The sequence below is a fragment of the Acidobacteriota bacterium genome (assembly GCA_016196035.1).
GTDB lineage: Bacteria > Acidobacteriota > Blastocatellia > RBC074 > RBC074 > JACPYM01.
This window is the reverse complement of the sequence record JACPYM010000006.1, coordinates 1-115,343: the sequence shown is the minus strand read 5'-3', so window position 1 is coordinate 115,343 and position 115,343 is coordinate 1. Positions and strand designations below refer to the sequence as shown.

At 58.3% G+C, this 115,343-nt stretch carries 90 protein-coding genes and 1 pseudogene (1 of these 91 running past the window's edge); 40 read left to right on the top strand and 51 right to left on the bottom strand.

All coding sequences use genetic code 11. From position 1 onward, the window contains the following. The 4 genes in view from HY011_02500 to HY011_02485 are tightly spaced (each overlapping or abutting the next) and all read right to left on the bottom strand, a layout consistent with a single transcriptional unit that may run on beyond the window. Window positions 1-438, bottom strand: the 5' portion of a protein-coding gene (locus HY011_02500; GenBank protein ID MBI3421788.1) for a class I SAM-dependent methyltransferase. The gene continues 126 nt to the left of window position 1, outside the view; only the first 438 of its 564 coding nucleotides appear in the window; its start codon is at window positions 436-438; its stop codon lies off the left edge, out of view. Next, window positions 410-3,562, bottom strand: a complete 3,153-nt coding sequence (locus HY011_02495) for an efflux RND transporter permease subunit (GenBank protein MBI3421787.1) — start codon at window positions 3,560-3,562, stop codon at window positions 410-412. The genes HY011_02500 and HY011_02495 overlap by 29 nt, the downstream gene beginning before the upstream one ends. After that, window positions 3,562-4,971 (bottom strand): efflux RND transporter periplasmic adaptor subunit, encoded by a 1,410-nt coding sequence (locus HY011_02490; GenBank protein ID MBI3421786.1) that lies wholly within the window; start codon window positions 4,969-4,971, stop codon window positions 3,562-3,564. Before HY011_02490 ends, HY011_02495 begins: the two co-directional genes overlap by 1 nt. Further along, window positions 4,968-6,239, bottom strand: coding sequence for a TolC family protein (locus HY011_02485; protein MBI3421785.1), 1,272 nt, complete (start codon window positions 6,237-6,239; stop codon window positions 4,968-4,970). The genes HY011_02490 and HY011_02485 overlap by 4 nt, the downstream gene beginning before the upstream one ends. Window positions 6,240-7,086: 847 nt before the next feature. Between HY011_02485 and HY011_02480 the strand changes: the two genes are divergently transcribed. From HY011_02480 to HY011_02430, 11 genes are all read left to right on the top strand, one after another. Further along, window positions 7,087-7,266 carry a hypothetical protein gene (locus HY011_02480; protein ID MBI3421784.1) on the top strand — a complete coding sequence of 60 codons (180 nt, stop codon included), beginning with the start codon at window positions 7,087-7,089 and terminating at the stop codon, window positions 7,264-7,266. After that, complete coding sequence (locus HY011_02475) at window positions 7,263-8,474, top strand: DUF4118 domain-containing protein (GenBank protein ID MBI3421783.1); 1,212 nt, start codon at window positions 7,263-7,265, stop codon at window positions 8,472-8,474. Before HY011_02480 ends, HY011_02475 begins: the two co-directional genes overlap by 4 nt. Further along, entirely contained in the window at window positions 8,471-9,169 is a 699-nt protein-coding gene (locus HY011_02470; GenBank protein MBI3421782.1) for a response regulator transcription factor, read from the top strand. The genes HY011_02475 and HY011_02470 overlap by 4 nt, the downstream gene beginning before the upstream one ends. A 288-nt stretch (window positions 9,170-9,457) precedes the next feature. Then, complete coding sequence (locus tag HY011_02465; GenBank protein ID MBI3421781.1) at window positions 9,458-11,455, top strand: APC family permease; 1,998 nt, start codon at window positions 9,458-9,460, stop codon at window positions 11,453-11,455. 365 nt (window positions 11,456-11,820) lie between these two features. After that, window positions 11,821-12,168 (top strand): hypothetical protein, encoded by a 348-nt coding sequence (locus HY011_02460; GenBank protein ID MBI3421780.1) that lies wholly within the window; start codon window positions 11,821-11,823, stop codon window positions 12,166-12,168. Window positions 12,169-12,599: 431 nt separating this feature from the next. Beyond that, a complete protein-coding gene (gene kdpF, locus HY011_02455; protein MBI3421779.1) occupies window positions 12,600-12,689 on the top strand; it encodes a K(+)-transporting ATPase subunit F in 90 nt (29 codons plus the stop codon). 140 nt (window positions 12,690-12,829) lie between these two features. Beyond that, on the top strand, window positions 12,830-14,641 hold the full coding sequence (gene kdpA / locus HY011_02450) for a potassium-transporting ATPase subunit KdpA (GenBank protein ID MBI3421778.1): 1,812 nt from the start codon (window positions 12,830-12,832) through the stop codon (window positions 14,639-14,641). An 80-nt stretch (window positions 14,642-14,721) separates the two neighbouring features. Then, a complete protein-coding gene (gene kdpB / locus HY011_02445; protein ID MBI3421777.1) occupies window positions 14,722-16,761 on the top strand; it encodes a potassium-transporting ATPase subunit KdpB in 2,040 nt (679 codons plus the stop codon). Window positions 16,762-16,954: 193 nt separating this feature from the next. After that, entirely contained in the window at window positions 16,955-17,530 is a 576-nt protein-coding gene (gene kdpC, locus HY011_02440) for a potassium-transporting ATPase subunit KdpC (GenBank protein ID MBI3421776.1), read from the top strand. Between the two features lie 11 nt (window positions 17,531-17,541). Then, complete coding sequence (locus HY011_02435) at window positions 17,542-18,729, top strand: universal stress protein (GenBank protein MBI3421775.1); 1,188 nt, start codon at window positions 17,542-17,544, stop codon at window positions 18,727-18,729. Continuing rightward, window positions 18,726-20,558, top strand: coding sequence for a HAMP domain-containing protein (locus tag HY011_02430; protein MBI3421774.1), 1,833 nt, complete (start codon window positions 18,726-18,728; stop codon window positions 20,556-20,558). Before HY011_02435 ends, HY011_02430 begins: the two co-directional genes overlap by 4 nt. Window positions 20,559-20,679: 121 nt before the next feature. Here the strand turns inward: HY011_02430 and HY011_02425 are convergent, their stop codons facing one another. Continuing rightward, on the bottom strand, window positions 20,680-20,937 hold the full coding sequence (locus HY011_02425) for a hypothetical protein (GenBank protein MBI3421773.1): 258 nt from the start codon (window positions 20,935-20,937) through the stop codon (window positions 20,680-20,682). Window positions 20,938-20,939: 2 nt separating this feature from the next. Between HY011_02425 and HY011_02420 the strand changes: the two genes are divergently transcribed. Both HY011_02420 and HY011_02415 read left to right on the top strand, forming a co-directional pair. Further along, window positions 20,940-21,443: a hypothetical protein gene (locus HY011_02420; GenBank protein MBI3421772.1), complete on the top strand. Its 504-nt coding sequence runs from the start codon at window positions 20,940-20,942 to the stop codon at window positions 21,441-21,443. Between the two features lie 124 nt (window positions 21,444-21,567). After that, entirely contained in the window at window positions 21,568-22,062 is a 495-nt protein-coding gene (locus HY011_02415; protein ID MBI3421771.1) for a DUF1772 domain-containing protein, read from the top strand. Between the two features lie 13 nt (window positions 22,063-22,075). On the opposite strand, the gene HY011_02410 is transcribed toward HY011_02415, so the two are convergent. Together HY011_02410 and HY011_02405 are read right to left on the bottom strand one after the other, a co-directional pair. Then, window positions 22,076-24,688 carry a serine/threonine protein kinase gene (locus HY011_02410; protein MBI3421770.1) on the bottom strand — a complete coding sequence of 871 codons (2,613 nt, stop codon included), beginning with the start codon at window positions 24,686-24,688 and terminating at the stop codon, window positions 22,076-22,078. A 54-nt stretch (window positions 24,689-24,742) separates the two neighbouring features. Next, window positions 24,743-25,312, bottom strand: a complete 570-nt coding sequence (locus tag HY011_02405) for a sigma-70 family RNA polymerase sigma factor (protein ID MBI3421769.1) — start codon at window positions 25,310-25,312, stop codon at window positions 24,743-24,745. A gap of 287 nt (window positions 25,313-25,599) precedes the next feature. On the opposite strand from HY011_02405, the gene HY011_02400 reads away from it, so the two are divergent. Next, complete coding sequence (locus HY011_02400; GenBank protein MBI3421768.1) at window positions 25,600-26,529, top strand: tetratricopeptide repeat protein; 930 nt, start codon at window positions 25,600-25,602, stop codon at window positions 26,527-26,529. A 154-nt stretch (window positions 26,530-26,683) separates the two neighbouring features. On the opposite strand, the gene HY011_02395 is transcribed toward HY011_02400, so the two are convergent. Both HY011_02395 and HY011_02390 read right to left on the bottom strand, forming a co-directional pair. After that, window positions 26,684-27,157: a hypothetical protein gene (locus HY011_02395; GenBank protein MBI3421767.1), complete on the bottom strand. Its 474-nt coding sequence runs from the start codon at window positions 27,155-27,157 to the stop codon at window positions 26,684-26,686. Between the two features lie 86 nt (window positions 27,158-27,243). After that, a complete protein-coding gene (locus tag HY011_02390; GenBank protein MBI3421766.1) occupies window positions 27,244-27,768 on the bottom strand; it encodes a MerR family transcriptional regulator in 525 nt (174 codons plus the stop codon). Between the two features lie 167 nt (window positions 27,769-27,935). On the opposite strand from HY011_02390, the gene HY011_02385 reads away from it, so the two are divergent. The 4 genes from HY011_02385 to HY011_02370 all read left to right on the top strand — a co-directional run bounded on the left by HY011_02385 (window position 27,936) and on the right by HY011_02370 (window position 33,491). Further along, entirely contained in the window at window positions 27,936-30,998 is a 3,063-nt protein-coding gene (locus HY011_02385) for a hypothetical protein (protein MBI3421765.1), read from the top strand. Between the two features lie 133 nt (window positions 30,999-31,131). Further along, window positions 31,132-31,650, top strand: coding sequence for a Uma2 family endonuclease (locus HY011_02380; GenBank protein MBI3421764.1), 519 nt, complete (start codon window positions 31,132-31,134; stop codon window positions 31,648-31,650). Between the two features lie 195 nt (window positions 31,651-31,845). Continuing rightward, window positions 31,846-32,775 carry a hypothetical protein gene (locus HY011_02375; protein MBI3421763.1) on the top strand — a complete coding sequence of 310 codons (930 nt, stop codon included), beginning with the start codon at window positions 31,846-31,848 and terminating at the stop codon, window positions 32,773-32,775. A 77-nt stretch (window positions 32,776-32,852) separates the two neighbouring features. After that, window positions 32,853-33,491: a hypothetical protein gene (locus tag HY011_02370; GenBank protein MBI3421762.1), complete on the top strand. Its 639-nt coding sequence runs from the start codon at window positions 32,853-32,855 to the stop codon at window positions 33,489-33,491. Window positions 33,492-33,537: 46 nt separating this feature from the next. Here the strand turns inward: HY011_02370 and HY011_02365 are convergent, their stop codons facing one another. From HY011_02365 to HY011_02350, 4 genes are all read right to left on the bottom strand, one after another. After that, window positions 33,538-34,128, bottom strand: coding sequence for a uracil-DNA glycosylase family protein (locus tag HY011_02365; protein ID MBI3421761.1), 591 nt, complete (start codon window positions 34,126-34,128; stop codon window positions 33,538-33,540). A gap of 315 nt (window positions 34,129-34,443) precedes the next feature. Beyond that, window positions 34,444-35,454 (bottom strand): zinc-binding dehydrogenase, encoded by a 1,011-nt coding sequence (locus HY011_02360; protein ID MBI3421760.1) that lies wholly within the window; start codon window positions 35,452-35,454, stop codon window positions 34,444-34,446. Between the two features lie 26 nt (window positions 35,455-35,480). Next, window positions 35,481-36,467 (bottom strand): alpha/beta hydrolase, encoded by a 987-nt coding sequence (locus tag HY011_02355; protein ID MBI3421759.1) that lies wholly within the window; start codon window positions 36,465-36,467, stop codon window positions 35,481-35,483. A gap of 81 nt (window positions 36,468-36,548) precedes the next feature. Next, the gene (locus HY011_02350; GenBank protein ID MBI3421758.1) at window positions 36,549-37,298 is read right to left on the bottom strand and encodes an SDR family oxidoreductase; all 750 of its coding nucleotides are present in this window, start codon (window positions 37,296-37,298) and stop codon (window positions 36,549-36,551) included. Window positions 37,299-37,509: 211 nt separating this feature from the next. Here HY011_02350 and HY011_02345 point away from each other — a divergent pair, with 211 nt between their 5' ends. Then, the gene (locus HY011_02345) at window positions 37,510-38,133 is read left to right on the top strand and encodes an ABATE domain-containing protein (protein ID MBI3421757.1); all 624 of its coding nucleotides are present in this window, start codon (window positions 37,510-37,512) and stop codon (window positions 38,131-38,133) included. A 22-nt stretch (window positions 38,134-38,155) separates the two neighbouring features. On the opposite strand, the gene HY011_02340 is transcribed toward HY011_02345, so the two are convergent. From HY011_02340 to HY011_02330, 3 genes are all read right to left on the bottom strand, one after another. Continuing rightward, entirely contained in the window at window positions 38,156-38,572 is a 417-nt protein-coding gene (locus HY011_02340; GenBank protein MBI3421756.1) for a nuclear transport factor 2 family protein, read from the bottom strand. A gap of 9 nt (window positions 38,573-38,581) precedes the next feature. Then, window positions 38,582-39,190, bottom strand: a complete 609-nt coding sequence (locus tag HY011_02335) for a pyridoxamine 5'-phosphate oxidase family protein (protein MBI3421755.1) — start codon at window positions 39,188-39,190, stop codon at window positions 38,582-38,584. A gap of 310 nt (window positions 39,191-39,500) precedes the next feature. Continuing rightward, window positions 39,501-40,061 (bottom strand): carboxymuconolactone decarboxylase family protein, encoded by a 561-nt coding sequence (locus HY011_02330; GenBank protein ID MBI3421754.1) that lies wholly within the window; start codon window positions 40,059-40,061, stop codon window positions 39,501-39,503. A 245-nt stretch (window positions 40,062-40,306) separates the two neighbouring features. On the opposite strand from HY011_02330, the gene HY011_02325 reads away from it, so the two are divergent. Both HY011_02325 and HY011_02320 read left to right on the top strand, forming a co-directional pair. Further along, window positions 40,307-41,914 carry a sigma 54-interacting transcriptional regulator gene (locus HY011_02325; protein ID MBI3421753.1) on the top strand — a complete coding sequence of 536 codons (1,608 nt, stop codon included), beginning with the start codon at window positions 40,307-40,309 and terminating at the stop codon, window positions 41,912-41,914. Between the two features lie 27 nt (window positions 41,915-41,941). Then, on the top strand, window positions 41,942-42,916 hold the full coding sequence (locus HY011_02320) for a cyclase family protein (GenBank protein ID MBI3421752.1): 975 nt from the start codon (window positions 41,942-41,944) through the stop codon (window positions 42,914-42,916). Between the two features lie 263 nt (window positions 42,917-43,179). On the opposite strand, the gene HY011_02315 is transcribed toward HY011_02320, so the two are convergent. The 15 genes from HY011_02315 to HY011_02245 form a co-directional block, all read right to left on the bottom strand. After that, window positions 43,180-48,834, bottom strand: coding sequence for a VCBS repeat-containing protein (locus HY011_02315; protein MBI3421751.1), 5,655 nt, complete (start codon window positions 48,832-48,834; stop codon window positions 43,180-43,182). A 328-nt stretch (window positions 48,835-49,162) separates the two neighbouring features. Then, the gene (locus HY011_02310) at window positions 49,163-51,157 is read right to left on the bottom strand and encodes a tail fiber domain-containing protein (protein ID MBI3421750.1); all 1,995 of its coding nucleotides are present in this window, start codon (window positions 51,155-51,157) and stop codon (window positions 49,163-49,165) included. Window positions 51,158-51,217: 60 nt separating this feature from the next. Then, window positions 51,218-53,227 carry a hypothetical protein gene (locus HY011_02305; protein ID MBI3421749.1) on the bottom strand — a complete coding sequence of 670 codons (2,010 nt, stop codon included), beginning with the start codon at window positions 53,225-53,227 and terminating at the stop codon, window positions 51,218-51,220. Window positions 53,228-53,426: 199 nt separating this feature from the next. Further along, window positions 53,427-54,467 (bottom strand): nuclear transport factor 2 family protein, encoded by a 1,041-nt coding sequence (locus HY011_02300; protein ID MBI3421748.1) that lies wholly within the window; start codon window positions 54,465-54,467, stop codon window positions 53,427-53,429. Between the two features lie 150 nt (window positions 54,468-54,617). Further along, complete coding sequence (locus HY011_02295; protein ID MBI3421747.1) at window positions 54,618-56,369, bottom strand: nuclear transport factor 2 family protein; 1,752 nt, start codon at window positions 56,367-56,369, stop codon at window positions 54,618-54,620. Window positions 56,370-56,737: 368 nt separating this feature from the next. Further along, on the bottom strand, window positions 56,738-59,719 hold the full coding sequence (locus tag HY011_02290) for a hypothetical protein (protein MBI3421746.1): 2,982 nt from the start codon (window positions 59,717-59,719) through the stop codon (window positions 56,738-56,740). Between the two features lie 67 nt (window positions 59,720-59,786). Beyond that, window positions 59,787-62,465 (bottom strand): hypothetical protein, encoded by a 2,679-nt coding sequence (locus HY011_02285; GenBank protein MBI3421745.1) that lies wholly within the window; start codon window positions 62,463-62,465, stop codon window positions 59,787-59,789. A 186-nt stretch (window positions 62,466-62,651) separates the two neighbouring features. Then, complete coding sequence (locus HY011_02280; GenBank protein ID MBI3421744.1) at window positions 62,652-63,152, bottom strand: hypothetical protein; 501 nt, start codon at window positions 63,150-63,152, stop codon at window positions 62,652-62,654. Between the two features lie 37 nt (window positions 63,153-63,189). Then, window positions 63,190-63,675: a hypothetical protein gene (locus HY011_02275; protein ID MBI3421743.1), complete on the bottom strand. Its 486-nt coding sequence runs from the start codon at window positions 63,673-63,675 to the stop codon at window positions 63,190-63,192. 29 nt (window positions 63,676-63,704) lie between these two features. Further along, window positions 63,705-64,592 carry a hypothetical protein gene (locus HY011_02270; protein MBI3421742.1) on the bottom strand — a complete coding sequence of 296 codons (888 nt, stop codon included), beginning with the start codon at window positions 64,590-64,592 and terminating at the stop codon, window positions 63,705-63,707. Window positions 64,593-64,666: 74 nt separating this feature from the next. Continuing rightward, window positions 64,667-66,271: a hypothetical protein gene (locus HY011_02265; GenBank protein MBI3421741.1), complete on the bottom strand. Its 1,605-nt coding sequence runs from the start codon at window positions 66,269-66,271 to the stop codon at window positions 64,667-64,669. Between the two features lie 386 nt (window positions 66,272-66,657). Then, entirely contained in the window at window positions 66,658-67,221 is a 564-nt protein-coding gene (locus HY011_02260; GenBank protein ID MBI3421740.1) for a hypothetical protein, read from the bottom strand. A gap of 118 nt (window positions 67,222-67,339) precedes the next feature. Next, window positions 67,340-67,753 carry a hypothetical protein gene (locus HY011_02255; GenBank protein MBI3421739.1) on the bottom strand — a complete coding sequence of 138 codons (414 nt, stop codon included), beginning with the start codon at window positions 67,751-67,753 and terminating at the stop codon, window positions 67,340-67,342. A gap of 213 nt (window positions 67,754-67,966) precedes the next feature. Beyond that, on the bottom strand, window positions 67,967-68,206 hold the full coding sequence (locus HY011_02250; protein ID MBI3421738.1) for a hypothetical protein: 240 nt from the start codon (window positions 68,204-68,206) through the stop codon (window positions 67,967-67,969). A 175-nt stretch (window positions 68,207-68,381) separates the two neighbouring features. After that, window positions 68,382-69,965, bottom strand: a complete 1,584-nt coding sequence (locus HY011_02245; GenBank protein MBI3421737.1) for an aminopeptidase — start codon at window positions 69,963-69,965, stop codon at window positions 68,382-68,384. Window positions 69,966-70,707: 742 nt separating this feature from the next. Between HY011_02245 and HY011_02240 the strand changes: the two genes are divergently transcribed. The 12 genes from HY011_02240 to HY011_02185 all read left to right on the top strand — a co-directional run bounded on the left by HY011_02240 (window position 70,708) and on the right by HY011_02185 (window position 84,825). Next, a complete protein-coding gene (locus tag HY011_02240) occupies window positions 70,708-71,319 on the top strand; it encodes a sigma-70 family RNA polymerase sigma factor (GenBank protein MBI3421736.1) in 612 nt (203 codons plus the stop codon). 42 nt (window positions 71,320-71,361) lie between these two features. Then, entirely contained in the window at window positions 71,362-74,946 is a 3,585-nt protein-coding gene (locus HY011_02235; protein MBI3421735.1) for a CHAT domain-containing protein, read from the top strand. Between the two features lie 33 nt (window positions 74,947-74,979). Next, window positions 74,980-75,834 (top strand): hypothetical protein, encoded by an 855-nt coding sequence (locus tag HY011_02230; GenBank protein MBI3421734.1) that lies wholly within the window; start codon window positions 74,980-74,982, stop codon window positions 75,832-75,834. 73 nt (window positions 75,835-75,907) lie between these two features. After that, complete coding sequence (locus HY011_02225) at window positions 75,908-77,902, top strand: S8 family serine peptidase (GenBank protein MBI3421733.1); 1,995 nt, start codon at window positions 75,908-75,910, stop codon at window positions 77,900-77,902. Between the two features lie 153 nt (window positions 77,903-78,055). Then, window positions 78,056-78,808: a DUF969 domain-containing protein gene (locus HY011_02220; protein MBI3421732.1), complete on the top strand. Its 753-nt coding sequence runs from the start codon at window positions 78,056-78,058 to the stop codon at window positions 78,806-78,808. Next, the gene (locus tag HY011_02215; protein ID MBI3421731.1) at window positions 78,805-79,734 is read left to right on the top strand and encodes a DUF979 domain-containing protein; all 930 of its coding nucleotides are present in this window, start codon (window positions 78,805-78,807) and stop codon (window positions 79,732-79,734) included. The genes HY011_02220 and HY011_02215 overlap by 4 nt, the downstream gene beginning before the upstream one ends. 77 nt (window positions 79,735-79,811) lie before the next feature. Then, window positions 79,812-81,458, top strand: a complete 1,647-nt coding sequence (locus tag HY011_02210) for an aminopeptidase P N-terminal domain-containing protein (protein ID MBI3421730.1) — start codon at window positions 79,812-79,814, stop codon at window positions 81,456-81,458. 2 nt (window positions 81,459-81,460) lie between these two features. Then, window positions 81,461-82,123 carry a cyclase family protein gene (locus HY011_02205; protein MBI3421729.1) on the top strand — a complete coding sequence of 221 codons (663 nt, stop codon included), beginning with the start codon at window positions 81,461-81,463 and terminating at the stop codon, window positions 82,121-82,123. Window positions 82,124-82,147: 24 nt separating this feature from the next. Further along, the gene (locus HY011_02200) at window positions 82,148-82,573 is read left to right on the top strand and encodes an ACT domain-containing protein (protein ID MBI3421728.1); all 426 of its coding nucleotides are present in this window, start codon (window positions 82,148-82,150) and stop codon (window positions 82,571-82,573) included. A gap of 449 nt (window positions 82,574-83,022) precedes the next feature. Further along, a complete protein-coding gene (locus tag HY011_02195) occupies window positions 83,023-83,406 on the top strand; it encodes an acyl-CoA thioesterase (protein ID MBI3421727.1) in 384 nt (127 codons plus the stop codon). 80 nt (window positions 83,407-83,486) lie between these two features. After that, window positions 83,487-84,383 (top strand): histone deacetylase, encoded by an 897-nt coding sequence (locus tag HY011_02190; protein ID MBI3421726.1) that lies wholly within the window; start codon window positions 83,487-83,489, stop codon window positions 84,381-84,383. A gap of 49 nt (window positions 84,384-84,432) precedes the next feature. Next, a complete protein-coding gene (locus tag HY011_02185; protein MBI3421725.1) occupies window positions 84,433-84,825 on the top strand; it encodes a hypothetical protein in 393 nt (130 codons plus the stop codon). Window positions 84,826-84,899: 74 nt separating this feature from the next. On the opposite strand, the pseudogene HY011_02180 reads toward HY011_02185, so the two are convergent. Continuing rightward, window positions 84,900-85,288 (bottom strand): annotated as a pseudogene (locus tag HY011_02180) (very short patch repair endonuclease). 83 nt (window positions 85,289-85,371) lie between these two features. Between HY011_02180 and HY011_02175 the strand changes: the two are divergent. Continuing rightward, entirely contained in the window at window positions 85,372-85,659 is a 288-nt protein-coding gene (locus tag HY011_02175) for a hypothetical protein (GenBank protein MBI3421724.1), read from the top strand. Here the strand turns inward: HY011_02175 and HY011_02170 are convergent. Together HY011_02170 and HY011_02165 are read right to left on the bottom strand one after the other, a co-directional pair. Beyond that, complete coding sequence (locus tag HY011_02170; protein MBI3421723.1) at window positions 85,656-87,662, bottom strand: DUF2075 domain-containing protein; 2,007 nt, start codon at window positions 87,660-87,662, stop codon at window positions 85,656-85,658. The genes HY011_02175 and HY011_02170 overlap by 4 nt on opposite strands. Window positions 87,663-87,751: 89 nt before the next feature. Next, window positions 87,752-87,979 (bottom strand): helix-turn-helix transcriptional regulator, encoded by a 228-nt coding sequence (locus HY011_02165; GenBank protein MBI3421722.1) that lies wholly within the window; start codon window positions 87,977-87,979, stop codon window positions 87,752-87,754. A gap of 182 nt (window positions 87,980-88,161) precedes the next feature. On the opposite strand from HY011_02165, the gene HY011_02160 reads away from it, so the two are divergent. Continuing rightward, window positions 88,162-88,419, top strand: coding sequence for a PD-(D/E)XK motif protein (locus HY011_02160; protein ID MBI3421721.1), 258 nt, complete (start codon window positions 88,162-88,164; stop codon window positions 88,417-88,419). Window positions 88,420-88,558: 139 nt separating this feature from the next. After that, the gene (locus HY011_02155; GenBank protein ID MBI3421720.1) at window positions 88,559-90,598 is read left to right on the top strand and encodes an AIPR family protein; all 2,040 of its coding nucleotides are present in this window, start codon (window positions 88,559-88,561) and stop codon (window positions 90,596-90,598) included. Window positions 90,599-90,885: 287 nt separating this feature from the next. Here the strand turns inward: HY011_02155 and HY011_02150 are convergent, their stop codons facing one another. The 6 genes from HY011_02150 to HY011_02125 form a co-directional block, all read right to left on the bottom strand. Further along, entirely contained in the window at window positions 90,886-91,299 is a 414-nt protein-coding gene (locus HY011_02150) for a PIN domain-containing protein (protein ID MBI3421719.1), read from the bottom strand. 2 nt (window positions 91,300-91,301) lie between these two features. Beyond that, window positions 91,302-91,607 (bottom strand): hypothetical protein, encoded by a 306-nt coding sequence (locus HY011_02145; GenBank protein MBI3421718.1) that lies wholly within the window; start codon window positions 91,605-91,607, stop codon window positions 91,302-91,304. Window positions 91,608-91,667: 60 nt separating this feature from the next. After that, the gene (glmS, locus tag HY011_02140; protein ID MBI3421717.1) at window positions 91,668-93,536 is read right to left on the bottom strand and encodes a glutamine--fructose-6-phosphate transaminase (isomerizing); all 1,869 of its coding nucleotides are present in this window, start codon (window positions 93,534-93,536) and stop codon (window positions 91,668-91,670) included. 96 nt (window positions 93,537-93,632) lie between these two features. Next, window positions 93,633-95,015 carry a bifunctional UDP-N-acetylglucosamine diphosphorylase/glucosamine-1-phosphate N-acetyltransferase GlmU gene (gene glmU / locus HY011_02135; protein MBI3421716.1) on the bottom strand — a complete coding sequence of 461 codons (1,383 nt, stop codon included), beginning with the start codon at window positions 95,013-95,015 and terminating at the stop codon, window positions 93,633-93,635. An 11-nt stretch (window positions 95,016-95,026) separates the two neighbouring features. Next, the gene (locus HY011_02130) at window positions 95,027-96,058 is read right to left on the bottom strand and encodes a YvcK family protein (GenBank protein ID MBI3421715.1); all 1,032 of its coding nucleotides are present in this window, start codon (window positions 96,056-96,058) and stop codon (window positions 95,027-95,029) included. Between the two features lie 134 nt (window positions 96,059-96,192). Beyond that, window positions 96,193-96,561, bottom strand: coding sequence for a (2Fe-2S) ferredoxin domain-containing protein (locus tag HY011_02125; GenBank protein ID MBI3421714.1), 369 nt, complete (start codon window positions 96,559-96,561; stop codon window positions 96,193-96,195). A 512-nt stretch (window positions 96,562-97,073) separates the two neighbouring features. Here HY011_02125 and HY011_02120 point away from each other — a divergent pair. The 3 genes from HY011_02120 to HY011_02110 all read left to right on the top strand — a co-directional run bounded on the left by HY011_02120 (window position 97,074) and on the right by HY011_02110 (window position 102,167). Then, window positions 97,074-97,337, top strand: coding sequence for a hypothetical protein (locus HY011_02120; GenBank protein MBI3421713.1), 264 nt, complete (start codon window positions 97,074-97,076; stop codon window positions 97,335-97,337). Between the two features lie 312 nt (window positions 97,338-97,649). Next, a complete protein-coding gene (locus HY011_02115; GenBank protein ID MBI3421712.1) occupies window positions 97,650-100,616 on the top strand; it encodes a PD40 domain-containing protein in 2,967 nt (988 codons plus the stop codon). Window positions 100,617-100,856: 240 nt separating this feature from the next. Then, window positions 100,857-102,167: a hypothetical protein gene (locus tag HY011_02110; GenBank protein ID MBI3421711.1), complete on the top strand. Its 1,311-nt coding sequence runs from the start codon at window positions 100,857-100,859 to the stop codon at window positions 102,165-102,167. On the opposite strand, the gene HY011_02105 is transcribed toward HY011_02110, so the two are convergent. Next, complete coding sequence (locus HY011_02105) at window positions 102,154-103,716, bottom strand: glycosyltransferase family 9 protein (protein MBI3421710.1); 1,563 nt, start codon at window positions 103,714-103,716, stop codon at window positions 102,154-102,156. The genes HY011_02110 and HY011_02105 overlap by 14 nt on opposite strands. Window positions 103,717-104,475: 759 nt before the next feature. Here HY011_02105 and HY011_02100 point away from each other — a divergent pair. Then, window positions 104,476-104,751 carry a hypothetical protein gene (locus HY011_02100; GenBank protein MBI3421709.1) on the top strand — a complete coding sequence of 92 codons (276 nt, stop codon included), beginning with the start codon at window positions 104,476-104,478 and terminating at the stop codon, window positions 104,749-104,751. 44 nt (window positions 104,752-104,795) lie between these two features. Here the strand turns inward: HY011_02100 and HY011_02095 are convergent, their stop codons facing one another. The 10 genes from HY011_02095 to HY011_02050 form a co-directional block, all read right to left on the bottom strand. Then, window positions 104,796-105,968, bottom strand: coding sequence for a phosphotransferase (locus tag HY011_02095; GenBank protein MBI3421708.1), 1,173 nt, complete (start codon window positions 105,966-105,968; stop codon window positions 104,796-104,798). A 344-nt stretch (window positions 105,969-106,312) separates the two neighbouring features. Beyond that, entirely contained in the window at window positions 106,313-109,189 is a 2,877-nt protein-coding gene (locus HY011_02090; GenBank protein ID MBI3421707.1) for a YfhO family protein, read from the bottom strand. Window positions 109,190-109,383: 194 nt separating this feature from the next. Further along, a complete protein-coding gene (locus tag HY011_02085) occupies window positions 109,384-110,436 on the bottom strand; it encodes an NDP-sugar synthase (protein ID MBI3421706.1) in 1,053 nt (350 codons plus the stop codon). Between the two features lie 23 nt (window positions 110,437-110,459). Then, window positions 110,460-111,029, bottom strand: a complete 570-nt coding sequence (locus HY011_02080; protein MBI3421705.1) for a class IV adenylate cyclase — start codon at window positions 111,027-111,029, stop codon at window positions 110,460-110,462. 36 nt (window positions 111,030-111,065) lie between these two features. Beyond that, window positions 111,066-111,683, bottom strand: a complete 618-nt coding sequence (locus tag HY011_02075; GenBank protein ID MBI3421704.1) for a hypothetical protein — start codon at window positions 111,681-111,683, stop codon at window positions 111,066-111,068. 216 nt (window positions 111,684-111,899) lie between these two features. Beyond that, a complete protein-coding gene (locus HY011_02070) occupies window positions 111,900-112,916 on the bottom strand; it encodes a polyprenyl synthetase family protein (protein MBI3421703.1) in 1,017 nt (338 codons plus the stop codon). Between the two features lie 18 nt (window positions 112,917-112,934). Next, complete coding sequence (locus HY011_02065; GenBank protein ID MBI3421702.1) at window positions 112,935-113,435, bottom strand: YajQ family cyclic di-GMP-binding protein; 501 nt, start codon at window positions 113,433-113,435, stop codon at window positions 112,935-112,937. A gap of 279 nt (window positions 113,436-113,714) precedes the next feature. Next, complete coding sequence (locus tag HY011_02060; GenBank protein MBI3421701.1) at window positions 113,715-114,509, bottom strand: TatD family hydrolase; 795 nt, start codon at window positions 114,507-114,509, stop codon at window positions 113,715-113,717. A 5-nt stretch (window positions 114,510-114,514) separates the two neighbouring features. Further along, on the bottom strand, window positions 114,515-114,886 hold the full coding sequence (locus HY011_02055) for a hypothetical protein (protein ID MBI3421700.1): 372 nt from the start codon (window positions 114,884-114,886) through the stop codon (window positions 114,515-114,517). Beyond that, window positions 114,886-115,209, bottom strand: coding sequence for a DUF433 domain-containing protein (locus HY011_02050; protein ID MBI3421699.1), 324 nt, complete (start codon window positions 115,207-115,209; stop codon window positions 114,886-114,888). Before HY011_02050 ends, HY011_02055 begins: the two co-directional genes overlap by 1 nt. Between the last annotated feature and the right edge of the window lie 134 nt (window positions 115,210-115,343).

The following is a 115,343-nucleotide window of genomic DNA, read 5'->3' as shown; positions in this document are numbered from 1 at the left end:
GTGGAAAAGCTGGAAAGCCATACTCCAAGTGCTGTCTGTCCCCGCAAAAATCCCGCCCGGCTTCAGCACTCTGTAAACCTCGGCCAGCAGCCGGTCTTGCAAAGCGGGCGCCGGAACGTGGTGCAGCATCGTAAACGACACCGCTCCCGTAAAGGACTGATCCTCGAAAGGCATTTTTGTCGCGTCCCCTTCAATCACCCTGACGTTGGTGTCTGCCAGGCGATGCTTTAGTGAATCAGCCAATTTCGGGTCAATTTCAATGGACGTGACCTGGCTGAACTGCTGGCGCAGTATGTCGGTGGTCAATCCCGGACCGGGTCCGACTTCCAGCACATTCTCCCCTAGATCAAGTGCTTTGAGCGCCCAAGGCACTATGCCTACATGCAAGACTTTCTTCCATAAGAAGGATTTACAGTACCAGCGGTGAACTCGATTCATATGCTTTTTCTCCTGGGGATTTATCCCGTGTTTGATCGCGCTCGAACCAGCGGTAGAGCATCGGCAAAATGAGCAGCGTCAGAAGAGTCGAAGTCACCAACCCGCCGATGACCACCGTTGCCAGCGGACGTTGCACTTCGCCCCCGGCGGAAGTCGCCAGTGCCATCGGAATAAAACCCAGACTCGCCACCAGCGCCGTCATCAGCACCGGACGCAAGCGCGTCGCCGCGCCTTCGTTCACCGCTTCATTCAGTTTCAGCCCGGCTTCGCGCAGGTGATTGATGGCGGCGACCATCACCACGCCATTCAACACGGCGACGCCAAAGAGCGCGATGAACCCAACGCCTGCCGAAATGGAAAACGGCATGCCGCGCAAGGCCAGCGCAAAGACTCCGCCGACGATGGCGAAGGGGATGCCGGTGAAGATCAACAGCGCCTGGCGGGCTGATTTGAAGGTGGTGTAAAGCAGAATGAAGATGAGCAGCAAAGCCAGCGGCACAACGATCAACAGCCGCTCGGAAGCGCGCGCCAGGTTTTCAAACTGCCCGCCCCAGGTCAGATAGTAACCGGCGGGCAGCTTGACCTGTTTGCCAATCACTGACTGTGCTTCCGTGACGAAGCTGCCGATGTCGCGTCCGCGCACGTTGCATTCGACGACGATGCGGCGGCGCGTGTCGTCGTGCGAAATCTGCGCGGGGCCTTCGATCACGGCGATGTCGGCCAGTTGCGCCAGCGGGATGCGCGCGCCACTTGCGGCAGGCACGAGCAGGGCTTTCATCAGGCCGGTGTCGCGGCTGACGCTTTCCTGCAACCGCACGATCAGGTTGAAGCGTTTCTCGCCTTCGTAAATCTGCCCGGCAGGTTTGCCCGCGACGAGCGATTCAACCAGGTCGTTCACGTCTGCGACGTTGATGCCGTAACGCGCAATCGCGGCGCGGTCGGGCTTGATCTGCAATTGCGGCAGTCCGGCGACTTGCTCGATCCGCACGTCCTGCGCGCCGCGCACGCCTTTCACCGTGCGCGCAATCTGCTCGGCGGTCTGCTTCAATTCGTCGAGGTCTTCGCCAAACAGCTTGATTGCCACGTCGGAACGGACGCCGGCAATCAGTTCCGACATGCGCATCTCAATCGGTTGCGAGAAGCCGTAATTCACGCCGGGCGCGCCTTTGTCCAGCGCCTCGGACATCTTTTCTACCAGGGCTTCGCGCGTCTTCGCCGTCTTCCATTCGCCGGGCGGTTTGATGTCCACGTAAATGTCGGCGCGATCCACGCTCATCGGATCGGTCGTGATTTCAGGCCGCCCGATTTTTGAAATGACACGATTGACTTCGGGAAAAGTGCGTAAGACTTTTTCGGCTTCGGTCAGCGCGCTGATGGATTGCGGCAGCGAGACGCTGGGCAGTTGCGCGGCTTCGATGACCAGCGAGCCTTCATCCAGACGCGGAATGAACTCCGCGCCGAGCAAGGGCAGCAGCGCGCCACTGGCAATGACCAGTGCCAGCGCCACAGCGACGGCGGTCAGCCGCCGTCGCACGACGAAGGCGCGCGCGGGTTCGTAAACGCGCCGCGCCCAGCGGATGACGAAGCTCTCGGCTTCCGCGACCTTGCCGCGCAGCGCCAGCGTCAGCATGGCCGGGATGTAAGTCAGCGCCAGCAGTAGCGAGCCGAGCAGCGCGAACACCACGGTCAGCGCCATCGGCTTGAACATCTTGCCTTCGACACCCGTCAGACTCAGCAGCGGCAGGTAAACGATCATAATGATCGCTACCGCAAAGACGACCGGACGCCCGACTTCCAAACACGCTTGCAGGATGGTTTCTTTTGGCGCTTCTGCACTGCCTGCGTGTTGCGCTGCGGCGCGTCTGCGCACGGCATTTTCGACCATCACCACCGCGCCATCCACAATCAAACCGAAATCCAATGCCCCCAGGCTCATCAGATTGCCTGACACTTTGAAGACGACCATGCAGATCGCCGCGAAGAGCATCGAGAGCGGAATCACCGTCGCCACCAGCAAGGCCCCGCGCCAGTTGCCAAGCAACAAGACCAGGATGAAGATCACGATCAACGCGCCTTCGATCAGGTTGGTCGCCACGGTTTTCATGGTGCGATTGACCAGCGCCTCGCGGTCGTAAAACGAAACCAGTTCGACGCCTTTGGGCAGCGTTGGTTTGATCTGCTCGACGCGCTGCTTGATGCGTTGGACGACGGCGCGCGAGTTCTCGCCTTTCAGCATGATCGCAATGCCCGCGACGATTTCACCTTCCCCGTCGGCGCTCACTGCGCCCTGCCGCAGCGTCGCGCCCGTCACGACTGCGGCGACATCGCGCACAAACACGGGCACACCTTCCTTGCCGGTTTTGACGACGATGCTGGCGATGTCCTCCATTGATTGTGCCAGCCCGATCCCGCGCAACAGGTATTGCTCACCGGCGCGTTCGATATAAGCGCCGCCGACATTGGCGTTGTTGCGTTCGACGGCCTCCAGCACATTGTGCAGCGTCAGGCCGTAAGCCAGCAGCTTCGCGGGATCGGCTTGCACCTGATACTGTTTCTCGTACCCGCCGAAGCTGTTGACTTCGGTCACGCCCGGCACGCCCAGCAATTGCCGCCGCACATTCCAGTCCTGAATCGTGCGCATCGCTGTCGCGTCGTGCAGCGGCTTGCCGTCCGGTCCGGGTTCAGAGCGCAATTCGTACAGATAGATTTCGCCGAGTCCCGTTGCAATCGGCCCCATTTGCGGCGCGCCGATGTTGGCCGGAATTTGTTCGCGGGCGAGCGTCAGGCGTTCCAGCACAAGCTGGCGCGCAAAATAAGTGTCTACCGACTCTTTGAAAACGACGGTGATGACGGACAAGCCGACTTTCGACACCGAACGAATTTCATCAATATCGGGCAAACCGCTCATCGCCGTCTCCACCGGGAACGTAATCTGCCGTTCAATCTCCAGCGGCGACAAGGCGGGCGCTGCCGTGAGCACCATGACCTGCACGTTGGTCACGTCGGGCACGGCATCAATCGGCAGGCGTTGAAAACTGAAAACGCCCGCGACACACAGCAGCACAATCAGCAGCAGGATGAGCGCCGGATGCTGCACGGAAAAGCGAATGATTTTGTTCAACATCAGTGCTCGTCCTCCATCTCGCTTTTCAGCAATTGCGCCTTGAGCGTGAAACTGCCTTTGGTGACGATGCGCTCACCGGCTTTCAGCCCGTTCAGGATGCGCGTCAGGCCGTTGCTGGCGCCGCCCGCTTCAACCGCGCGCACGGTGAAATGTCCGGCTTCACCGGCTTCCGCCAGAAAGACCACGGTGCGTTCGCCCAGCCGTTGCAGCGCCAGCGAAGGGATGACGATTTCAGTCCCCTCGTTGATCGCCGCGCCGGTTTGAAACTCGACCTCGACGAACATTCCGGCTTTGAGCTTTTCGCCGGGATTGGCGACCTCCAGGCGGACGCGGGCCGTGCGCGTGTCTTCGTTGAGTTGCGGATCAACGTAGCTGATGCGGGCCGGGCGCGAATCAGCGCCGAACGCGGCGGCAAAAATTTGCGCGGCGGTTCCGGCGCGCAGGCCGCTGAGTTGCGCTTCGGGCACGCTGGCAATCACCCAGACAGTCGTCAGATTGGCAATGGTGAAAAGCGGCTTGCCCGCTTCGATGCCCGCGCCGGCATTGACCGTGCGTTCTGTGACCGTGCCTGAAACAGGCGCACGCAACGCCAGCAGCGAAGTGTCGCGCGTATGGTCGTCGTGGTCGTCTTCCGCCACCGGTGCGCCGAGGGCTTTCATTTCAAAGCGGATGTGGCTGACATCCACCCGCGCAGTCTCGACGGCGGCGCGGGCTTCCTGAATTTCCTTGTTGAGCATGATATTGCCCTGAAAGTCATAGTCGGCCTTCGCCGTTTTGTAAGCCGTCTCTGCCGCGATCAGGTCTTTGCCCGCGCCCGCGCCCAGTTCGATGAGCTTGCGCGTGCGGTTGAGCGCGGCTTCGGCTTCATCCAGCCGCGCCTTCGCCGTCAACACTGCCGCGCGGTTTTCGGCCTGCTCGACGCGCTTGAGATTGCGTTCGGCGAGGGCGAGCGTCGTTTCAGACTCGTGCAGCTTGCCGTGCATTTGCGCGATCAGTGGGCTGGAAATCATCGCCAGCACAGCCCCCGCTTTCACGCGCTCGCCCGGCGCGGCATAAACGCGCTCAATGCGCCCGGTGACCAGCGGCGTGGCTTGTTGTGTCTGCAACTGATTGGTTTCCACGCTGCCCGCCACGCGCAGCCTGCCGCTGAAAGCACGCGCCGTGACTTCGGCAAATTCGATTCCGGCGGCTTTCAAGGCGGCGGGCGCAAGCTCGACTTCCTGCGCCGCGCCTGGCTTGTGTTCGTCGTGTTTGTCTGCTTGTTTGGCGGGCGCTTCCGGCTGCTCGGCTTTGCTGTTGCAGGCCGCGAGCAGCAGCGCGCAGGCCAGCAGCAGGCAGGCGCTGACGCCGTGATAAAAGGGCGGACTGTAGCGCCGCGTTTGAGTGGTTTCGTTGCTCAGGTTGTTCATTGTTGCTCCTCGCTGACGCCCAGCGCTGTTTGTAAATCGGCCAGCGCGCGGGCGCGTTCGGCTGACGCTTCGATGAATTCTTTTTGCGCATCCAGCAGGCGGCGCTGTTCGGCCAGCAGTTCAGTGACTTTGAACGCGCCGATTTCATAAGCGCCGCGCAGCACGCGCAGGTTGTCCTGTGAGCGGCCCAGCACGCCTTGCTCAAAAATGGCGAGCGCCCGCGTGGCCGCCTGCTGACGGGCGAACGCGCTGGCGACTTCGGCGCGAATCGCGGCTTCGATAAAAACGCGGCGCTGCTGTGCCTGCGTGATCGCCGTCGCCGCCTCGGCCTTCGCGCCCTGATTGCGGTTAAAGACCGGCAGCCCAATCGAGACGCCCATCGTCAGCGTGCGCCCGCTGTCCGGGAACGGGGTGAACGGCGCGGGCAAGCTGGTCAGTGTGCGATCAGTTGTGTACCTGGTGTTGATGGTGACGGACGGTCTGGCCTGCGCTTCAACCAGCCGCAACCCCGCCTGCGCGGCGGCTTCGACCAGCCGCGCCAGACGCAAATCGGGGCGCATCCGCAGCGCCGTTTCAAGCGCCTCGTTAAGCGAAGCTGGCATCGCCGCCGCTGTTAGCGATGAATCGGCGCGGAGTTGCAAGCTTTCTTCCGGGGCCATGCCCGCCAGCGTTTTGAGCCGCAACAGCGCTGCTTGCCAACGGCCTTCTACCAATGCGCGGCGCGCCAGCAGGCGGTCAATCTCGACGCGCAACAGACTAGCTTCGAGCGGCGCGGCGTCGCCCACGCCTACGCGCGTTTCGACAATGCTGGCGGTTTGCGTATCGAGCCGGTTCAGCCCGTCGGTGATTTCAAGCTCGCGTTGCGCGCTGAGAGCGTCAACGAAAGCCTTGCGCACCTCTGCCGCCAGCAGGCGTTCGCGTTCGGCGACTTGCGCTTGCACGGCGGCCAGTTCGGCTTGCGCCAGGTCAATGCGCCTGCCGCGTTGCCCGCCGACTTCCAGCGGCAACGCCAGGCCGACGCTGGTCGCGCGGTCGCCGGGATTGTTCGCCAGGCGTCCGCTTGATTGCTCGAAATCGAGCGTCGGGTTCGGCCTCAAACCGGCTTGTTGCAAGCGCGCGCGGGCACGTTCGACTTCCAGGCGAAAGGCCGCCAGTTCATTGTTGGCAGTGAGCGCGCGGCGCACCAAATCCGCCGCTGACATACCTTGCAGCGGGTCAATGAAAGGCTGGTTCCGCTGCTCAGGCAGCGTATCAGTGGCAGCCGACACGATTATTTTCGCGCCCGGCAAATGCTGGCTGAATGCTGTCGCCGTTAGGCAAACGAGCAGACACAAAAAGACAGAACCCAGGCGCCGCACCCGCGAACCTGGGGCGCGTTGTGGATAGATAGACTTTGCATGGAACATCGCAATAACCCCTGCCGATGACTCATCACCCGGACAAGCCACCGCGCTGACGGATCAATACCTGACCGCTTTGGAGCGGTTTGCAATTGCGTGTATGGGTCAGTACCGTGACCGGCAGTGAGCGCACAGTTCAGTGCGCGCGCTTCCAGTACACCGAATTGCAAGCCGAGCCAGGCCGTAGCCTGATGCCGCGCTGCGACAAAACGCTGCGGCATTCAAAGCTGTCGCAAATGGGTGGAAAGTGAGCGGGGTTAAGCGCGGCGCGGCGGGCGGAACAGCGCCGCAGGCGGAGCGGTAGGAAGAAAGACGCTCAGTGAAGCGGCTCTGTCAGGTGGCAAGGGCAAGGCCGGGAGTCTGAAATAAGCACTTGGTAGCGTGTGGGCGCAGCAGCAAAAACAATCTTCCTCAAGTGACAAGGGGGCGGACGAGTTTGGTAGCGGAAGGCCGCTTGCCGTGGCGCTTGGTTGAGCGCTGCTCTCGGCGTCACTGACATTCGCCGCCGTCTGCGCCAGCGTCACACTTGCGCTTTCGCAAAGCTCCGGCGCAAAAAGATCAATCACGGCCAGGTCAACCAGCGAAAGAGACAGCAGCAGCAGTGCGATGGCGCACTGTGCCGGGCGGTTTCTCTGACTGGTTCTGGACAAGGCTAACGACATAAAGCTTTCTCTTCACACAGAAAGTAGCACGCGGTTTTCAAGCTGGTCAACACATGGACAAACGCTGGCTCTTTAGCGAAGAGGGCAAAACTACCGTCAGCAAACCGGGCCGCGCGTTTGAAAAGCTGGCTGAGAATAAGCTGGACGAAAGCTTTCTCGCTTCGCCCGCCATTGCGGGCAAGGCCTTTTACCTGCGCACGCGCACGCATCTTTATCGAATCGAGCAACGATGACACTGGCCCGTCTGAACAGTCTGATGCGGGAAGGGAAGCTGGGTTTCTGGGTGGCGGTGGGCGGTATCGCTACGTTCACCCTGTTGCTGGCGCCGTTTATGCCAGGGCGCGTCAATACGACGACAGCGGCGCTGGCCTTACTCTTGCTGGTGTTACTGATTGCGACGCGCTGGGGCAGCGGGCCCGCCGTCGCGCTGTCGTTGGTCGCGGTACTTTACTTCAACTATTTTTTCCTGCCGCCCGTCCACACCTTCACGATTGCCGATCCTGACAATTGGGTCGCGCTGTTTGCCTTCCTGGTGACGGCGCTGGTTGTGGGGCAATTGTCAGCGCGCGCCAAACAACGCGCCGAAGAGGCCGAGGCCGGGCGGCGCGAGATCGAACGCCTGTACCGTGAATCGCAAGAGGTCTTTGAACGCGCCAGCCAGGCCGAAGCCTTGCGGCGCAGCGAACAGTTAAAATCCGCCTTGCTCGACGCCGTCACCCATGATCTGCGCACGCCGCTGACCGCGATCAAAGCTTCGGCCACAACCCTGCTCGAAGAGTTGCGCGCGGCCTCTGAATCTGATGCTGATGGCGCATTCAAACTTGCGCCCGAAGACCGGCGCGAGATGCTGGAAGTGATTGACGAAGAGGCTGACCGGCTCAACGCTTTCATCGGCAGCATGGTTGAATTGGCGCGACTCGAAGCAGGCGCGTTTGTGCTGCCGCGCCAATGGGGCGATGTCGAAGAGATCGTCACTGCCGCGTTGCAACGGGCTGAGCGCGTGACACAAGAATATCGCCTTGAGGTCGCCTTGCCGCCCGAATTGCCGCTGGTGCGGGCGGATGAACGCGCGTTGGCCGAGGTGGTTTACACGCTGGTGGACAATGCCTGCAAATACGCGCCCGCTGGTTCGCGTGTGCGCATCAGCGGCGCGGTGCTGGCGGCGACAGAACAGATTCAACTGACCGTCGAAGACGAAGGGCCGGGCATTCCGCCGGAGTTGCGCGAAAAAGTGTTCGACCGGTTCTTTCGCGCGACGCCTGAAGCCAAGAAGCTGCGCCGCAGCGGCAGCGGGCTGGGTCTGGCTATCGCGCGGGGCATTGTTGAAGCTCACGGCGGACGCATCTGGATGGAGCCAGGCGCACAAGGACGCGGCACGCGCGTGCATTTCACCGTGCCGATCGGCGATGATGAGGATGTCGCGGCGGAGCAAACCTCATGAACGAACACAAGCGCATTTTGGTGGTGGATGATGAACCGCAGATCACACGCGTGTTGCGGCGCAGCCTGCAAACGCATGGTTACGATGTGCGCACGGCGGCGGATGGCGAGGCCGCGCTGGATGTCCTGCACGATTGGCCGCCCGATCTGGTGGTGACCGATCTGACGATGCCCGGTATGGATGGCATCGAATTGTGCCGCCAATTACGGCTGCAAACGCAACTGCCAATCATCGTCCTCTCGGTCAAAGGCGAAGAGCAAACCAAAGTGAAGGCGCTGGATGCGGGCGCGGATGATTACGTGACGAAACCCTTCGGTATGGATGAGCTGCTCGCCCGTATTCGTGCCGCGTTGCGGCGCGTGCCCGCCAGCTTGTCGAAAGCTGCCTCGGCGCAATTGGCTGCCGGCGATTTCGGCCTGGATCAAACCGCTCACCGCATCATATTGCGCGGCACCGAATTGCACCTGACGCCAAAAGAGTTTGAGTTGCTGGCTTACCTGCTGCAGCACGCGGGCAAAGTCCTCACGCATCGGGCACTGCTGGCGGCTGTTTGGGGCGGTGATTACACCGAACAGACCGAATACCTGCGCGTCTTTGTCGGCCAGTTGCGCAAGAAGATCGAAGCCGACCCAGCCAATCCGCGCTACATCCTGACTGAGCCGTGGGTTGGGTATCGCTTCAACGCTGAAGGTTGATGGATTCGCTTTCTTCGACGCGCAGCGTCTTTGGAGTGCGTGCGGCACAGGCCGCCGCTTTGGTATGCCCTTCATTTCGTAAACGCCAAAGGACTACCAAAGCGGCGGCCTGTGCCGCACGCACTCCAAAGGCTTCGCCGAAACCTCAGTCTGTATCTCGCCCTTACGAACTCTTTATGCACTCTTTATAACTTCCTTATGCCGGCTGCCCTACAGTTCGTGACGTGTGTTACCAGCCTGAACAAACCAGCACGACAACGCGAATTTCAAAGGAGTTGAGCGATCTCTATGGCGACATCGGTTAAGCGCCTCATCGTCGGGAGAGCCTTGCGAACCGAACAGGCGGCCCACGAACGGCTTTCCAAACTGACGGCGCTGGCGGTCTTTTCTTCAGACGCGCTTTCTTCGACAGCGTATGCGACCGAAGAGATTCTGCTCGTGCTGGCCGTGGCCGTCGCTTACGGCCAGACCCACGCGTTTCAATACGTCATTCCGATTTCGCTCGCTATCGCCGCGCTGCTGGCTATCGTCGCGATCAGTTATCGGCAAACGATTCATGCCTATCCATCGGGCGGTGGCGCGTACATCGTCGCCAAAGAGAATCTGGGCACGACGCCCGGTTTGATCGCGGCGGCCTCATTGCTGGTGGATTACGTGCTGACGGTTTCCGTTTCGATTGCGGCGGGCGTGGCGGCGCTTACTTCGGCGGTGCAGGGGACGCGCTTTGCCTGGCTGGATGATCACAAGGTCGCGCTCGGTCTCTTTTTCATCGTGCTGATTGCGCTCGCCAACTTGCGCGGAGTGCGCGAATCAGGCGCACTCTTTGCCGTGCCGACCTATGTCTTTATCGTCAGCTTCCTGTTCATGATCGGGTATGGCCTCTTCCACTATTTGAAATTCGGCGGTGCCGCACCCGCGCCCGGCGAAAACCTGGCACTGGCCGTAGGCTATCACGCGCAACCGCTCACGCTGTTTTTGTTGCTGGGTGCGTTCTCGAATGGCTGTTCGGCGTTGACCGGCGTCGAGGCGATTTCGAATGGCATTCCGGCGTTCAAAGCGCCCGAAGCCCGCAACGCCTCGACCACGCTGGTCTGGATGGCGGTGCTGCTGACGACGATGTTTCTGGGTACCAGCCTGATGGCGTATTTGTACGGTGTGCATCCGAACGCCAGCGAAACCGTCATTTCGCAATTCGCGCGCATCATGTTCACCGGCCCACTGAGTTGGTGTTATTACCTGGTGCAAGCGGCGACGGCGGCGATCTTGGTGTTGGCCGCGAATACTTCGTTCGCGGACTTCCCGCGGCTGGGCAGTTTGTTGGCGCGCGACCGCTTTCTGCCGCGTCAATTCGCCAATCGCGGCGACCGGCTAGTGTTCTCGAATGGCATCGTGATTCTGGCGCTTTTCTCCAGCCTGCTGGTAGTGGCTTTCGCCGGGGACACCTCGCGACTGATTCCGCTGTATGCTGTCGGCGTCTTCCTCTCGTTCACGCTTTCGCAAGCGGGTATGGTGCGGCATTGGCTGGCCGAACGTGATAAGGGGCACGCGCAGGCGGCGAATGCTGCAACGGCGGCAGGCGCGGCCCGCCAGCCATTGCCCGATGTCGCCTTGGCAGTGGAACAACAGCAGCAATCGCATTTCGTGCACGATGAAGTCACGGCCCCGGCCAGTTGGAAAAAATCCATCGTCATCAACGGCGTCGGCGCCATTGCCACCGCCATCGTGCTGGCGGTTTTCATCGTGACCAAATTCATTCACGGCGCGTGGATCGTGGTGGTTGTGATTCCGCTGCTGGTGCTGCTGTTCAAAGCAATTCACGAGCATTACCGCAACGTCGCGCGGCAACTCACGATCGAGGGCGTAGAGCCACTGCACGAAGTCAACCACGCGGTCATCGTGCCGATTTCCGGCATTCATCGCGGCGTCATCAATGCGCTGCAATACGCCAAATCCATCGCGCCTAACAATGTGACGGCGGTCTATGTGGATTTTGATGAACAGGCCACCGCGCTCCTGCGCAAGAATTGGGAGCAGTGGAATTTTGGCGTCAACCTAGTCGTCCTGCCTTCGCCTTATCGTGAATTGACCGCGCCGCTGTTGCGCTACATTCATCGTGTAGACCGCAAGCGCGATGACGACATTGTCACCGTGATCATTCCCGAATTCGTGCCCGCCAAATGGTGGCAACACTTGTTGCACAACCAAAGCTCGCTCTTGCTGAAAGGCGCGTTGTTGTTCAAACAAGGCGTCATCGTGGTGAACGTGCCGTACCACCTCAAGCATTAACCTGGCTTTCGGCAGGGAGCCAGCCGGGCCAACTCCATCAATTCTTCCGCTTATCTCCAGCTATGTCGCAAGTGCTCTGCTTATGCCCAGCCCGGCATGCGCCCGCGTTTTTACTGACCCTCCCTCCAATCTATCAACTCGGCAGGCGCTGAGTTGAGACATCACACACCGCCCTAGCGCCTGAACGTAAAAAGACTCTTTACGAACTATTTATAAACAACTTGCGCCATCTTTACGGCTCCTGCCCTACGCTGAAACCGTTGATGATTGACCCAAACGAAACAAAACAAGGCTTCCCCCCGCGCTGGCACGAGAGCGGCAGAAATGACCTCGCAGCCAGACGGGGGCAGCCGAAGGAGAACGACATGCGCGCACTTACTCTTTTACATCAGGACGCAAACCTAAACGCGAGTGTCAAGCCGTCCGCCATTGGTAGGCACGCGCGGGAGGGCGTGCAGGTTTGGGGCGCTTTCAGCGGACTAGGCGGCGGTGTGGTGGTCGCGGTGCTGGGCGCGCTGCTGACAGCCGCCGGATGGCTGACGGCTGACGCTGGCGCAAAGCACTGGCTGGCGACCGCTGGCACGGTGCTGCTGTGTTTAACGATACCGCTCATTCTGCTGGGTGCGTGCTGTCTGGATTGGTTGGAGCCGGGGAAGACACAAGACTTGTCGCAGGTCGCGCGTGATGACGACGAAGACGACGACGATCTGTAAACGGACAGAAACACGGCTGGCCAGACGGCGTGCACAACTGGGTAAAGATGCGCAAAGGCGGCAGGCACATGGCTTGCGCGGACGCGCGCGGTTGCGCCACCGCTTGCACGAGCGGCTGGGCGCAAATAAGCGGTGCGTCAAATTTGGGAGAAATGATGGACGACCTAATCTATCTCGCTGTCACAGTGATCTTCTTTTTGCTCGCGTTCGTGTACGTGCGCGGGTGTGAAAAGCTGCAATAGCTTTATAGCGGTTTTCAATTGGGTGCGACCTGCAACAACCACAGGCAACGTAGGGGCAGACCTGCGTGTTGCCCTGGTCACCTTTGACACCTTCGATTCCGTCTGCTGCCACCGGGGCAGACACCCAGGTCTGCTCCTACATTGGTCGGTCGCGCCCATCTGCAAATCGCTATAAGAACGAGGAGAACGATGAACTGGGAATCAATTTTATCGTTGGTCGCGGCGGCAGCATTGCTGGTCTATTTGACTTACGCACTGCTGCGCCCGGAGAAGTTTTAACTGACGTGCCCCCGGGCATGCACCGCTTCCAGCGTGCAGTCTCAGTGACAGGCGGCTTCCTTCCGATAGGAAAAGGTCTGTGGCCGAGACCGCACGCTGGAAGCGGTGCGTACCCAGGCAGCCGTTAATCACGGACTCTTATGACAATCAACGGCTGGTTACAAATCCTGCTCTTTTTTGCCGTGATCCTCGCCGTCACGAAGCCGCTCGGCGTGTTTATGACGCGCGTCTTCAACCGCGAGCGGACATTGCTCGATCCGGTGTTGCGGCCCCTGGAGCGGCTGATTTATCGCCTGACCGGCGTGGACGAACGGCGTGAGATGCGCTGGACGGAGTACAGCGTGACGATGCTGCTCTTCAGCTTGGTCTCGATGCTCGTGCTCTATGCGCTTCAGCGCTTGCAATACTATTTGCCCTTCAATCCGCAAAAGCTGGCGGGGATCATTCCGCACTCGTCCTTCAACACGGCGGCATCGTTCACGACCAACACCAATTGGCAGAGCTATGTGCCCGAAGTGACGATGAGTTACCTGACGCAGATGGCGGGGCTGGCGTATCACAACTTCGTCTCGGCGGCGGTCGGCATTGCGCTCGCTATCGCCTTTATTCGCGGCATCGCGCAGCGCGAGAAAGACACGCTGGGCAACTTCTGGGTAGACATGACGCGGGCAGCCTTGTGGGTCTGTTTGCCGTTCTGCCTCGTCGGCGCGCTGGTGCTGGTGGCAGGCGGCGTGCCGCAAAACCTGCGGCCTTACGACACCGTCAAACTGCTCGACCCTCAAACCATCGAGGTAGAGAAGAAAGACGCGCAGGGGAACGTCGTCAACGGGCCGGACGGCAAGCCGCTCAAAGAGACGCAACAAATCACCGAACAAGTGATCGCGCAAGGGCCGGTGGCTTCGCAAGAGTCTATCAAGGAGTGGGGCACGAACGGTGGCGGCTTCTTCAACGCCAACAGCGCGCACCCCTTCGAGAACCCGACGCCGTTGACGAACTTCCTGGAGATGATTGCGATCTTCGCCGTCTCGGCGGGGCTGACGTACACGCTGGGCCGGATGACTGGCTCGCCACGCCACGGCTGGGCGGTCTTCGCCGCGATGTCGGCGCTGTTTTTTGCGGGCATTCTGGTGAGTTACTGGGCCGAAGCGAAAGGTAATCCGCTGCTGGCCGGGGTGGATCAGGCGACGACGGTGATGCAGTCGGGCGGCAATATGGAAGGCAAAGAAGTGCGGTTCGGGCTGGCGAATACCGCGCTCTGGGCGACGATTACGACCGATGCTTCGTGCGGCGCAGTCAACGGGATGCACGATTCCTTCACACCGCTGGGCGGGTTGGTGCCGCTGGCGAACATCATGCTCAGCGAAGTGGTCTTTGGCGGTGTGGGCGCGGGGCTGTACGGCATCTTGATTTACGTCGTACTGGCGGTCTTCATCGCCGGGCTGATGGTCGGGCGCACGCCGGAGTATCTGGGCAAGAAGGTCGAGGCTTACGACGTGAAGATGGCGATGCTCAATCTGCTGATCTTCCCGCTGACGATTCTGGTCTTCACGGCGATTTCGTCAGTCTCATCAGGCTTTGGTACCGCGCAACTCAACAACGGCGGGCCGCACGGGCTGACCGAAATGCTCTATGCGTTCACCTCAGGCACAGGCAACAACGGTTCGGCCTTCGCGGGCATTTCGGCCAACACGTATTGGTACAACACGACCCTCGGCGCGGCGATGCTGTTGGGGCGGTTTTTCATGATCATCCCGATGCTGGCGCTGGCGGGCAGTCTGGGCCGCAAAAAGATCGTGCCGCCGTCCTTGGGCACGTTCCCGGTCACGACGCCGCTTTTCGCGACATTGTTGGTGAGCGTGATTTTGATCGTGGGGGCGCTGACCTTCTTTCCGGTCTTGAGCCTGGGCCCCATCGTGGAGCATTTGCTGATGCAAGCGGGACAGACATTTTAGTTTGTAGTCCCGCCTTCAGGCGGAATGGGTTGGTAAGCAATCCTTCCGCCTGAAGGCGGGACTACAAACAGAAAGAGACTATGGCTAAAGAAAAGACGATCTCAATTTGGGACCCGAAGATCATGACGCGCGCCTTGGGGGATTCATTCCGCAAGTTGCACCCGGTCAAAATGATGGGCAACCCGGTGATGTTCGTCGTCGAGGTGGGCAGCGTCATCACGACGATTTTGCTCGTCCGCGATCTTGCACAGGGTACGCATGGTATCGGGTTTGACTTGCAGATCACGCTCTGGCTCTGGTTCACCGTGCTTTTCGCCAACTTCGCCGAGGCGATGGCCGAAGGGCGCGGCAAAGCGCAAGCGGACAACTTGCGCAAAGCCAGAACCGAGACCACGGCGAACAAGCTGTTGCCCAACGGACAGACGCAAGTGGTCGGCGCGACGCAGTTGCGCAAAGATGATGTCGTGCTCGTCTCGGCGGGCGAATTCATTCCCGGCGATGGCGAGATTATCGAAGGCGTCGCCTCGGTGGATGAATCAGCCATCACGGGCGAATCCGCACCCGTCATCCGCGAAGCCGGTGGCGACCGTTCGGCAGTCACCGGCGGCACGCGCGTGCTGTCAGATCAAATCAAGATTCGTATCACCTCGAACCCTGGCGAGACCTTTCTCGACCGCATGATCGCGCTGGTCGAAGGCGCCGAGCGGCAGAAGACGCCAAACGAAATCGCGCTGAACATCCTGCTCGCAGGCTTGACGATTATCTTTCTGCTCGCCGTTGTGACGTTACAGCCCTTCGCCGTTTATTCGAACGCGCCGCAGACGATCTTCGTGCTCGTCTCGTTGCTGGTTTGCCTGATCCCGACGACCATCGGCGGACTGCTCTCAGCCATCGGTATCGCTGGGATGGATCGCTTGATCCAACATAACGTGCTGGCGATGTCCGGGCGCGCGGTCGAGGCGGCGGGTGACGTGAATACGCTGCTGCTCGACAAGACCGGCACGATCACGCTGGGCAATCGGCAGGCGACCGAGTTCGTCACATTGCCCGGCGTAGATGCGATGGAGTTGGCCGAAGCCGCCCAATTGTCTTCGCTCGCCGATGAGACACCAGAAGGGCGTTCAATTGTCGTGCTGGCGAAAGAGAAATACGGTTTGCGTGGGCGCGAACTGCACACCCATCAGGCGCACTTCATCCCGTTCACAGCGCAAACGCGCATGTCCGGCGTGGATTACGACGGGCGCGAAATTCGCAAAGGCGCGGTGGATGCGATTGAACGCTACGTCAGCAATAATGGCGCGCTAGCTCCAGCGCAATTGCGCGAGATTGTCGAACGCATCTCCAAAGCGGGCGGCACGCCGCTCGTCGTGGCCGATAGCAAACGTCCGCTGGGTGTCATTTATCTGAAAGACATCGTCAAAGGCGGGATGAAAGAACGCTTCGATCAACTGCGCGCAATGGGCATCAAAACGGTGATGATCACGGGCGACAACCCGCTGACTGCGGCGACGATTGCACGTGAAGCCGGCGTGGACGATTTCCTCGCCGAAGCCAGGCCCGAAGACAAGATGGCGCTGATCAAACGCGAACAGGCTGAAGGAAAGCTCGTCGCCATGACCGGCGACGGCACCAACGACGCACCCGCGTTGGCGCAAGCCGATGTCGGCGTGGCAATGAACACTGGCACGCAAGCCGCGAAAGAAGCAGGCAATATGGTTGATCTCGATTCCAATCCGACCAAGCTGATCGAGGTAGTCGAAATTGGCAAACAGTTGTTAATGACGCGCGGCGCGCTGACGACCTTTTCCATCGCCAACGATGTGGCGAAATACTTTGCCATTATCCCGGCGATGTTTTCGGCGGCGTTTCCGGTGATGAATGCGCTGAACATTATGAAGCTCGCGACGCCGCAATCGGCGATTCTGTCAGCGGTGATTTTCAATGCGCTGATCATCATCGTGCTGATTCCGCTGGCGCTCAGAGGCGTCAAGTATCGCCCGTTGAGCGCAGCGGTGCTATTGCGGCGCAACCTGTTGATCTATGGCTTAGGTGGCGTGGTTGTCCCGTTCATTGGCATCAAGCTGATTGACGTGATCATTGTGGCGTTGGGATTGGCGTAGTTTGCCCTGGGGACGCATCGCTTCCAGCGTGCAGTCTCGGTAAAAGACGAATTCCTGCCGGAAGAAGGCGGTCTGCTGCCGAGACTGCACGCTGGAAGCGCTGCGTACCCAGGTAGGCACCGTTTTTATGACTATCAAACGCGGCTAGACACGAAACTGGAGAGAAGCGGCTAGATACGAAACCGGAGAGAAGATGAAAAACTTAAAGACTGCAATTCTGATGACGATTGTGACGACGATCCTGCTGGGATTGGTCTACCCACTCGTCGTGACTGGCCTGGCGCAAGTCCTATTCAAAGACAAAGCCAACGGCCAGTTGATCGAGCGCAATGGCGTAGTGATCGGCTCGCGTTTAATCGGTCAGCCTTTCTCTTCGCCGGGCTATTTTCGCTCGCGGCCCTCGGCAGCGGGCGCGGTGGGTTACGATGCGGGCGCGTCGTCCGCATCCAATCTGGGCCCGACCAGCAAGAAACTGATTGACCGTGTCAAGGCGGATGTCGAGAAGCTGCAAGCCGAAAATCCCGGCCAGCCGATCCCGGTGGATTTGGTGACGACTTCTGGCTCCGGCCTCGACCCGCACATCTCGCCTGCGGCGGCGGAATTCCAAGTGCCGCGCGTGGCACGCGAGCGGGGCCTCAGCGAAAATGACCTGCGGGCGCTGGTCGCCACGAACACTGACGTTCGTTCGTTCGGCTTTTTGGGCGAACCGAGAGTGAACGTGTTGCTGTTGAATTTGGCCCTCAACGACCGTTATCCGCTGAAAAAATAAGAGCATTCGGCATGCAAAATGGCGAGAGCAGACCATCACCGGAATCCTTGCTGGCGAAGCTGAAGGCGGAAGAGCAGCCACGGCTACGGGTCTATCTCGGGGCAGCGCCCGGCGTCGGCAAGACCTACCAAATGCTGGAGGACGCGCAGCAACTCATACGGCAGGGCGTGGATGTCGTCGTCGCCGTAATCGAGACGCACAGACGCGCCGACACGGCAGCACTGATCGGAGATTTGGAACAGGTGCCGCTGCGCGGCATTGCCTATCGTGGCGTGACATTGAAAGAGCTTGACCTGGCCGCCGTCATCGCGCGCAAGCCCGCCATCGCCATTGTGGACGAACTCGCCCATACCAACGTCCCCGGCTCGAAAAATCACAAACGCTACGAGGATGTTTTAGAACTGCTCAGCCACGGCATCTCAGTCATCACCGCCGTCAACATTCAACACATCGAATCGCTCAATGATGTAGTCGCCCAGGTGACGGGCGTGCGCGTGCGCGAAACGATTCCCGATCACGTCATCCGTCGCGCCGACGAAGTCGTCAACGTGGACGTTTCGGTAGACACGCTGCGCACACGCTTGCGGCAAGGCAAAATTTACGGCGTCGAAAAGATCGAACAATCGCTCAACAACTTCTTCCGCAAAGGCAATCTGACCGCCTTGCGCGAACTGGCTCTGCGGCAACTGGCCGAAGACCAGGATGTGAAGGCGCGCAAATACCGCGCGCAGGAGGGCCTGGAACAAGCCACGCTGCCCGAACGGGTGATGGTCTGTATGGCCTCGCGAGGCAGCGCCAAAAAGCTGCTGCGGACCGGTTCGCGCATCGCCGGGCGTTTGGCGGATGACTGGTATGCCGTCTATGTCGAGACGCCGCGCGAAGAGCCGGGGCGCATTGATCCGCAGGATTTCGTGGCCTTGCAAGAGAACATCCGATTTGCCGAGGGCTTGGGCGCGCGCGTGGTGAAACTCAAAGGCAGTAACGTGGCTGATGCGCTGATCGAATTTGCACGGCGTGAATGCATTACCCATGTCATCTTCGGCCAATCGGCGCGCTCGCGCTGGAACATTCTGCTGCATGGTTCGATCATCAATCGCTTTCTCAACGAAGTGCGCGAGGCGACGGTGCAAGTCGTGCCGATGGACAGGCCGGCTGCGTCAACCACGCGCGCGCAGAACGGTGGAGGAAGTGACGAATGAATTTGCGCCTCAAACTTTTGCTCAGTTATTTGCTTTTTGTGCTGGCCTTGGGGGCGCTAGGAGCGTGGAGCGCGTGGCGCTTGCGCGAATTGAGTGGCGTGGCACAACTAATCATCTCAGAGAATTACGATTCGGTGGTCGCCGCGCAAGAGATGAAAGAGAGTCTGGAACGGCAGGACTCCGCCGCCGTGATCCGGTTGCTGGGGCAAACCGAACGCGCGGACACACAATTACGTGAGCAGCGTGCCCGGTTCGATGCCGCGCTCGAAAAAGCTGCCAACAACATTACCGAACCGGGCGAAACGGAACTGATTGCCAAGCTGCGGAATGAACGTGAGGCCTATTATCGAAGCGTGGATGCGTGGTGGCAGGCGGACGGACGCGTAGTGTTGAACGAAGCAGCGGGTTTCCGCAGCCGCTACTTTGCAGAACTCGAACCGGCGTTTCACCGACTGCGCGGACGTTGCGACGAATTGTTGCAGCTCAATCAAGGCGCGATGCGGACAAAATCCGCACGTGCCGCTGGCGTGGCGCGGCGTTCGCTGTGGCTGACGTTCGTACTCGCCGTCGGCTTGATTGGTGTGGGGCTAGCGTTGGCGTTTTACCTGGCGCGCCGCATTGTGCAACCGATTGTGGCGTTGACCGCCACGGCGGCACGCATTGCCGGGGGCGATCTGGGGGCACGCGCCGAGATCCTTTCGCGTGATGAAGCCGGCGTGCTGGCGGTGGAGTTCAACCGCATGGCCGCGCGCATTCGACAATTGCGGCAAACCGACATCGGCAAGCTGGTCGTGGCGCAACAGACCACAGCCGCCGCGCTTGATTTGCTCAACGATCCTGTCGTGGTGACGGATGAACAGGGGCGCATCACCAGTTTGAATCCGGCGGCAGAAGCCGTGTTTGGCGCAGAAGAGCACAGCTTGGGCAAAACCGTTACGGAAACTGCGCCCGATCAGCGGCTGGCCTCAGCCGTGGTCGAAGCGCTCAAATCCCCCGCCAGCGGCGAAACGTTCGGCACGGCGCTGCCCCTCGCGCTCAATGGCTCGTTGGGTACTTTGCGCCCGCGCGCCAAACCGATGCGCGACGGCGCGGGCCAGTTGCTGGGCGCGGTGTTGTTGCTGGAAAACGTCTCGCAGCAGCAAGGGCTTGACCGCTTCAAAACGGAATTCATCGCCACCGCCGCGCAGGCGTTGCAAGAACCGTTGCTCAGCGTGCAGATGGATTTACACGCGGTGCTAGCCGACGAACTAGGCGCGTTGAGCGACCAGCAACGCGACATGCTGTATGCCTGTCGTGAAGACAGCGAGAAGCTGGAACGCATCATGCGCGAGCTGGTGGAACTGACCGAACTGGAAGCTGGTGCGCACACGCCTGTGCTCAAACGGCTGGCTGCCTCGGAATGGTTGTGCACGCTAGCCGAGGCCTGGCAATTACAGATCGAAGCGGCTGATCTGACCTTTCTGCGCGAACTCCCGGCCAATCTGCCCGCCATCCAGGCCGATCCTGAAATGCTGCGGCGCGTGCTCGGCATTTTGCTGGGCAACGCCATCGAAAACACCCCGCGCGGCGGCACACTCACTTTGTCCGCTGCCACCAGCGCCGAGCAATTGGTGATTGCCGTCGCCGACACCGGGCGCGGCATCCCGCCGGAATACCTGCCACGCATCTTCAGCCGCTTTGTCAAAACGCCGGATTCGGCAGCCAGCGGCGCGGGCCTGGAATTGGCGATTGCCCGGCGTCTTGCCGAAGCGCAAGGCGGACATTTGGGCGTGCAATCGCAAGTGGGCGTGGGGACGGTTTTCAGCTTGACCTTACCCCTTGGAAGTTGAACACCGCCAATTGAAACACGTGTTTGCGGCTGGCTGAATCCTCCGAAAGCCGCTCCATCCGCAATGATGGCTTGCTCGTGTTTTAGAACTGAGGGTGGCCTCGAAGCGCCAAGGTATTCACTCAAAAGCAGGACTGCCTCATTGGTGAGACACAGCCAAATATTTCTTGAGCTTTTTCGCGCTCCTTTTCCGCAATTATCAGTAGAGCAAACAAAACGCCGATCCCTTGCGCGTCGAACGCAATGCTGGTGAGGCGTTGACGCTTGGCCGCCATTGCCAGGTCGAATCGGCAATGCAATTGGCGGTTTGCTGACAGACGCGCCAGCGCTTCATCGCGGGCGCAAGTGACAACATTGCTTTTTACTTCGAGAGGCTTCACCGATGAAATACCTACAGGAAAGCGCGCTTTGGCTTTTTATTTGTTTTGCTGCGATTGGTCTGGGCGCAATGGTGTTCCAGATGGTCGTGCTTGTGCCGGTTGTCGCGCACGACTTGCCGGGTTCCGTGCTGGCCTTCAACCAGAATGGCATCAAGCCCGCTGTTTTTTGGACTTCGCCGCTGCTGGCCGCCAACTTTTTGCTGGGTTTGCTGGCCACCGCGCTGCATTGGCGCACGACGCGGCGATACTGGGTGCTGGCCGCCATTGGGTTGGCCGTCTTGGCCGAAATCTTCACCGTTGTTTACTGCCTGCCACGGCTGAGCATGATGGGATTTCTGTTGACCGGGAACGCCTTGCTCTCAGACGGAGCGCAACTGACGCGCGTCGCCCACGAATGGATGCGCGCCGATGTGTTGCGTTTCTGGGCGTTGATCGTCCCGGCGTTTTTGTGCGCGCTCAAAGCACTGTCTATTCCACTCCAACGACTTGGTGAAGCGCACCGCTAACCGCTGAATCGCGCAATTTGGTTCCTGATTGGCTGGAGCCTTTGGAGCCTTTACCACGCAGAGCAAAATGCCTGACGGCCTTTTTCTTGCATTTCTCATTGAATAACCGGTGGGGTCTAAAGCTATGAATCGCAGAGTCATTATTCAAATCGTAATCTGGTCCTTTGTCTTGTCAGCGGGATTGCTGACGGGCGGCAGCATCTTTGAAGGCTTGGTACTGACGCCACTTTGGGCGCACGCGCTGCCTGAATCTGTCCGGCAATGGCCGTATGGCACGGTTCAGAGCAAGTTTTTTGCCTTCGCCACGCCGCTATACGGCCTCTTTTCCTTGGTGTTATTGCTCGTGTCCCGCTGGCTGCCGCAAAAACAACGGACGTGGGCGTTGGTGGCCGGGCTGTGCGGACTCATCGTGATTGTTGCGACGTTCACCTTCTTCTTTCCCATCCTGCAACAAACCGAGGGCGCGCGCGGCGCGGGTTTGAGTGACGAAGAGATTGTGCGGCTGGTGAATCAGTTCAAGACTTGGCATTGGGGGCGCTGGGCCTTGTTGAGCGGCAGTTGGCTGGCTGGTTTACGTGCCTTAAGCCTGTCCGCAGAATCTGTTTCCGCAAAAACGTAAGGCATTGGCGCAACTATTCTTGTTGCTTGAATGGCGCGGCTTTCTCCGGCTTGCCCCACGCTTCGTATAACTTGACCAATTTCTCTTTCACGGCTTGCACGCGCTCGGCATCTTTGAAGGTTTGATATAGCTCGTAACTTTTCAGGTAGTTCGTTTCCGCTTCGGCGAACTGTTTTTGCGTGGACGCCAAATCGCCCAAGCCATCCAGCGCGTGCGGGACATAGGTGGCATCCTTGGTCTTTTGCGCGATGCGCAAACCTTCATTGAACTGCGTGAGCGCTTCAGCGTAGGCCTTTTGCGGGACTAATACGCGGCCCAATTCAATGCGCACGCGGCCAATATGCGGATGTTCGGCAGGCAGTGTTTTCAGGCGGATGGCGAGCGCCTCGCGCAAACAGGCTTCGGCCTGCGCATATTCGTGCCGGTCGCGCAGCAGCGTGCCGAGGTTGTGCAGCGTGAGCGCCGTTTGCGGATGGCCGTCAGGATAAATTTTGCGCCGCAAGGCCAGCGTGTCGCGCAAGGTTTGCTCAGCGCCAGCGGTGTCGCCTTTGTTGCGCAGCATCGAAGCGAGGTTATGCATGGTCATCGCGACGTCAGGGGCATCCGGCCCCAGCCGTTGGCGGCGGATGGCGAGCGCTTCACGTTCGGCGGCTTCGGCGCCCGCGAAGTCTTTTTTATCGGAGAGCAACACGCCGAGGTTATGCAAGGTCGTGGCGACGTCCAACGACTCGTTGCCCGACAGCTTGCGTTGTAAGGCGATGGTTTCTCGATAGAGCGGTTCGGCGGCGGCGAAATCGCCTTTGAGTTTGGTCAGCAAGGCTAAGTCATTGAGGCTCTCGGCAACTTCGCGGCTTTGGTTGCCATAAATTTTGCGGCGAATGGCGAGGGCTTCGCGCGTGAGCGCTTCGGTGCGGTCGTTTTGCCCCAAATCGAAAACCGATTGCGCCAGCGCCGTTGCCGTGCGCGCCACGTCGGGATGTTCGTTGCCCAGCAAATGACGACGCTGTTGCAAAGCCTCTTCCAGCAAAGTGGCGGAACGCTCATACAATCCCAGGCTGTAATAAACCTCGCCCACGGTGTGCAACAACGTCGCCTGCGTTTCGGGCTGGTCTTTCAACTCCGCGCGAATTTTGTCGGCGCCTTTGTCAAGGATTTCGCGCGCCGTGACCTGGTTGCCGCGCGCGGCGCCGGGGTCGTTGACCTTGAATAAATCCACCAGAAAGCTCGAAACCTTTTCAGCTTTCACGCGCTCGCGTTCGGCGCGGTCGCGTTCGCGCGCAATGCGCACGGATTGCACCAGCGTCGTACCCAGGAAGGCTAGCAATAACACGGCGAATAATACTGCCGCTGTCACCGCCGCCTTGTTGCGTTGCACAAATTTGCTGGCGCGATATTTGAAGGTGTCTTCACGCGCAATGACCGGCAACCCGGCGAGATGGCGGCGCAGGTCTTCGCTAAACTGTTCGACCGAGGCATAGCGACGTTGCGGCTCTTTGCGCAAGGCCATCAACACGATGTTGTCAAGATCGCCTGCTAATTGCTTGCGCCAGCGCGCCGTTTCGGCGTCGTCGTGAATCGTGCCCGTCTTGTCTTTCGCCAGGCCGGATTTGAAGACCGCTGTGCTGGGCTTGTTCGGGACGGATTCGCAAACGGCCTGGACGACTTCATGAAGCTCTTTGCCTTTGATTTCGTAGGGGCGCTGACCAGTCAGGAGTTCGTAGAGAATCACGCCCAGCGCATACACATCGCTCGCGGTCGTGATTGTTTGGCCGCGCACCTGTTCGGGACTCGCATAGGCCGGCGTCATCGGGCGCGCCGAGGTCGCGGTCGGGGCAAGCGTGTCGGACATCAGCGCCGGATTGAGCACTTTGGCGATGCCGAAATCAAGCAGCTTCGGCACGCCTTCCGCCGTGACCAGAATGTTGGCGGGCTTGAGGTCGCGGTGTACGACGAGATTCTGGTGCGCGTAATGCACCGCACCGCAAACCGTGCGAAACAAGTTCAGCCGTTCGTGCAAGGTCAGGTTGTACGTTGTGCAATACGCGTCGAGCGGTTCGCCTTCGACGTATTCCATCACGAAGTAAGGCAGGCCGTCGCTGGTCGTGCCACCGTCGAGCAAACGGGCGATATTGGGATGATCGAGCGCCGCGAGAATCTGGCGTTCATGCCGGAAGCGCGCAATGATTTCGTCCGTATCCAGGCCGCGCTTGATAAGTTTCAAGGCCACGCGCTGTTTGAATTCGCGGTCGGCGCGCTCGGCCAGAAAGACCGCGCCCATGCCGCCGTGGCCGATTTCGCGGATAAGTCTATACGGGCCGATGCGCCGGTCAGCGGCGGGCGCGGGCGGCGCGTTGGTGGCGAATTCAGAGGCCGTGGCTGCGCCGGATGACGGCGCAGATGACGGTGAAGATGACAAGGGGGGAAATGAAGGCAAGGCGGCCTGGATGCCGCCTGAATCCACAAACCCGCCTGCTGCATCTTCTGCCGCAAGCAAGGTTTCGACTTCGGACAGCAACTCGCCATCGTCACCGCAGACTTGCGCGATGAACTGCGCGCGTTCGTCCTCGGCGCGTTCGAGCGCGGCTTGATAAAGGGCCTTGATTCGCTGGTAACGTTCAGGAGTCACAGAGGTGAAAAGTGAGAGGTGAAAAGTGAAAAGTGAAAAGCTGATCTTCACTTTTCACTTTTCACTGATTTGCTTGTTGAGCCAGTGCTTCGCCATCGTCCATTCGCGTTTGACGGTGGCGGGCGAAACGCCGATGACAGCGGCGGTTTCTTCGATAGAAAGACCGCCGAAATAACGCAACTCGACGATGCGGCTCTGTTGCGGATCGAGCCGCGCGAGTTCGTGCAAGGCGTCATCGAGCGCCAGCAGATTCACATCGCGTTCCTGTGCGGGCACGTTGAGCGCCTCGTCGAGCGCCAGGCGTTCGGCTCCGCTGCCCCGCTTTTCGGCTTTATGGGCGCGCGCGTGGTCAACGAGAATGCGGCGCATCAGGTGCGCGGCCGCGCCAAAGAAATGCGCCCGGCTCTCAAAGTTGGCATGACTTTGATCAATCAATTGCAAGTAGGCTTCGTGAACGAGCGCCGTCGGTTGCAAGGTGTGGTCGGCGCGTTCCTGGCGTAAATAGCTGGCCGCCACCTTGCGCAATTCCTCATACACGATGACCAGCAACTGGTCGCGGGCGCGTTCGTCACCCGCGCGCCAAGCCTGCAACAACCGTGTTGTTTCCGTTGGGTTCGCCACCATCACCTCTTTCTCGCGGGCTTTGTCTGAAGACTCGTCGTGCGGTGTCAGGGTAGGCCGTCTTGCCGTTTTCGTCAAAATTGAATGTGACGAGAAATGTACGTTTGAAAAGTTTGTTTGAGCCTTTTCGCGCGTGGCTTACGCATGAGTTTGGTGAGGAAGCGTGGCGGCTTGCACCGGCTTTTTGGAGCGAGAGCCTTTGCGGCAACTTCCCACGCTGATCGCCAGGATTTTGTGAGGCAACTTTCCGCTGGACGGATTGCCTGTGACCGGAAATGGAGCAACGAACGATGTCATTTACTTGCCAACAATGCGGAACGACGGCCACGCAAGCCTTGAATTTCTGCCGTCATTGCGGCGCGCCTGCGCCTACGATTGCGCTCGCGACCTCGCCCTTGACGCGGCAGCTTGCGGAAGCTGATCCGTTGGATACGTGGGAGCCGGCGAAACACGTGGCCGCACCTGCCGCCACCGAGGTCTTGCCAGGCGCAGCGGTTGCCGCGCCGCAACCACTGCCAGCGAGTGCGGAACTGCCAGCGTCTATCAACCCCGTGGCAACCGCCCCCTCGGCAATGCAGCGCGGTTGGCTCGCCGCCATTGTGGCAGGTTTGCTGATGATCGCAGGTGGCGGCGGATACTTTTTTATCCATCGTGCCAACGCCTCTGCGGTTGTGCCTATTGCTGTAGCAGCCCCGCCCGTGGCTGAATCAGCGGTTGCTGCCGCTGCGCCCCTGCCGACACCGACAGTGGATCAGCCGGTCGTCATCCCCGCTAATCTTCCAACGCCCAGGACCACGGCTGCGAATGCGAAACCTGCGGCAAGCGTCAAAGCCGAGGGCCAGGCCAACTCCGCTGCTCTGCCCACGCCGAGTGTTTATGCGGCGACGAAAAGCGCTGCGCCTGAACCAGCGCCGGATAGAGCCGAAGCGCCCGACCGCAATCTTGCTCTGATCGAGCAGGGCAACCGGCTGGCTGGCGCGGGGCAGTTGCAAGACGCGATTCAGGCGTATGAGAAAGCGCGGCACGCGAATCCCGGCAATACGGATGTGTATTATCTGCTCGGTTCCGCTTATCAGCGCTCCGGCGCATTGGCGAAGGCGCTCGAAGCCTATCGCCAATGCACGTCCGGTAATTACGCCGCCGTCGCCGCCAATCACGTCAAGAACCTGGAGAAAAAACTCAGCCGGACAACTAAAGGGCAAGCCCCCGCGCCAGAGTAACAAAACGGGAATGCGAGCCGCAGATGCGAGGTCGCTTAGGTGGCGTGAAAAGCCGTGCCATTGGCTGAGAGTTGACCAGTTTGCGCGCGTAAGACCGAAGCAGGTGGAGCGTGAGTGCGCCACCTGCTTCAGCGTCTGTGTGGCAGCATCGGGCTTATGGCATCACCGCAACGGCATCGCCGGTCTGATGGTCGGTGATTTGAAAGCGCAGAAATTCGTGCACGGCTTTGAGCGCATCCGGATTGGCTGTTTTGATGCGCACGCGGCCACCGCGCGGCAGTGGTTCGAATTGGTAAACGATGTCCGTTCTGAGTTGGGTCATTTCCGCTACGCCGGGCGGCACTTGCGCGTGGGTGTGCTGCGGTTTGGAAAAGTCGCCGCTGGCAAACAGTTGCGCAATCTGTTGCAGGTGCTGGCGGATTTGCCGCCGACTGGCGACATCTTTGGCGCGCCTGGCCGTCACTTCAATCGCGCCGCCATCGGCATACAGGCGGAAGTGATGGGTCGTTTTGGTTTGCGAGAAGCCCATCGCTTGTGCGCCGCGTTGATTGACTTCGGCCAGATGGTCGTGGCTGGCTTGCTTGGTCATTTCAGCTTGATGTTGCGCGTGCAGCGGGCAGCTTTCCATTCCAGCGGGGGCGGCCTGCTGTGCGTTGGCCAGTGTGGCGCAGCCTGTGACGATCAATAGAGCGAGGCTTAGCCGCGAATTGGTATTCATTGTTTTCTCTCCTTGCCATGCGGGTTCCGAGTTTGCCAGGACGCGTTGAACAACGCCTGTTGCCCCGTCTTGACCAGTTTGGTGGCCGCCAAATCTTCGAGCAAATGGACGGGTTCGTGCGGGGCGGCGGTTTCCAAACGTTGCTCCCAATCGCCCAATAATTCACGCAACTCATCACGCACGACGGTCAATTCATTCAGCCGCTCTTCGACTTTGGCCAACTTGGCCGCCGCCAGCGCATAGACCTGATTGCACGGCGCGCCGCCCTGGTCGCGCACTTTGAACACGCGGGCCAGTTCGTCGAGCTTGAAGCCCATCAGCAAGGCGCATTGCACCAACCGCACGCGCATAACCGCGTGCGCCGGATAGGCGCGGTAACCATTGGGCAAGCGGCGCGGTTTGAGCAGGCCCTTGCGCTCGTAATGCCGCAACGTGTCGGTGCTGACACCGGTCAGGCGCGCGAGTTCGCCCGCGCGCAGAAAGCCGGTGGAATGATCATTGAGCGGTGTTTGGTCAGCCACTGTGAAAGTATAAAGGTTGGAACCGGCGCCAGGGTCAAGCAGAAACCTCTCAAAATCTGGTCAAAATCAGGTAACTGCACTATGCTGGCGTGCGTCTGAACTGCTGCAACCAAATTCTTTTACGATCAAACAAAATTTCAATCGCGCTCGAAAAAGGAGGCTCTCCGATGAACCGCTTGTTTCCCGTCTGGTTCCGTCAGACCTGCTTGCACCTCGGATTGTGCGGCTTGGTCTTTTCATCCGTCACACCCGCGTTGGCCCAGCGCAATAAGAAAAAGGCTGCGCCGCCCGCACCGGCAGCCGCGCCCGCGCCGCAAACCAACGATGCGGAATATACCGCTTCGATCCTGAAGAACACGACCGAAAAATTCTTCCTGACCGAATTGATTGATCACCTGCCCGCGTCGGACAAGGTGCCGACGCCCGCCAAAGTGCTGGGCTATCCCATCGGCACGCCGAACAAACTGACTTACACCAAAGACCAGTACCGCTATTACCGCGAACTGGAAAAGGCCACGCCGCGCGTCAAGGTCTTCAGCGCGCCCGAAAAGAGCGAACTGGGCCGCGAGCAATTGCTGATCGCGGTCGGCGACGAAGAGAGCCTCGCCAATCTGGCGAAGTACAAAGACATCACCGCCAAACTCGCCGACCCGCGCCGCATCAATGACGAAGCGGCCAAGGCTCTGATCGGCGAAGGCAAAGTGATTTATTGGGCGTCGGGTTCGATCCATTCGCCCGAAACCGGCAGCCCCGAAATGCTGATGGAAATGGCTTATCGTTTGGCCGTTGAAGAATCGCCCTTCATCCAGCAGATTCGCAAAAACGTCATCGTGCTAATTACGCCGACGCTCGAAGTAGACGGGCGCGATATGCAGGTTGACCTGTACAACTGGCGCAAGGCCAACGAAGGCAAACGCGCGCCGAGCCTGTTGTACTGGGGCAAATACGTCGCGCACGACAACAATCGCGATTCGCTGGGCATGGCGCTGGCCTTGACGCGCAATCAGATGGCGAGCTTCCTCGAATACCATCCGACGATCCTGCACGACCTGCACGAATCGCAATCGTTTCTTTACACCTCGACCGGCACCGGCCCTTACAACGCCTGGCTCGATCCGCTGGTGATTGATGAATGGCAGGCGCTGGCCTATCACGAGATCGAAGAGATGACCAAGCGCGGCGTGCCCGGCGTCTGGACGCACGGCTTTTATGACGGCTGGGCGCCGAACTACATGTTCTATGTCGCCAACGGCCACAACTCGATTGGCCGCTTTTACGAGACGCAAGGCAGCAACGGCGCGGACACGCGGGTGATCACCACGACCGGGCAATCCACGCGCGAATGGTTTCGCCCGAATCCGCCGCTGCCGCGTGTGAATTGGTCCATCCGCAACAACATCAACTTGCAGCAAAGCGCGATTCTGTTTGCGATGAATCACGTCTCGAACAACAAAGAAAAATTCCTCAACAACTTTTACCTGAAGAGCAAACGCTCCGTCGCCAAGGCGCGCACCGAAGGCCCGGCGGCGTGGGTGCTGCCCGGCGACGACACGCGCCCGACCGAAGCCGCCGACCTCGTCAACCTGCTCAAGATGCAAGGTTGCGAAGTGCACAAGGCCGACCAAGCAATCGAAACCAAAGATGGTAAGTTCCCGGCGGGCAGTTACGTCGTGCGCATGGATCAGCCCTATTCGCGCATGGCCGACATGCTGCTCGACACGCAGTATTACAACGTCAATGACCCGCGCCCCTATGACGACACGGGTTGGACGCTGGGGCCGTTGCGCAACGTCAAGACTGTGCGCGTCAAAGACGAAAAGGTGCTCGACGCGCCGATGACGCTCATCAACGGCATGGCGAAAGTCACCGGCAATGTGGTCGGCGCGGGCAAGGCCGGCTACGTCATCAATCACACGGCGGAAAGCGCGCTCACGCAACTGCGCTTCCGTTTGAAAGACGTGAAGATGAATGCCGCCGAAGACACCTTCAAGATCGGCGAACGCGCGTTCAACGCCGGTTCCTTCATCATCAAAGCCGAAGGGGCAGACCTCGATGCGCGTTTGAAGCAGGAAGTCACGGCACTCGGCTTGACCGCCAACGCCGTGGACAAGCTGCCCGAAGTCGCGCAACACGCGCTGGCCGTGCCGCGCATCGCGCTGGTGCACACCTGGACGAACACGCAGAACGAAGGCTGGTATCGCGTCGAATTCGACCGGCTGGGCATTCCCTACGATTACATCTCCGATCAAATGCTCGGCCAGACGCCAAACCTGCGCGACAAGTGGGATGTGATTATTTGGGGGCCGGTCGGCGGCACCGCGCAATCGCTGGTGCGCGGCATTCCCAAACGCAGCGACAGCGAAGCGCCCATCCCGTGGCAGAAATCCGACGTGACGCCGAATATGGGCCAATCGCCCGACACGACGGCAGACATGCGCGGCGGCATGGGCATCGTTGGCGTGGCGAACTTGCAAAAGTTCATCGAGGGCGGCGGCTTGTTTGTCACCGTCGGCGGCAACGCCGCCATCCCGATTGATTTCGGCATCACGGAAGGCGTCTCGATTCAAGATGCGCGCACGTTGAACGCGCGCGGCTCGATCATGAACGCGAGCTTTGCCGACCGTAAGAGTCCGATTGCGTATGGCTATGATGAGCGGCTGTCGGTCTACTTCAACCAAGCGCCGCTCTTGCAAGTTGCGGCGGGCGGTGGTGGCGGCTTTGGCGGTGGGGGTGGCGGTGGACGCGGCGCTGGTGGCGGCGCTGGCCCCGGTGGTGGCGGTTTTGGCGGCGGGCAACAAGGGCGTGCGAGCGGCCGCGGCGGTTTGAATGACCCCGATGTCATTCAGGGCCGCAAGCCATTGACGATGCCAGCCCCGCAGCCTGGCGAAGACGGCGCTTCAGCGGATTTCCGTGATGCCGCCGCAAACCAACCGCCGCCCGAAATGCGCCCGCGCGTCGTGTTGCGCTTTGCCGATGAGAAGGATTTGCTGGTGAGCGGCATGCTTGCGGGCGGTTCTGAATTGGCGGGCAAACCCGTCGTGCTGGATGTGCCCGTGGGCAAGGGCCACGTCGTGATGTTCGCCAACAACCCGATGTGGCGGCACGAAACGCACGGCAGTTTCGCGCTGCTGTTCAATGCAGCGCTGAATTATCAGCATCTGCACGTGGGCCGCGCCGCACCGCGCCGGGGCGGGCCAGCGGCAGGCGGCCAGAATGGCGAAGAACAATAAGGGTTAGTCCCTGATTCATAAACGACAAAGGCCGCGAGGGAATGAGTTCCTCTCGGCCTTTGTCATTGTCGGGTGCTGTCACGCGGGCTAGAATGCGCACGTTTCAATTTAAGCCAAACCGGAGGTACTGCAAATGACTGCGACAACGCAACTGGCGTTTGAAGATGACCTTGATTACGAAATCGTAAACGGCCAAAAGGAGGTCAAAATGGCAGGGGCAAAACATGGCGAAATTGGCGCGCAACTTACAGTCGAGTTGGGCATTTATCTCAAACAAACCCCCCTCGGCAAGCTCTACAACGCCAATACAACATTCATGATTGGCGCGAATGAGCGGATGCCCGATGTCAGCTTTGTTTCCGCCGCGCGCATCCCAGCCGAGGGCGCACCGGCCAGCAAATGGGAAATCGCCCCCGACTTGGCGGTTGAAGTTATCTCGCCCAACGACATTTATGAAAAGGTGATTGGCAAGGTGCGCGAGTATTTCGCTGCTGGCGTCCAGCAGGTCTGGCTGGTGTCGCAGGAGGCGGAAGATGTCACCGTTTATGATGCGCCGACCCAATTGCGCATCGTGACGGCGGAACAAGACCTGACGAGTGAAACGCTGCTGCCCGGATTCCACTGTCGCGTGGGCGACCTTTTCAAACGCTAAGCCAAGCTGCGCGCGTCCCTGACTTTTCAATTACGCGACGAATTGTTACGCGCTGCCCCCTTGCCGATCCGCTGCACACCTTCACATTTCCCTTGTGGCTTGCTTGAAAATCCCAGTTCCGGTCGTTGCGGTTGCGCTCGCTACCAATCAGCCGCGCCGTGCCGATTATCCACGTCGGTTATTCACGGAGGTTTTATGCGCCGTTTTTCTGTCCACTTGAGTTTGTTTTTCAGCTTGGCGTGCTGCTTGTTCCTGCTGGCCGGGTGGTTTGCCGTCAACCAACGCCGCACCGCGCCCGCGCCGCAGCCGGTTGCCGGAACGCCGCAACTCGTCAACGCCAACTATGGTCGTTTGCCGCTCAGCTTTGAAGCCAATCAGGGCCAAGCCGAAGCATCGGTTAAATTCCTGGCGCGCAGTGGGAATGGCACGCTCGCGCTGGGCGCGACAGAGGCCGCGTTGGCCCTGCCCTCAGCTAACCTGCGGCTGAAGTTGGCCGGAGCCACTCCGCACCCGCGCCTGCGCGGTGTCGCACCGCTGCCGGGCCGCGTCAATTACCTGCGCGGACGCGACCCGCAGAAGTGGCAAACCCAGGTGCCGACTTTTGCGAAGGTGCGTTACGAAGCAGTTTACCCCGGTGTGGATTGGGTCTTTTACGGCAATCAACAACAGCTTGAATACGATTTCATCGTTGCGCCGCACGCTGACCCGCGCGCCATCCGCTTGCAATTCGCTGACGCGCAGGATGTGCAACTCAACGACACGGGCGAACTGGTCTTGCAAACGCCGGACGGGCCAGTGCGGCAAGCGCGGCCTCGCGTTTATCAAGAGATTGCCGGCACGCGGCGTGCGGTCGCAGGCGGTTATGAGTTGCGGGGCGCGCGGGAAGTGGGCTTTTCGGTTGGTGGATATGATCGCAGTCAGCCGTTGGTGATTGATCCGGTCTTGGTGTTTGCGGCGCGCATGCCAGAAGGGCGGAGCATTGCCGTGGATGCGCAGGGGAGTGCTTACACCATCGCCGGGGTAGTTGATCAGTCTTTCCCTTTTGGGGCTGCGTCTCCCGACATCATAGTGAGCAAGCTCAATCCAGCAGGCACCGCGCCGGTGTTCACCACGGTCATTGACTGACGATCCCGGCGCGCGCGACGGCGCTCACGACGCTCTCGGCCGCCAGCTTCCTTGGCCCTGTGCTGGCGCCTGCCTCATTGGCGGTTGGCTTTTTGGATGCCGCTGGCGCAGGGGTGGAAAAATTGAAGGTGATGGTTAGGGACGCCACTGGGCATGAGCTTGAAGCGCCCGTCTTTTATGCGGGCAACGGTCAGCTCAATTTTCAGGTACCGGAAGAATCCTTCGCATCCGTCAGCCCAAGCAATGCAACTGTCAGTGTGACCAGTAACGGCGCAACCATCGCCAGCGGCTTGATGCAACTCGCCACCTTCGCCCCTGGCATCTTCACCGCCAACGCCAACGGGCGCGGCGTCCCGGCGGCAGTCATCTTGCGCGTGCGGGCTGATGGATCATCGGTTTATGAACCGCTAGCGCGGCTTGATCCGGCGACCAACCGCTTCGTGCCTGCGCCGATTGACCTTGACGCAGAAGGCGAGCAGGTGATTCTGGTGTTGTTCGGCACGGGCTGGCGCGGACGCTTCAGTGAGCCGGTTGTCAGCGTCAACATCGGTGGCATATCCGTTCCGCTGCTTTACGCCGGACGTCAGCCGACGTTGGCCGGGCTCGATCAGCTCAATGCGCGGTTGCCGCGCGCGTTGGCCGGGCGCGGCGAAGTGGATGCCGTGGTCACGGCGGAGGGCAAGACGGCGAATACCGTGCGCATCGCGCTTAAGTAATTCGCTCGCCGCCGTCACCACGCCACCGAAAATCGTGTGGCCAGGTTTACTCAGCAAGAACAGTGCTCAGGCGTTCACGCAAGACAGGTAAGAGTTCACTGGCAAACCACGGATTGCGGCTCAGCCACGGGCGATTGCGCGGGCTGGGGTGCGGCAACGGAAAGTAACGCGGCAAGTATTCGGCAAAACTCGCCACCGTTTCCGTCAGCGTCGGTTTGGCTTGTTCGCGCAGATAATACGCTTGCGCGTAACTGCCAATCAGCAGCGTCAATTTGATCTGCTTCATGGCCGCCAACAGGCGCGGATGCCAGAGCGGCGCGCATTCGGGCCGGGGCGGCAAATCGCCGCGCGCGCCTTGGCCGGGATAACAGAACCCCGACGGCACGATGGCGACCAACCGTTCGTCGTAAAACTGCTCCGGTGTCAGTTGCAGCCAGGCGCGCAACGTGTCGCCCGATTGATCCTGCCAGGGCACGCCGCTCTCGTGCACGCGGCGGCCCGGCGCCTGGCCGACGATCAGCAGCCGCGCATTTTTGCCCGCGCGCAATACCGGGCGCGGGCCGTGCGGCAGATGTTCGGCGCACACCTGACAGGCGCGGATTTCAGTGAGCAATGGTTTTAATGACTTCGCTGGCATCTTTTCAACCCCTGTCCTTTAAGCCAAATCATCCTACCATTACGCCTTTTCAAGCGAATAGTCATTCGTTTTCAGATCACGGCGGCGCCTCAACCCCACTGTGTTAAATTCCTGGTGTTCGGGCAAGACCTTCACCAACACGCCCCGAGCCTCGCAGCTTGTGACTTGCAGTTGTGCGATTTGTTCTGAAATGTCTATGGCTTCGTCAATTTGGATGCGAAGGTAAGTTTTTATCTTTGACCAGGAAAGTCGTGCGGCTCGGCTTTTGTCAAAGCCGAGCCGCTACAGCAATCTTCGCGAGTGCGCCGTATCGCTCTACGGAGTGAGGGCTACTTTCCCCATTGTCTTGCGGCTGAGCAATGCTTCAAACGCTTGTGGCGCCTGAGCCAAAGGGAAAGATTGATTGGCGAAGAGCTTTAGTTTCTTTTCCTCGATTAGTCTTAAAAATTCCGGGAGACTTTCGGCCACTTGCGCTGGCGGAAGCGCGGGATAGGCAAAGCCCGCCAGCGTTTGGTTTTGCCAGATGAGTTGTCGAACCTGCTCGGTGCTGAGCGTGGCGTGGTAGTTCTTTGAACCGAAGAGAACAATTCTTCCGCCCGGAGCGGCCAGCTTGAAGCTCTCTTCCCCAATCCGGTCCGACGACATTTGCAGTACGACATCTACACCTTTCCCATTAGTGGCTTGCCTCACTTTCTCCACCCAGCCGGACTTGGAATAGTTAATGACAACCTCCGCGCCCAGCGTTTTTACCAGTTCGAGTTTTTCATCGGAACTGGCTAAGGCGATGATGTTTTTAATCCCAAAGAGTCTGCCGATTTGGACTAAGTAAAGCCCCACGCCACCGGCTGCGGCTTGAATGAGCAGACTGTGATGGGCGACCGGCATCACCAAGTATTTCAGCAGTGTGTATGCCGTCATTCCTTGAATCGGGATTGTGGTTGCTTCGGCAAAGTTGATCCCTTTTGGAAGTGGAATCACAACCTGAGACTGAGCGATGGCATACTCCGCATAGCCTCCGCTCGAAACGAGTGCCGTCACAGAATCTCCCACACTGACTTGAGTGACGCCTGATCCCACCTCCACCACCACGCCTGCCGCCTCGAACCCCATGACAAAAGGGAGCTCCTTTCCGAAAGTGGGATACCTTCCGTGAATTTGCTCGGCTTCAGCGTAATTGATCCCGGCAGCTTTCACCTGAATCAAGACCTCTCCCGAACCCGGTTGAGGCCTGCTGATGTTCACGAGCTTTAAACCTTTAACGCCTTCAAAGCTTTGTAATTGAACTGCTTTCACTTTTCTTCTCCTTTTGATTTTCGATTCTTTCATTACGGTTTGTGTTTGAGCCGGTTCAGCTACTTGATTTTATGCGCGGCGAAGAAGTTGCAGATCTTTTCGGCGATGTCGCCTGTGTATTCTTCGAGAGCGAAGTGGCCGCCATCGAGCAGGTGAACTTCGACGTTCTTCAAGTCACGCCGGAAGCCGTCAATGTTTTTCACGGTGAAAAACGGATCGTTCCTGCCCCAAACTATCAGCGTTGGTGGTTGATGCTTGCGCAAATATTCGTGCCAGGCCGGGTAAGATTCGATGTTCGACGAGTAATCGGCGAAGAGCGCGAGTTGAATCTCCGCGTTGCCCGGACGGTCGAGCAGCGCCTGGTCATGCGTCCAGGTGTCAGGGCTGATGCGATTCTGACGGCGCGCGCCCTGCGTGTATTGAAACTTGGTCGTTTCCTGCTTCAAGAAACCGCGCAGCACTTCGGCGATTTTCGGGTCGCGCGTCTCGCCGAAGGTTTTGAGCGGCGCGGCGGCCTCTGACAATCCTTCTTCGTAAGCATTGCCGTTTTGCACGATCAAAGTCTGCACTCTTCCTGGATTTTTCAACGCCAGACGAAACCCGACCGGCGCGCCGTAATCCTGCACATAGAGGCTGTACTTCTTCAGCCCGATGGTGTTCGTGAACTTGTCAATGATGTTTGCCAGGTTGTCGAACGTGTAATTAAACTCATTGGCCGCCGGCGCTGAACTCTGCCCGAAGCCCGGATAATCCGGCGCGACCAGATGGAATCTGTCCGCCAACGCCGGGATCAAATTGCGAAACATGTGCGACGACGTGGGAAAGCCGTGCAGCAGCAGGATCGTTGGCTTCGACGGATCGCCCGCTTCGCGATAGAAGATGTCGAGGCCGTCAATCTTGACCGTGTTGTAGGTTGTTTGTGTCAGGCGTTGATCGGGTTTGGCGCTGTCGTCGGCCGTCTTCCGGGCTTGCGCTTCAACGGCAAAGACCCCCAGCGCCAGTGAAAGTAGCGCGACCAACCACGCTTGCGAAAACTGTTTGTTCATCTCTCTTCTCCTTGATTGTTTTTGGTCGCCCTTTCAGACACCCGTTCGCTTCTGAAAGGACGATGTTTCAAATGATCCGGATCAAAGTTGACTCATCCCGCCGTCCACCGCGATCTCCACACCAAGCACATAATTCGATTCAGGCGAGGCGAGAAACAACACGGCGTTGGCGACGTCTTCCACGCTGCCAAAACGGCGCATCGGAACGCGGCCCAGAATGCCCGCCGCCATCTCTTGCACCGCGTCAGCAGGCAGCCCCAAACGCCCGTAGATCGGTGTTTCAATCGGCCCCGGCGCGACTGCGTTGACGCGGATACCATGCCCGACAAGCTCGGCGGAAAGCGTCCGCGCCAGCGAGCGCAACGCGGCTTTGCTCGCCGCGTAAACGCTCGTCGAGGGCAGTCCCAGCGTGTGTGCGGTCGTTGTGTTGACGATGATGGAAGCGTTGTCGTTCAACAGCGGCAAGGCTTTTTGCACCGTGAAAAATGCGCCTTTGAGATTGGTGGCGATTGTTTCATCAAAAAGCCCTTCCGTCGTTTCGGCGAGCGGCGCGAATTTAGCGACGCCGGCATTGACGAAGAGCGCGTCAATCCCGCCGAATCGGCCTCGTGTTTCGCTGAAGAGCCTGTCCAGATCACCCAGCTTCGTGACATCGGCCCGCACGGTCAAAACATCACCGCCGATCTCTTGTTTCGCGGCAGCAAGCGTTTGCTCATCGCGCCCCGAAATGACGACCTTCGCGCCCTCGGCGGCAAACGCTTTGGCGGTCGCCAGCCCGATGCCGCTGTTGCCACCCGTAATGACCGCTACCTTTCCCGTAAATCTTTTCATCCTGAAACCTCTCCTCGTTTTGTCTGTCAACCTCTCTTTGGCTTGTCTCACAAGCCCGAAATCGTCTAACCATCTATACAATGCTTTACCGGTTAAGTATTATTCCGTGCTCCTCGATTTTTCCTTTCTCAGGGCGGGGGAAATACTAGGGAGGCGTGGGGACATTGAATATGTCGAGGAATTTGAATGGATTTGAGCAGGAGGTCTGAAAATGGCGCAACAGCTTGATACGTCGAAGTTCTATCTAGTCGGGAACAATCTGAGCATTGATTTTGTCAACACCCGGATCCGCGAAAATGGTGCGCCGAAGGAGTTGCTGGAATCGTTCGAGGATTTGATCGCCTGGGCGGTGAGGACTGAGTTGCTGGACTTATCGCAAGCCAAAGAATTGCTCCTAGAGTGGAGTGACAGACCGAAGGCGGCGCAGGTTTTCAAACGCGCGCTGAAGTTCCGGGAGGTACTGCGCGAGGTAATCATTGACACGGCGCAGGGCGCGACCATCAAACCCGCGGCGCTCGAGACGGTCAACCTGATCTTGAAAGAAGAGAACGGCTACGTTGAAGTCGTGCGAACCGAGAACGGCTTCGAGAAACACTTCCACGCCGGCTTCAGCGAACCCGGACGGTTGCTTGCGCCGATTGCCGAAGCCGCCGCCGACCTGCTCTGCTACGGCAACCCTGCTTACCTCAGAAAGTGCGAAACCCCTGAGTGCCTGATCTACTTCTATGATGTGACGAAGAATCACTGTCGGCGGTGGTGCAGCATGGCGATCTGCGGGAATCGGGCGAAAGCGGCGGCCTTTTATCAAAGGCGGAGTATGAAGCCGCATCAATGACAACGATTGGAATGGCGTTACGTCAGGCGCGATAACGCCTTTGTAACTCTTCAATCGGATAGTCATTGGCGCTCATATCCCGGCGGCATAGCAAGCCTTCGTCATCAAATTCCCAATGCTCGTTGCCATGCGTGCGGAACCATTGGCCTGCCGCATCGTGCCATTCATATTCAAAGCGCACCGAGATGCGGTTGTCCGTATAGGCCCACAACTCTTTCATCAAGCGATAATCCAGTTCCTTGGCCCATTTGCGGCGCAGGAATTCCCGGATGGCCGCGCGTCCGCTGAAAAACTCCGTGCGATTGCGCCATTCGGAATCGGGTGTGTAAGCCAGCGCGACGCGTTCAGGGTCGCGCGAATTCCAGGCGTCTTCGGCGGCTTGCACTTTAGCGCGGGCGCTTTCGAGGGTGAAGGGCGGTTTGATGATGGGTGCGGGCATAACTGCTCCTTACTTGGTTTTGAGCCGGGCGATTTCGGCTTCGAGTTGGGCGACGTGTTCGTAAAGCGGCGCGTTCAGTGCGCGGATCTCTTCGCTGGTGTAACGCGGCGTGATGTGTTGCGGACAGTTCCAGTCAAAGGCTTCGACGTGCAAAAGCATGGCGCGTTCGACCTGCGCCTCGTAACTCGGGTCTTGCAGTTGCGTGATCAAGGTAGGCGCGTCTTTGGCTTCGACGACTTCGATGCGGGCATAAATTTTCAGCCGCTGACGATTGGCGTAATCCATCAGGATCAGCGCGGCTTTGTCGTTGCGCGTCAGGTTGCCGGCGCTGATGTATTGCCGGTTGCCGCGAAAGTCGGCGTAAGCCAGCGTCCGCGCGTCCAGCACTTTCAAGAAACCTTGCGGCCCGCCGCGAAACTGGACATAGGGGAAGCCGCTTTCGCCTACGGTCGAAAGATAAAAGCCGTCGCGCTCAGCGATGAACTCGGCTTCGTGCGCGCCGATTTCAGTGCCGCGTGCTTGCGCTTCCAGCCGCGCATACGAGTGCCGCGAACCGTATTTTTCCTGCTGCGCTTTGACGCTTTCAGTGAAAGCAATCTCGGCAAAATTCCGGGCCATTGATTTCGCTCCTTGCAACTGGGGCAGTACCGCGCGCGTGAGCAAGCGGAGGCTGCATCGTTGCAACTGGGGCGGTACCGCGCGCGTGAGCAAGCGGAGGCTGCATCGTTGTGCCACTTGGCTTGAACTGACGCGCCGCTCGCTTACACGCGCGGTACCGTACCGGTGACTTTCACTCCGTTTCCAAACTATAGCGTTCAAGAAAAGAAACTAGCCACGAAGAGACGAAGAGCACGAAGGAAGCAGAGAAAATCCAATGAAAGACCTGCTTCCCGCTTCGTGTACTTCGTTTCTTCGTGGTTGCATTTTCTTAAGGTCTATAGCTCGCGTTCCTGGCGGCCAGTGCGACCTTCGGAAAATCCACGACGGTTTGCGCGACGTGGTTGAAATAGTTGGTGAAGATGTTCAGCGCGACGTTGGCGACGATCTCAGTGATTTCGCCGTCGCCGAACCCGGCGGCGCGCACCGTGCGCACATCGCTGTCGTCCACTTCACCGCGTTTGACCACAAGCTGGTGCGCGAACATCAGCGCCGCGTTCGTCTTTGCATCGGTCGAACTGGCTTTGCGGCTGGCGACGAGTTCGTTTTCGTTCAGGCCAACCATTTTGCCAATGGCGGTATGCGCCGCCAGGCAGTATTCGCAACTATTGGCATCAGCCACAGCCAACGCGATCTGCTCGCGCAACTTGCCCTCGAGCAAGCCGCCGCTGAGCGCGCCGCTAAAATTCAAATAGCCCGCGAGCGCCGCCGGTGAATTGGCAAAGGTGCGCATTAAGTTCGGCACCATTCCGATTTTGGCTTTGACGCCGTCCAGCAATTCTTTGGCTTGGCCGGTCGCTTCTTTGGGATCAATCGCGTTCAGTCTAGGCATGATGGTTTCTTCTCCTGTTTGATTCGTGTGTTGATGGCAACTGATTCGCCAGCCCATCTGGCGTTTCGTCTTGCCTTGCGAACTCACTAAGTGCATTCGTTGTGCCGCAGCCTGAACTGCAAGTCATCTGGCTCAATGCAAACAGGTTGGGTCGTTTTCAGCCATTTCGGCCTCGCCCCGAAATCTCGTTAAACCACGAAAGCCTGCGTTCCCAATCACGAGAGTTCGTGTAAAGTGGCGGCGCAATGGAACTCGAATCGCTACAAACTGTGTCGCTGGCGCTTGCGCAGGAGCGTTCGGTCGAAACCGTGTTGCAACAAATCGTCGAGGGGCTGGTTGCACAACCCGGCGTCGCCCTGGCGCGGCTGTGGCTGAAGGCTCCGGGCGATATTTGCGCGGGATGCCCGATGAAATTGGAGTGCCCAAATCAAACGGAATGTCTGCACCTGATGGCGAGCGCGGGCAAACCCACGAAAGCAGGCGTCGAAGATTGGGCGCGCTTGGAGGGCGACTTTCGGCGCTTTCCGCTGGGCGTGCGCAAGATCGGCAAGATTGGTGCAACAGGCGAGCCGTTGTTGCTGGCGGACATACGGCAGGAAAGCGCGTGGATTGCGCGTCCGAAATGGGCCGAGAGCGAAGGCCTTCGGTCGTTCGCCGGGCAGCCGCTGATCTTTCGCGGAGAAATTTTGGGTGTGCTGGCAGTGTTCAGCCGCCAGACATTGCAGCCCCAAGAGTTCACCTGGTTGCGCATGTTCGCCGATCACGCGGCGGTCGCGTTGTCCAACAGTCGCGCCTTTGCTGAGATTGAACGGCTGCGCGAACAACTGAAACTCGAAAACGATTACCTGCGCGAAGAGGCCAAGCAGGAACGCTTGTTCGGTGACATTGTCGGTGAGAGTCCGGCGCTGCATAAAGTGCTCGACCAGATCACGCTCGTCGCGCAAAGCGAAGCGAATGTTTTGGTGCTGGGCGAATCTGGCACTGGCAAAGAATTGATCGCCCGCGCCATTCACGAACGCAGCCCGCGTGCGGCGGGGCCGCTGGTCAAAGTGAACTGCGCTTCGATCCCGCACGATTTGTTCGAGAGTGAGTTTTTCGGCCACGTGCGCGGCGCCTTCACCGGCGCGATTCGTGATCGCGTGGGCCGGTTTCAACTCGCGGACGGCGGCACGCTCTTTCTCGATGAAGTCGGCGAAATCCCGCTGGATTTGCAAAGCAAGCTCTTGCGCGTCTTGCAGGAAGGCACTTTCGAGCGCGTCGGCGAAGAGAAAACGCGCCGCACCAACGTGCGCATCGTCGCGGCGACCAATCGCGATTTGCGCCGCGAGATCGAAGCCGGAACGTTCCGTCAGGATTTGTTTTTCCGCCTGAGCGTCTTCCCGATTGAATTGCCACCATTGCGCGAACGCCGCGCCGACATTCCCCTGCTCGTGCATCACTTCATTCTGGCAGCGAGCAAGCAAGCGCGTTGCGGCCAGTTGCAGGTTACGGGTGAACAAATGCAACGGCTGCAAAATTACGCCTGGCCCGGCAACGTGCGCGAACTGCAAAACGTCATCGAACGCGCCATGATTCTTTCCAGTTGCGGGGCACAACCGCTCAACCTGAACCTGATTTTGCCGCCGGATGAAGCGGCTGTTGCCGCGCCGGTAGCCAAACACATTGAACCCGCCCCCGCCTTTCTCACCCAAGCGGAATGGGAAGCGCAGGAACGCGCTAACCTGCTGGCCGCGCTCGCAGCGGCGAACGGGAAGATTTATGGCGCGGGTGGCGCGGCGGAATTGCTGGGCGTTAAACCCACGACGCTGGCGTCACGTTTGCAGTCCCTTGGCATTAAGAAAATGCGCGGCTGAACTTTCAACAACGGAGCACCTGATTCTATGAGCTTACCCGAACACTTACCGACTTTTGACGAATTGCCGATTAAATCGGACGCGCCGCCGCATTCGGCTTGGGGCGTCTTTGGCGACGATGATCAAATCGGAACGCTGAATCTGTTGACGCCGGAACGCGTTGCCGCTGCCGCACGGCTGGTGCAACGCGGTGAAGTCTTCGCGCTGAACTGGGCGTTGGAATTGCCCGATCCGCCGCTGTTCGCGCGCGCGGCGTTGCGGCATACGATCAACAAGCGGCGGCACAATGTGTTTGACGATGTCTACGACAACTTCAACACGCAATCGTCGTCGCAATGGGATGGGCTGACGCATTTCGGCCATCGCGAATACGGCTTTTATAACGGCGTCACTGCCGAACAAATCACCGGCGCAACGGGCACGCGCAACGGCATCGAACACTGGGCGCGGCGCGGCATTGCGGGGCGCGGCGTGCTGGTGGATTACGCGCATTATGCCGCCGCGCACAGTATCGAATTCAAACCGGGCGAACGTGCGCCAATCACGGCGGCGCAAATCCAAGCGGCGGCGGATTGGCAGGGCCTGCGCTTTGAGATCGGCGACATCCTGCTGCTGCGCACGGGCTGGATCGAATGGTATAACGCGCTGAACCTCGAAGAACGCACGGCACTGGCGCAACCCGGCGCGTTCAGCGCGTGCGGCATCGAGCAAAGTGAAGACTCGTTGCGCTTTCTTTGGGACAATCATTTCGCCGCCATTGCCGGTGATCAGCCGGCGTTTGAAGCTTATCCGCCACTGCCCCATGCCGACGGCAAACCCGGTGAGATGCTGCACAGCACGATCATCGGCCTGTGGGGCATGCCCATCGGCGAGATGTTTACCTTGGATGCGCTGGCCGCGGCGTGCGTGGCGGATGGGCGTTACGAAGTTTTCTTTACCTCCGCCCCGCTCAATAAACGCGGTGGCGTCGCTTCACCGCCCAATGCGCTGGCGTTGAAATGAAGCGAGGTGAATTTCAAATTGGCCAATTTGAAATTCACCTCGTGTTGACGAATCCAACGCACGCGGATTGAACGGCGCTGCTTGCCAAGGCGTGCGTTGCGTGTCAGCACACGACCACGGCTTGCGGCAACGCGGTTTCAGTTAGCGCGGCCTACTGTAGCGGCTGTTTTTGCCAATCCGTCAACGCACGCCACACCCCTTCCATCGGCCTATCCCGGAACAGCCGCGTGATGCATAAAAGTGTCAGTGTTCATGCTTGGCTCCTATTGGTTATTGCGGCTGGCCGGGATGGGCGTATCGCCCGGCTGGCCGTGTTGCTGAATGAGGTATGTGCCGTCGCTGCTGCGCCAGACATACCAGGTGCCGGTTGTAGGCCGCCAGACAGCAATGTCCGCCTTACCATCGCCGTCGTAATCACCCGGCGCCGGCACGTCGTTGTAGGGGGCGTAATTCGCGCCCCATTGCCGCAGTTTAGCTTGGCCGTCTGAGCTTTGGCGGATGTACCAGAGGCTGTCAGCGCCGCGCCAGATGGCCAGGTCGGTCTTGCCGTCGCCGTCATAATCGGCGGGCACCGGCACATCGTTGTACGGCGCGTAACCAGCGCCCCAGGCCGTGACCTGAATGCCGCCGCTGCTGAGTTTGAGATACCAGTTGCCTTCGCGCCCGCGCCAGACGGCCAGATCGGCTTTGCCATCGCCGTCGTAATCGCCGACGACCGGTGTATCGCCCGCCGCGCCCCATTGCTCGACCGCATAGCTGCCATCCGAGCTGCGCAGCACATACCATGTGCCGTTGCTGGGCCGCCAAACGGCGAGGTCGGTTTTGCCATCGCCGTCGTAATCATCTGCCACCGGCACGTCGCCGCGCGTGCCCCAGAACTGTGTGACGATTGCCCCATTCGACGAATGGCGGATATACCAGCCGCCGTCGCTGGGCCGCCAGACGGCCACATCGGCTTTGCCATCGCCGTCGTAATCGCCCGGCGCGACCACGTCGTTGTAAGGATCGTTGCTCGTGCCCCAGGCGACGCTTTGCAGTGTTTGGTTGCTGCTGCGTTGAATCAGCCATTCGCCCGTCGAGCCGCGCCAGACGGCCAAATCGGTCTGGCCATCCACGTCGAAATCGGCTTTGACGGCGCGCTTGCGCAAGGTCACGCGACCCGGCACGAGCGTCGTGCCGATGCCGCCTTCGTTGAGGCTGGCCTGGGTGATCGTGACGGTCGAATTGCTACCTACCGCGCCGTGCGCGCGCAACCGCAAGCGCAACAATTCGCCGTTCGCCGTTACACCTTGGCTGCCAGCCAGCGCCACCCGCAGCAAGCCCGGCGTGTTGAGATTGACCGCGCGCAGCCAGTTGTTGGTCAGCGCGCCGCTCTCGACCGCGAGCAAGGTGAGCACCGCCGGGTCATAAGCGAGGCGCATTTCCGCGCCGTACAACGCACCGGAGGGCAGCGTCAGCGCGAGCGGCAACAGGAGATCCGCGCCGTTGGGCACAGTGACGGTGGGCAGCGCCAGCGTCGCCAGCGTGCTTGGCTGGTTGCCGCCGGTGAAGCTGCCGTTCACATCGCCCAGCAGGATGGCGCTGAAATCCTGATTGATCTGATTGCTGTTGAGATTGGCGTATGGGCGCGTGGGCGGAGTGAAATCCCACACGCGGTCGGCGCCAGGGAAGGGCAGGCCGATTAAACCCACCGCGTATTGCAGCGCGTAAAAAGCGTCTTGTGAATTCACCGCGCCGCTGCGATCCGCATCCGCCGCCACGAGCGCCGCGCCGGTCAGCGTAATCAATCCGGCGGAATGTTGCAGGATCAACGAGGCGTCCAACGCCGAGATGCCCGCCGCGCCATCCGTCTTGCTGGGCGTCAACGTGTAATTGCCCGCCAGCACATCATTCACGCTGAACGCGCCGCCGGCATTGGTCGCGGCGCTGTAATTGCGCGCGCCGCTCAAGGCCAGTTGCACAGCGGGCACGCCCGCATTGGTCTGCCAATGCCGCACCGTGCCCGCGATGGAATACTCCGGCAAGACGTTGAACGCGCCATTGGTCGTCGTGGCACTGAGCGCGCCGCCATTCAACAACGCGCTGGCGAAGGTGAGCGGCGTCGTGCTGCCAGGTGTGCCGGGTATGTCGAATTCAAGCACCGCCAGCGTGCCTGTGCCGCTCACCGGCCCGCTGGACGAAGCCAGTGCCAAACGCACTTCGCCGGGCGTGGTCAGGTTGGACTGCACACTCCAATTTGGAACCAGCGTGCCCCGTTGCGCGCTGACGGCGCTGAGCACCGCGCTGTTGAACGTGATGCGCACATCAGCGGCGGTCAAGCCGCTGACGTTGGCGTTGAGCGGAATTTGCACGCGCACATTGCGCGGCCCGCTCAAGGTGGGCAAGGACAGGGTGCTCGCGGCCTGATAAGTGAAGCCGCCCGTCCGCACATCGCTCGCGCCATCAGCGTTGACGACGCGCACATCCACCACCGCCGGGAAGTGCGGCGGCGTGGTGCAAATGATTTGCGTTGCGCTGACGCTCGTTACCGTGGCGATGGCCTGATCGAAGCGCACCACCGCGCCGGGTTTGAAATTGCGCCCGGCCAACGTCACCGTCGTGCCGCCCGCTGCCGACCCAATGACCGGCGCGAGGCCGTCAATAAAGGGCCGATCCACCACGGCGAAACGATAGGGATTGTCCGGCTGTCCCGCGCGCACCACGCTGGCCGCGTCGCGCGCTTCGAGGTAATAGTCCACGCCCGGCGCAACGACTTCGCCCGCCAGCAACGTGGCCGCATACAGATTGCCGCTCGCCGTCATCGCGCGTTCGGTGTAATTGCTTGCGCCCGCCGCGCGGAAAAACAGCTTGACGCTTTGCACGCCCGTGTTGTCAGTGACGGTCGCGCTGATGGGGATTGCCAGATTCGGCGGTTGTGTCGCCGTCAGCGGCGTATGCGCGATGACCGGCGGCACGACATCCACCGGCGTGGCTGCTGCTGCGTTGGAAAATGCCGACTCGACATTGTTCGCATCCACCAACGTCAGTTTGTAAAAGTACGTCGTATTCGGCGTGACGCTGTTATCGTTGACGCTCGTCGCATTGGCCGCGATTGCGCCGTTGAGCAAGGTGTAAGGCCCGTTGAGATCCGCCGCGCGATAGAGCTTGAAACCGTTGAGCGTGCCGAAGCCGCTGCGCGTCCAGTTCAAAGCGACGAAGCCTTCATTGCCTGTTGCTTGCAAATTGAGCGCGCCGACAATGAGCGTGTAATTGCGCTGGCTTGTGCAGGCGCCCTCCGTCGCCGTCACCGTGAAATTGAAGCTGCCTGCTTGCGTGGGTGTGCCGCTGAGTTGGCCGTTTGAGAAGCTCAGCCCATTCGGCAACGTGCCCGTCAGGCTGAACACGGTGGTATTGCTGCCGCCAGCCGCAGTGAAACTGATGGCCGGATACGCTTGTCCAACCACACCGCTGGGCAGCGCCGCCGGGCCAACGGTGAGCGCGGGACAAGCGCCGATGGTCAGCGTGGCGCTGGTTGACGTGGCCGTGCGTCCGCAGGCGTCGCTCACCACTACGTCGTAAGCGCCCGCATCGGCTGCCGTGACTGAGGCGATGGTGTAATTGCTCGCCGTCGCGCCGCCGAGGTTGCTGCTGTTCTTGCGCCACTGATACGAGAGGTTTGTACCGCTGGCCGCGACGCTGAACGTCACTGATGCGCCCGCCGCTATGGTTTGACTGGCGGGTTGCGTGGTGATGACGGGCGGCGTTTGCGGCGGCCCGCCCACGCACTGCGAAAATTCCGAAGTGTTGCCATTGGCATCTATGGCCGTAGCCGTGAGCACCGGTTTGCCCGCTATCGGCGTGTAGTTGAAAGTAAAAGTTCCGTCGGCTTGCAAAATGAGATTGCCTAGATAGGTCTCGCCTTCGCCATACCCTGAACAATCGCAGGTGGCGCTCGCAAAAAATTCAAGCCGTACCGGATAAGCCGGGATGGCGTTGACGAAGGCGAGCGTGGCGTATGACCCCGTCGCGGCGCCCGGCGTTAGCGGCGCATCCAAAACCGGAAACGGCAAACGCGTGTTGGGGTAAGTGCTGTTGAGTCCCGATAGGCTATTGACGGTGACGCCGTCACCGGTTTGCGCAAACGCGCCTAGATTGCCTATCGCGAGGTCTATCGCCAAATAAGCATTGTTGGTGATGGAGTTTTGGCTAACGCGGTTGTTTTTGTTCAGGCCGCTGCCATCAATCAAAATGCCGCTGCCGTTGTTGCCATAGATTGAATTTCCCTCAATCGTGTGTGATCCGCCAGCGCCGGAAATGTTGCCATTGAAATCTTGCACGCGAATCCCGACCCGGCCATTTCCCGCAATCACATTACCGGTGCCGGGCAGGTCGCCGCCGATGTGTTCCTGCGCTGAACTCAGATTGAGGCCTTCACCGCCATTCCCGAGTAAGCCCGAGCCAGCGCTGTTGAGTCCGATGAAATTGCCTTGGATCAAATTTTGCGCGGTGCCGAAGGTTGCAATGCCCGCGCCCAAATTCCCCGCAATCACATTGCGGGCGGCGTTGGTTGACCCGCCGATGACATTGTTAATCCCGGTGCCGTTATTGACGACCCCGCCGCTCAAGAGAATGCCGAAGCTTAAATCTCCGGCCGCGCCGCCATTCCCAAGGGCCGTCATGCCGGTCATGTTCGTGCCGATATAGTTGCCGCAGACGCTGTTGCCGCCACTGGCGATGGCGATGCCTCCGCCGTCATTCCCGGAAATTACATTGCGAGTGCCGGGCGCCGTACCGCCGATCATGTTCGACGGGCTGAGCAGGTAAATGCCATAGCGTTGATTGCCCTGATCTGCCGCCGCGAGCGCGTCGGTGCCGATGAGGCAATTTTCGACTTTGTTTTGGAAGCTGCGAATGACGATGCCGTCGCGGCTGAAACGATTGATGACCAGACTGCGCAAGGTGGAATCCGTCGCGCGCAGGTCAAGCCCGTCGGCGTTCGCGCCCGCTTGCACACCGTTGAGTTCGACCCGCGTCGCGCCGCCCGGCCCCGCCGCGCCGTCAAGCACGATGGTTTCGGTAATGAAAGGCAGCAGCGTCCCCGTCACATCAATGCGCGGCGTGCCTGGGCCGAGGTCGAAGGCAATGATGTCCAAACCTGGGTTACCCGCCGCACATTCATTGACCGCCACGTTGGTGTTGGCGGCTTGCAGGGCTTCGCGCAACGAACAGAAGCCATCCGCCACGACTGTGTCAGCGGTCGTGTTGACGACGATGGACGCCGGTTGCACCAACAGCGTATAGCTTTGCGTCGCTGTGCACCCATTGGCATCGGTCGCCCGGACGGTAAAGGGGAAGAGACCCGCTTCGGCGGGCGACCCGCTGAGTGTCCCGGCAGGGTTGAACCGCAAGCCAGCAGGGGGCGAAGTCACGCTGATAATGTCGAAGCTATACGGCGCAACGCCTCCGCTGGCGGTCAACGTTTGATCGTAAACCGCGTTGAGTGTGGCGGTGGGCAAGCTTGTGGGCGTGATGGTGATGACAGGGCATTGCAATGCGCCGCCGCCACCGCCCAACAATCCGCCGCTGATTGAAAAGGTGCCGCCGGCCAGCAGGTCGGCGCTGAATTGGCCTGCCGTGCCCTGGAGGCTGAACGCGCCGTTCGCGCAGTACTCGCCGCCGCTGGTGACCGCCGCTTTGACCAGCGTGAAAGCGCCGCCGCTTTGCGCGGGTGCAAGCACCATTGTGCTGGCGTTGGTGGCGGCGTTGCGTGTTGGTTGAATTGTCTTGCTGTGCGCAGCGGTGTTGGCCGCACGCTCAATGCTGGCGAAGTTGCTGCTGCGCGTGGCCGTCACCATGCGATGCGCGAAGATGGTGAGGCTCAACAACGCTGGCAACAGGCCGAGCATTGCGATTTGGTAGCGTCTTGCTGATCGTTTCATAACTTTGCCCTCCGGGTTTGATGAAGCTGGTTGAAAAGCTCTGTTGTCCTGAAAGGACTGGATTCAATAGCCGGGGGCCACGCCCCCGGTGGCGGCGGCAGGTGTAACGGCCCTGCCGGGGCCGCATTTGACGCTTGGTTCGACCCTTTCAGGGTCGGGAGAATTCTTGCCGCGCTACCGGGGGCGTGGCCCCCGGCTATTGAATTGTGCCCCTTCAGGGCTGCTGCGGAACTTTTCAAATAACTTTTGAGATTGTTGTCGTGGCCGTTGCTAAACAGCGCGGCTGCTGATCGTGCATGGTCGTCAGTCACGCGCTGTTGCTTTTGCGTCAGTGTTGCTGGCTTGTCTGTTTGGTTGCAGCCGGATTGCCCGGCGCGGTTTGTTCGAGCAACTTTTGCAGCGCCTCTTCCAGTGCCGCCAGCCGCGCCGCGAGCAAGGCGTTGTGCTCTTTCAGCGCGGCGTTCTCGGCGCTGAGGCGTTGGCTGAATTGATGCTGCTCTTTGGCGGCCTGCAACAACAGCAAGGGCAGCTTGCTGTAATTGACCGTCTTGTAACCCTGTTCATCCGTGCCGACCAAATCGGGGAAGACGGCTTCGACTTCCTGCGCGATCAGCCCATAACTTTGCGTCGCGCCGAATTGCCGTTGCGGAAATTCGCTGGCGCGCCAATAAAAGTGGACGGGTTGCAGCTTGACCAGTTTGTCCAGCAGGTTGGGGAAGGGCGTGATGTTTTGTTTGAAGCGCAGATCAGAAGAGCAAGTGCCCGCGATGACTGTGCCATCGGCATCTTTGACGCAGCCGTTTGCGCCCGTGCCGATGCGGATGTCGCCGAAGACCTGCAATTTGTCGGTGGGTGTCGTCGTGCCGACGCCGAAATTGCCCGCCGTGGTCAGCGCCATCCAAGCCACGTCATTGACCGTGAAAAGGAGCGTGTGATTGGATTTTGTCCCGAACCAACCACCTACAAAGTTTACATACGAGCTGAGAGTGACATTCCCGTCGGTGTGCGTTAACCCGTAGCTATTGGTTGAGGTTTGAACGGTCAGGGGATTGCTGAAAGTTTTGTTGCCCGCAACAGTCTGCGCCGTGCTGAGGTCTACGAAATTCTTTGTCGTAGAGCCAGTACCGCCTTTGGCAATTGGCACCGTGCCCAAACGCGCATTGTCGAGTGTGCCGGTCGTGAGATTGGCGGCATCCAGGTTCGTCAAGGCCGCGCCGTTACCATTGAGCGTGCCGGTGATGTTGACATTGCCGTTGAAATAACCCGCCCAGCCGCCCGCCGTGTTTTCGCCGAAAACGCCATAGCCGGTATTGGACGCGCTCACCCCTTTCACGCCTGTCGTGCCAATCCCTTTTACTCCGACGCCCAAACTCCCAAATTGCTCATTGAGACTGCCGTCGCCCAGTACGCCGATGCCGCCAAAAATCGAATAATTCACGCCATAAACACCTGCTTTGGTGCTTTCTTCCGTCCCCCCGGCTACGCCATGCGAAGACACGCTGCCACCATAGACCCCCATGCCTGTGTCCGATTCGCCTGCCACCCCAATTTTCGCATTCCCGAAGCCGCCGCTATCGCCGCTCTTGCCATAAACACCAATGCCACTCGTCGCGTGCGTGCTTTCACCCTTAACGCCGCTGCCGGCGCTAAGACTGTTGCTGCCGGAAAACACCGGGGCGTTGCTGATTGCGCCGGTCAAGTTGAGCGGCACGCCGAGCTTGGTGGCGGTGATGGCTCCGTTCGCCAATTTGGCTGTCGTGATCGCATTGTTGGCGATCAGCGTCGCGCCTTGTGTGCCTGTCACATCGCCCGCCAGCGCACCGCTGAAATTGCTTGCCGTCGTGGCGGTGTTCGCCGTATTAGCCGTATTGGCGGTGTTGGCCGTATTGGCGGTGTTGGCCGTATTAGCTGTATTGGCCGTCGTTGCTGTATCCGCTGTTGCGGCTGACAAGCTGCGAATCGCGTAGGGCGCGGAAGTCAGCGCGCTGCGTGGAGCGAGGATGGTGTAAGCCCCCGTGCTCGCCCCTTGCCGCACGCCGATTTCCAAATAACGATTCGCGCCGGGAAAAGCATTCACACCGAAATCGAGCGTGGCTTTGAAGACGCCATTGCTGACCGCGACATCATCGGCGCTGAACGTTGCGCCTTGCTGTGTGCCGCCTGTGAGCGTGTCGAAGAGTTTGAATTGCAGATCATAAGCGCCATTGGCCGGGCCGCCGTTGTCATTGAGTTGGCCCTGATAGGTGAATTGCGTGGTTTGCGCGAATGCAGCTGTGCCAAAGCAGAGTGTAAGTAAGAGCGTGATCGTGATGAGGCGTTGCATGATTTCTCCTTGGTTTGGTTGAGAGGGAAGCGTGTTGTGCCGGGGCGGTACCGTTGCGGCCTAGCGTTCGACGTTGCGCAAGACGCAAACGCCGCCGCCCGCCGTGGCGACAAACAGGTCGTTGTCAATGCGCGCGAAATAGAAGCTGCGGTTGGTCGTCATGCCCTGGTTGGCGCTATACCAGCTTGCGCCATTGTTGTTAGACATGGCGATGCCGCGCCCGTAGGTCGTGGCGTAAAGCGTCCGGCCCACGCGGATCAGCGCATTCGCGCCGCCCGTGATGGTTTCGGCGTAACCAAGCAGTTCCGTCCAGCCCGCGTCTTCGCCGTCAGCATTCAGGCGGTAAATGCCGTCGTCGGTGGCCGCCAGCACGGTGCCGCGATAGACATTGATGTCGTCAATGAAATCGTTGCGAATGCCGTCCTTGAACGCGCGCCAGCTTGCGCCGTCATCATCCGAACGGAACATGCCGCCGCCGTAACTGCCGGCCAGCAAGGTGCTGCCGCCCAATTCGGCGAAGGTGAGAAAGGGCGCGTCGGCGGGCAGCGCGACGGGTTGAAAGCTGTCGCCGTTGTCGGTCGAGACATACGCGCCGCCTTCCCAATAGCCGACATACAATTTGCCGTTCAGGGTTTTGATGACGGCGGGCGAGGCGAATTCGGGCAAGCCGTTGCTGAGCAATTCCCAGGTGTTGCCGCCGTTGGCCGAGCGATAGAGGCCGTCGCCGAACGATCCGGCGAAGACGCAGCCGTCTTTATAACCAAGCCCAGCGCCCCAAATCGCGCTCAAGGGGAATTGGCGGAAGCCGTCGTTGAGCAGCCGCCAGCTTGCGCCTTTGGTGTCTGAGGCCCAGATGCCGCCTTGCGTCGAAACGTAAAGGCGGTTGCCGACCGCTAGCATGCCGCCGTCCATGCTGGCCGCGCGCAAGCCGCTGTTGGCGCGTTCCCAACTTGCGCCGTCGTCCATTGAACGAAAGACGCCGTCGAAGGTCGCCAACAGCAAGGCGTCGCCGCTGCGTTCGAGGCCGCGCACGTTTTTGCCGAGGCCGAAGGTGGGATTGCACATCGTCCATGTCGCGCCGCCATCGGTGGAGCGATAGAGCGCGCCATCGCTGGTGGCGCAATAGACGTCGGCCTCCGCCACGGTCAAATCGCCGAGGTTGGCATTTTCAGGCATGCCCTGATTTGAGAAACGCCACGTCGCGCCGCCGTCATCCGACACGATGACGCCCGCATTCGTCGTCGGCAGCAGGAAGCGGTCGCCCTGCGCTTGCGGAATGTGGCCGGGCGTCAGCTTGACGGCGGCGGGCAAACGGTCGTTGCTGTTGGCCCAACTCGCGCCGCCGTCGGTCGTGCGATAAAGCCCGTCGTTAGTCAGTGCCAGCAGCGCCGCCGGCCCGCCCACCAGCAAGACCGGCTGCGGCGTTTCAGGCAAACCCGTGCTCGCTTCCGTCCAGGTATCGCCGTTGTCCGCCGAACGAAAGACACGGCCCGTCACGGTCGCGGCGAAAAGCTGGTCGCGTTGCGCCGCCAGCGAAAGCACGGCGACTTTTTCGGGCAAGCCGTTGTTGACGAGTTGCCAGGTCGCGCCGTCGTCGGTCGAACGCAGCACGCCGCCCGGCCCTTCGCCAAAGGCGTCGGTGCCATACAGCACCGCGTCGCCATTGACCAGCAAGCCGTAAACCTGCGTCGCCGGACTGCCCAGCGCGCGTTGCCAGCTTTCGCCCGCGTCATCCGAGAGATAAACGCCGCCCGTCGTGCCGGCAAAAACACGGCTGCCTTTGCGCGCAAGCGAGGCGATCAAGCCGGTTTCCGGCCCGGCCAGTGCCGCCCATTGTTTGCCGGGGATGGTTGTCAACGCGGCCTGGGGCGCGGTGGCGGACGTGGCGCTTTCAAGCTGCGGCAGTGGGTTGAGGTTTGGTTGATGCTGGCCGCGCTCAAGCGAGGCGGGCAGCCGGGGCGGTTGTACGAGTTGTGCTTGGGCAGCGTGGTTGCAGCAGAGCACTGACAGCAGGCCGAGCAACAGCGTGGCCGTTTGCGTGCGGATTGAATTGAAAGTGGCTTGATACATAACGAGTTCCTTTCTTGGCTAATTGCAGTTGAGGTTGAAGCGGACTGGCGGAGGTGGTCAGCCGCGGTTTATCTGGGTACGCAGCGCTGCCAGCGTGCGGGCTTGGCAGGGGAGCGAAGCAAACTGGAAAGGAAATCCTCCGGCCTTGTTCCGTCCAGTTCCACGTCTGCACGCTGGCAGCGCTGCGTACCCAGGTTGGTTAAGGTTTGCCTGGCATTTCAAAATCCAGATTGACCGGCGCGCTGGGCAAGCTGGGCAATTGCAGCTTGAACATTTGTTTCTGGCGCGCGACGGCGGCCGGATTGTTGCGCTGGTAATTCTCGCCGAACTTTTTCATCGCTTCCGATTCCGTGCGATGCGTCGTGGGCGTATCGTCGCTGACGATTTCCAACTGCCAGTCATCGGTCCAGATTTGGCCTTGTCCGTTGAGCACCGCGCCGAAACGAATGGCGGCGCTGTTGGCGGGCACGTCCAGCGCGATGGCGAATCTCTTCCAATCCGGCGTCAGGGAAAACTCAAAGTCGTCCAGCGTGTTGCTGAACCGCAGGCTTTCGCTGTTCTCGTCCCGAATGCCCATCCACGCGAGCGCCGCGCCGCCCGGCTGCACCGCGCCTTTCATCCAACCCGACAGGCGCACACGCTGGCCACGATAGGCATCGGCTTTGACCTGTTGCGAGAGCGCCGCGCTGTTATTGTCATTGGGTTGCGTCGGATTGGATTTGAGTAGCGCGCTCGCCTGGCCGCTGCGTTTGACGGTGGTGTCGGTGTGGATGATCGAGTAGTAGTTGCTCGCACCCTGCCAGCCTTTGGGCGTCACGCTGCCCGCGCGGTAATCGGGCATTTGCTGCACGGCGAGCAGCCGCCACGCGCCTTGCTGCCGCACGCAAAAATGCATGAACTGAATGTAAGCATCCATGCCGGGCCGCGTCTCGTGCTGATAACCGCGCACGTTGGCGGCATCGCCCGTGACTTGGACTTTCAAATCAGACAACTCAATCGTGCGGCCTTTCGAGTTGGTGAAAATCTGAATGATGGTCGCGCGGTTGCTGCCTTCGCCGCGCCAGTTGACCTCATAAAAGTTGTCGGCCAGCACGCGCTGCAAGGCCGCCACGTCGTTGTTGATCTTGGCGGCGCGGAAGTCTTCTTCGAGTTTCAGGACGGCCTGTTCATCGGCGTTTTGTGCGAAAGCGAAGGCACAGGCCACACAAGTGAATAACCAAACGGTAAATAGTCTTCTCATCTTGAGACTCCTTCCTGGAAAAGCCCTGGGTACGCATCGCTTCTAGCGTGCGGGACTCGGCGGAAGACGCATTCATTCCGAAGGGCTTCCCCAGGCATCAATGCGTCTGCTGCCAAGCCCGCACGCTAGAAGCGATGCGTACCCGGGTCGTTACTTCTTATTCGGGTCAAGAAATTGCGTGTTCGATTGCAACTGCCAGCGTCCGTCACGTTTGACCCAGAGGCGCGTGAACAGGTGATGTTCGAGCGCGTTGCCTTCCCATTGTTCGGTTTGCGCGCCGCGCACGATGGCGAGGTCGCCGATGATTTCGATGTCCATGCGGTCGAGGTTGAAGACGGCCACCGGCGTCGGGCTGGTGGCGCTGGCGCGAAAGCCCGCTTTGTCGCGTTGCATGCCGTTTTGATTCAGCCCGCAATAATCGTCAGCGACCAAGCGGTCAAAGGCGGCGCCATCTTTGGCTTTGCGCGCGGCAACCAGGGCTTCTTCGGCCTGGCGCACTTCGAGCGCCGCGCCCGTATAGGCAAAGGTTTCCATCCACGGCTTGATGAGCGGTGAGAGCGCGACGAAACGTTGTTCCGCCGTGGCAGCGTCCAGTTTCGCGTCTTTCGGAAAGGCTTTGAGCAATTCGGTGAGGAAGCCGAGTTTGTGTCTGTGGTAAAGGTCGGCGGCCAGGTCGGCGGCACGGCTCAGCGCAACGCCGCCAGTGAGCATGTCGCTGTTGCCGAACATCGTATCCAGCGTGTGCGCGGCGGGTGTGATCACCGCGCCGGGCAATTGAAAGCCGAGTTTGATTTGCCTGCGCAAGGCCGGTTGCTTTTCGCCCAGCCAGGCGTGGATCAGGTAGGTTTCGATGATGCTGTTCATCCACGGTTTGGGCAAGCGCCCCAGCGCCTGATTGCGCAACCCGCCCGCGAGATAAAAGTAACCAACGGCTTCGAGCACAACTGGCGTTGCCGTGTCATACGTCAAGCCTTCCGCCGCAAGGGCGTTGTTCAGCGTCTCAGGCAATTTGCTTTTGTACATTGCCAGCATGCCTTTGATACCCGTGGTGTCATTGCTTTCAACGAAAGTGAGCGGCTCCTGCAGCACCATCGGCACCACGAAAGGACAAGCCGGACAAAACCGTTTCCCGTCGTCTTTGTTCAACAGGGCATAGCCGAGTTCGAGTTTGGTCTTGAGCAGCGGCTGATAGAAATTCAGCAGGCTTTCGAGTAGGGCGCGTTTGCTGGCGGCTGCTTTCGCCAGTTCCGCGCTGTGATAGCTCGTGACCATCCCTGCTGTTTTAGTGAGTCCCAGGCGCTCGACTTTTAGCAGCGGCGCGATTTGCAACGTGCGCGCTTCCACCACGGCGCTCAAATCGGCGTCGCTGACGCTTTCCAGCAAACGCGCGGCTTCATCGAGTTTGGCAATCGCGGCCTTTTTGTCTGTGGGTTGGTTGGGACGCCACAAGGTTTTGCTTTCGAGAAAAGCGGCCTGGGCTTGCCAGCGTGCGGCGTCGGCCTCGGTGGCGGCGCGCAACTCAACCAGCTTGATTTCATATTTGCCGGCCAGCAGCCGGCCGTCGGGATAGCCAAAGGTCTTGACCTCGATGCGATACACGCCCGGGGGCTGACCGGTAAGCCAGACGGACTCATTGCCGCGCGTGCCGTTGGGGCTATCCATGTCTACGAGCAACTTGCCCGCCGCGTCGTACACCAACACTTCCACGTCCGCGCCTTGTTGCGCCGCGATGACGTGCGCGGTCTGCTGCGCGGCGAGCGTGAGTTGGTAACGGTGCGTCTCGTTCGGCTTCAATTCGGCGCTGATAGGCGCGCCGCTGGTTAAGGCGGTTTGCGCGCGCAGCGGTTGTGCGAGCAGGCAGAGCGCGCAGATGAGCAAAGTGATTTTGTGTTGCGGTTTCATTGTTCAGTCTCCTTCGGAAATTCAGAAATGAAAGTTTGCTATGCGCTCGGCGCGGGTAGCGCAACCTGCCGAGCATTCGTTTCTACACAAGTCTGACGCTCTGTGTCTTTGCCCTGAAAGGGCAGCCTTCAATAGCCGTGGGCAACGGCCACGGTAGGCCATCAGCAGGTTCTACGGCCCTGAAGGGGCCGGACTCGACGTCGAATGCGGCCCCGGCAGGGCCGAAAATTCTTCCCGAACCGTTCCGTGGGCGTTGCCCACGGCTATTGAATTACGCCCTTTCAGGGCATTTCTCGGAGCCGGTAGACTTGTGTAGAAACGAATGCTCGGCAGGTTGCGCTACTCGCGCCGGTGCGATTACGTTCCCGTCAGCGAATCGTCAGCGTCACGGTGTTGCTGGCGAGGCCGCGCGTGATCGTCAACGGGTACGTCCCGGCCGGAATGCCGGCGGGCAATTGAATGTTGAATTGATTTAGGCCCGTGAAGCCCGGCGCGCGTCCGGCGTATTGCACCGGCGCGGCGGCGGGGCCGATGCGCGCGGTCGTCGAAGCGTTGAGGTTGCCGTCCACGTCAGTGCCTGTCGGGCCGAGGCTGGTGCCGAAGACAGCGATGATGTTGGGTTGTCCGTTGGCTTGCGTGGCGTTGAATGGCCCGGCTGCGCCCGTGATGGCGTCAACCGCGGCGGCTGCGCCCTGACCCGTTGCGCCCGAAGTGAAAATAGCAGGCGCGGCGGCTTTGACATCCAGCATGCCGAGCGCACCTGTGCCGTCGCCATTGGTGATGGTGACCATTGCCGCGCCTACGGCAGTGCCGGTGGGAATCTGGAAGTTGACCTGTCCGCTCGAAACGAAAAACAGCGGGGCGGGCCGTTCGACACCATTGCTGTCGGTAACTTTGACGGTCGTGCCGCCCAGCGTTGTCGGCAAGGGCGTGGTGTTCGCGCTTTGCGTGCTCGTCGCCAAGGCCGTGCCAAAGGCCGCGACGAGGCCTTTTTCAGCAATGTTGGCGGCGTTGAAACTCGCGGCGGACACGGTCGTCGCGCGTCCGGCATTGTTGCTGACATAGATGCCGTTGAACGAGGCGACATACAACGCATTGCCGTTGCCGTGGAAGCCCTGGCTCAGCACAAAGCGCGCATCGAAGCCCGCGTTGAACGGCTGCCAGGTGCGGCCTTCGTCGAATGAGCGCAGCACGCCGATGCCGCCATCGCACGCGGCATAGGCCACGCCGTTGTAGGCGTATAGCGTAAAGCCCGAAATCGAGATGTCGCCGGTGGCGCGCGTCCAGCTTTGGCCGTTGTCTTCGCTGCGATAAACGGGTTGGCCGTTGACGCCCGCTAGCAAGGTGTTGCCGACCGTAATCACACTGAAAACCGTCGCGCCCGTGGGCAAGCCATTGCGCGCCGCCATCCACGTTTGGCCGCCGTCGTTGGAGCGATAGACGCCCTGCGTGGTCGTGCCGATGAAAAGGTTATTGCCTTGCGCGACGATGTCCCAAACGCTGAGTGTGCCCAGGCCATTGTTGGCGGCTGTCCAATTCGCGCCGCCGTCAGTCGAGCGAAAGACGCCGCTGCCCAGCACGGCGGCATAGAGGGTGTTGCCGGCGTTGATGATGCGCCAGACCGAACCCGCGCCGAGTCCGTTGCTGGCGCGCGTCCACGTTGCGCCTTGATCGGAGCTGACATAAACGCCCGCGCTGGTGCCCACGCTGACATTGATCGCGCCCGCATACACCTTGCCGTCATACGAGAGGAAGCAAACGATGCCAGGGATATTGGCAATCGCGCCGCGCGTCCAGGTTTGGCCTTCGTCGCGCGAGGTGAAGATGCCGTCGTTGACGCCCGCATAAAGCACGCCGTTGTCTTTATGCACGGTGTTGGTGAAACGCCCGGTCAAGCCAGTGTTCGATTTTGCCCACGTCACGCCGCCATCGGTCGAACGCGAGACGCCGTCAAACCACGCGCCCGCGTAAAGCGTGTTGCCACTGGCAGCGATGGAAAAGAAACTCACCGTCGGCGATCCGCCCTGAACTTGCGTCCATTTCGTGCCGTCAAACATCAGCACGCCGCTGGTGCCGGCGGCGAAGAGTTTGCCGCCCAGCGGCGCGAGTTCATATACGCCGTTGGTGAAGCCCGCTGGGAAATCCGCCGCGATGCCATTGCCGAGTTTCTTCCAGGTCTGGCCGTTGTCTTCGCTGACCGAGACTTCGTTGGTCGCGTTGGCGCCAAAGGCCGTGCTGGCATAGAGCTTCATGCCATCCACGGCCAGATTGCGAATGCGCAAAAAGGCCAGCCCGTTGTTGACCGCCGTCCAGGTCGCGCCGCCATCGGTCGAACGGTAAACGCCGCCGCCATCGGTGGCGGCAAACAGGTTGTTGCCGCTGGAGGCCAGCGAATACACGCCCTGATTGGTCAGGCCCGTCGTGCCGGTTTTTTCCCAAAGGTAAGGATTCGCGCCCATGCGCCAAACGCCATTGCCTAACGTTGCGGCATAAAACTTCCCGCCGCTTTCGACAAAGTCGTAGACCGCAGCGCCGATGGGCGTCACCTGAAACTCCCACGATTCGCCGCCATCGGTCGAGACAAAAATCGGCGCGCCCGAACCGCCCGCAAAGAGAGTGCCGTTAAAAGCCGCGAACGTATTGACGCGAAAGGCGCGATTGCCGCGTGTCGCTTTCCAGCTTTGTCCGTTGTCCGCTGAAACGAACATGCCGCCGCTGTCGGTCGCGGCAAAAAGTTTGCCTTCGTTGGCGAACAAACCGTAAATCCTGCCGCCGAAGGGGCCGATGTTTTTCCACTCTTTCGCCAGGTTGTCGGTGCGGGTCATTGGCCCGCTGGCCAGACAGACGAGCCGTTCGGCGCAAGGATCAGTCGCGCGCAGGCCGACGATGTTGAACGCGAGCCGATTGCCTTGCAGTTGCCAGGCATACGTCCCTTTGTTGCTGCACGTGTCGTTGCCAAAGGGGCTGACGAAATCAATCGTGGTGGCCGTCACCGTGTAATTGCCCGACTGCAAAACCCAGTCGTTGCGCCCGATCTGGTATTTGCCGCCCGGCAACAGCGTCAGAAAGTATTCGCCCGCGAAAAAGTTGAATGTGCCGAAGTGCGTGTCCGTCTGCGCAATGAATGAGTAAGTGCCCAGCGGAATCAGCGTCTGTTCGGGTGCGGCGCTGGCCGCAGTCTGATTCACGAACGGCGCGGCAACGCCTGCGGGCAATGGTTCGCGTTGCGGGCGCACCTGCGGATTGCGCACGGGCATTTGCATGTCAGGCTCTTGCGCGAAAGCGAACGCGCTGAGCAGTGCGAAAAGCGAGAACAGGAAAACGAAACAGAGGTGCTTGGGTTGGTTCATGACGATTCTCCTTGTTGGGTGCAGCGCCCGTTGGTTGGGACGCGAATGATGTGTAGCTGTCAGCTCGTTACTTGATTGCGATGGTCACGCTGTTGCTGGTCAGACCGCGCGTGACGGTTAGTGTGTACGTCCCCGCCGTGATCGTGGCGGGTAACTGGATGTTGAATTGATTCAACCCAGCCAAGCCCGGCACCGTGCCCGCATACAGCGTCGTCACGATATTGCCGTTGAGCCGCGCGGTGACGCTGGCGCTGACATCGGCGCTCACATCGGTGGCGTCGCCGCCGAGGCCGGTGCCGAAGATGGCGATGATGTTGGGCTGTCCGTTGGCTTGCTTGGCGTCGAAGGGGCCGGGCGTGAACTTGATCGCATCGAGCGCCGCTGCCGCGCCCGTGCCGCTGGCATTCGCCGCAAACAACGCGGGCGCCGCCGCGCGCACCAGCAGCGTGGCCGTTTGCGCGACGTTGGCGCCGTTGCTGATCGTGATGGTGGCCGGGCCGTTCGCTGTGCCGGCGGGCAGTTGGTAGTTGACTTGCGCGGCGGACACGAAGAACAACGGGGCCGCGCGTTCAACGCCATTGGCATCGCGCACGCTGACCGACGTGCCGTTCAATGTTGTCGGCAAGGGCAGGGCGCTCGCCGAAGCTGTGCCCGTCGCCAGTGCTGAGCCAAAGGCCGCGACGATGGTCTTTTCGGCCAGCGCGTCGGGATTGAAGCTGGCGGCGGAGACGTTGGCGAAGGCGTCTTCGTTTTGGAAGAAAACGCTGTTGCCGCTGGTGGCGAGGATGACCTGATTGCCGCGCGTCGCCATTTGAATCAAGCGGCCAAAGAGGCCGTTGTTATTGGTCTGCCACGTCGCGCCGTCGTCGCGGCTCACCAAACAACCCGCCAGGCCCGACGCATACAGCGTGGTGCTCGTTTGCGCGATGGCGAAATAGGTTGCCACCGTCGCGGTCGTCAACGCCCACGTCGCGCCGTTGTCGGGGGAGCGATACAAGCCATTGTTGGCGGCCAGGAAAATCGTGTTGCCGCGGTATTGCGCGACGTAACTGAATTGCGTGGTCACGCCGGTGTTCGACGCCGCGAAGGTCGCGCCGCCGTCGGTCGAACGAAACACGCCTTGTCCCAGCGTCGTGACGATGATGGTTGAATCCTTGAAGGTGAACGAGGTGACATCGGCATTGGCCGGAATGCCATTGCGCAGCGGTTGGAACGTTGCGCCGTTGTCGGCGGAAACCTGTACACCGCTCATCGCCATGCCGAGGTAAATCTTGCCGCCGTTGATGGACAGCGTTTCGGGATAGTCGCTGATGTTGTTGGCGGAGATCACGTCGCTGAGCTTCGTCCAGGTCTCGCCGAAATCGGTCGAGCGATAAAAGCCGAGCACCTGTTCCAGACAGGCATACAACGTATTCCCATCCGCCGCCAACGCGCTGACGAACGCGCCGAAGGGCAGGCCGTTTTTCAACTGCCGCCAAGTCGCGCCGTTGTCGGTCGTCACCCAGACGCCGCCGCCGTGGCTGCTGATAAAGGTGCGATTGCCCAGCACGACGATGTCGCTGAAGGTCGTCGCCGCGCGCAAGCCCCGGTTTTTCACGGCGAAGCTCGCGCCGCTGCCGTCCACGCGGATGATGCCCGCCGGGTGGCCGACAAACAGCGTCGCGCCTTCGGCCAGCACGGAGTATTCAGTCGAGAAAGGCAGTTTCAGTTTTTGCGTCCAGGTCGCGCCGTTGTCCGTCGAGAGGAAGAGGGTGGATTCGGTGCTGAAACTCCCCAGCCCGAACGCCCCGCCCAGCATCAGCGCGTAAACCGTTGCCCCATCCGCATACGCGTAATAGCCGAAACCCGTGCCGGCGGGCGGCAAGCCGCTGACGGGTTGCCAGGTCTGGCCGCCGTCGGTGGACGAGAGCAAGCCGGTCGTCGTGCCGAGAAAGGCTTTGCTGCTGTTGCTGGTGAGCAGCACGTAGGAGGGCGCGGGCGTGGCGACGGTGACCGGCGTCCAATTCGTGCCGTTGTCGGTCGAACGGAAAAGCACCGACGGATTGGTCGCTTGATTGATCAGCAACACCGCGCCGTTACTGATCGCCAGGCTGCCGCCCAAAAAGGTCGCAATGACGCTAGGCAAACCGTTGGACAGCCGCACCCAGTTGTCGCCGTTGTCAGTCGAACGATACAACTCGCCCGCGCTGGCGGCGGCGAAGATGTTTGGGCCGTTGACGATCATGTCCCCAATCGAGCGTGGCGCGGGAAAGCCGTTGTTGGCCGCCGTCCACGTTTGCCCGTTGTTGGTCGAGCGGTAAATGCCGCCGCCCGTCCCGTTGAAATTCATGCCCAGGAACATGGTTGTCTCGTTGGCCGCCAGCGCCGTGACGCCGCGTCCGTTGGGCAGGCCGTTGCCGGTTTGATAAGCCCAGTTCTCGCCGTTGTCGTCCGAGATAAACAAACCGCCGAAGGTGCCGGCAAACAGCCGCTGCCCGCGCCGGATCAGATCGAAGGGATTGCCGGTGTCGGGGCCGTTGCCCTGCGACCACACGGCGGTGGGTGTTTCGGGCGCGAGCGCGCTGGTGGTTTCCGTGGCGGGCGGGGCAAAGCGCGGGTCTGCCACAATGCGCGGGTCTAGTCCGAAATTACGAAACGAAGGTTGGGTGGATTGCGCGGTGGCGGGTTTGACGCTCAGCCAGACGGCGGTCGCCGCGACGAAAATTGACAACACGAGGCCTAAGCAGGCCGCTTTCTGCCTGTTCATAACGATGCTCCTTAATGCGCGTGCAGCGGCGCGGCAAACGCCCGCCGTGTTTTGGGAAAAGGGCGCGAGTGTGCGCGGATTGCTGGTGCGCTTCAACGGTTGAAGCACACGCGCGTCCCTCTGCTCAATCCGCGCGCACCCACTGTTACGCCAAATTGCAAACGATTTGGCGCAATCCGGCTGGTGTTAATGACACTCTAGCTGCGTGTGGTCGAAAAATACCTCCAATTGACCGTTGGCGTTGACGGTGATGTGGCCGTTTTGGATCAAGAGTTGGTTGGGCGCCTGACCTTGGCCGATGAAATTAAGGCTGTTGGTAAACGTGAGCGATAGTGGCGGCGGGCCGTTGATGTTGCTGATTGCGTGCGTAGCGCCAACCCGCCGGTACAGGTTCCCGCTCATCAGCCCGACGCCCACGATGTCGGAGTCATTGGCCGTGAAGCCGGTGTGGAAATTGCCATTGGCGCTTACGGTGGTGGCCGAGCGCAGGTGATAACTGCCGGTAAAGTGAATCGCTTCGCCCGCGCATGTCGAAAAGAGTATGTCATTCACCGGTACCGACACCTGAGCGTGGATGACCTGCGCCTGCGCGTGCGCAGACGGTGTCGCGAGCGGGTTCGGCATGGCCGCCAGTGTCAATAACACTAACGCCAATCCGCTGAAAACGCGTTTGCTCGTTCTGTTCATGTCAAACCTCCTTTTGGTTTGGTTGGCAGCAGTGGTTTCATTGCGATCTCCACACGCGCCCTTGCTTCATGTCGTAACCGAATTGCGGCTTGGCCATCGTCTCTTCCAACATCCGCCCGTATTCCTGCGCCTTGGCCTCGTCGAACATGCGTTTGAGCAAGCGCTCGATGTCGTACTCAGCGCCGGGAATCACCGGGTCCATCACGTAAAGGTACGTCCATGTGCCGTCGTCATTGGCTTTGCTCGGACGCAGCACGCGCGTGTGCTCAAACGCCGCGCGCTCCTTGGCGGGCAGCTTCAGTCCGGCGGGCCAAAAGATTTCATAGACCCATTTTTCGAACTGCTCGCGCTTGTCGGCTTTGATCGTGTTGACGGCGACCCAGACTTCGTCGCCTTCGACCGCCAGGCGGTGTTTGGCGCTGGTGGGGGTTTTCTTTTGCGCGGTTTCCTGCGCCAAAGCCACGGCACTGTCGCCGGCACAGGCAAACCAGAGAATGCAGACACACAACAGAATTGGTTTCATGAGCTTTCTCCTTTCGGTTGGTTGCGTGATCATTGTGCGCCGGTGGTTTTTTCCGCCGCCTTCTTGGTGGTGATTGGAGCCTTTGCCAGCGCCTTCGGTTTCGGATGCCAAAACGCCGGGTCGCCCGCGACGATTGCCGGTGGCACGTAACTCATCTTTGGACTGATGGCGAAGTAATTCGACTCGCTGCTGAGCGTGTAGGCCGCTTGCAGTTCCGGAATCTTCTTCCGATTCTCCGCGCCCAAAGCGTCCACATACGCTTGGCCGTGCAGGCTCGACGCCTGGTCAACGTCTTTGAGCGAACGCAGCGGATGGAAGATGAGCACTGTGTCGGCAGGCAGCCCCGCGTCCACGTCATAAACCGCCCAGTGCTCGTCAATGTTGGCCTTCTCGTGCGCGGCGTTGAGGATGCGGCGGTATTCGACGAATTCGGCGTAATGGCCGGGCCGGATGCGAAAGGTCTCGACCCAGAAATATCGCATCTGCGCCAGATTGATGGCGGGGCGATAGCTCAACCCTTCGTTGAGACTGGCGAGGATGCCGCGCGCGCTGTTGATCAAATTTTTGTCCTGTTGGCCGAGCCGTTCGGACTCAGCCTGCAAGGCCGGATTATCCTCTTGCTGGTTGGCTTCAAGGGCGGCGAAGGAATCATAGCTGTTCAAAAACCACGCTTCGCTTGGGCCAGACATAGAAGTCATGCCGAGCCAATAAGCCTTGGACTTCGCTTTCGCGAACGCCTTGGGCCAGCCCGCTTCCACGTTCTCGTGCGCGGCGTTCATGTACGGTTTGACCTCTTCGCGGAAGAGTTGCAGGACTTTGGGCGGCGTTTGCGGCGCGGGCGTTTGCGCCAGCGTCGTCAACCGACTCACAGACAGCGTGGCGCTTAGCAATAACAACAAGATCAAGCTTCGTTTCATGGCGATTCTCCTATGGTTGGTAGTTTGTTGGTTCGTCGCGTCTGTGGTTGAACAGCGGCGCGAAAGGGAAACGGTTAGGGCTTGCGCAGCTTGGCCGCATCAATGCCCGCGTTGAACTTAAACTTGTTGATGGTGACGGTGCGCGTCACGCCGTTGCCGGACGTGATGTACGCCTTGTGCGCCAGTTGCACGCCGTCGGCTTCTCCGCCACGAATGGGGCGGTAATCATCGTAGCTGTAATCGAGCAGCGCATTCCCGTTGCTGGTCGTGATGCGCATCAGATGATGCGTCGCGGCGTCGAAGAACAGCGCGTAGCAGCGCCCGTCAATCAACGTGCCGACGACGTTCACGGCTTTGCCCTTGTATGTCGTATCGTCGAGCGCCAGGGCTTCGAGCGTTTGTCCGGCCAGCGGCTGCAAGCTGACTTCGAGCCAGATCAATTGCATGTTTTGTTTGGACGCGGCGTAACCGGCGGCGTCGGCTGCGGTGGTCGTCTTGCCGTCGTTGACCCAGCGCGTCTTGCCGTCCATCACCGTCTTGCCGGTGATGGTCTTGTTATCGGCGTCGCGGTTTTCCTGGTAAAACTCGACCTGGTCGGAAAGGTAGAGATCAAAGTAAGTGTCGCTCTGGCCGGGCACGCTGCGCACGGCGTCGTGCCAGACGTTGTGAATGGCTTTGAGTTTGGTGAGGCCGCCGCGCGCTTCATACGCTGCCGCCATCAATTTTTCGCCACGCGCTTTGGCCGTGCTGGCCGCGAGCTTGGTGAAAGACATCATGGAATTGCCGTCGGGCGCTTCGACGCGCAAGCCCGTCACTTGGCCGCCGTTACGCTGGACTTTGACACTGAGGGCCTGGCCCTTGATGAAAAATTCGCTTTCCGAGAGCGCCAGCAATTCATCAGGCTCGCCTTCGCCCACCAGCTTGAGTTTGTCGCCTGCGCGCTGCACTACGGCCATTCCCATACCGAGCGGCATGTTGAACTGGTAATAGCCTGCGACCTCGTCCAACACGCGCGTGCTCACCGCGACCGGCACGCGCACCGGCTGCGCGCCGCCTTCGAAATCCAGATTGGCGGGCGCGGCGGGCAGCTTGAGGTTGTTGAGGTAGCTGTTGTCGCGTTCCTGTTTGCGCTGTTCAGGCGTCCGCGTATCGGTCTCGGCGACATCGCCGCCCACCACGTCGAACGCGAAATCGTCCACCCAGACGCGGCCCGTGCCAAAGGACATCACGCCGAAGGCAATGTTGACGGCCTCCGCAGGCACATCCATCACCAGTTCATAACGCCGCCAATCATTGACGCCCTTGATCGGGCGCTTGCCCATGTTGTCGAAGCCGGGCATGCCTTTGAGCGCATCGAGCCGCAGCCAAAGCTGCGCGCGGTCAGCCGCTGTTTCGGTTTTGACCCAAGCCGACATGCGCAAGCGTTTGCCGCGATAGGCGTCGGCTTTGAATTGCTGCATCAGCGTGGCGAAACCTTCGGCCTGCTGCGCGGTGAATTGCAGACAGGCGCTGGCTTGCCCGCCGTGTTTGACGGCGCTGTCCACGCTGATTTCGTAATTGGCGGGTTTGCTGCCGGCTTTGTTCCAGCCAATGGGCAGGCCGTCTTGGGCACGCGCGCTGCCGGACAAAACGAAAATTGACAATACGAAACCTATGCAGGCCAGTTTCTGCCTGTTCATGATGGTTGCTCCTTTGTGCGTGAAGCGGCGCGTCAGGCCCTGCGGCGGCCCACACACCGCGCTTGGGGAAAAGATAAGCAGGCGCGCGGATCGGTTGCGCGTGGTGCGCCAGTTTGCAGCACGCGTGCGTCCCAAAGCCCAATCCGCGCGCACCTGCTGCTTGTGCCAAACCACCGGTGGTTTGGCGAACTGAAGCGTCGGCGGCGCCTGTGTTGTTATAGGCCGTGATGAAAGAGCTGCCGGCGCGGTAAAAACTTCCGCCCACATAAACGTCGTCATTGCGCGTCCTGATTTTCTCCCCGGGGAAACGCGCCGCAGGCTGTTCAGCCTGTGGCGGATTCGGTTGGGAAAGCGCGTTCAAGCGGGCGGTTGAGTTGACGATTGCCTCAGGCGTGCTTGACCAGCGTGCCGGTCAGGCGATTGATGGAACTGTTCGGGAATTTCGTTGTTCCGGCGTAGAACTGGTGGGCGGTATCCCACTGCGCCACGAGCGCCGCGCTCAGGCTGTAATTTGCCATGGGCCCTGCACCGCGTCCGTCGAGCCAGCCTTCCGCGTGCCTGGGTGCAGCGCAATCTTCGGCCAGTGCCTGATGCGAGCCGCTCTGAAAGATGAGTTCCAGCCTGTCGCCGCTGAAGTAGGTCACGGGGGGCGGCGTTCCATCCTTCCCGCTGATCTTCACGATACTGAAGCTGCCCGTGAAATAGGCGAAGCCGTCGCGCCGCACGATCACGTTGCCATCGGCGTGCAATGACAACCCGTCCGGCCAGAGCGCTTTGCTTTCGTCACACTTGATTGGCGGGCCGATCTGCCAATCGAGCTGGGCCTTGAATTGGTTCGTCGGTTGGGCTGCGTGTCCGTTGCCGCAGGGGTAGGGAGGGCCGCCGGGCGTAACCGTGAGCGCGCCCTCAAATGGGCGGTTGATTCTGAAAATGCAATTTTGCGTAGCCATGTCATTTCTCTTGTGGATTGGTGGTGTGGTGCTTACTTGTGGTTCGGATCAGCGAATTGCGTGTTGACCGAGCGGGCCAGCCGATCTGCGCTCGCCTGCCGACAATGCTGCAGCGGCGCTACACCCCAAATGATTTCCAGGTGTTTGACACATTGATGCGGCTCAATTCGACCAACGCGTAAACCTCGTCCTGATTGGGCAGGATAATGAGCGGGTGCAGCTTAACCACCTTTACGCCGGGGTCTTCATCCAGCAGGCTGGTATCAATGATGCGGTCCTCCTGGATGGTTTGTTCGCCAGGCTGAGCGGTTAACAGGAGATAGGGCCGGCCGTTGCTATAGATGAAGGTGTAAATGAGCGCCGGGCCGGTAGCCGGCTCATTGGTGTCGCTACCGTAGAGGTTGATGGAGTATTTCCAGTTCCCCGCGTCGGCTAGGGTAAAGGCCAGCATGGACGTGACCGTCACGCGTGATTTGCCGGGTTGAGCGGGGACGCTGCTTACTTCGAGGGTCGTGCTCTTGATCGTTGCCATGATTCCTCCATTGATTGAAGATGCGTTGAGAGTTTGCGTTGCCGGCGTTCCCAGGCGGGCTGTGCATTGCGCTCTTCAGCGCAATGCACAGCCTGTCCGGTAGGCTTGCTCGCTAAGGCGAAACAGGTGTCGTCGAATAAAGCCCCGTGACTGTGTCGCTCAGAAAGTTGCGCGGTTTGATCGTGAAATGATCAAAGTGGTAGCGCACCGTCTTTATTTCCTGGCGGCAGAATGTTGCTCAAGCTGTGCTTCCACGGGCAGCTTCTGAAGCTGTGCTTGTAAGACTTCTTTGATTGGCGCTTGCAGTCGCTTGGCCAAGGCCGGGCTAAGCTGCTCTGTCAGCGTGCTGAGCGTGCTTAGCAATGCCAGATCATCCAATTCCTTAGCCTTGATGCCTTCGAACTCCAGCCAGCGAGGGTCCTCTGGTCTGAACCGCCACCAGGGGTCAACCAAGACAGGTGGACACCAGCAAACTTTGTACGGCTTTTTGGTTTTCGGGTTAGTGAATGTGAAGCAAATGCAGTTCACGATGATTCTCCTGGGTTGAAATATGAATGTGGTGAATCAGCGGCGCTGCTGCTCGCCGTGAGCAGAAGACGCTGATTCGTTGCTGAAATACTTTTGCGATTCATTGCTTGAGCGCGCCGTTCTCCACCACCGCCTTTCCATCCAACCGCAACGTGCAGCCTGTCAAATTCGTCTCGTAACCCCACGCTGCCTTATTCGCCCCGCCGTACTGTTCATTGCCGCCGAAACCAATAGACACCATCCCCGCCGGGGCGTAATCGCCGCGTTTGGCGTTGGGCCCCAGCACCAGGCTGCGGTTGATGCCCAGGTCAACGAAGCTGAATTCGTCTTTGCCCGCGCCGCTCTGGCCGGTGACTTTGTCATAGGCTTTCTTGAGCGGTTCCAAACCCGCGCGCGCCGTCATCGAGACCAGCTTGCCCGCTTTGAATTCGAGTGTGAGGCCCTCGATCAGATTGTTGCCGTTGGCCCCGGTGTAATTGTCACGGTCAACCACGATGCGGCCTTCGGCGGTGTTGGGCACGACGGTGACATAAGCTTCGCCGGCGGGCAGCCAGACTTGCACCGCCGGGCCGCCGCGCTTGATGTCTTCAGCCGAGATCACGCCGTCGCTGACAAAGACGGGCCGTTGCGCGATCTTCACTTTGAGGTCGGTGCCGTTCGGGTGCGTCAAGTGCACCTCGTTGGCGGCGGCCAGCAGTTGGCGGTACTTTTCGCCGTCGGCTTGCAGTTGCGTGTAATCGGTGTTGATGCCGTTCCAGAAAATCTGCGCCAACTCGGCTTGTGTCAGGCCCAGCCGTTCGCTGTTGGTCTTGGATGGATAGAGGCCGTTGCCGCCGATGGCGATGCCGCGGATATTGCGTTGGCGGCGCAATTTGTTGATCGGCTCGCTCGCCTGGCGTTGCGCGTCCAGACGTTCTTGCGGGAAGTCTTCAAACGGGTTGGACGGCTCGGCGTTGGCGAGCATGATGTTGGCATTGATCATCCCCGTGAGTTTGAGACCGAGTTGATTGAGTTGCGTATCCCACTTGGCCGGGATTTCTTGCATGGCCCGTTTCGCGCGCTCCGGGTTGCTGCGGTACATCTGCACCAGCGGGAACGCGCCCAGCTTGCTGACTTCAAGCGCCAGTTCTTCCAGCAACTCAGCGTCTTTGACATCGCCGCTGATCTGGATAATCTCGCCCTGTTTGACCCCGGCGCATTGCGTGACCACCTTTTGCGCGATGGCCGCGTAATTCACGGCGGGCGTAGGAATGGCTGAGGGCGGCGTGGCCGAAGTTGTACCCTGGGCTGAAGCCGGCGCCGCTGTTACTGGTTTTTGGTTGTCAACGGGTGGGGTGGCGCAGGCCAGCGCCAGGCATGTCAGCGCGCTGCTGACAATGAGTAAGAACAGTTTGGTTTTCACGATTGCTCCTTTTGGCATCATCTTTTTTGGCGCGTGTTGCGCTTTGACGGCCACGGGCCGCGCCTGGGTTTTAGGTTGTGCGCCGGGCTTGCCTGCGCGTCGGTTTGCCCGTGTCTCGCCACGGCAAAGCAACGTCACGCCAACCAGATAAAGAACAAACGTCACGGCGCTGACGGCCAATAACCACGCGGCCAGCCAGCGTAAGACTTCCAGCAACACGGCCAACGAGAATGCTTGTGTCGTAGCTTCATCCCACGGAAATTGACCGGTTGGTAACAACACTTGCCCCTCCTTCCGGCCACACGCCGAAACGAAAAATCTTGGTTCAGAATGGATCGCCTGTGCTTGGCTAAGCGCCTGAAAACAACATCAGCGCCGGCATCTCGGAAGCTTCGGAAGCTGTTTACCGGTCTGAAGTCCCGTTCGTTAGCAGAGGACGCAAGGCATGTCCGAAACTACTCTGCCTCGGAAAAAAAAACTTCTTCGCTCTGAGACCACAGGCCACCTTGCCTGCTGTGAGCAAAGTCGCGCAGCGCGCCTTTTCCCGCCTTACTTCAGTTGTGAGGATTGTGATTAGAGCGGTTTGCAGTTGCGTTTACGGGACGCTGGAGCAGTACCGCGCGCGTGAGCAAGCGGCGCTTTGGCAATGCAGCCCATAGGGCAAGCTTGACGCGCCGCTTGCTCACGCGCGCGGTACTGCCTCACTGCGCGGCGTTCCCGTACACTGTAGTGAAAATCGCTCTAAAGAAGCTGCGCGGCAGCTTTTACAGCAGGCGCGACGCCTGCGCTCTCAGGCGCAGTCTCGATATTTTTCTGGCAATAAAACCCTTCGCGTGGTGCGCGCGTATTGCCATCCTCAAAAAATTAGGCATTAATCTTTTCCCCACAACTAACGTGTAGTGCGAAGAATCGAGAGAGCCTTTCCGTAATTGCTTTAGGTTTTTAGCAGTGAACCGTAACCGCAGGCTCGGCTGCCGCTTGAATACTTATGGAGGAACGCCACCTCACAAGCAGTGCCAGTTCAATGTTGTTTCAACTTTGTGCCGCGCAGCCGCAGCGCGATGAGTACTGGTTGGAGTTCGTGCGCCGTTTCAATCCGCTGTTGGTACGCAGCATTACCGTGGCCTGGCGTAAGAGCGGGCAAGGCCCCTGGCCGCCCGCCGAAATCGCCGCTGATTTATTGCAGGATGTTTATACGGCCATCGTTAAAAACGATTTCGGCCTGTTGCGCAACTTTCGCGGCGCCAGCGAAGCCGAAGCCGAAGCGTATCTGGCGCACGCCGCCATCAACCAAACACTGAGTTTTTTGCGCGCCCGCCAGGCGCTACGGCGCGCGGCAGATGAAGTCTCCTTACAAGCCGTACTCGAAGAACAAGGCGAAGCCAGTCTGGCAACCCCTGTCTCAAGCGCGGCGCATAGCATTACCGAAAGCGAGTTAATCAACACGCTGGAAAAATGTTTTGACGGCCCGAACCGCAAACGCGACATCCTGATTTTTTTGCTCTATGCGCGCGAAGGCTACAGCCCCGCCGAGATTGCTGGCTTGGGCGTAGCCGAATTGAAAGAGACCAGCATCGCCAACCTTTTGGGACAGATGAAAAGCCGCCTGCGAAAATATCTTTCAGGGGCCGTGTGATTTACCGGTGAATTGCGTCCTCTATTGCTGAGGCATTTCCAGATGGGAAACGAATTGAATCAGAGCATCCCGGATAGGAATGACCATTTTGTGGCCCAGGACTTCGCTGCCTGTTTGAGCGGCGCGCTCCTGCCAGAGCGGCTGCCCAGCCTGCAAGATCACCTGATCCGCTGCGCTGACTGCCGCGAGCAATTGGCAATGATCCGGCAATCCACCCAACAACCTGATGCTGAATTGGAAGGCAGCCCCGAATTCGACGGCCTGTTACGGCTGGGCGAAGCGGCAGCGCTGGCAGCGAAAAGGGGCACGGCTGCCCAACCGCAATTAGTTACTCAGATTGCCGAACCGTTGAATTGGCGGCACTGGTTTGTTTTTCGGCAACCGGCATTCGGCTGGGCTGTTGCCGCTGCGCTGTTGCTGGTTTTTGTTGTACCTACTTATTTCTATTATCAACGCAACCAGCCGGTTGAACTTGCGATGGCCTCTTTGCGCCAAGCTTGGACACAAAGCCGACCGCTGGAAGCACGCGTCACGGGTGGTTTTCCCTATTTGCCGTATCAAGTAACCCGCGGTGGCAATGATGCTGCCCCGGTCAAGCCAGAGTTGTTGTTAGCTGCCACGGCAGAGTTAGCGCGTGAAGTGGCGGATCGCCCTTCGCCAAAGGCGCGGCAGGCATTGGGTAGGTTGCATTTGTTGAAACGGGAATTTGATCAAGCTGAACAGCAATTGCGTGCAGTGCTGGAGGCTGACCCCCAAAATCCACTAGCTTATGTTGATCTGGCGACACTGCTGTACGAACGCGGCACATTGGAACAGTCTGTGCTGACGTTTTCGCAAGCCGCAGAAAATTGTGAGCAGGCACTTAAACTTGCACCACGATTACCCGAAGCATGGTTTAACTTGGCACTCATCCGCGAGCAAATGATGTTGCCTTCCGAGGCAAAGTCTGCCTGGGAAAAGTATCTCGAAATTGATTCAACCTCACGCTGGGCTGATGAAGCACGTACTCGATTGCAAAAACTGCGCACCCAATCGTCGCTCCCAAAGACGTCTCAGGATTTGAAGGCCCAACTCTTTCTGGTAGCGAACGACGCCAATAATGACACGGAAATAAGGCGGCTTTGGGCTGAGCATTTTAGTGAGTTGTCAGAATTGCTTACCCGCGACTTGCCGGATGAGTATCTAGCGGTGGTTAGTAGCGACAATCGCGCGAAGGCCGATCAATACCGTCGGGTGCTCCTGCGCCTTGCCCAAAGCATTAAAGAGACGAAGGATGAGCACTTCTTTGCGGACTTGTTTACGTACATTTTTAGCGCGAATAAGCGACAACTCGAGAAGATTAAGAACACGCGCTTGCTGTTGGCACAAGCCGAAACTAATTTCCAGACTGGACACTACGATCAGGCGATCTCCCTTTACACCAAAGCGCGCGGGAGCGCTGAGCAAGCAGCGGATGTTTGCCACAGTGAATTGGCACTCAGTGGCTTAGCTTTGATGCTCAACTCGCAGCAGGTCGAGCCGCCCCAGATGCCCCAACTCCGGCAGCGATTGATCGCCGAAACTTCCCGCCATCGGCACCAGATGCTGCACGCCAGAGCCTTGATTGCCGACACCAATTTGCGACTCGCTCGGCAAGATTTTTACTCTGCATTGCAAGCGAGCTTACAAGCTTATGAAATCTTCAGCCGCTTAGGGGATACAGGTGCCACTGCTAATGCCTTGCGTTTCGTCGGTTCAACTTATGCGGATTTGGGTGACCGCGAGACTGGTATCAACAAGAATCTGGCTTCGTTGCAATTGATTTGGGGTCATTCGTTGCCAACTCGCCGAGCTTGTCAGGTTTATACGAAGATCGCCGAATTGCTGGCTGTCGGCGGAAACCTTCAGCCCGCATTAGATTATCAGCTCGAAGCCTCCCGGTACTGCCAGAGCGACGCCAATCAGATAATCACAATCGCCTCGCTCGCCAAAACCGGCACATACTATGCGCAAGCTGGGAGAAACGAAGAGGCGATTAGGCCACTAAACGAGGCCATTTCGTTGGCGGAAAATTATCAAGACAAGACTGGCAACGCCATACTGACTCCCGATCTGTATCTGAATTTGGGCAATGCGTTCCTCAATCAACAGCGATGGGAAGTGGCTGAAGCAGCCTACCGTAAAGTCTTAAGTATCGTTGGTGAGCATAATTTTTATAACCAGTCAGTTCTTCACCACCGCATGGCCATCGTCTACTTACGACAAGGCAAAGACGAGTTAGCTGAAAAGGAATTGCACGACAGTATTGAGCTGATCGAACGGGCGCGCAAGAATACGGGTGAAGCGGCAATACGCGGCAGTTTCCTGAATGACAAGAGTAATGTTTACCGCACAATGGTTGGTTATCAGTATTTCCGCAAAAAGACTTTCGACCGCGCCTTCGATTATGCGGAGATGACGCGCGGCAGTGAATTGCGTGACGCCTTGACCGGTATCGGCGTCAAACCCTCCAATCAATCTGGCGAAGCGCTGGAATCTTCCGGTTTTTCGACCGCGCTGACGCTCAAACAAGTACAACAATCAATACCTGCCAATGCCCAGCTTGTAACATATGCCGTCACTGATGAGCGCTTGCTGATTTGGGTGGTCACCGCGCAGCAATGGATGACGGTCGCTGTCCCAATCACGGAGAAAAAGCTACAGAGTATAGTGTCGGATTACCTAGCTCAATTGTATAACCGCGGTGACATCGACCGACTGAATAGCGCCGCCTCGAAACTCTACGAAGTCTTGATCGAACCTATTGCGCACCGCTTGGACGGTCAGAGCATATTGATAATTGTTCCAGACCGGTTCCTGAACGCGGTGCCTTTTTCCGCGCTAGTCTCCCCTAATTCGCAGCGTTATCTCGTTCAGGATTACGCCACGGTCATCAACCCCAGCGCTAGTGTGGCGATCAAAATGCTTGAACTGGGGCGATTGAAGAAGGGGCCCAAGGAGGCGCTTTTGACTGTGAGTAATCCTCGCTTTAATCCTAAGCTTTATCCGGCGCTGAAACCGCTGCCTAGAACAGCGGTGGAAGTGACAGCCATTCGATCACTCTATTCTGACAACACTGGATTAACACAGGCGGAGGCGACCAAGAGTGCCTTACTCAAACTGATAGGCGATTACGAGATAGTGCATTTGGCTACTCATAGTATCGTCAATGAGCAAAACCCACTGCGCTCTTTGATCATTTTGGCGACGGAGAAAGCGGATGCTGATGGCAATGCGCAGGATTGGGCGAGCGACAGCCTGCAAGCTGGCGAGATATTTAAGCTCAAGTTGCAGCGCACGCGCCTGGTCGTGCTTTCCAGTTGCCGGGCTGCTGCAAATACGTTTCTGCACGATCAAGGCATGGGAGGTTTAGCGCACTCGTTCTTCAGTGCCGGAGTACCAAACGTGATCGCCGGTTTATGGGAAGTAGATGATGATGGATCGGTCGAACTGATGAATGAGTTTCACCGAGTCCATCGGATCGAAAAGCGGTCTTTCAGCACTGCGCTGCAACAAGCGCAACTGAAGATGCTCAATTCGGAAAACCAACAATGGCGGCATCCCTACTACTGGGCTGCCTTTGTAATCTCGGGAAACGGGGTAAATTAATAACGGCACCAAGTGGCAAAAAGGAGATAAATCATGGGCAGAATAGTGGTTAGATTTGATGGTTTATGCATGTTCTTCACTGACAACTTATTGGAAGCGGCTGGGCAGAATGCCACCCCGCCATCGCTTACCGTAGGTCTGGTTGAGGTTTCAAAAGCAACCAAGAATCTTCTTCCTGAGAATGTGCCGGTAACCGCCGGCGATTATCATGTTCCTCAAATCCGAATCAATGAGATTAAATTCGGTCCAAACAAATTCAGGTATTGGAAAAAAACATGGAAAAAGGTCGCTGGTGATTTGAGCCTTGACGTTTATCCGGTGTCTCCACAACTTGACTTGTCTACTTCTGATATTACTTTGACGAAGTTGATTGATAACAACGATGGTTCAATCGGCTCGCCTGCGGAATTTCACATGATCAATATCGAGAAAGAGTTGTATCCAGTCGGGAAGGTGAAGGCCAGTCCTAAGCTGTGTAAAGCTAGATTCCACGTTAGCACGGGAAGCCTTTACGGACTCAAACCATGGCCAGGTGTTCAATATGGCATTGCGGACATTACCGGCAAACTGACAGCCGGAACGGCGACGAAGCCCACGACCATATCAATCAAAGCAGGGCTGGAAATAGCTATTCCAGAAAACGGCTATGCCCTTCTCTACTTCAGTGACGGCACGAAAGCCTTCACGTTTGAAGGAGGAAAAGACTACGAAGTAGTGGTGGAAAGTCTTTCCAAAAATTCATCCAAAGTCCAACTAGATCGGAATCATTTTTTGTACTATTACAGCATCTTCGAGCCAAAGCCAAAGCCAGATCAGTTGATGGCACCAATAAAGGCGGATGGGGCTGAAACAACAAACGATCCTTTTTGTTCCGGCGCTGGCGGCTGAGGTTACAGCGCTAACATATTCGATGTGCGCGCAAAAGACTTAACCATACATCTTTTCTGCGGAAAGAGGAAAAATGCGATTAGGATACTCTCCCCGGATCATTCTCAAAGTAAAAGATAGCGAGGAGTATTTTCTTGATCCAAACAATTACAGGAATGAAGCCTTTGAGCGCGTGGCCCAGTCTCAACCCAAGTGGCAAAAGAAGTGGCAGAAAATAAGCAACGATTTTCATGGCATCAAGATCAGGACACTCTTTTCTATGGTTGGGGCAGATAGAATTCAGGAACTCACTCAACAAGCTAAGTTGATGGATCCCGAATACCGCAGAGCTAACCGCCCCAACTTTTTAACCTATTTCGTAGTTGACTGTCCGTCGCCAATATTCCCAGGCAAAATAGATGATCTGATCAGAGCGTTCAAATCATTGGATGGACTGGTGCAAAGTGCCTATTTCGATCCTCCGGCAAGTGAGCCGGGAGTGAACCCCGATGATGCCATGTTTGTTGATCAAGGTTATCTTCAATCCGCTAATAACGGGGGGATAGATGCGATAGCCGCTTGGAACTTTGAACCTGTGGAAGGGAGTGGCGAGAAAAAAGGGGGCAGCGGCGAGAAACAAATCTTGATTGACTTTGAGCGAGGCTGGGATCTTAAGCACCCTGATTTGCCCGGCAGCATTGCGCTTCCTATCGGCGAGAACATCTCACTTCAATTTAAATCCATTGTCCACGGAACTCAGACCCTTGGCGTAATTTGCGCTGTTGACAATATAATCGGTTGTGTAGGGATAACCCCGAACCTGAGCAGTATTGGTATCGCCTCTTATTGGGGAAAAGAGCGCCCCAATGTGCTGATGGCAGCGATTGATCGCCTTCCTTTAGGGGGCGTTCTTTTGTTGGAAGCGCAAATTGGTGACGACGAAGAAGGGGTAGCTAGCTTATTCGATCATCTCCCCATTGAAAAACTCGATGCAGAGTATGATGTGATTCGTTTGGCCACCGCTTTAGGAATTATTGTGGTTGCTGCCGCTGGCAATGGCATCGGCAAGGATCTAGATACAGAGCTAAATGAAAAAGAGGATTCTGGCGCTATTCTGGTGGCGGCGGCTGTACCTAAACAATTAGGTGTGAATCTGGTCAAAGGGGTATATCGTCCTAAGAGATCCCTCACGAGCAATTTTGGGGAAACCCGTGTCGCTTGCTATGCGTGGGGTGATGGAGTGATGACTACAACCATAAATAATAATGGCGATCAAAATAATCCCGATAATCCCTATTATACCTATACTAAATCCTTTGACGGCACCTCAAGCGCAGCAGCTATCGTTGCTGGAGCCGCCCTTGCCACACAAGGAATGATTTATGCTAAATTCGGTGTGCGGATAGATGGCAGGCGAATGCGCGACCTTCTGCATGATAACGGCACTGACTCCGCAGCAAAACAGAATATTGGCAGAATGCCTGATCTCGGCAGGATCATCGAATCATTATCTAAGCCCTTGACACTCAAACAGTACGTAAAGCCTCTTGTTGATCTCTATCTAGCCGATTACGAAGGGGATAACGGCGACCCATTTGCTTTACCGCCAAATGAGATGATCTTATTTTCCTCACCAGACATCATTGTAAATGGGACTAATCTCCCCAAAGTGATTGAGATCGAGCAAGGACAGCAATATAACATTGAACTTCAAGTATCGAATCGCGGAGTAAATAAAGCTACCGGAGTTAAATGCCGAGTTGGTCTTTGGGCTGAAAAAGCAGATGGCGTATCGAAATTTCAATGGCTTAATAACACGCTCACCATCTCTTCAATCCCGCCTGAAGGAAAAAAACTCACGTCAAAATTGAACTGGGGGAGTACTCAAACTAACAAGCTTCCTCCTGGGAGCTACTATCTTGTTGGCTTGATTTACAAAGGTGATGAGTTAAACGGATTTCAAACTCAGATGGAGATCAAAAAGATATTTGTGAACAAGCCTTATGACTACCTCAGAACATACGTTAGCCATGTAAACAACATTGCTTGGCGTCAGATCAAAGTAATACCGCCGAGCCAGCCAAGTTAAGTTGCCCCACACATGACACCCAATCAAACCAGAAGTTCGGTTGATGCTTTGACCATTGGCAACGAAAATATTTCCTGCTAAGACACGCGAAGAAGCGCGAAGAGGGGAGTGCTTTGTGTCTCTTTGTGGAAGATTGTTTGCGGGAGGCTCACCTTGCTCAAACTCATTGGTGTATTGATCGTCATCATCGGCCTGCTTCTGCACCTGCGCACTACGCTGGTCGTCGCTGTCGCCGCATTAGCAACCGGCTTGCTGGCGGGGTTGCCGCTGCTTTCAAGCGAAGGCATCTGGCAAGGCGTGCCGCTGCTGACCAAGGCGGGGCAGACTGGCATCATCAATCTGCTGGGCAAGGCGTTTGCCGACAACCGGCTGATGACGCTGTTTATCATCACGCTGCCGGCGATTGGCTTGTCGGAAAGATTTGGGTTGCAAGAGCAAGCCGCCGCGCTGATTCGGCGGGTGAGTGCGGCGACGGTCGGTCGCTTGCTGTTTGTTTATCAGCTCTTCCGCGTGGTGCAGGGCGCGCTGGGCATACGGCTAAACGGACATCCGTCGTTTGTACGTCCGTTGGTGTTTCCGATGGCGGTAGGCGCGGCGCAACAGGCAAAGGGGGAATTGCCGGAGCAGGCTTTGCCCGAACCGGTTGGCGAGACGATCAAGGCGGCGACGGCGGCGAGCGAGAATTACGGCAACTTTTACGGGCAGAATTTGTCGGTCGTGCAGGCGGGCGTGTTGCTGGTTTACGGCGTGATGAAAAGCCAGGGCTATGAGGTCAGTTTGTGGAGCCTGGTTTTTTACACGATGCCAATTGTGGCGGCGTCGCTGTTGTTGAGTGCGGTGCAATTCGCGCTGCTGGACAAGAAGCTGGCGCGGCAGTTGAAAGAAGCAGCGGAGGGCCAGCGATGAGTCAGCTTTTCAGTTTGGAAGCGGTGTATGTACTGACGGGCTTGCTGCTGTTGAGCTTTGCCGCGCTGACGTTGTATGACCGCCGCCATGCGCATCGCCTTGGCAGCGCTTTGTTTTGGGCTGTGCTGGGCGTGATATTCGCGTTGGGTGGGGTATTGCCGCATTGGGTGACGGGACTGTTGGTCTTGTTATTGGTCGTGCTGGATGGCGCAGGACAAGTAGGCAAGAGCACGGCTGACAACACTGCACCAGCGCAGAGCATTGGCCCGCGTATTTTTTGGCCGGTGCTGGCGATTCCGTTGGTGACGGTGGCGTTCGCGGTCGTGTTTCGCTTGCTGAAACTCGACGCCAATCGCGGCGCGCTGGTGGGTTTGGGCTTTGGCGGCTTAGTAGCGATGATCTTGGCGTTGTGGCTGACCAAGAGCGGGCCGCGCGCCTTGCTGGACGCCGGGCGGCGGCTCAACGAAGCGATGGGCGCGGTCAACATTCTGCCGCAGTTGCTGGGTTCGCTGGGCGTGATCTTTGCGGCGGCCAAAGTGGGCGAACTAATTGCTGTGGGCATTCAACAGGTGATTCCCGCCGGCAATGTATTTTTGCTGGTGCTGGCAAATTGCCTGGGGATGGCGCTGTTCACCATCGTGATGGGCAATTCGTTTGCGGCGTTCCCGGTGATTGCGGCGGGCGTGCTGGTGCCGCTGATCGTCAAGCCGCTGGGCGTCAATCCGGCGCTGGCGGCGATCCTGACGCTGACCGCCGGTTCGAGCGGGACGTTGCTGACGCCGATGGCGGCCAATTTCAACATCGTCCCGGCGGCGTTGCTGAATTTGAAGGATCAATACGGCGTGATCCGCTTCCAACTGCCCTACGCGCTAACGATTTGGGCGTTGCACGTGTTATTATTATGGCTCTTTATCAAGTTTGCATAAGCTGAACCGCAAGTCTCCTGCATTCGATTCAACTACGTGTGCGCCTTGTGGCGTGCGCTCTTCGTTCGAGGTGAATTATGATTTTTAACCGCCGCCCACTTCTTTTCAGCGCCATTGCCGTGGTGCTGCTCACCGCTTCGTTCTTCAACGTTTCGGCCCGCGATGCTGTCAAAAATGCCGTCGCCGAATTGTGGCACTTGGCGCCCGCCGCGCCGCAAATCGCCGAGCTTGACCGCGTCACCGAATTGCGCAAACGCCGCGCTGAAGTGATGAAGCGTATGGGCGACAAGGCCGTGATGGTGCTGCTCAGCACCGAGCCGCGCGTTTATACCAACGACGTGGATTACCACTACCGGCAGGAAAACAATCTGTATTACCTGACCGGCATCAAGCAGGATGGCGCGACCCTGGTTCTCTTGCCCGGTGCGGCCAAAACGCGCGAAATTCTGTTTATGCCCGAACGCGACCCGCGCAATGAAACCTGGCACGGTCGGATGATGAGCACCGACGAAGCCCGCGCCCGCAGCGGTGTGCAGGAAGTTTGGGACAGCCGCTTGCTCAATGGCTTCCTGGCGCAACTGGCCCCGCGCGCCGAACAGGCATTGGCGAAGCGCGGCAATGTCTCAAAGCCGCAAGCCGCGCTGGCCGCGCAATGGCAGAGCGAGTTTCAATCCATCAGTGATGCAATCAAGAACAATCAAGGCGAATTGTATTTGCTGACGCCGCAGGGCCGTGATTTGCGCGAGTATCGCGCTGAACACGAAATGGCTGAGGCAATCTCCGGCGCCAACGCGGGCCTTTCGATCAAAAATGCCAATCCGATTTTTGCCGAGCTGCGCCAGATCAAATCGCCGTGGGAGATCAAGCTGATGCAACACGCGGTGGACATTTCCGGTGAAGCCTTTTTCCGCGTCTTTGCTGTGGCCGCACCGGGGATGTACGAGTACGAAGCGCAGGCCGAGTTTGAATACACCTATCGCCGCCGCAACGCCGACAACTGGGGCTATCCCTGCATCGTGGGCGCGGGCGACAACGCGACGACGCTGCATTACATCACCAGCCAGGATCGCCTGGACGATGGCAGGTTGCTGCTGATGGATTGCGCGGCGGAATACGATCATTACTCTGCCGACATCACGCGCACGCTGCCGATCAACGGCAAATTCACGCCTACGCAAGCCGACATTTACCGCATTGTTTATGAAGCGCAGGAAGCCGCGTTCAAAGTCGCGCGGCCCGGCAATTTCATGAGCGGCGGCCCAGCGGCCACCAGCGGCAACGAACGCGCAACCGAAGTCGTTAAAGAAGGGTTGTTGCGGCTGGGGTTGATTACATCCAAAGACAGCAGCGAGTACCGCACTTGGTTTATGCACGGCACTAGCCACTGGCTGGGCATGAACGTGCACGATGTGGGTGTGCGCGGCAAAGCCTTGGCGGCGGGCATGATTTATACCGTCGAGCCGGGCATTTACATCCGCCCCGACGCGTTGGATGTGCTGCCCAAGACGCCAGAGAACGAGAAGTTCATCAAGGCCGTGCGCCCGGCGTTCGAGAAATACAAAGGCATCGGCGTGCGCATCGAAGACGACGTGCTGGTGACCAATGGCGACCCCGTCGTGCTGTCGGCGGGAATCCCGCGCAAACTGGAAGACGTCGAAGCGACGATGGCGAAGTTGCGCCGTGAGTTGAAAACTTCAGGTTGGCCCCAGGTGGCGATTAGGTAGCGATGGCGAATAGGCTTATTGATGTCAGCCACGAGGTCGAAAGCGGCCTCGTCACGTACCCCGGCCTGCCTGCGCCGGTGGTAACTGATTATCTGAGCCGTGAGGCATCAGCGGCGCATTACGCCGAGGGCACGACCTTTCAGATCGGGCGCATCGAGATGGTTGCCAATACGGGCACGTATCTTGATGCGCCCTTTCACCGCTTCGCCGAGGGCGGCGATTTGAGCACTTTACCTTTGGAACGGCTGGCCGATGTCGAGGGGCTATTGATTGACGCCACGCGCGCGAGCAGGGAATTAGGCGTTGGCTTGTTTGAACCTTTCGATGTGCGCGGCAAAGCTATCTTGATTCGCACGGATTGGGATCGCCACTGGCGCACGCCGCAATACGGCCAGGACGCGCCCTTTGTGAATCGCTTTGCCGCTGAATGGCTGGCTGATCAAAACCCTGCGCTGGTCGGCATTGATGCGTTGAACATTGACGACAAAGCCGATGGCACACGCCCGGCGCATACGCTGTTGCTGGGCGCGGGCATTCCGGTGGTCGAACATCTTTGTAAACTGGTGCATCTGCCAGCAGCGGGCTTTCGCTTTCACTGTGTGCCCGTCAAATTTCGCGGGGTCGGCACATTCCCGGTACGCGCCTATGCAGTGATTTCAGTTTGATCTGCTCTTGCAGACGAGAAAAGCATGGCAATTCAACTTTACACACCCGAAATCCGTTACGCCGTCGCCAGCATTCCCTTGGCGCAATACCGCGAGGTCCTCGATGCTGCCCGCGAGGCCGAAGGCTTCGTTTCTGTCACGCGGGACAAGGAAGAGGTTACCTTCATTGTTGCCCAGGTCTATTGGCAACAACTTGCTCCGCATTTTCCGCAAGCCCAAGTCGAACTCGACCGACGTATGATTCGCTTCGATACGGTGCTGGATTTTTCAGTGGTGGGCTTTATTGCTGAGATTAGCCGGGCCTTGGCCGACGCGGGCATTAGTATCCTGAGCATCTCGACCTATCGCACAGACGCCGTGCTGGTGCATGACGCCCAGTTTGATGCGGCAGTCGCCGCTGTTAAACGCGCCTTGATCACGCTCAACTACACCCACCTCTCGCAACTATGAGCAAAAAAATAAGGAGAGGGTTTGAATCCTCTCCTTGTGAAGGCTAGCTTTGCTGGGATGAAAACTTGGAAGACAACGGTGCAAGGTAGCCACCTCGCACACGCGCCGGAATTAGAGCAAGACCCATGCCACAAATCTCGAATTCTTACCGCTAGGTTTAGGCCCTTGAAGGGCGCTGACTTAGACGAATTGAGTCGTCACGGATTAGGTTGAAAACTTAGTTCATATCCAGAATTTCGTATGGCTGCTACGATTTTTCGTAGGAAGCGGCGGTTATATTGCATTTGATTTCGCCAGCAGTTTGCGTCCACTGGCGCGCAGCCGGGCGGGTTATTTCTCCTAGCCGTTCGACAATAACCGGGTGCAATGCGGCGTGGTCAGCCAATTTTGTCCAATCCTGCAATTTGCCCCGCCGCATGCCCATCCGCTACCATTGCGCGCCTATGCACATGGAACAAGCTACCTTGGGGAATTTGGCAATTCGGGTTTCGATGTTGCCGCGCGATACCAATCCAGGCGGCACGATTTTTGGCGGCGTGATTTTGAGCCACCTCGACCAGGCCGGTGGCACCGAAGCCCGCAAACACGCCGACAAACTGTTTGTGACTGTTGCCATGCATGGCATCGAATTCATTGCGCCGGTGTTCGTCGGCGACGTGGTCAGTTTTTATACCCGCACGCTCAAAGTCGGCACGAGTTCTGTCACCGTCGGTCTCATCGTCGAAGCCATGCGTTACCACGACAGCGATTGCATCGTCCGCGTGATGGAAGCCGAAGCTGTGTATGTCGCCGTGGACCCGCAGACACGCAAACCGATTCCGATTAAAGACTGATTTTCCATTTGTTATTTGGCATCTGTCATTTGCTATCGCGCAGAACAGGCCAATGACAAATGGCGAATGACAAATGGAAAATGAAACTCTGCTACTCCGACCGCTATATGGTGCCGCTGCCCCCGACGCATCCCTTCCCGATGCCCAAATACCGGCTGGTGCGGGATCGGCTGCTGGCCGAAGGCGCGATCACGCATTGGCATCTGATCGAGCCACCGCCCGCTGCCGACGAAGACATTCTGCTGGTGCATACGGCGGATTATTGGCTGCGCTGTGTGCGCGGTGAATTGACGGCGGCAGAAGTGCGCCGCATCGGCTTCCCCTGGTCAACTGGTTTGGTGCGCCGTTCGCGGGCGGCAGTGCAGGGCACAATCCTCGCCGCCAAAAACGCCCTGCGTGATGGCGTAGCCTCAAATCTGGCGGGCGGCACACATCACGCCTTCCCCGACCACGGCGAAGGCTATTGCGTGCTCAACGACATCGCCATAGCCACCCGCGTGCTGCAACGCGACGGCCTGGCGCGCCGCATCGCCATCATTGATTGCGACGTGCACCAGGGCAACGGCACGGCGGCCATCTTTGCCGACGACCCGGCTGTCTTTACCTTCTCGATCCACGGCGACAAAAACTTCCCCTTGCGCAAAGAGCGCAGCAAACTCGACCTCGCCCTGCCCGATGGCGTCACCGATGACGAATACCTGCGCCTGCTGGCCGAATATATTCCCGCCTTGCTGCGCGAGTTCCAGCCCAATCTGGTCTTTTATCAAGCCGGAGTTGATCCCTTTGCAGGCGACCGCTTGGGCAAGTTGAAACTGACGCTGGCGGGCTTGCGGCAGCGCGATGAATACGTGTTGGGACAGTGCCGAGCTTTGGGCTTGCCGGTGGCCACGACGATGGGTGGCGGTTATGCCAAAGACATTCACGACACGGTGGAAGCGCATGCGAATACGGTGCGGGTGGCGTTGGGCGTTGGTTGAGCTTACAATCGCCGCGCCTGGAAACCGACTCTGAGAAAAGGAGAAAGCCATGTCGAATATCACTGCCAATCAACCGGATGCCAATGGGTTGACGTTGGAAACCCTTCGCCAAATCATCCGGCGGTTGCCCGGCGAACAGCGGCAACAGTTGCGCACGATGCTGGCCGAGGATGCCCCAGTCGAACGGGAGCGCCAGCTTGATCTGGCTTCTTTGCCCGCCATTCCACCGGCTGAATTTGCGGCGAAATGGGAACAGGAACGCACTTGGCTGGCGCAACATCAGCACGAATATGCTGGCCAGTGGGTCGCGCTAGATGGCGACCGATTAATCACTTTTGGCGACAGCGCCAAGGACGTTTATGCGGCACTCAAAGCAGCAGGCATTTCCGGGACCTTGGTAACTCGCGTTGAACACGCCGATGATTTGACGGCCATCGAATAAACAGCCTATGCATCAATTGGATTTTCTCTATCGCTATCAATTCACACGAACGAAAAGCGGCCTGACCATTCCTGTCAGTCTGAGCCGAGGTGTACCGATTGAAAAGACTGGCTGGCAATAATTGATCTGATCTCTTCCACTACTTTCTCAAGCTCATCTTCCACCTGATGCTCCCAAAATCGCAGAACGTTCCAGCCCAACCGCAGCAATTCTTTCTCGTTCTTGCGGTCACGTTTTACATTGCCGTTGAGCTTCGCTTTCCAGAATGGCCGGTTGGATTTTGGCATAACGCCATGTACGGGGCATCGGTGCCAAAAGCAGCCATCAACAAAGATGACAATTTTTAACTTCGAGAAGACAATGTCAGGCTTACCAGGTAGTTTGGCGTGGATGCGATAGCGTAGCCCAAACGCCCAGAGAGTCTTGCGTAGTTGTGTTCCGGTGAAGTGTTTTTGCCCTGAATCCGTGACTTGCAGCGACTACTGGGTCAATATATTGGCGTCACATCTGATGGCCCTTCACTGTTGATAATTTTGCAAGATCATTATGCAGCGTGAGCTGCGTTCATTTGAGCATATGTGGAAAATCACCAAGGACTTTACTGAGAATCCTGGCACGGTGGGCGTATCCAGCCGCGACTATGACGAGTCAAAAGTTGTTCGGCTCAAGCATCTCTTCCAACTGTATGATGCAGATGGGGTAGCCTACTTCGAGGGGTTGTCCGATGAAGCTGATTCACAGCGCGCATTTGCTCCACTTGATGACTTTGGCCGGGGATGTGTGGGATGCGTCGAAATCAAGTATCAGGAAAACGACATTTGGATGCCGCTCTAAATGATAGAGAGACCGCATTGCTTGAGATATTCAGCAGTCTCGTCAAAGAGGGCAGGTGAGCGGGTTTGGTCAGTGTGATCGCCTGTCGGCACCCAAATAACCATTCCTTCACGAGCACGGGTGAGTAAAACTCTATAGGTATTGAGTAGATATTGCCGATTTACCTTTTTATTCACCTCCCCCCAACGATTGCCAGTGAAGCGCCGATAATTCCAATCGTTTGTCGCAAGAGAAAAAGCGAAGTCGCCACCCCAACAGAGACCAACCCAATCAAGTTCTAATCCCTGGCATTCAAACTCTGAGGCAGCAATTTCGAGTTGATTTGAGGAGCGCACGTCAGAAGGATCAGCCAGAAACCATTGAACGTAGAGATCGCGATTCCCTTGTCGAAAACCAGATGAAAGCTCAATGCCATCGGCTCGAAGCCGGATAGCTCCGGAGCTTGCAACAAGGCCACAGCGCCGTAACCCGCGAGCGCGTTTACGCAACCAGGTCCGGGCAGTCGTCAGCGAACGCGTGATTGCCACCGGAAAATCTCTGAGGTCGGCCACAATTCCTGCCGCCCTGAGAGCATCGCCGTTCAGTACGGCGTCTACCCACTCTGACAGTCGGCGCGCCCGAAAAGAGCGAAGATTGACCTCCAGATGCAGCGCTGGTTCCTGGTGAATTGTGAGTGCGCCACCTTTACCGTCCGCGAAAAGCTGCTGCCCCGCAACGCTCGTATCTCCTGAAAGTGCATTTGGCGAAACGGCAATTTGCCAATGAGGAAATCGCTCGCGCAGGCTGCGCCCCCATTCCGCCAAGCCAGCCTCACCTGTGTGAATTTCCTGTCCTCCGCCAACTAAGGCTACTACGACTGCCCAGCCAGAGTGTCTGCCCATAATGGAGAGTATGGTTTCCGGCTCGGATAATTCTGAACCTGTCTTCTTTTTATTATGAACTGCATCCCAAGCGCGTTGGGCTTCGTCGAATACGATAACGTGTTCGACTGGTGGCTTGTCTGGCTTGTCCAGCGCCTCTCGAACAAACGAATGGACATTTTGAACAAATGTGCCAATTGTTCGTTCGGCTCCACCAATCCGGGTACGCTGCTTGAAGTCACGGGTAATTGAGGCAGAAACAATCCTCACAAGCGGGCCATTGCCAGATAGGAACACACCAGGTGGACGGTCATCTTGCCGGAGTACTGCATTATGAACGACGTTCAATCCTGCAAGCGTTTTGCCTGCGCCGGGAACCCCAGTGACAAAACAAATAACCTTGGCATTATCACGTTGTGCCTGTTGGATGATTTCAATGAGCTTATCTGAAGTTAGTGTGAGGTTGATCGCACCCGCGTGAGAATGAGCGATTTCACGAACATTGTGTCCCGCAAAGAGCGCTTCTGCTGCCTCAATGATAGTGGGAACGGGGTGGTAGGACGACAAGTCCCACGTTATTGTGCTAATCGGCTTATCCGGTAACTCGCCTTCTGTAATGAATACTGTAGCGATTCGGCTTGCGAGATCAGATGCTCCAGCAAGAATGACCGGTCGTACCAAATCACTGGTTGCAGGCGAACTATTGACTTCGGATGGTGGCGCACCCAGCGCAACGGCGACTGGAATAATTGGCCTGTTACAGCTTTCCTCATGAAAGTCTCGCAGGTCGAGCGCATAGTCTTCGACCTGTCGTTTCAAATGGCTACTATAAATTTTATTTTCGGTCTTAAACTCAAGGCAGAAGATGATATTGCGTGCGAGCAAGACAGCGTCAATTCGCTTTTGCCTTCGCGGGATCGGATATTCAAGCAATAGCCCCCAACTTGCGCAATCTGTGAATTGGTTTTCTAGCAAAGAGCACGTGACTTTCAGAACCTCAATCTGTTTCTGCCAGGCTCCAGTTTGTCTTTGCTTTAGATCAGTAAAGCCAGTTTTGGCGCTTTCAGTAGCCAGCGTCCCAAGAATTCTTCTAGGATCGTCCGCAAGAAATTCAATCAATGATGCTCGGTAATAGGCTGGCATGAACGTCTCTTATTCTTTTCGTGAAGATGGTTGAAATACTAAGTGTGCTATGAATCTGTAGCACTGGTGTTGCTGATACCAGTAATGGATCATTCATCCACTCCTTTACACAGTTCAGCCGTTGAGATTTCAAGAGCTTTGGCGAGTTTGGCTATGTTGATAAAGCCTGGATTCCTCACCCCACGCTCAATGCCGCTAATGTAAGTTTGGTCAAGGTCTGCTTTGGCGGAGAGTGCTTCTTGCGTCAGGCTGAGAGCCTCACGACGGTTACGTAGATTTTGGCCTAAAGCAATGAGAACAGGTGCGCGTTTCTTCATGATCCATAGTCCATATCAAAACTCGCTTCCGCTCCATAGACTATGAGTCATAAAGTAATTTTGAGCTTTGAATAAATGGTGAGTGGGAACACCAGGAGTTTCAGTTTCCTGCCGGTGCAGTGGAGGTGAAGACAACGCTGGCCAAACAACCGCGAATCGTGCGCATAACCAGTGAGCGGTAGTTGGACGAGGCAGGCATTTCCGCTCTTTTCCTGCTGGTCATCGCGCTTGATTTGCGCGAAGGCAGTGGAGAGACGCCGTTGGATTTGGTGGCTTCATTGCGTGCCAGGCCGGCAACCGACCCGGCTGAGCGGGAGCGATTTGAGGACGCGCTTCTGGCTGCCGGGTATATTGATGCACACGCGTCTCGTTATGCTGATTCAGGCTATCGGGTGCGCTCGGAAAAGTTGTTTCAGGTACGGGGGGCTTTCCCCGGCTGATCGAACGTGAGCTTCCGGCAGGCGTTGGGGATGCCAGCTACGGTCTGAGTGTGAGTGCTTGCCAACCTTATGTGGTGGAGTTCTCCGAATTGAAAAAGGTGTTGACATATGAAGATGCCGGGTCAGGGAAGGGGGAGGTGTGAACAACAGGCTGGAGCAATATGCGGAAGACCTGCATCAGGAGATTCTGGCGGAAAGCAGCGACCAAGCCACGCCCAGAATGCGGGAAGAGGCGTTTACGCAATTCATGCTGGAGTTGCTATCAGAGCACAACGAAGCGGACGACGCAGAGGTTTGCTATTACGAGGCGAAGAGTGCTGGGCGAGTGCCTGCTGCAAAACTGAATGGTTGGGCGTTGTCTGGAGATGGGGCTACGCTTGACCTTTTTGTTACCCTTTATTTCGGTTCGGGGAAAGTGGAAGAAGTTGGGAAGCCCGATGTCCGCCGTAGTTTTCAGTTGTTGCGTGGCTTCTTAAAACGTGCCCATCAAGGGCTTCATACTCAGCTAGAAGAATCAAGCGATGCCTTTCAGGCAATGCAGCAGATATACACAGCACGCGAAACCCTGGCGACTGTCAGGTTGTTTTTCCTTACGGATGGTGTTGTGCGGTCGCTGGAGCTTGAGCAGGAGACGATACCTGGACTGGATGTGCGCTATGTGGTTTGGGATTTGGACAAGTTGAGCCGTTTGCGTGTGGGCGAACGGCAGGTGATTGAACTGGACTTTGCCAATCGTTATGACGGCGCGATCCCCTGTCTGCAAATCCAGGACCCCACCGGGGAGTATCAAACCTACTTGGCCTTTATGCCTGCTCCACTGTTGGCGCGTATCTATGGCGAATACGGCCAGCGGTTGCTGGAACGAAACGTGCGCGCATTTCTACAGGTCAAGGGTACCGTCAATCGTGGATTGCAAAAAACGCTTAGAGAAGAGCCGCACCGATTTCTGGCCTATAACAATGGGCTTTGTTGTACCGCTGCTGAAGTACGCGTCGAAGCCGTGACCAATGTGCAGGGCTGCCTGGAATGGGTCAGGGATTTTCAAATTGTAAACGGCGGTCAGACCACGGCCTCCATTTACCATGCAATAAAGAAGGAAAAGCTGAATGTGAGCCAAGTGGTTGTGCAGGTAAAACTGACTGTGCTCAAGGATGCAGAGAAAGTGCCTGAGATCGTGCCGCTCATTTCGCGCTACGCCAACAGCCAGAACAAGATCAACGCGGCTGACTTTTCTGCGAATGGCCCGTTTCATCATTTGTTGGAACAGGTTTCCCGCATGATCTGGGCACCCGCTATGAGCGGTCTGGAACGTGGCACGCATTGGTATTATGAACGTGCCCGGGGCTGCTATGCGGATGACAAAGCCCGCCAGGGAACACTCGCCAAACGCCGCGAATGGGAAGCCCAAAACCCGCCGCGCCAGAAGTTCACCAAAACAGACTTGGCTAAATTCGAGAACGCCTGGATGGGATTGCCGCACTTGGTCTGCCTGGGTGCGGAGAAGAATTTCGTCAGGTTTGCGGAACAGATGGAGGAAGAGGGCGAACTGGTCGTGGATGAGAACTATTTCAAACAGGCAGTTGCCAAGGCCATCCTCTGGCGCGCAGCAGAGAAGCTTTTCGATTCGCTTGAATTACAAGGGTATCGTGCCAACAGTGTCGCTTATGCCATCGCTTGGCTGGCGGAGCAGACTGAGCGAAAACTTGATCTGGAACATGTTTGGCGGGAACAACGATTATCAGCAGAGTTGTCAAATGCGCTTAAAGCAGCTTGCGCGGCTGCGCACAAACACATTTGTACCCAGGCAGGCAATCCGGGCGAGGCTTCCAAACGTGAGCTTTGCTGGAATGCATTTCGTAAGACTGCCCTTTCACCCTCTGGTATTTGGCAAAATGGGCTGACAAGTTTGATCATTCCGGCTGGCAAGCTGGCCGCAAATCAGGAAGAAAATGCATTGATCACCAGTTGGGAGCGGGTACGGCAGGACTTCATCCACGACCCTCGGACTGTTGCCGAACTTGAATCTCTGACTGGCAAAAACTGGGTGGTAATTCGGCGAGATGATCCAATACATATTTATGCGGAAAAGAGCTGGATACAGTTGCGAGGTATGCGCGGGTTAGGTGCAAGGAAAATTGGCGGCTTAATAGAGATTCTGACGATCGCCAGAAACCAATAACAGCAGCGTTATTGCATTACTTTGGGTGAGTTCATGTCGAGAAAATTCAGGCGTCAGAATCACAGCTTCCTGCTTTGGCAACACACTTGTTCTACGTTTGCGTTCTAAGCGCCCCAAAAAGAAAAAGTCGTGAATATAGGAGCCCCGAAGACTCTCACGGCGCGAGGCCGAATTTCATTCACGACGGGCGCAAAATAGCATGTGCCCTGTGAATTGCCAAGCACTCTCTGGTGGCGGCGGGACTTCAACCGTGAACGCAGCCATTGGGTTATCAGGGCAGTGAATGGCTACGGCAAAAGCTCAAAGGCCGCACAATGGCGCGGGCGGACGAGCCGGAAGTCGCGTTGATCGAGCGTGAGCAAGCGGGTGATGTTCAGCCGTTCGGCGAGAGCGACGATGAGGGCGTCAACGAAATCGAGCTTGGCGTCGGCGTACTGGCGCATCAAGGCGGCGGCACGCTGATAGTCTGGCGGCAAAGGGTTTTCCAAACGCAAGGCAGTCGTGGCAAGGCTGGCGATGAAATGGGTGGCGACTTCATTTCCCGCATCACGTCGCAATAGGTAGACAGTTTCAGTGATCGCGGGAATTGGGAAGATAATCTGGTCGCGGATTTGTTGAACAACGCCGAGAACGTCAGCGTGACGCTGGTCGTCTTCATGGAAAAGTGCGACGGCAAATCCGGTGTCTAAGAGGAGCGCCATGCTTAGGGCAATTCTTCCTTCAGGGTGAAGCCGCTGCGGCGTTTGATTTCGGCGGCGCAGATTTCGTCAGCGCGTTCGCCCGTATCGCGCGGGCCACCGGAATACATCCCGGCCATTGACAATAACCACTTTGCCGAAGGCGACAGTTCGTCTGATGGTTCGGCGGTGTCAGCAACGGATTGAGCTTCGGCGGTCGTTGGTTGGCCGTTGGTTTTGACGACCACGCTTTCGAGTAAGCGATGCGCCAGCAGCAGCTTTTCCTGTTCCGGCAGATTGAGCAATGTTTGTAATTCTTGTTGTGCGATCATAACGTCCGTATTGTAGTCGCGCCGCCCCACACCGCCAACCCGCAGCCGCCATGATCGGCTTTACTCCACCGTCACACTCTTTGCCAAGTTCCTCGGCTGATCCACATCGCAGCCGCGCCGCACCGCAATATGATAGGCCAGCAATTGCATCGGCACCGTGGACAAAACCGGCGACAACAATTCGCTTGATGGAGGGACTTCGATGGTGAACGAAGCCATGTCGCGGGTGTCTTTGTCGCCTTCGGTGACGATGGCGACGACGATGCCGTCGCGGGCGCGGACTTCCTGGATGTTCGAGAGGGTCTTTTCGTAGCGCAGTTTGGATTTCTCGTCATCGGGGTCGAGCGTGTTGATGACAACAACCGGCAGGCGCGAATCAATCAGGGCATTCGGGCCGTGTTTCATCTCCCCGGCGGCGTAACCTTCGGCGTGGATATACGAAATCTCTTTGAGCTTGAGCGCGCCTTCCAAAGCAATCGGGAAGTTGATGCCGCGACCGAGATAGAGGAAATCGCTGGACAGGACGAAGTGTTTGGAAAGCTCTTCGTAATCGGTGTGCGGATCGTTGAGCAGCTTTTCCAGCTTGACCGGAAGTTCGGAGAGGTGGCGCACGTGCCATTGCAACTGCTCGGTCGTGAGCGTGTTGCGCTCCTGGGCGAGATACAGCGCGAACAGATAGGCCGCGACCATTTGCGAGGTGAAGGCTTTGGTTGAGGCGACGCCGATTTCGGGGCCGGCGTGAGTGTAAATCGTGCCGTCGGCTTCGCGCGTCATCATCGCGCCTTGCACGTTGCAGATGGCGATGGAGCGGCAGGCTTTCTCTTTGGCTTCTCGTAGGGCGGCGAGCGTGTCGGCAGTTTCACCCGATTGCGAAATGACCATCATCAGCGTGCTGGGCGTGAGGATGGGATTGCGATAGCGAAACTCAGAGGCGTAATCCACTTCGACGGGGACGCGCGCGAGTTCTTCGATCAGGTATTTGCCGACCAATGCGGCGTGCCAGGCGGTACCGCAAGCCACGAGTTTCACGTCGCTAAAGCTGCGGAAATAGGCCGCCGGGATGTTGATTTCATCCAGATAAACGTGGCCGGTGTCTAGGGAGACGCGATTTTGCGTGGTGTCGCGGACGGCGCGCGGCTGCTCAAAGATTTCCTTGAGCATGAAATGTTTGAAGCCGCCTTTTTCTGCCTGGATTGGGTCCCAGTTGATGTGCTGGATATGCGGTTTGACGGCTTGGCCCGCGATGGTGGTGACGTTGACGCCTGCGCGTGAGAGCACGGCCATCTCGCCGTCGCCGAGAAAGAACATCTCGCGCGTGTGTTCGAGAATTGCCGGAATGTCCGAGGCGACAAAGTATTCGCCTTCGCCCAGGCCTACGACAACGGGTGGGCCGAGGCGCGCGGTGACGAGTTTGTGCGGTTCATCTGCCGAGAGAGCTACGAGCGCATAAATGCCGCGTATCTCTTTGAGCGTTTCGCGGAACGCGCCTTCCAGGCCGAGCGCGGGATCGCGGCGCAGATGTTTTTCGATCAGGTGCGCGACGACTTCGGTATCGGTCTCGGATTGGAATTGATGATCTTCTTTTTGCAACTCGCGTTTGAGTTCGAGGTAATTCTCGATGATGCCATTGTGGACGACGCAGATGCGCCCGCTGCTGGAACGATGCGGGTGCGCGTTCTCTTCGGTGGGTCGCCCGTGCGTAGCCCAGCGCGTGTGGCCCAGGCCGTAATCGCCTTCGATGGGTCTTTGATTGAGCGCGGTTTCGAGGTTGCGCAGCTTGCCCGAAGCGCGCCGCACTTCCATCTCGCCTTTGCTGTTGACGACGGCGATGCCGGCGCTGTCATAGCCGCGATATTCCAACCGGCGGAGTCCTTCGATCACCACCGGTACCACTTGTTTCGATCCGACATATCCGACGATTCCGCACATTGCGTACTGCTCCTCGAAGCTCTTGCCCACGAAGGCACACGAAGTAAACACGAAGCAGAATCTTAGTGTTGATTTGTGTGTCTTCGCGGAAGAGCGTTAGTTTTTCAGCTTCTTCTTCACCTGCGCCGGCACGCCTGCCACCAACGTATCTTCCGGCACATCCTTCGTAATCACCGACCCCGCGCCCGACATCGCGCCGCGCCCGACCGTCACCGGCGCGACCAGCATGGTGTCCGAACCGATTTTGACATCGTCACCAATGAACGTTGGGTTTTTATTCTTGCCGTCGTAATTGCAAGTGACCGTGCCCGCGCCGATGTTGACGCGGTCGCCGAGCGTGGCGTCACCCAGATAGGTCAGGTGCATGGATTTGGTCTTCTTGCCCAGCCGCGATTTTTTGACTTCGACGAAGTTGCCGACGACGGCTTGTTCGTCAAGTTCGGCGTGCATGCGCAAGTGCGCGAAGGGGCCGACTTTGTTCTGCGCGGTCAGCTTGCTGTCCGTGATGACACAGGCGTTGTTGACGATGCACAGGTCGCCGATCTCGGCGTTGGTCAGATGCGACCACGAATGGATTTCGCAGTTGGCGCCGATGCGCGCGGCGCCTTCGATGATGACTTGCGGGTGGATGATGGTGTCGCGCCCGATCACAACCGTGTCATCAATGTAGGTCGAGTTCGGGTCAACAATCGTCACGCCGTCGAGCATCAAGCGGCGCAGCGTGCGTTCGCGCAGGCGTTGGCCGATTTCGGCAAGTTCGACGCGGTCATTCAAGCCGGCCAGCTCTTTGTAATCGGCGTAAAGCGTCGCACCGACGCGCTTGCCATCACGCAGCAGGATTTCGGGCACGTCGGTCAGGTAATACTCGCTCTGCGCGTTGTTGGGTTGCAGTTGTTCCAGCGCGGGCAGCAACGCCGCGATGTCGAAGCAGTAAAAACCGGGATTGACCTCGGTGATGGCGCGCTGTGCGGGCGTGCAATCTTTCTGCTCGACGATTTTCTGAAAGTTGCCTTTGTCGTCACGCACGATGCGGCCAAAGGCGGGCGGCGGATCAATGCGAGTCGTGAGCAACGTAGCGGCGTTCTTTTCATTGACGTGTGTTTCGACCAGTCGGCGCAAGGTGCTGGCTTGCACGAGCGGTGCGTCCACATACAAAACCACCAGCACGCCGGATTGATTTTGAAAGGCCGCTTTGGCGCTGCTGACGGCGTGGCCGGTGCCGCGCTGCTCGGCTTGCACGGCGAAGCGGAGCTTTTCGGCGTTGTTGGCATCGAGCGCAGTGCGGGCGGCTTGTTCGACCAGGTCGGCTTGGTAACCGACGACGACAGTAATGGTGTCGGGGTTGAGTTGGGCGGACGTGTTGAGCAGATGACCAAGCAGCGTGCGTCCGCCGATTTTGTGCAGGGCTTTGGCATACTGGCTTTTCATCCGCGTGCCTAAACCGGCGGCGAGAATAACGACATTGATGGGCGTATTCACGGCAAACTACCTCAAAACGAAAGTTGCTGAATGGGAAGAGCCGCGTGGGATGCGAGCGCCAGCGGCGGTGCTGGGCGGCGGCGGTAAGTCTCAAAAATAGCCTGGGCCAAACGCTGCGGATCGTGGCGCACAAACCGCGTTTCGGAGGCCAGCGGACGCGAAATCAATTCAATGCCAGGTAATTCATGCAGGCGCGGCGGCGGTGGTTCCAACGCGTAGGCTTTCTCGGCGGCATAACGTTCGCGCATCTCGGCGGAAATCGGCGCGGAATTGAAAAGCGCGTAATCCAATTGCAAGCCGGGCGCATAAGTCAGCAGTTGCAGGACGTGGTCGGCGGCGGTGAATTGATCGGTCTCGTCAAACTCGGTCATCGCGTTGCAGATGTACAGCTTTTGCGCTTTTGAATCCGCCACGGCGGCGGCGATACCTTTGACCAGCAGATTGGCGATGACGCTGGTGTAAAGCGAGCCGGGGCCAAAGGTGATCAGGTCAGCGTCAAAAATCGCTTCGATGGCTTCGGGCAGGGCTTGCGCGTTCGAGGGCACGAGAGCCAATTGCGAAATGGTGCCGTCCTGCGACTTGATGGCGATTTGGCCGCGCGTCGTTTTGTTGCCGACGCGGGCGACGAGGTCTACGTGATTGAGCGTCGAGGGTAGCACGCGCGCTTTGATGCCCAGCAGTTGGCGGGCTTGGTTGACGGCGGCCAGAAAGTCGCCGCTCTGTTGATTGAGCGCCAGCAAAATCAGATTGCCGAGCGAATGACCGCCGAGCGCGCCATCGCCAGGGAAGCGGTGCCGGAAAACCTGGGTTAGCGGATGGTGTTCGTCAGCGAGTGCGACCAGACAATTGCGAATGTCGCCGGGCGGTAAGACGCCAAATTCGCTGCGCAAGCGGCCCGAGCTTTTGCCGTCGTCGGTGACGGTGACGATGGCGGTGAGTTCGATCTCGTCCGCCACCAGATACGGTTTCAACCCGGTGAGCAGGGTCGAAAGACCCGTGCCCCCGCCGATGGAGACAACTTTCAGAGTGGGTGTGTAGCGCATAAAACGACTCGCCAGTTGGATGCTATCGGCCTTGCTTGGACTTTGCTGCGACACCGCTTCAAGAGCGTTCGTCTGAGCAAGCGACAAGCCAAGTTGAGTGAGCGGGGAAGCTCGCAGGGTTGGGGTGCGGATATTTACGATTCTTTATCACGGGGCGCTTTATGTTCGCACGCCGGGGTGTTGATGCATTCTTCGCGCAGCAACAAACGCGTGACCGGCGTGTGATTGATGAGATGTGTTTCAATGATCTCGGCGACATCTTCACTTTTGACTCCCCCATACCAGACGGCCTCCGGATAAATCACCACCGTTGGGCCATGCTCGCATTGATCCAGGCAGCCCGCGCGATTGGCGCGCACCCGATTTTTCAGGCCGCGTGCCGCCAACTCTTTTTTGAACGCCAACTGCAAGGCGCCCAAGGCCGTCGGGTCACAGCAGCCACGGGGGTTTTCAGGCGGACGCTGATTGGTACAAATGAAAATGTGATGCTCGAATTTCGCCATCGTCCTGAAATGTGCGGTGGGATTTGCCGACCTGTCTTTGTTTCGGCTTATAAAACTGCGCGCTCAAAGTCCGGTACCAAAGGTCAGACGCTTGGGGGATACGTGCGGCATGCCGGTATGAAACGGCACGCCGCAGTGTGCCTCAGTCGTTTCTGCCACGTCAAGCGAAGATTTTCGCCTCAGTTATGGCGGCTGCCTGTGGCGAATTTGACGCTTGCTGTCTGCCGAGCCGTGCGCTTTGAACAGGACGTCAAGGTTTGTTACCGCACAGAGAAAACGGCAAAGGCCAGTTAAACTTATCTTTGTAAAAACGGCGGGCGGCCTTAGCCAAAAATAATGGCTGAGCGGCATAAAAATTGATCGTTCCTGAGCGAGTTGGCGCTATATTTCCGTTCAGAGGGCGACCAAAACCAAATGCTTCACCCAGTCGTAGGATCAAGTGGGTAGAAGCAATATAGGTCACCCCAAATGTGACAGGCAAAATTGGTAGAAGCAGAAGGGAGGACAAAGGGATGAAGATTTCGAGTGATATTCTGAAGCTAATCAACAAGTTGACTGATGAAGAACGCGCCAAAGTAGACAAGGTGGTCAAACGTCATGTGGCCGCCTGTTTGCGCAACGGGTTCCAGCCAGAAAACATGGATCGTGTTTACATCGAAGCGGTCGAAATGGTGCGCCTGGAAGAACGGTTCCCCGAACCGGAACCGGTTAAGGAAGAACGCATCTACGAACCATTCCGCCGCTACGAGCAATACGTCAGCCCGAAAGCCGCTTAGGGCCAGGGGCAAACGAGGCATTCAGACAAAAAGCGGGGCGAAGCATTGCGGCTTTGCCCCGCTTTACCTTTGTTCGCTTGATCCAATTGGTGTTAATGAAGGGCCTTATTCGACAAGGCGAAGTGGCTCGTCTATAATCCGCCGTCTTATTCACCCAGCGAGAGATAAATGAGGACAGCACGGGCCGGCAGGAAGTCTTCCACGACGCAAGAAGCTTTGGCTGGCCTCGTTCATCGTTTGTCTTTTGCTTCATAAATACATTCTGCTGGTTAGTGACGCTTGGGTTTATCTCGTTTAAGGGAGTTTCATCGCGTGAAAAGATTTTGGCTCGTTTTGTTTCTATTGTTTTGTTTTCTGACCTTTGGGTACATCGGCAAGCACCAAACCTCAACTGCCCAAACCACTACTCCGACCGATGAAGTCGCGCTCATCCAGTTAACGACGCCGACCAATGCCGTGGGTGTCAACGTTCGCAGCGTCAGCAACGACGGCAAACGCTTTGTCTTCGATTCGATCAACGATTACGACGGCAGCAATATAGATAGCAATCGTGAAATCTTCGTTTTCGATGTGGATACCCGCACCGTCGTGCAATTGACCAATACCAAAGACATCCTGGATTCTGAAGACGCGACCAGGACGCTGATTCACATCACCAACAACACGCCGATTATCAGCGGTGACGGCACCAAAATCGTTTTCACCTCCAACGCCGCGCTGACCAACGTGGGCAATGACGATGGCAATCAGGAAGTTTATCTGATTGATTTCCCGCGTAATGCGACCAAACGTTCCGACGCCAAATTCACGCGGCTGACCGACACGAATATCAATATCACCAACGAAGCCGTCAACGAGATTTTTACCAACTACTCGCCGACGATTAACGACGACGGTTCAGTCATCGCCTTTGTCTCGACGCGCCGCACGTTTCGGGCTTTGGAAAATGGCACACCTGCTTTCACTGCCGCCAAAGAGGGCGCGAATAGTGATATTGATCCCGATGGCAGCGGCGAGATTTTTCTGTACAACGCGGCCACCAGGCGCTATGCGCAAGTCACCGCCACGCGTGATTCCGAAACCATCGTCAATTTCGTGGTCAAGGGCTTCAACAACTTTCCCAAGCTGAGCGGTGACGGGAAAAAGCTGGTCTTCCTTTCGGGGTTTAATTTCGCGGGCACGACGGCCAATAAAAACACCGATTTCAATGGCGAGTTTTTTCTTTACAACGTGGGCGCGGCCGCGAACACAGTGGCGCAACTCACTGACACGACCGGCACCGCCATCGTCCCGCAATTGCTGTCCAATGGTATTTTTGTGGTCAACACGGCGGCGCCGATGAATCTGTTGCCCGCCTTCAGCCGTCCGCTCAACCGGGATGGGTCGCTTTTTGTCTTTGAATCGGCGGGCAATTTCGACAGCAGCAATGCCGATAAGACCCGCGAGCTTTGGCTGCTCGATACAGTTGCCAACAAATTCACGCATCTGACCAGCCAGACGGTTTCGGCCACGCCGACGCAAGATGAATTGAAGAAGCTGGATTACAACTTCCAGCCCAGCTTGAACACGACTGGGACATTCATTACTTTCGGCTCGACGCTCAATTTGACGCCGGCGGCGACCAGCAGCATCACAGCGGATAATGCCGATGCCAGCCGCGAAATCTTTCGTTACGACATTGCCAAAGCCGCCTTTCGCCAGATCACTTTCACAGATGGTTCCACGTTGACCTTCGATCAACGCTCGGTGGTCGTGCCGAGCTATCCCGATACGGCGGGCACGGCCATCACGTTTAGTTACGAATCGAACCTGATTGCGACGAATCTGACGCTGAACCCGGAGGCGTTCCGCGCCATCCTGTATCCCGTGACTGGCGTGAATGCGACGGCTCCGATGTTGACGAATGCGGCTAGTTTTGATTCCACCCAAGTTGCCCGTGGCTCCCTGGTGGCGGCGTTCGGCTCGCAACTTTCGGCGAATGTGGTCAGCGCCACGACCAGCCCGCTGCCGCTGGAACTCAACAATGTGCGCGTCACGGTGCGCGGCATTGCGGCAGAGATTCTGTTCGTTTCGCCGACCCAGGTGAATTTCATCGTGCCTGCGCAAGTTGGCACGAGCGACACCGCGCCTTTCACCATCAACAACAATGGGCTGCAAGCGAGCGGCACTGTCAAGCTGGTGGATGTCGCGCCCGGCGTTTTTACAGTTACAGGGACGGGGACGGGCGCAGCCACGGTTCAATGCGGCAGGGTTTCCGATGATGGTTTGAGCTTTGTCACTTCGAGTCCAGCTTGCGAAGCGGGGGGTGATGCCGACACTGCTTATTTGGTGATTTACGGCACTGGTTGGCGCAACGGCTCCGGCCTCACCGTGACATTTGGCGACACCACGCTGACGCCGGTGTTTAGCGGTGCACAGGGCAGCTTGGCCGGTTTGGATCAGATCAATGTACCGTTAGTGAATACTTTGGCGGGTATGACCGACAGCGCATTTACGGTCAATTTTGGTGATGTTAAAAGCAATTCGGTCACCACTTCATTTTCCGATAAGCAATACGCGAGCTTCACGCTCGCCAATGCGGCCAGTTATGAAGGCGGGACTGCGGCGCGTGGGTCGCTGGCGCTGGCGCAAGGCGAAGGTTTGGCCAATGATACGGCGGATGGTGCGGCGGCAGGTTTCCCGTTCGAGTTGAAAGGCGTGAAGGTGACGGTGGCCGGTCAGCCCGCGCGGCTGAGTTATATCTCGCCCACGCAAATCAATTTCGTCGTGCCGGACAAAGTCACCCCTGCCGAACAGGTCTTGGTGGCGATTAACAACAGCGGCACACTGCTGCGCGCCCGGCTGATTGTCTTGGATGCCGCGCCCGGCGTCTTTACGACTGCTGGCACCGGCGAAGGCACGGCCGTGGTCAAATGTGGTATGCGCAATGCAGATGGCACCCTGACGCTGAGTGATCCGCCCTGTGCGGTGGGCACGGAAGCCGCCCCCAATGTCATTCGTGTTTACGGCACGGGTTGGCGCTTTAGCCCGCTGGTGGGCTTGACCATCGGTGGCGTTGATTTTGAAACGATGCTGGTTTACGCGGGCCCGGATTTAACCGATACGGGCCGGATCAATGGCATAGACATTATCGAAGCCCGGTTGCCCCAAAGCCTAATTGGGATGGCGGATCAGGATGTCATCGTCAAAACGAAAGTGAACGGTGCCGAGCGTGTCAGCAAAGCTGGCATCAAAACTTCTTTCCAGGCGGCAAGTGCGGCAGCCCTGCTGAAGCGCTGAGACAGCGGGATGTTGAATAGACCTTATCGGGAAGCGCTGGACGAACCACGGGGCACACGGGGCGCACGGGGAACTCAAGCAAAATCCCTGTAATGGAAGAGGTTCGATCTATTGGCCCAATTTGTGTTTTCCCCTCTTCCCCCGTGTGCCCCGTGGTTCATCCCTATTCCCGATAATGTCTAATAAAAAGATCAAGGCACTTTGATTGCTCACTACGCGCTGAAAAGGAATCACGAAGTTATGCGATCCTCAAAAAATATCTTAAAACTGATCACCCTGGCATTGTTCGTTTGGCTTTTTAGCTATGGCTGGCTGACCTCCCGCGTCGAAGCCAATCGCGCCGGGTCGCCGCCCGCGCATACCGGCGCGCCTGACGAGACCACCTGTGCGAGTTCGGGGTGCCACACCTCGTTCGCTGTCAATAGCGGCTCGGGCAAACTCACACTGGATGGCCTGCCGGAGGGCGGTTATACGCTTTATCAGGAATATGATTTCACGGTGACGCTCACCCAGGGGCAAAGCCAGCGCTACGGCTTCCAACTTACTGCGGTTGACGACGCGGGCGATCCGGCGGGCACATTGAGCGTGCCATCCGGCAGCCAGATTCAGGTGCAAGGCCCCACGACCACCAATGCGCGCCAGTACTTGACCCAAAATAAAAACGGTGATGGCTTTTATACCTGGACGGTGCATTGGAAAGCGCCCGGCAATGGTTTGGGCACGGTCACGTTCTATCTGGCCGGGCTGATCGGCAACAACAATGGCAAGGTGGATGGCGATTATGTTTACACCTTGAAAAAAACGCTGGTGAAAGCGCCCATCGCGCCGCCTGCCGTGGTCCCGCTTTCCGCCGCCAGCTTTGTCTCCGGCTCGCTGGCCAGCGAAACCATTGTGGCGATGTTCGGCTCCAGCCTGGCGAGCGCCACGCTCAGTGCTGAGGGTTCCACCTTACCGCTCCAATTGAGCGGCGTAAAAGTCCAAGTCACGGATGCCGCCAAGCGCACGTTGGATGCGCCGCTCTTTTTCGTTTCCTGGTCGCAAATCAATTTTCTGATGCCCGCTGGGCTGGCCGCAGGTTCAGGGATGGTTTCCGTCGTGCGCACCGATAAAATCGTCGGCCAGGCCAGCATCACGATTGAGGACACCGCGCCAGGGTTATTTACAGCAAACGCGAATGGCCAAGGTGTGCCAGCCGCAACAGCTTTGCGCATCAAGGCGAACAACACGCAAACACAGGAATCAATCTCACAACTGAACTCTGCCGGCACCGCTTATGAACCCGCACCCATTGATTTGGGGCCGGAGGGCGACGCGGTTTTTCTGATTCTTTACGGCACCGGGTTCCGCAAAAACGGCGGCTTGAGCAACGTTAGCGCCACGATTGGCGGTGCATCCGCCGAGGTCATCTTCGCGGGCGCGCAAGGCTCGCTGGCCGGGCTGGATCAAGCCAACGTGCGCATCCCGCGTTCGCTCATCGGACGTGGCAATGCCGATGTGGTGTTCACCGTGAACGGCAAAGCCGCCAACACCGTGACCATCAACGTGAAGTAAGCGCAGCGGGAGAACCCTGCCGCAATTTTTGAGACAACGTTAAAACTTTGGCGAGCAGGTTGTCGGTACCCTGCTTCTGTGCAAGCTGTTCAATGGGCAGTTGAACGACTTTGCTCACGCCCCTGCCAGAAGGCCGCCAGCGTTCAGCAAACCGCGTCGAGTTGCCATTCACAAAGATCGTCAACGCTGGTATGCCCAACGCCGCCGCCAGATGCTGGCCCGCCGAGTCGTAACCGATGTATTGATCGCTGGCCGCAATCAACCCCGCGAACGCGCCGATGCTGCCGTCCCAAGTGACGATGACTGGCTGGCCCGTTTCATCCGCCAGTTTGGCGGCGGCATTTTCAGCATTCAGTTCAAGCACCTGCCGGCCTGCCGTGCGTAACGCCGCCGTCAATGCGTCAATCTGCGCGCGCTCATCCGGCGCGCCCCCCTTGTCCAAGATCAACGCCGAAGCTTGCAGCAAGCGTGGTAAAAGCGCCGCTTCAAATTCCGCATTGACGCGCTTCGCTGCATTGCCGCCGACGCCGAAGCTGAGGCTGACGAGGTGTTGCTGACCGGCGGCGCGCAATTTCCGCGCGACGGTTTGCCCAAATGCTGTGTGTTCCCCAGGCAGTGCCAGTTGCGGAAAGAGCGCTGTCCCGGCTCCGCTCAAGGTTTGCCACCAGCGCGCCGTCAACTGCCCCAACGGCAAATCGGTCTCGTGTCCAAAGCGGCGGCTTTCAAAAAACAGATACCGCGTTTCATCTGCAAGCACCGGCAACAGTCCCAACTGCGTCAGCCGCGAATCAGGATCGAGCACCAGCAACTCGCTTGGCGCGCAATCCCGCGCTTCGTCCTCAATCGCCGTCACCACCGCCAGCCAGCTTTGCAAACGCGCCAGCACTGTCCCGCCGCGTTCGTAAGGCAATTCGCGCACACGAATCCGCGCAGCGCCGCCGAACAACTCGCGCAACTTGGCTGAACCGAGCAACACGATTTCAGCCTGCGGATAGTGTTGCCTTGCTCCGGCGAGCAACACGCTGGTGATTGCCACATCCGCGCCGATGGTGACGCGTGAGAGCAGCAGCACTTTGCGAATGTCGTGTGCGGGCAGGCGTGGATGCGCGAGCTTAGCCTTGCGTGCCAGCAGCGCCGCTTCATCCGGCAAACCGAATTGCCGCAGCCGCGCGTCCAGTTCACGCGCCGCCGGCAGGCGCCGGTAAAACTCGATCACCTGCGCAAACACGCGGTCATAGGCCGCGCAGCTTTCCGGCGCGAACGAATCGTTCAGCCGCTCGATAACCTCACGAAAGAGGGCGTCGCTGCCCAGGCGCACCAACTCCGGTTCAGGGCGCGCGCCCAATTCGCAAAGCAGTGTGACAGCGGCGCGCAACGGCGCGCCGGTAGCATGCTGGCAAGTCAGGCATTGCTCTGCCGCCTGCTGCGCCAATTGCGCCAACTGCGCCAGCTCCGCCTGCGCGGGCGTTCCGGCGGCGCAAAGCGCGCGGCAGCGCGCCAACTTCTGCGCGGCTTGGGCGTTGGTGATGTTGAAATCAAATGAAGACATGAAAAGCAAGTATTACTGCCAAGCGCCCAACCAGCCGCCCGGCAGCGTTTTATGGAGGGAACTTGTGGGACAAGCCGCCTATATTGGTTGCGATGCGCGTGCGATGAACGCGTAAAACCTGTGTGCGGGCTGGATGCTAATGCAAGCAAGGGAAGGCGTCTACTGCGGAGGTTGGTTGCGGAGCAGCAATTCCCGGGATGGGGAAGTCAGCAAAGTTGAATGTCATCTAAATTACAGACTCGTGGTCTGAGCCGTGAGCCAGACTCGTCTTTCCCCACGATTAACAAGTGCCCTTGTTAATAGACTTGTTGCAGTGGAAAACAGTGGGGAATTTGCGTTTTGGCGTTCACTACCAACTGCTTAACCGCCATTCTCCATTCTGCATTCTCCATTCCTGGGCAGTGGTAAACTTCAATCAAGACGGCCTCTGCAAGAGAATGGAGAATATAGAATGGAGAATGACGGTCGTCCACTGGGTTTCAGTGTCCCCGTCGCCAATTTGCTAAGTTGTTGTTTCCAAAGGTCGCAACAACTCTAATCGTTTGAAAGTTGATTTTCAAGATACATGCCGTGGGTTTCAACCCACGGAAAACTGATGTGTCACCAGCGCGTCGCGTCAGCGACGCTTGAATTCAGGTGTCGCTGACGCGACGCGCTGGTTTTTTCGCCGTCTTCCCGGCGTTGAAAACGCCGGGCTAAATTCACGCTTGTCGCTAACGCGACTGCAATTCGGCCTTACATTTTTATCACCACCCGCAAGTGTTCTATTGGAAACCCGTAGATGAAGAAGAATTCAATCACATGGTGTTACTGATCGGTTGGGACGATGAGGAAAATGCCTGGATCATCCAAAATTCTTATGGGACGGATTGGGGGGACTCCTGCGATGGCGCGCAGTACACGCACCCAGACGACGCACGCGCCGATGATCGCGGCTACACATGTACATGTACATTCGCCGCGACAGCAGCAATATCGGGCGCTATGCCGCCTGGATCGAAGCTCGCCTTTACGTGCCCCGCGATCTGCGGTTGAGGTACAGCAGCCGCAGAGAATTGGCTGCTGCTAGGGCGTGAAATTCAGTGTATTGCCAATTTACGCGCCAGTTCCAGCACTTCCACTTTCTGCTCTGGCTGCAAGCGTCTCAGCAATTCGCGCAATTCCTGTTCAATCGTCAGATTTTCCAACGCCGCGCGCAGGGCCGGGTATTCGCGCATACCGGGCGCACGCATGGCACGTAAGACCGTGGCAATCGCGGGTACGATGTATTTCTCGTAAAACTCGCCACGCCCGGCGACACCGGTTTGATAGGAAAACGTGCCGATGGCTTTGAGTTGGCGCTGCACGGTCATCAGATTGAATTCGTAGCGTAAGTCTTCCAGCGCGATGGGTGGCAGACCTAGTTGGTCGCGTTCGCGCAGGAAGATTTGTTGCCAGGCTTCGACCCAGGCTTCGTCGGCGGGTTCGAGGCGGCGTTCGACGAGCAGGGGCACGAGGTCATACGTCGCGGGGCCCATGCGGGCGTCTTGATGGTCAATCACGCGCAAGTGACCGTGCGGGTCTACCATCAGGTTCATGCCGTGGTAATCGCGGTGTGTGAGGGCACGGTCGCGCGCCGAGAGTTCGGCGGCGATGGCTTGCAGGTCGGTTTTGATGGCTTGCTCTTCGGCGGGTGGCAGTTGTTGTTTGCGGTAGCTATGGAAGAAATGATCGAAGAAGAAATTGAGTTCCCAGCCGAGCTTGTCTTCGTCAAAAGCCAGGCGCGCGGCGATGGAATTGGTAGTGTGGGCGAGTTCAGAAGCGGCTTGTATGCGCGCGATCAAGGCGATGGCTTGGCGCAACATTTCATCGGCGTCTTGTGCATTACCAGCCAGGCGAGTTTCTTCCATCCACTTGGCGAGACTGGTGTCGCCCAGGTCTTCTTGCAGGATGATGCCTTCGGTGCCGGCCACGCCCAGGATTTTGGGGACGGGCAGGTGAGCGCGTTCAAACAGCTTGGTGACATCCAGAAATGAGTTGTCGTGTGGGTTGAAGGGCGCGGGATAGAGGCTGACGATCAGCGTTTCGTAGGGTTGGCGCTGGTCAGCGATGCGAAAGTATTTGCGCGTCGAAGCGTCGGGCGTTAGGCCCGTCAGAATGATGTTTTCCGGCGTCGTGCCGAAATGGCGCGCGGCGTAATTGCGCACGCGTTTTTCGTTCAAATCTTCCAGCGGGCCAGTCGCGGTCTGTTTCTCAAGAATTTGTCTGTTCATACTTAGCCATTGTGTCTTGGTGTTTGAAAATGTTGGCCCGTGGGCCGGTTGAAGCGCGGATTTGAACTCAGAAGTTAGGGGCAGCACAAGTAGGCGCACGAGGAAAAGTTGAACCGGCAGAGCGGTTGCCGAGTCAGCGCGCGCACACCGCACGAGCAACACCGCGCTGATTCCTGATTCCAGGAATCAGGAATCAGGAATCAGCCTAGTACTCCATCAAGCTGTAAGTGATGGATGCTGAGAGCGCATCCGGGATGTAGGGCGGGATTAAATCCCGCCCTACATCCCTCATTTTCAGCTTGATGGAGTACTAGCCGTCAAGTTGCGACGAAAACTGAAACGGTTCAAACGAGCGGGCGCGGCATACTTTCGTTGCCAATGGGCAGCGGATGGAGTTGGTCGGACAAGGGCAGCCGGGCTGTCTTGCGACGGTTGAAGAGCGCTCCGGCGAGCAAGAGCGAGATGCCGATGGCGGCGGCCAAGACACCGGCGCGAAAGAACGGGAGACGATAATTGAAAACGACACGTTGCGCGCCGGGCGGAAGCCAGATGCCGCGCAACGTGTGATCCGCGCGTTGGATGGCGACGGGATTGCCATCCATTTCGGCTTCCCAACCGGGGTAATACATTTCGCTGAGCACCAGAAAGGCGGGTTGCGAATTGCGCACGTCCAGTTCGATGCGTTGCGGACTGTAATGCGTGACGTGGACGCCAGTCGTTGCCGTGGTTGCGGGCAACGCAGAGATTGTCGGCGTGTCTTCGGCTTCCAACAGTGCCAAGTCCGCCGGGTTGAAGTTTGTGCCGTTGGGAAGGTTGCCGGTTTGAATGGCGCGTAGGATTTCTGCCCGTGGCAGCACGCTGATTTGCGGCACGAGCCAGGCGCGCGGCAGGGCTTGGCGGTTTTCGTAAACATCCACCACGCCAAAACTCGCCAATTTGCGCCAGCGTTCCGGGGCCAGCGTCACCCGCTCGAGCGGCGTTGAGAGGCCCGTGCCCGCGTCATACAGCGAAGCGCGGGCGAGTAATAGGTGCGCGCGGGTAAGTGCGGATGCCAATTCGATGCGTATGATGTCGCTGCGTTCAAAGCTAAGCCGGGCCAGATAGCGATGACTTTGAAAGCCTCCATTTGGGGCTGCCGGGGCGCTCTCGACGGTGGTGGCGCGTTGGTGACGGATGGCGTCGCGCACATCAGCCCGGTCATAGGCCCATTCGGCGGTGTCGCGTCCGGCTTGTAATTCGCGCTCGATGACGTGGCCCGCCGTGGTGTGCAATTTGATTTTCAGCACGGGCGTGCCGTCGGTGAGTGGGGCGGCGTCGCTCAAGAGCGAGACGATGGCGAGTTCGGTGGCGGGTGCGCCGTTCGTGGTGAATTCCGCTTTGGTGTTTGCGCTGAATTGCAACCCCAGTTCGTTGTAACTGAAGCCTACTTCACCGTGTTTGAGGTCGGGGCTGCCACGTTCCCAGAGCAGGTATTTCGTGTTGAGCAGGTTCAAACCCTGCGCTGCTGGCGCGTAGATATTCAAATCCTGCACGACGCCGAACATGTCTACCTGGCCCGCGAGGTCGGCGAAACGCGGCAGCCGCAGCGGGTCGTAGCCGTTGACAATCTGCAAGCCGCGCGGGATCGAAACGTTGGCGCTATTCAGCAAATCGGGATCGCCGCCTTTTGACTGACTCACCGTGCGGAAGGCGTTCAAGTCAGCTTCGCGCGCTTTGATGAACGCGACCGTCGGTGGATCGGCCAGTCGCGCCACCAGATTGGGATCGAGCAAGCGCCAGTAAGAGAACGAGCCGAACGAAGCCAGATCAAGCAAAAGCACCGTGACCAAACCAGCGGCGGCCCAAGCCGTGCGCCGCCGCGCATAAAGCCAGAGCGCAACGATGCTCAACCCGCAAAAGAGCATCGGCAACAGGGCTTCGGCATTGGCGAGCGAGCCGGCCTGGGCGGGCAGCAGCGCAGGCGTTCCCAAGCGCCCGGCATACAGGCGATAGACCAACGCGGTGCCTGTCACCAGCGCGGTTAACGCCAACGCGCTGTGACGTATGCTGATGAGCGCACATTTCATTTTCATCTGCGCCAGACTGTTTAGGCCGAGGCCCGCCAGCACGGCCAACGCAAAGCTAAATTCGAAGAGGTTTCGATACGAACAGCGGAACAGGTTGAAGCCGGGCAGGCGATACAGCAGATAATTCAGATCGAATGGCAAATGCGGGCCGAGCGCCAGCGCCAGCGCCACGACTGCCGTTCCGCTCCAAAACCAAACCAATGGTTGCCGCCGTGCCCGGCTCAGCGCAACGAAGCTGAGCAACAACCCAAGCAGGCCGCCGTAACCGCACAGCCATTTGCTTTCCCACCACGCATCCCAGACCGGCACGCGATACGGCCCCAGCCCGTAACCGCCGAAGAAATACGGGAAGACCAACGCCAGCAAACGGCGCGGCGGCAGGGCGAAGGAGCCGAAGAATTCATAGCTGATCTGCGCGCGTTCCCCTTGCCGCGCCAGTTCCAGCGCGGGCAGCCAGAGCGGCGCGGCGAGCAGTAAGCCAAAGCAGGCGACCAGCGCGATGGCGGCGGCGAATTGCCAGCGGCGTTCCGGCGTGACGCGCACGACCAAAGTGAAGAGCGCGTAAGCACCCACGGTGACCAGCGCATAAAACGCCGGTTGCGGATGACCCGCGCCGATTTGCAAGGCGATGAACAGCGCGCCCAACGCAATCCAGCGCCAACTGGGTTGTTCATACAACCGTTCGACTGCCAGCAACAACCAGGGCAGCCAAACGGCGGCGGCGATAATGACGGTGTGTTCGATGTGCGCGACCATGAATCCGCCGAAGGCGAAGATCAGTCCCGCGACTAGCGCGGCGGCGCGCTTCAATTGCAGGCTGCGGGCATACAGATACGTGCCGCTCAAGGCCAATTGGAAACAGGCGAGCAACATCAACACGGCTGCCCTGTCCGGCGCGAAACTGGCGAAGAGCCAGTTCAACGGATTGAGCGCGCCGACTTGCACCGTCGCCAGGAAAGGCATGCCACCGAAGATATACGGGTTCCACAACGGCAACTCGCCGGAACTCGCCATCTGCGCCGCCAACAGGCGCAGACCTAGCGCGTACTGCCAGCCATCTCCATCCAGGACACCCACCCTGCCCAACACCGCCGGAAGGAAATAGACCACAGGCAGCAAGACCAGCACCGAAATGAGCGCCAGACGTTTGAACACGCGCGTTACCGTCGGGGCAAATGAGGGCCTTTGCGCCAGGCCGAATTGATTGCTGTGGAGCCGAAAAGATCAGGTCTGAGTGAACCGTAACTTGGGGCTAGGGCACGAGTATGTGTTTAGAAATGGGTGATCTGAGTTTCAATCTGCGGGGCTTTTTTCTTTGCTGTAACGAGGCGGGGCGGATGGTAGCACTCTCAGAAAGGCACGACAAGATTGTCGCCGACGACCACGCCGCGCTGGGCTTTTTCGGGCGGTGGCTGATGGGCGGCGAGGGCGGCGCGCACGATCACCGCGCGCTGAAATTCAGCTCCGGCGGGAATGACGACGTCATCGCCGATGACGCAATCGGTCAGCCGCGCGCCACGTTCGACGCGCACACGTTGCCAAAGGATCGAACCGCTGACTTGCGCGCCGGGGTCAATCTGGCAGCCTTCGTCCATGACCACATCGCTTCCCTCACGCCGCAAAAATTCCTGGCTAATCGCCCAATAGCGTTCGAGCGTGCTTAGCTCGTACCACGAACCTTGCGCGGCGACGTGCGCGGCGATCACTTTGCCTGCGGCCATTGCGGGCGGATAGACATCGCGCACCGAGTCAGAAAAGACGCCGCGCGGAATGAATTCGAAAATCTTGGGGTCGAGGATGTGAATGCCGGTGAACATTAAGGGCGGTTCTGGGTTCAGAGTTCTAAGTTCTGGGTTCTGGGTTTCGAGGCCTGAAGTCTGGGGTCTGAGGTCGGAGGTCGGAGGTCTGAGGTCTGAGGCCTGGGGGAAGCCCGCGAATTTCTCGATGCGGTCATCGGCAGTCACAAGCACTTCGCTGAAGCGTTCGCGTTTGGGGTTGGGACGCAGCACCAGTGTGGCGAGCGCCTGCTTTTCACGATGTGTTTGCAGCGCCGCCGCCAGATCAATGTCGGTGATGATCTTGCCGTTGACGACGAGGAAGGTGTCGTTTTCGAGTTGTTCGCGCACGTTGTCGAGCGCGCCTGAAGTGCCCAGAATTTCCGGCTCTTCGACGGCGTAATGGATGCGCACGCCGAATTGCGAGCCGTCGCCGATTTGGGTGCGCACGGAGTCGGGTTCGTGATGCAAATTGATGATGATTTCGTCGCAGCCGAACTGCTTCAGATAATCAATCGTGAAGGCGATCAACGGGCGGTTGAGGAAGGGAATTGCCGGTTTGGTTCTGCCGATGGTCAGCGGCCATAAACGTGTGCCGAAACCAGCGGCGAGGATCATTGCTTTCATAAACAGTGGTCAGCGGTCAGTGGTCAGAAAATCATGTCTTCCAATTCGCGGCCCAAGGCGCGGCAGACGTTGATTTGCAGCGCCAGGTAACTTTCCAAAATGTATTCTGCACGCCGCACGCCCAGCCGTTGCACGGCTTCGGCAAGGGCTTCTTCGGCGCCTTCCAGTTCGATGAAATTGCCCAACGGTGTTTCATCGAACATAACATGTAACTCAGCCCCGCTCGGCAAGCCGGCGCGATATACGGTGCGGTATTTTTGGTAGCGGAACCATTGGCGGTAGCCGAGTCGCCCCAAAAGCGCCAGGGTGCTGGCCGGGTCGCCGATGGGGGTCTCGATTTCGACGCGCGCTTTGAATTGCGTGGCGGCGGCATCGGGCGCGGCTCTTTCTTTGAAGGTGAGCGTGCCCGTGCCGTTCACTTGCCGCACACGCAGGATGGCGGCGCGCTGGCTCAATTGGCGCGCGGCGGTGTCGAGCAACCAGTTGTCTTCAAAATGGCGTGGCGTTTCGAGCGTGAGTTGCAAGCCCGCGCGTTCAAGCGGCGCGACGCTGTCGTAACGCAGCTTGACTTCGATTTCGTGCGGATCGGGCATGGGATGCGGCTTGGGTTGGAGGAGAGAACACGTGTGTTAAGCCACGCGACCGGCTTCTGCTTCAGGCACGAGTTCAAAGGTGCCGGGGGCGACTTTGCGAAAGCGCTTGCTGCGGCTCAAGCTCACGGCCAGCGTGATCAGTTGATGCTGGCCGCGGAATTCAAAGCCGCCATCATTCATCCGGCGGTAAATTTCACTGACGTGCAGCGAGCCATTGGCTTCGCGTAAAACGATGGTGGCGGCCTGGGGAATACGGAAGTCGTTAAAGCGGACGTTGCCGTTCTTTTCGCTTTGCTGAAGTTTGACGATCTCAGCCTCAAAGTCCGAGGCCTGTAGCACCGCCGCATCATAACGCTCCATCAAGGTGCGCTCGGCGAGCATGCGTTCCATTGCACTGTGATCGGCATAGGGTGGCGGTGTTGGCCGCGAGGGTGTCGGCGGTACGGGCCGATCAAGGTGCGCATCGCTGGGGAACAGCACGCGCCGTAAGGCGGCTTCGGTTTGTTCGATGATGATGTCAAACGAGGACAATTGCGAACGTAAGGTCGTCGCCTCGGTCTCGATCTCGATCAACCGGGTTTGAATCTTGCGTTTGGCTTCGCGTGCCTCACTCAAAGACCGTTGGAGTGTAGCCAGCGCCGTATCTTCCATCATAGCGATTGCCAATTAAGTTGCAGACCAGAAAGAGTTGAAGAAAGCAACGGCATTATCTTCATCACTCATGACTTTCGCAAATAAAAACATGCTTAGCCGGAGTAAAAACATGCTTAATCGAAAATTTTTTAGCGGAAGTTGAACAAAGACAAACTGAGCCAGCGAAAAGGAAGCGAAGTTTTCAACAGCAAGAAGTCGGATACGACATATTTGGCCCTAACGGTCACGCTCAATGATGAATTGAGCAACATCCGCAAGCGCGCGGCGATAGGTGTTGTCAGGCAACACGGTCAAGGCGGTTTGCGCACGCTGGATGTAAGTGATGGCTTCGTTGCGCGCGACTTCCAATTCGCCGTGGCGTTTGAGCAATGCCAGGACGGCTTCGGCCTGATCCGTGCAACCCGGTTCGGCGTGCATCGCAGCGTTGACCAAAGCGGCGCATTCGGGTTGATGCCGCAACAGGCGGATCAAGGGCAGCGTGACTTTGCCTTCGCGCAAATCGCTTAGCACGGGTTTGCCCAACTGTTCGACATCAGAGGTGAAATCCAGCAGGTCGTCAATCAGTTGGAAGGCGATGCCGAGGTTCAAACCGTAATCGGCCAGCGCGACTTTTTCCAACTCGCTCGCGCCGCGCAAAATGCCGCCGATGCGGCAACTGGCGCTGAACAGGAACGCCGTCTTGCGCCGCACGATGTCCAGATGCTGCTCTTCGCTGATGCGCATGTTGCCGAGCAGCGTTAGTTGAATCAGTTCGCCTTCGGTCATCTTGCGCGTGGCCTCGGTCAGCACGTCCAGGATTTCCAGGTTGCGTTGGCGCAACGCCGTTTCGTAGGCCGACATATACAGCCAATCGCCCATCAGCACGGCTTTATGATTGCCCCATTGCGAAGCCACGGTTTGATGGCCGCGCCGCACCTCGGCGCCGTCAATGATGTCGTCGTGCACCAGCGTCGCCGTGTGCAAAAACTCCATCACAGCGGCCATCTCGATGATGTTGCCGTCCAGCTCTTCGCCAAAGATTTTGGTGGCGAGGATGAGCAAGGCCGGGCGCACGCGCTTGCCGCCGGTGCGGTGCAGATAATGCCCAATATGCGAGATGATTTGGATGTTGGAACGCGCCTGCCGCTCGAATTCGTCTTCGACCGCTGCCAAATCGCTTTCGATCAAGCGGAAGATTTGTTTGGCGGTGATCTTGGCCTTTATTTTTGCCGGGGCAGAGACGATGTTTAGCATAATCAGTAAAAGCGGCGCTTAGGTCGTCCGGTAATTGCCGAACTGCATATCAATCCCGAAATCGTGATTGCGCAACAGCGCCATCACTTGTTGCAGCACATCGCGGTCTTTGCCCGCGACACGCACCAGATCGCCCTGAATCGAAGCTTGCACTTTGAGCTTGGAATCCTTGATTTGCCTGACGATCTCTTTGGCTTTCTCTTGCGGAATGCCCTGTTGCAGCGTGATGCGCTGGCGCACTGTGCCACCCAAGGCCTGTTCGACCTTGCCGTAAGTCAGCCCTTTCAAGGGCACACCGCGCTTGACGAACTTGCCTTGCAGGATGTCGTTCAGGCTATTCAGCCGGTACTCATCATCCGAAGTCAGAATGATCGCGTCTTTGTTTTCGGTTTCAATGTTGCTTTTGCTGTCTTTGAAATCGAAGCGCGTCTGCACTTCTTTCAGCGCCTGCTGAATCGCATTCACGACTTCGGCGTGGTCAATCTTGGAAGTGATGTCGAAGGTATTTTGCTGCGCCATAAATAAAACTGCGAATCTCTTCAACTGGGCCAGACTGCAATTGGTGCGCCGTCCCCGCCTGCCCCGGTCAACTTAATTTTGCCCTGTAAAATAACCTGCTATCCGTCACCAGCCACACTTGCCAAAGCGCCGTAAACCACCGCCGCGAGCCGTCGAAAACGGTTTTTCGCGGAACCATCTTCAACAATGTATTGCTGAATTTGAGTGTGTACGGGCAGGGGCAGATTTGTACCTTGCACCCTGCGGAATGTCAATCGGCTGGCATTTTGCCAAACCGCGTCATTCGCTTGGCAATTTGAAAAGCCGTTTGAAATTGGCCGTCGTGACCTGGGCAATCTCTTCCACTGTCACGTCCTTCAATTCGGCCAGCTTCCGCGCCGTCTCAATCACAAAGGCCGGTTCATTCCGCTTACCCCGATGCGGCACGGGTGCGAGAAATGGGCAATCGGTCTCGATCAACAATCGGTCAAGCGGCACGCTCTGGGCCACGGCGCGCAATTCATCCGCCGCTTTGAACGTCACGACGCCCGAAAACGAAATGGAAAAGCCCATTGCCAGCGCCGCAGCAGCCAGCGCCTGCGTGCTGGTGAAACAATGGATGATGCCGCCGATTTCCGCGCCGCAGCCTTGCGCCCAGTGTTCCTGCAAAATGGCAATTGTGTCGTCCTCGGCTTCGCGTGTGTGGATGATCGCAGGCAGTTGCATTTTCCGCGCCAGTTCCAACTGCCGGGCAAAGACGCGCCGCTGCACCTCGCGCGGGCTGTGGTCGTAATGGTAATCCAGCCCGATTTCACCCCAGCCGATGACTTTGGGATGTTGTGCGGCACTGAGCAATTCGGCTTCCAACGCTTCGTCATACAAACTGGCTTCGTGCGGATGCAGCCCGACCGCCGCGTAAATGAACGGATACTCTTCGGCCAGTTTTAAGCCATTGGGGAGCGAACCTTTGCCCACATCGCTGCCCGCGATTTCCAACATCAATTCGACCCCGGTGGCCTGCGCGCGTGCGATGACCTCGGCACGGTCAGCGTCGTAGTTGGGTACGTCGAGATGGGCGTGGGAATCAATAAACATCGCGCTTATTTTCGTTGGCCTTTGCGTTGATCTTTTTGCATGAGCGACGCATCGGCGTATAGATAAATGACCTGCCCGGCTTCTATTGTTTCCAGCAGTGTGAGCAATTGCGGAACGAGTGGTGTGAGAGATTTGAGCGAGATACGAAAGGCGCGCAAGATGATGAGGGCAATATCGAACTCATCCAGCCGTTGCTGATATTTGATGTTGGCGTCAGTGGAAATGAGTACGTCGAAATCCGCTTGCGCGACCTTCAGCAAGTTGCCGTTTTTCAATTCTTCCCAAGCCAGTTCCTGTGTTGTGGTAACGCGATGCGGCAACAGTAACCGGCGTAGCGGACGCGGCACGCCAGTGTCAAAAAGGATGGCTTTTCGCATCACTGCTCCACTTGCTCCGCCAGCCAGCCAGTTGCCAAAGCATTTTTGAGTTGTTGCAACACCGCCTCGGCATCCGCCAATGAGACCGCGCCGAAATCGTCCACGAATTCCTGGATCGTTGCGCCTTCCATCAAATAATCCAGCAACGTCGTGACGGGTAAGCGAGTGCCCGCAATCGTTGGCGTGCCACCGAGCCGTTCGGGATGTGTGGTAATGGGCGGCAGTTCAGGATGTTTTCGCCTGCCTTGCTTCGGCGGCGGGACATCCAGCACCACAATTTTGGGTTGCACTTTGCGCTTGGTTGCGACGGCTGGTTTAGACATAACGCTTCTCCTATGATGAGTTGTCTACTCCGAGGTGGTTGTTAGCCCTCGGCGAGGACGAAATGGGGGAAGTCTGCGAACACCCATTTGTTCTTCAGCGTCCGGTAGATCACCCCCAGGAACTTGCGCGCCGT

Excerpts from the sequence above, each read along its gene's own strand:
- HY011_02495 (MBI3421787.1), bottom strand. The coding sequence starts at position 3,562 with ATGTTGAACAAAATCATTCGCTTTTCCGTGCAGCATCCGGCGCTCATC.
- HY011_02490 (MBI3421786.1), bottom strand. The coding sequence starts at position 4,971 with ATGAACAACCTGAGCAACGAAACCACTCAAACGCGGCGCTACAGTCCG.
- HY011_02480 (MBI3421784.1), top strand. The coding sequence starts at position 7,087 with ATGGACAAACGCTGGCTCTTTAGCGAAGAGGGCAAAACTACCGTCAGC.
- HY011_02475 (MBI3421783.1), top strand. The coding sequence starts at position 7,263 with ATGACACTGGCCCGTCTGAACAGTCTGATGCGGGAAGGGAAGCTGGGT.
- HY011_02470 (MBI3421782.1), top strand. The coding sequence starts at position 8,471 with ATGAACGAACACAAGCGCATTTTGGTGGTGGATGATGAACCGCAGATC.
- HY011_02465 (MBI3421781.1), top strand. The coding sequence starts at position 9,458 with ATGGCGACATCGGTTAAGCGCCTCATCGTCGGGAGAGCCTTGCGAACC.
- HY011_02460 (MBI3421780.1), top strand. The coding sequence starts at position 11,821 with ATGCGCGCACTTACTCTTTTACATCAGGACGCAAACCTAAACGCGAGT.
- kdpF (MBI3421779.1), top strand. The coding sequence starts at position 12,600 with ATGAACTGGGAATCAATTTTATCGTTGGTCGCGGCGGCAGCATTGCTG.
- kdpA (MBI3421778.1), top strand. The coding sequence starts at position 12,830 with ATGACAATCAACGGCTGGTTACAAATCCTGCTCTTTTTTGCCGTGATC.
- kdpB (MBI3421777.1), top strand. The coding sequence starts at position 14,722 with ATGGCTAAAGAAAAGACGATCTCAATTTGGGACCCGAAGATCATGACG.
- kdpC (MBI3421776.1), top strand. The coding sequence starts at position 16,955 with ATGAAAAACTTAAAGACTGCAATTCTGATGACGATTGTGACGACGATC.
- HY011_02435 (MBI3421775.1), top strand. The coding sequence starts at position 17,542 with ATGCAAAATGGCGAGAGCAGACCATCACCGGAATCCTTGCTGGCGAAG.
- HY011_02430 (MBI3421774.1), top strand. The coding sequence starts at position 18,726 with ATGAATTTGCGCCTCAAACTTTTGCTCAGTTATTTGCTTTTTGTGCTG.
- HY011_02420 (MBI3421772.1), top strand. The coding sequence starts at position 20,940 with ATGAAATACCTACAGGAAAGCGCGCTTTGGCTTTTTATTTGTTTTGCT.
- HY011_02415 (MBI3421771.1), top strand. The coding sequence starts at position 21,568 with ATGAATCGCAGAGTCATTATTCAAATCGTAATCTGGTCCTTTGTCTTG.
- HY011_02405 (MBI3421769.1), bottom strand. The coding sequence starts at position 25,312 with ATGGTGGCGAACCCAACGGAAACAACACGGTTGTTGCAGGCTTGGCGC.
- HY011_02400 (MBI3421768.1), top strand. The coding sequence starts at position 25,600 with ATGTCATTTACTTGCCAACAATGCGGAACGACGGCCACGCAAGCCTTG.
- HY011_02395 (MBI3421767.1), bottom strand. The coding sequence starts at position 27,157 with ATGGAAAGCTGCCCGCTGCACGCGCAACATCAAGCTGAAATGACCAAG.
- HY011_02385 (MBI3421765.1), top strand. The coding sequence starts at position 27,936 with ATGAACCGCTTGTTTCCCGTCTGGTTCCGTCAGACCTGCTTGCACCTC.
- HY011_02380 (MBI3421764.1), top strand. The coding sequence starts at position 31,132 with ATGACTGCGACAACGCAACTGGCGTTTGAAGATGACCTTGATTACGAA.
- HY011_02375 (MBI3421763.1), top strand. The coding sequence starts at position 31,846 with ATGCGCCGTTTTTCTGTCCACTTGAGTTTGTTTTTCAGCTTGGCGTGC.
- HY011_02365 (MBI3421761.1), bottom strand. The coding sequence starts at position 34,128 with ATGCCAGCGAAGTCATTAAAACCATTGCTCACTGAAATCCGCGCCTGT.
- HY011_02360 (MBI3421760.1), bottom strand. The coding sequence starts at position 35,454 with ATGAAAGAATCGAAAATCAAAAGGAGAAGAAAAGTGAAAGCAGTTCAA.
- HY011_02355 (MBI3421759.1), bottom strand. The coding sequence starts at position 36,467 with ATGAACAAACAGTTTTCGCAAGCGTGGTTGGTCGCGCTACTTTCACTG.
- HY011_02350 (MBI3421758.1), bottom strand. The coding sequence starts at position 37,298 with ATGAAAAGATTTACGGGAAAGGTAGCGGTCATTACGGGTGGCAACAGC.
- HY011_02345 (MBI3421757.1), top strand. The coding sequence starts at position 37,510 with ATGGCGCAACAGCTTGATACGTCGAAGTTCTATCTAGTCGGGAACAAT.
- HY011_02340 (MBI3421756.1), bottom strand. The coding sequence starts at position 38,572 with ATGCCCGCACCCATCATCAAACCGCCCTTCACCCTCGAAAGCGCCCGC.
- HY011_02335 (MBI3421755.1), bottom strand. The coding sequence starts at position 39,190 with ATGGCCCGGAATTTTGCCGAGATTGCTTTCACTGAAAGCGTCAAAGCG.
- HY011_02330 (MBI3421754.1), bottom strand. The coding sequence starts at position 40,061 with ATGCCTAGACTGAACGCGATTGATCCCAAAGAAGCGACCGGCCAAGCC.
- HY011_02325 (MBI3421753.1), top strand. The coding sequence starts at position 40,307 with ATGGAACTCGAATCGCTACAAACTGTGTCGCTGGCGCTTGCGCAGGAG.
- HY011_02320 (MBI3421752.1), top strand. The coding sequence starts at position 41,942 with ATGAGCTTACCCGAACACTTACCGACTTTTGACGAATTGCCGATTAAA.
- HY011_02315 (MBI3421751.1), bottom strand. The coding sequence starts at position 48,834 with ATGAAACGATCAGCAAGACGCTACCAAATCGCAATGCTCGGCCTGTTG.
- HY011_02310 (MBI3421750.1), bottom strand. The coding sequence starts at position 51,157 with ATGCAACGCCTCATCACGATCACGCTCTTACTTACACTCTGCTTTGGC.
- HY011_02305 (MBI3421749.1), bottom strand. The coding sequence starts at position 53,227 with ATGTATCAAGCCACTTTCAATTCAATCCGCACGCAAACGGCCACGCTG.
- HY011_02300 (MBI3421748.1), bottom strand. The coding sequence starts at position 54,467 with ATGAGAAGACTATTTACCGTTTGGTTATTCACTTGTGTGGCCTGTGCC.
- HY011_02295 (MBI3421747.1), bottom strand. The coding sequence starts at position 56,369 with ATGAAACCGCAACACAAAATCACTTTGCTCATCTGCGCGCTCTGCCTG.
- HY011_02290 (MBI3421746.1), bottom strand. The coding sequence starts at position 59,719 with ATGAACCAACCCAAGCACCTCTGTTTCGTTTTCCTGTTCTCGCTTTTC.
- HY011_02285 (MBI3421745.1), bottom strand. The coding sequence starts at position 62,465 with ATGAACAGGCAGAAAGCGGCCTGCTTAGGCCTCGTGTTGTCAATTTTC.
- HY011_02280 (MBI3421744.1), bottom strand. The coding sequence starts at position 63,152 with ATGAACAGAACGAGCAAACGCGTTTTCAGCGGATTGGCGTTAGTGTTA.
- HY011_02275 (MBI3421743.1), bottom strand. The coding sequence starts at position 63,675 with ATGAAACCAATTCTGTTGTGTGTCTGCATTCTCTGGTTTGCCTGTGCC.
- HY011_02270 (MBI3421742.1), bottom strand. The coding sequence starts at position 64,592 with ATGAAACGAAGCTTGATCTTGTTGTTATTGCTAAGCGCCACGCTGTCT.
- HY011_02265 (MBI3421741.1), bottom strand. The coding sequence starts at position 66,271 with ATGAACAGGCAGAAACTGGCCTGCATAGGTTTCGTATTGTCAATTTTC.
- HY011_02260 (MBI3421740.1), bottom strand. The coding sequence starts at position 67,221 with ATGGCTACGCAAAATTGCATTTTCAGAATCAACCGCCCATTTGAGGGC.
- HY011_02255 (MBI3421739.1), bottom strand. The coding sequence starts at position 67,753 with ATGGCAACGATCAAGAGCACGACCCTCGAAGTAAGCAGCGTCCCCGCT.
- HY011_02240 (MBI3421736.1), top strand. The coding sequence starts at position 70,708 with ATGTTGTTTCAACTTTGTGCCGCGCAGCCGCAGCGCGATGAGTACTGG.
- HY011_02235 (MBI3421735.1), top strand. The coding sequence starts at position 71,362 with ATGGGAAACGAATTGAATCAGAGCATCCCGGATAGGAATGACCATTTT.
- HY011_02230 (MBI3421734.1), top strand. The coding sequence starts at position 74,980 with ATGGGCAGAATAGTGGTTAGATTTGATGGTTTATGCATGTTCTTCACT.
- HY011_02225 (MBI3421733.1), top strand. The coding sequence starts at position 75,908 with ATGCGATTAGGATACTCTCCCCGGATCATTCTCAAAGTAAAAGATAGC.
- HY011_02215 (MBI3421731.1), top strand. The coding sequence starts at position 78,805 with ATGAGTCAGCTTTTCAGTTTGGAAGCGGTGTATGTACTGACGGGCTTG.
- HY011_02210 (MBI3421730.1), top strand. The coding sequence starts at position 79,812 with ATGATTTTTAACCGCCGCCCACTTCTTTTCAGCGCCATTGCCGTGGTG.
- HY011_02205 (MBI3421729.1), top strand. The coding sequence starts at position 81,461 with ATGGCGAATAGGCTTATTGATGTCAGCCACGAGGTCGAAAGCGGCCTC.
- HY011_02200 (MBI3421728.1), top strand. The coding sequence starts at position 82,148 with ATGGCAATTCAACTTTACACACCCGAAATCCGTTACGCCGTCGCCAGC.
- HY011_02195 (MBI3421727.1), top strand. The coding sequence starts at position 83,023 with ATGGAACAAGCTACCTTGGGGAATTTGGCAATTCGGGTTTCGATGTTG.
- HY011_02190 (MBI3421726.1), top strand. The coding sequence starts at position 83,487 with ATGAAACTCTGCTACTCCGACCGCTATATGGTGCCGCTGCCCCCGACG.
- HY011_02185 (MBI3421725.1), top strand. The coding sequence starts at position 84,433 with ATGTCGAATATCACTGCCAATCAACCGGATGCCAATGGGTTGACGTTG.
- HY011_02175 (MBI3421724.1), top strand. The coding sequence starts at position 85,372 with ATGCAGCGTGAGCTGCGTTCATTTGAGCATATGTGGAAAATCACCAAG.
- HY011_02170 (MBI3421723.1), bottom strand. The coding sequence starts at position 87,662 with ATGCCAGCCTATTACCGAGCATCATTGATTGAATTTCTTGCGGACGAT.
- HY011_02165 (MBI3421722.1), bottom strand. The coding sequence starts at position 87,979 with ATGAAGAAACGCGCACCTGTTCTCATTGCTTTAGGCCAAAATCTACGT.
- HY011_02150 (MBI3421719.1), bottom strand. The coding sequence starts at position 91,299 with ATGGCGCTCCTCTTAGACACCGGATTTGCCGTCGCACTTTTCCATGAA.
- HY011_02145 (MBI3421718.1), bottom strand. The coding sequence starts at position 91,607 with ATGATCGCACAACAAGAATTACAAACATTGCTCAATCTGCCGGAACAG.
- glmS (MBI3421717.1), bottom strand. The coding sequence starts at position 93,536 with ATGTGCGGAATCGTCGGATATGTCGGATCGAAACAAGTGGTACCGGTG.
- HY011_02130 (MBI3421715.1), bottom strand. The coding sequence starts at position 96,058 with ATGCGCTACACACCCACTCTGAAAGTTGTCTCCATCGGCGGGGGCACG.
- HY011_02125 (MBI3421714.1), bottom strand. The coding sequence starts at position 96,561 with ATGGCGAAATTCGAGCATCACATTTTCATTTGTACCAATCAGCGTCCG.
- HY011_02120 (MBI3421713.1), top strand. The coding sequence starts at position 97,074 with ATGAAGATTTCGAGTGATATTCTGAAGCTAATCAACAAGTTGACTGAT.
- HY011_02110 (MBI3421711.1), top strand. The coding sequence starts at position 100,857 with ATGCGATCCTCAAAAAATATCTTAAAACTGATCACCCTGGCATTGTTC.
- HY011_02105 (MBI3421710.1), bottom strand. The coding sequence starts at position 103,716 with ATGTCTTCATTTGATTTCAACATCACCAACGCCCAAGCCGCGCAGAAG.
- HY011_02095 (MBI3421708.1), bottom strand. The coding sequence starts at position 105,968 with ATGAACAGACAAATTCTTGAGAAACAGACCGCGACTGGCCCGCTGGAA.
- HY011_02085 (MBI3421706.1), bottom strand. The coding sequence starts at position 110,436 with ATGAAAGCAATGATCCTCGCCGCTGGTTTCGGCACACGTTTATGGCCG.
- HY011_02080 (MBI3421705.1), bottom strand. The coding sequence starts at position 111,029 with ATGCCCGATCCGCACGAAATCGAAGTCAAGCTGCGTTACGACAGCGTC.
- HY011_02075 (MBI3421704.1), bottom strand. The coding sequence starts at position 111,683 with ATGATGGAAGATACGGCGCTGGCTACACTCCAACGGTCTTTGAGTGAG.
- HY011_02070 (MBI3421703.1), bottom strand. The coding sequence starts at position 112,916 with ATGCTAAACATCGTCTCTGCCCCGGCAAAAATAAAGGCCAAGATCACC.
- HY011_02065 (MBI3421702.1), bottom strand. The coding sequence starts at position 113,435 with ATGGCGCAGCAAAATACCTTCGACATCACTTCCAAGATTGACCACGCC.
- HY011_02060 (MBI3421701.1), bottom strand. The coding sequence starts at position 114,509 with ATGTTTATTGATTCCCACGCCCATCTCGACGTACCCAACTACGACGCT.
- HY011_02055 (MBI3421700.1), bottom strand. The coding sequence starts at position 114,886 with ATGCGAAAAGCCATCCTTTTTGACACTGGCGTGCCGCGTCCGCTACGC.
- HY011_02050 (MBI3421699.1), bottom strand. The coding sequence starts at position 115,209 with ATGTCTAAACCAGCCGTCGCAACCAAGCGCAAAGTGCAACCCAAAATT.